The organism is Sphingobacterium sp. HSC-15S19, assembly GCF_050433745.1.
GTDB lineage: Bacteria > Bacteroidota > Bacteroidia > Sphingobacteriales > Sphingobacteriaceae > Sphingobacterium > Sphingobacterium siyangense.
In genome coordinates this window covers 1-115,343 of the sequence record NZ_JBNPWQ010000011.1, presented here as the reverse complement: position 1 = coordinate 115,343, position 115,343 = coordinate 1, and the positions used below count along the sequence as shown (strand labels likewise).

At 41.1% G+C, this 115,343-nt stretch carries 81 protein-coding genes (1 of these 81 running past the window's edge); 49 read left to right on the top strand and 32 right to left on the bottom strand.

Going from position 1 to position 115,343, the window contains the following annotated elements; all coding sequences use genetic code 11:
• From bglX to L1283_RS11080, 5 genes are all read right to left on the bottom strand, one after another.
• Nucleotides 1-582: the start of a beta-glucosidase BglX gene (gene bglX, locus L1283_RS11100; protein WP_312352241.1), read on the bottom strand. It extends 1,695 nt beyond the left edge of the window; only the first 582 of its 2,277 coding nucleotides appear in the window; it begins with the start codon at nucleotides 580-582; its stop codon lies off the left edge, out of view.
• Nucleotides 583-746: 164 nt separating this feature from the next.
• On the bottom strand, nucleotides 747-2,132 hold the full coding sequence (locus tag L1283_RS11095) for a glucoamylase family protein (RefSeq protein WP_248933371.1): 1,386 nt from the start codon (nucleotides 2,130-2,132) through the stop codon (nucleotides 747-749).
• A 76-nt stretch (nucleotides 2,133-2,208) separates the two neighbouring features.
• Entirely contained in the window at nucleotides 2,209-3,639 is a 1,431-nt protein-coding gene (locus L1283_RS11090) for a RagB/SusD family nutrient uptake outer membrane protein (protein ID WP_286851922.1), read from the bottom strand.
• Between the two features lie 20 nt (nucleotides 3,640-3,659).
• Nucleotides 3,660-6,761: a SusC/RagA family TonB-linked outer membrane protein gene (locus L1283_RS11085; protein ID WP_286851920.1), complete on the bottom strand. Its 3,102-nt coding sequence runs from the start codon at nucleotides 6,759-6,761 to the stop codon at nucleotides 3,660-3,662.
• A 265-nt stretch (nucleotides 6,762-7,026) separates the two neighbouring features.
• The gene (locus tag L1283_RS11080; protein ID WP_313262637.1) at nucleotides 7,027-9,912 is read right to left on the bottom strand and encodes a helix-turn-helix and ligand-binding sensor domain-containing protein; all 2,886 of its coding nucleotides are present in this window, start codon (nucleotides 9,910-9,912) and stop codon (nucleotides 7,027-7,029) included.
• Between the two features lie 271 nt (nucleotides 9,913-10,183).
• Between L1283_RS11080 and L1283_RS11075 the strand changes: the two genes are divergently transcribed.
• From L1283_RS11075 to L1283_RS11040, 8 genes are all read left to right on the top strand, one after another.
• Nucleotides 10,184-13,273: a SusC/RagA family TonB-linked outer membrane protein gene (locus tag L1283_RS11075; RefSeq protein WP_286851917.1), complete on the top strand. Its 3,090-nt coding sequence runs from the start codon at nucleotides 10,184-10,186 to the stop codon at nucleotides 13,271-13,273.
• Nucleotides 13,274-13,300: 27 nt separating this feature from the next.
• Nucleotides 13,301-14,869, top strand: coding sequence for a RagB/SusD family nutrient uptake outer membrane protein (locus L1283_RS11070; protein ID WP_088160962.1), 1,569 nt, complete (start codon nucleotides 13,301-13,303; stop codon nucleotides 14,867-14,869).
• Nucleotides 14,870-14,893: 24 nt separating this feature from the next.
• A complete protein-coding gene (locus L1283_RS11065) occupies nucleotides 14,894-16,339 on the top strand; it encodes an alpha-L-fucosidase (protein WP_286851915.1) in 1,446 nt (481 codons plus the stop codon).
• Between the two features lie 37 nt (nucleotides 16,340-16,376).
• On the top strand, nucleotides 16,377-18,848 hold the full coding sequence (locus L1283_RS11060) for a glycoside hydrolase family 2 TIM barrel-domain containing protein (protein ID WP_286851913.1): 2,472 nt from the start codon (nucleotides 16,377-16,379) through the stop codon (nucleotides 18,846-18,848).
• A 6-nt stretch (nucleotides 18,849-18,854) separates the two neighbouring features.
• Nucleotides 18,855-21,425, top strand: coding sequence for a glycoside hydrolase family 95 protein (locus tag L1283_RS11055; RefSeq protein ID WP_286851912.1), 2,571 nt, complete (start codon nucleotides 18,855-18,857; stop codon nucleotides 21,423-21,425).
• Nucleotides 21,426-21,442: 17 nt separating this feature from the next.
• On the top strand, nucleotides 21,443-22,630 hold the full coding sequence (locus L1283_RS11050) for an alginate lyase family protein (protein WP_286851911.1): 1,188 nt from the start codon (nucleotides 21,443-21,445) through the stop codon (nucleotides 22,628-22,630).
• A 131-nt stretch (nucleotides 22,631-22,761) separates the two neighbouring features.
• Nucleotides 22,762-25,389, top strand: a complete 2,628-nt coding sequence (locus tag L1283_RS11045; protein WP_312352242.1) for a glycoside hydrolase family 88 protein — start codon at nucleotides 22,762-22,764, stop codon at nucleotides 25,387-25,389.
• Nucleotides 25,390-25,451: 62 nt separating this feature from the next.
• The gene (locus tag L1283_RS11040) at nucleotides 25,452-29,627 is read left to right on the top strand and encodes a two-component regulator propeller domain-containing protein (protein WP_429626104.1); all 4,176 of its coding nucleotides are present in this window, start codon (nucleotides 25,452-25,454) and stop codon (nucleotides 29,625-29,627) included.
• 262 nt (nucleotides 29,628-29,889) lie between these two features.
• Here the strand turns inward: L1283_RS11040 and L1283_RS11035 are convergent, their stop codons facing one another.
• From L1283_RS11035 to L1283_RS11010, 6 genes are all read right to left on the bottom strand, one after another.
• Entirely contained in the window at nucleotides 29,890-31,083 is a 1,194-nt protein-coding gene (locus L1283_RS11035) for an MFS transporter (protein WP_075991888.1), read from the bottom strand.
• 145 nt (nucleotides 31,084-31,228) lie between these two features.
• Nucleotides 31,229-32,137 (bottom strand): helix-turn-helix domain-containing protein, encoded by a 909-nt coding sequence (locus L1283_RS11030; RefSeq protein WP_088160968.1) that lies wholly within the window; start codon nucleotides 32,135-32,137, stop codon nucleotides 31,229-31,231.
• Between the two features lie 158 nt (nucleotides 32,138-32,295).
• Nucleotides 32,296-33,357, bottom strand: a complete 1,062-nt coding sequence (locus L1283_RS11025) for a dihydrodipicolinate synthase family protein (RefSeq protein ID WP_145328616.1) — start codon at nucleotides 33,355-33,357, stop codon at nucleotides 32,296-32,298.
• The gene (locus L1283_RS11020) at nucleotides 33,357-34,379 is read right to left on the bottom strand and encodes an NAD-dependent epimerase/dehydratase family protein (protein WP_286849455.1); all 1,023 of its coding nucleotides are present in this window, start codon (nucleotides 34,377-34,379) and stop codon (nucleotides 33,357-33,359) included. Before L1283_RS11020 ends, L1283_RS11025 begins: the two co-directional genes overlap by 1 nt.
• Nucleotides 34,380-34,386: 7 nt before the next feature.
• Nucleotides 34,387-35,619, bottom strand: coding sequence for an Nramp family divalent metal transporter (locus tag L1283_RS11015; RefSeq protein WP_088160971.1), 1,233 nt, complete (start codon nucleotides 35,617-35,619; stop codon nucleotides 34,387-34,389).
• Nucleotides 35,620-35,624: 5 nt separating this feature from the next.
• The gene (locus tag L1283_RS11010; protein WP_286849458.1) at nucleotides 35,625-37,145 is read right to left on the bottom strand and encodes a PQQ-dependent sugar dehydrogenase; all 1,521 of its coding nucleotides are present in this window, start codon (nucleotides 37,143-37,145) and stop codon (nucleotides 35,625-35,627) included.
• A gap of 376 nt (nucleotides 37,146-37,521) precedes the next feature.
• Here L1283_RS11010 and L1283_RS11005 point away from each other — a divergent pair, with 376 nt between their 5' ends.
• From L1283_RS11005 to L1283_RS10980, 6 genes are all read left to right on the top strand, one after another.
• Entirely contained in the window at nucleotides 37,522-40,707 is a 3,186-nt protein-coding gene (locus L1283_RS11005) for a SusC/RagA family TonB-linked outer membrane protein (RefSeq protein ID WP_145328612.1), read from the top strand.
• A gap of 11 nt (nucleotides 40,708-40,718) precedes the next feature.
• Complete coding sequence (locus tag L1283_RS11000) at nucleotides 40,719-42,551, top strand: RagB/SusD family nutrient uptake outer membrane protein (protein WP_075991895.1); 1,833 nt, start codon at nucleotides 40,719-40,721, stop codon at nucleotides 42,549-42,551.
• A 25-nt stretch (nucleotides 42,552-42,576) separates the two neighbouring features.
• Nucleotides 42,577-42,972 carry a hypothetical protein gene (locus L1283_RS10995; RefSeq protein WP_046676362.1) on the top strand — a complete coding sequence of 132 codons (396 nt, stop codon included), beginning with the start codon at nucleotides 42,577-42,579 and terminating at the stop codon, nucleotides 42,970-42,972.
• Between the two features lie 8 nt (nucleotides 42,973-42,980).
• Nucleotides 42,981-43,973, top strand: coding sequence for a DUF4466 family protein (locus tag L1283_RS10990; protein WP_286849461.1), 993 nt, complete (start codon nucleotides 42,981-42,983; stop codon nucleotides 43,971-43,973).
• A gap of 4 nt (nucleotides 43,974-43,977) precedes the next feature.
• Nucleotides 43,978-46,626 carry a hypothetical protein gene (locus L1283_RS10985; protein WP_286849463.1) on the top strand — a complete coding sequence of 883 codons (2,649 nt, stop codon included), beginning with the start codon at nucleotides 43,978-43,980 and terminating at the stop codon, nucleotides 46,624-46,626.
• Nucleotides 46,627-46,692: 66 nt separating this feature from the next.
• A complete protein-coding gene (locus L1283_RS10980; RefSeq protein WP_075991898.1) occupies nucleotides 46,693-47,331 on the top strand; it encodes a GntR family transcriptional regulator in 639 nt (212 codons plus the stop codon).
• A 32-nt stretch (nucleotides 47,332-47,363) separates the two neighbouring features.
• Here the strand turns inward: L1283_RS10980 and L1283_RS10975 are convergent, their stop codons facing one another.
• Nucleotides 47,364-48,161 carry an SMP-30/gluconolactonase/LRE family protein gene (locus L1283_RS10975; RefSeq protein ID WP_286849464.1) on the bottom strand — a complete coding sequence of 266 codons (798 nt, stop codon included), beginning with the start codon at nucleotides 48,159-48,161 and terminating at the stop codon, nucleotides 47,364-47,366.
• 160 nt (nucleotides 48,162-48,321) lie between these two features.
• Here L1283_RS10975 and L1283_RS10970 point away from each other — a divergent pair, with 160 nt between their 5' ends.
• The 7 genes from L1283_RS10970 to L1283_RS10940 are packed head-to-tail and all read left to right on the top strand — an operon-like array spanning nucleotide 48,322 to nucleotide 56,773.
• On the top strand, nucleotides 48,322-49,644 hold the full coding sequence (locus tag L1283_RS10970) for an aspartate aminotransferase family protein (RefSeq protein WP_075991900.1): 1,323 nt from the start codon (nucleotides 48,322-48,324) through the stop codon (nucleotides 49,642-49,644).
• A gap of 9 nt (nucleotides 49,645-49,653) precedes the next feature.
• Entirely contained in the window at nucleotides 49,654-50,832 is a 1,179-nt protein-coding gene (gene dgoD, locus L1283_RS10965) for a galactonate dehydratase (protein WP_075991901.1), read from the top strand.
• A 16-nt stretch (nucleotides 50,833-50,848) separates the two neighbouring features.
• Nucleotides 50,849-51,616 carry an SDR family NAD(P)-dependent oxidoreductase gene (locus L1283_RS10960; RefSeq protein ID WP_286849465.1) on the top strand — a complete coding sequence of 256 codons (768 nt, stop codon included), beginning with the start codon at nucleotides 50,849-50,851 and terminating at the stop codon, nucleotides 51,614-51,616.
• Nucleotides 51,617-51,619: 3 nt separating this feature from the next.
• Complete coding sequence (locus L1283_RS10955; RefSeq protein ID WP_312352550.1) at nucleotides 51,620-53,011, top strand: hypothetical protein; 1,392 nt, start codon at nucleotides 51,620-51,622, stop codon at nucleotides 53,009-53,011.
• Nucleotides 52,992-54,557, top strand: coding sequence for an SLC5 family protein (locus L1283_RS10950; protein ID WP_286849466.1), 1,566 nt, complete (start codon nucleotides 52,992-52,994; stop codon nucleotides 54,555-54,557). The genes L1283_RS10955 and L1283_RS10950 overlap by 20 nt, the downstream gene beginning before the upstream one ends.
• 40 nt (nucleotides 54,558-54,597) lie before the next feature.
• A complete protein-coding gene (locus tag L1283_RS10945) occupies nucleotides 54,598-55,809 on the top strand; it encodes a M20 metallopeptidase family protein (RefSeq protein WP_145328602.1) in 1,212 nt (403 codons plus the stop codon).
• Complete coding sequence (locus L1283_RS10940) at nucleotides 55,802-56,773, top strand: Gfo/Idh/MocA family oxidoreductase (RefSeq protein WP_286849467.1); 972 nt, start codon at nucleotides 55,802-55,804, stop codon at nucleotides 56,771-56,773. The genes L1283_RS10945 and L1283_RS10940 overlap by 8 nt, the downstream gene beginning before the upstream one ends.
• Nucleotides 56,774-56,786: 13 nt before the next feature.
• Here the strand turns inward: L1283_RS10940 and L1283_RS10935 are convergent, their stop codons facing one another.
• The 3 genes from L1283_RS10935 to L1283_RS10925 are packed head-to-tail and all read right to left on the bottom strand — an operon-like array spanning nucleotide 56,787 to nucleotide 58,930.
• Nucleotides 56,787-57,464 carry a YiiX family permuted papain-like enzyme gene (locus L1283_RS10935; RefSeq protein WP_145328598.1) on the bottom strand — a complete coding sequence of 226 codons (678 nt, stop codon included), beginning with the start codon at nucleotides 57,462-57,464 and terminating at the stop codon, nucleotides 56,787-56,789.
• A gap of 15 nt (nucleotides 57,465-57,479) precedes the next feature.
• A complete protein-coding gene (locus L1283_RS10930) occupies nucleotides 57,480-58,436 on the bottom strand; it encodes a hypothetical protein (protein WP_286849468.1) in 957 nt (318 codons plus the stop codon).
• Between the two features lie 2 nt (nucleotides 58,437-58,438).
• Nucleotides 58,439-58,930 carry a hypothetical protein gene (locus L1283_RS10925; protein WP_145328594.1) on the bottom strand — a complete coding sequence of 164 codons (492 nt, stop codon included), beginning with the start codon at nucleotides 58,928-58,930 and terminating at the stop codon, nucleotides 58,439-58,441.
• Nucleotides 58,931-59,634: 704 nt separating this feature from the next.
• On the opposite strand from L1283_RS10925, the gene L1283_RS10920 reads away from it, so the two are divergent.
• From L1283_RS10920 to L1283_RS10900, 5 genes are all read left to right on the top strand, one after another.
• Nucleotides 59,635-60,447, top strand: coding sequence for a hypothetical protein (locus tag L1283_RS10920; protein ID WP_312352549.1), 813 nt, complete (start codon nucleotides 59,635-59,637; stop codon nucleotides 60,445-60,447).
• Between the two features lie 10 nt (nucleotides 60,448-60,457).
• Entirely contained in the window at nucleotides 60,458-61,948 is a 1,491-nt protein-coding gene (locus L1283_RS10915; RefSeq protein ID WP_198386073.1) for a nicotinate phosphoribosyltransferase, read from the top strand.
• Nucleotides 61,938-62,720, top strand: a complete 783-nt coding sequence (gene nadE / locus L1283_RS10910; protein ID WP_075991911.1) for an NAD(+) synthase — start codon at nucleotides 61,938-61,940, stop codon at nucleotides 62,718-62,720. The genes L1283_RS10915 and nadE overlap by 11 nt, the downstream gene beginning before the upstream one ends.
• A gap of 186 nt (nucleotides 62,721-62,906) precedes the next feature.
• Nucleotides 62,907-63,818, top strand: a complete 912-nt coding sequence (locus L1283_RS10905) for a hypothetical protein (protein WP_286849471.1) — start codon at nucleotides 62,907-62,909, stop codon at nucleotides 63,816-63,818.
• 3 nt (nucleotides 63,819-63,821) lie between these two features.
• Entirely contained in the window at nucleotides 63,822-64,526 is a 705-nt protein-coding gene (locus L1283_RS10900; RefSeq protein ID WP_075991913.1) for an NUDIX hydrolase, read from the top strand.
• 121 nt (nucleotides 64,527-64,647) lie between these two features.
• On the opposite strand, the gene L1283_RS10895 is transcribed toward L1283_RS10900, so the two are convergent.
• Together L1283_RS10895 and L1283_RS10890 are read right to left on the bottom strand one after the other, a co-directional pair.
• Complete coding sequence (locus tag L1283_RS10895; protein ID WP_286849472.1) at nucleotides 64,648-65,208, bottom strand: hypothetical protein; 561 nt, start codon at nucleotides 65,206-65,208, stop codon at nucleotides 64,648-64,650.
• Nucleotides 65,209-65,268: 60 nt separating this feature from the next.
• Nucleotides 65,269-65,826, bottom strand: a complete 558-nt coding sequence (locus L1283_RS10890) for a hypothetical protein (protein WP_286849473.1) — start codon at nucleotides 65,824-65,826, stop codon at nucleotides 65,269-65,271.
• Between the two features lie 174 nt (nucleotides 65,827-66,000).
• Here L1283_RS10890 and L1283_RS10885 point away from each other — a divergent pair, with 174 nt between their 5' ends.
• The 3 genes from L1283_RS10885 to L1283_RS10875 are packed head-to-tail and all read left to right on the top strand — an operon-like array spanning nucleotide 66,001 to nucleotide 71,284.
• Complete coding sequence (locus L1283_RS10885; RefSeq protein ID WP_286849474.1) at nucleotides 66,001-68,478, top strand: SEL1-like repeat protein; 2,478 nt, start codon at nucleotides 66,001-66,003, stop codon at nucleotides 68,476-68,478.
• A gap of 25 nt (nucleotides 68,479-68,503) precedes the next feature.
• On the top strand, nucleotides 68,504-71,053 hold the full coding sequence (locus tag L1283_RS10880) for an SEL1-like repeat protein (protein ID WP_286849476.1): 2,550 nt from the start codon (nucleotides 68,504-68,506) through the stop codon (nucleotides 71,051-71,053).
• Nucleotides 71,054-71,056: 3 nt separating this feature from the next.
• A complete protein-coding gene (locus L1283_RS10875) occupies nucleotides 71,057-71,284 on the top strand; it encodes a hypothetical protein (protein ID WP_286849477.1) in 228 nt (75 codons plus the stop codon).
• A gap of 77 nt (nucleotides 71,285-71,361) precedes the next feature.
• Here the strand turns inward: L1283_RS10875 and L1283_RS10870 are convergent, their stop codons facing one another.
• Nucleotides 71,362-71,892 (bottom strand): YfiT family bacillithiol transferase, encoded by a 531-nt coding sequence (locus L1283_RS10870; protein WP_313262575.1) that lies wholly within the window; start codon nucleotides 71,890-71,892, stop codon nucleotides 71,362-71,364.
• Nucleotides 71,893-72,095: 203 nt separating this feature from the next.
• Between L1283_RS10870 and L1283_RS10865 the strand changes: the two genes are divergently transcribed.
• The gene (locus L1283_RS10865; RefSeq protein ID WP_313262574.1) at nucleotides 72,096-72,761 is read left to right on the top strand and encodes a DUF2625 domain-containing protein; all 666 of its coding nucleotides are present in this window, start codon (nucleotides 72,096-72,098) and stop codon (nucleotides 72,759-72,761) included.
• A gap of 112 nt (nucleotides 72,762-72,873) precedes the next feature.
• Here L1283_RS10865 and L1283_RS10860 read toward each other — a convergent pair whose 3' ends face one another.
• Complete coding sequence (locus tag L1283_RS10860) at nucleotides 72,874-74,196, bottom strand: NYN domain-containing protein (RefSeq protein ID WP_286850294.1); 1,323 nt, start codon at nucleotides 74,194-74,196, stop codon at nucleotides 72,874-72,876.
• Between the two features lie 412 nt (nucleotides 74,197-74,608).
• A complete protein-coding gene (locus L1283_RS10855; protein WP_286733744.1) occupies nucleotides 74,609-75,403 on the bottom strand; it encodes a helix-turn-helix domain-containing protein in 795 nt (264 codons plus the stop codon).
• Between the two features lie 89 nt (nucleotides 75,404-75,492).
• Between L1283_RS10855 and L1283_RS10850 the strand changes: the two genes are divergently transcribed.
• Nucleotides 75,493-76,701 (top strand): CynX/NimT family MFS transporter, encoded by a 1,209-nt coding sequence (locus tag L1283_RS10850; protein ID WP_286850292.1) that lies wholly within the window; start codon nucleotides 75,493-75,495, stop codon nucleotides 76,699-76,701.
• A gap of 84 nt (nucleotides 76,702-76,785) precedes the next feature.
• On the opposite strand, the gene L1283_RS10845 is transcribed toward L1283_RS10850, so the two are convergent.
• On the bottom strand, nucleotides 76,786-78,645 hold the full coding sequence (locus L1283_RS10845; protein WP_286850290.1) for a CocE/NonD family hydrolase: 1,860 nt from the start codon (nucleotides 78,643-78,645) through the stop codon (nucleotides 76,786-76,788).
• 637 nt (nucleotides 78,646-79,282) lie between these two features.
• On the opposite strand from L1283_RS10845, the gene L1283_RS10840 reads away from it, so the two are divergent.
• From L1283_RS10840 to L1283_RS10815, 6 genes are all read left to right on the top strand, one after another.
• Nucleotides 79,283-80,611: an inositol-3-phosphate synthase gene (locus L1283_RS10840; RefSeq protein ID WP_075991923.1), complete on the top strand. Its 1,329-nt coding sequence runs from the start codon at nucleotides 79,283-79,285 to the stop codon at nucleotides 80,609-80,611.
• 182 nt (nucleotides 80,612-80,793) lie between these two features.
• Nucleotides 80,794-81,504: a nucleotidyltransferase family protein gene (locus tag L1283_RS10835; protein ID WP_088160995.1), complete on the top strand. Its 711-nt coding sequence runs from the start codon at nucleotides 80,794-80,796 to the stop codon at nucleotides 81,502-81,504.
• A gap of 13 nt (nucleotides 81,505-81,517) precedes the next feature.
• A complete protein-coding gene (locus L1283_RS10830; protein WP_232475744.1) occupies nucleotides 81,518-82,402 on the top strand; it encodes a hypothetical protein in 885 nt (294 codons plus the stop codon).
• Nucleotides 82,383-83,336: a CDP-alcohol phosphatidyltransferase family protein gene (locus L1283_RS10825; protein ID WP_088160997.1), complete on the top strand. Its 954-nt coding sequence runs from the start codon at nucleotides 82,383-82,385 to the stop codon at nucleotides 83,334-83,336. Before L1283_RS10830 ends, L1283_RS10825 begins: the two co-directional genes overlap by 20 nt.
• Nucleotides 83,326-84,315, top strand: a complete 990-nt coding sequence (locus L1283_RS10820) for a lysylphosphatidylglycerol synthase transmembrane domain-containing protein (RefSeq protein ID WP_088160998.1) — start codon at nucleotides 83,326-83,328, stop codon at nucleotides 84,313-84,315. The genes L1283_RS10825 and L1283_RS10820 overlap by 11 nt, the downstream gene beginning before the upstream one ends.
• A gap of 1 nt (nucleotide 84,316) precedes the next feature.
• Nucleotides 84,317-85,024: an HAD family hydrolase gene (locus tag L1283_RS10815; RefSeq protein WP_286850285.1), complete on the top strand. Its 708-nt coding sequence runs from the start codon at nucleotides 84,317-84,319 to the stop codon at nucleotides 85,022-85,024.
• On the opposite strand, the gene L1283_RS10810 is transcribed toward L1283_RS10815, so the two are convergent.
• The 7 genes from L1283_RS10810 to L1283_RS10780 form a co-directional block, all read right to left on the bottom strand.
• The gene (locus tag L1283_RS10810) at nucleotides 85,007-85,897 is read right to left on the bottom strand and encodes a helix-turn-helix domain-containing protein (RefSeq protein WP_286850283.1); all 891 of its coding nucleotides are present in this window, start codon (nucleotides 85,895-85,897) and stop codon (nucleotides 85,007-85,009) included. The genes L1283_RS10815 and L1283_RS10810 overlap by 18 nt on opposite strands.
• Nucleotides 85,898-85,899: 2 nt before the next feature.
• Entirely contained in the window at nucleotides 85,900-86,580 is a 681-nt protein-coding gene (locus L1283_RS10805) for a M15 family metallopeptidase (protein ID WP_286850281.1), read from the bottom strand.
• Between the two features lie 124 nt (nucleotides 86,581-86,704).
• Nucleotides 86,705-88,774 carry a polyphosphate kinase 1 gene (gene ppk1 / locus L1283_RS10800; protein ID WP_145328577.1) on the bottom strand — a complete coding sequence of 690 codons (2,070 nt, stop codon included), beginning with the start codon at nucleotides 88,772-88,774 and terminating at the stop codon, nucleotides 86,705-86,707.
• Between the two features lie 247 nt (nucleotides 88,775-89,021).
• Nucleotides 89,022-89,399 (bottom strand): hypothetical protein, encoded by a 378-nt coding sequence (locus tag L1283_RS10795; RefSeq protein ID WP_145328575.1) that lies wholly within the window; start codon nucleotides 89,397-89,399, stop codon nucleotides 89,022-89,024.
• Between the two features lie 9 nt (nucleotides 89,400-89,408).
• Nucleotides 89,409-89,987 carry a DJ-1/PfpI family protein gene (locus L1283_RS10790; protein ID WP_075991932.1) on the bottom strand — a complete coding sequence of 193 codons (579 nt, stop codon included), beginning with the start codon at nucleotides 89,985-89,987 and terminating at the stop codon, nucleotides 89,409-89,411.
• Between the two features lie 78 nt (nucleotides 89,988-90,065).
• Nucleotides 90,066-90,629, bottom strand: coding sequence for an NADPH-dependent FMN reductase (locus tag L1283_RS10785; protein ID WP_286850277.1), 564 nt, complete (start codon nucleotides 90,627-90,629; stop codon nucleotides 90,066-90,068).
• Nucleotides 90,630-90,816: 187 nt separating this feature from the next.
• On the bottom strand, nucleotides 90,817-91,764 hold the full coding sequence (locus L1283_RS10780) for a 1-aminocyclopropane-1-carboxylate deaminase/D-cysteine desulfhydrase (protein ID WP_286850274.1): 948 nt from the start codon (nucleotides 91,762-91,764) through the stop codon (nucleotides 90,817-90,819).
• 18 nt (nucleotides 91,765-91,782) lie between these two features.
• Between L1283_RS10780 and L1283_RS10775 the strand changes: the two genes are divergently transcribed.
• Entirely contained in the window at nucleotides 91,783-92,829 is a 1,047-nt protein-coding gene (locus L1283_RS10775; RefSeq protein ID WP_088161005.1) for an RluA family pseudouridine synthase, read from the top strand.
• A 19-nt stretch (nucleotides 92,830-92,848) separates the two neighbouring features.
• A complete protein-coding gene (locus tag L1283_RS10770) occupies nucleotides 92,849-93,715 on the top strand; it encodes an aminotransferase class IV (RefSeq protein ID WP_088161006.1) in 867 nt (288 codons plus the stop codon).
• A gap of 33 nt (nucleotides 93,716-93,748) precedes the next feature.
• Here L1283_RS10770 and L1283_RS10765 read toward each other — a convergent pair whose 3' ends face one another.
• Nucleotides 93,749-94,324 carry an NADPH-dependent FMN reductase gene (locus L1283_RS10765; protein ID WP_286850271.1) on the bottom strand — a complete coding sequence of 192 codons (576 nt, stop codon included), beginning with the start codon at nucleotides 94,322-94,324 and terminating at the stop codon, nucleotides 93,749-93,751.
• 213 nt (nucleotides 94,325-94,537) lie between these two features.
• Between L1283_RS10765 and L1283_RS10760 the strand changes: the two genes are divergently transcribed.
• Nucleotides 94,538-95,080, top strand: a complete 543-nt coding sequence (locus tag L1283_RS10760) for a hypothetical protein (RefSeq protein WP_088161008.1) — start codon at nucleotides 94,538-94,540, stop codon at nucleotides 95,078-95,080.
• 269 nt (nucleotides 95,081-95,349) lie between these two features.
• Nucleotides 95,350-96,276: a polysaccharide deacetylase family protein gene (locus L1283_RS10755; protein WP_088161009.1), complete on the top strand. Its 927-nt coding sequence runs from the start codon at nucleotides 95,350-95,352 to the stop codon at nucleotides 96,274-96,276.
• 84 nt (nucleotides 96,277-96,360) lie between these two features.
• Here the strand turns inward: L1283_RS10755 and L1283_RS10750 are convergent, their stop codons facing one another.
• Nucleotides 96,361-96,942 (bottom strand): PhnA domain-containing protein, encoded by a 582-nt coding sequence (locus L1283_RS10750; protein ID WP_088161010.1) that lies wholly within the window; start codon nucleotides 96,940-96,942, stop codon nucleotides 96,361-96,363.
• Nucleotides 96,943-97,222: 280 nt separating this feature from the next.
• Between L1283_RS10750 and ypfJ the strand changes: the two genes are divergently transcribed.
• Entirely contained in the window at nucleotides 97,223-98,092 is an 870-nt protein-coding gene (gene ypfJ / locus L1283_RS10745) for a KPN_02809 family neutral zinc metallopeptidase (RefSeq protein WP_088161011.1), read from the top strand.
• Nucleotides 98,093-98,221: 129 nt separating this feature from the next.
• On the opposite strand, the gene L1283_RS10740 is transcribed toward ypfJ, so the two are convergent.
• Together L1283_RS10740 and fabG are read right to left on the bottom strand one after the other, a co-directional pair.
• Nucleotides 98,222-99,202 carry an acyl transferase gene (locus tag L1283_RS10740; RefSeq protein WP_429626103.1) on the bottom strand — a complete coding sequence of 327 codons (981 nt, stop codon included), beginning with the start codon at nucleotides 99,200-99,202 and terminating at the stop codon, nucleotides 98,222-98,224.
• Nucleotides 99,203-99,368: 166 nt separating this feature from the next.
• Complete coding sequence (gene fabG / locus L1283_RS10735) at nucleotides 99,369-100,112, bottom strand: 3-oxoacyl-[acyl-carrier-protein] reductase (protein WP_075991942.1); 744 nt, start codon at nucleotides 100,110-100,112, stop codon at nucleotides 99,369-99,371.
• A gap of 512 nt (nucleotides 100,113-100,624) precedes the next feature.
• Here fabG and L1283_RS10730 point away from each other — a divergent pair.
• From L1283_RS10730 to L1283_RS10700, 7 genes are all read left to right on the top strand, one after another.
• Nucleotides 100,625-102,124: a malate:quinone oxidoreductase gene (locus tag L1283_RS10730; RefSeq protein WP_075991943.1), complete on the top strand. Its 1,500-nt coding sequence runs from the start codon at nucleotides 100,625-100,627 to the stop codon at nucleotides 102,122-102,124.
• A 214-nt stretch (nucleotides 102,125-102,338) separates the two neighbouring features.
• Nucleotides 102,339-102,956 (top strand): nicotinamide riboside transporter PnuC, encoded by a 618-nt coding sequence (gene pnuC / locus L1283_RS10725; protein ID WP_286850267.1) that lies wholly within the window; start codon nucleotides 102,339-102,341, stop codon nucleotides 102,954-102,956.
• Entirely contained in the window at nucleotides 102,943-104,022 is a 1,080-nt protein-coding gene (locus L1283_RS10720; RefSeq protein ID WP_286850265.1) for an acyl-CoA dehydrogenase, read from the top strand. The genes pnuC and L1283_RS10720 overlap by 14 nt, the downstream gene beginning before the upstream one ends.
• A gap of 456 nt (nucleotides 104,023-104,478) precedes the next feature.
• Complete coding sequence (locus L1283_RS10715) at nucleotides 104,479-108,819, top strand: hybrid sensor histidine kinase/response regulator transcription factor (RefSeq protein WP_286850262.1); 4,341 nt, start codon at nucleotides 104,479-104,481, stop codon at nucleotides 108,817-108,819.
• Between the two features lie 156 nt (nucleotides 108,820-108,975).
• Nucleotides 108,976-110,121, top strand: a complete 1,146-nt coding sequence (locus L1283_RS10710; RefSeq protein ID WP_286733713.1) for a pectinesterase family protein — start codon at nucleotides 108,976-108,978, stop codon at nucleotides 110,119-110,121.
• A 48-nt stretch (nucleotides 110,122-110,169) separates the two neighbouring features.
• On the top strand, nucleotides 110,170-113,583 hold the full coding sequence (locus L1283_RS10705) for a SusC/RagA family TonB-linked outer membrane protein (RefSeq protein ID WP_312352546.1): 3,414 nt from the start codon (nucleotides 110,170-110,172) through the stop codon (nucleotides 113,581-113,583).
• A gap of 10 nt (nucleotides 113,584-113,593) precedes the next feature.
• Nucleotides 113,594-115,343 (top strand): RagB/SusD family nutrient uptake outer membrane protein (locus tag L1283_RS10700; RefSeq protein WP_429626102.1); only part of this gene is annotated, 1,750 nt, incomplete at its 3' end.

Genomic DNA, 115,343 nt, shown 5'->3' with positions numbered 1-115,343 from the left:
TGCCAGGTTATCCCCCTGGAAGCCATGGACGATGGCTTCGGCTACCCGAGAGCTTAGATAGGTATCTTCACCTGCACCTTCGGAAATACGACCCCAGCGTGGATCGCGCGAGATATCTACCATGGGCGAAAATGCCCAATTAATTCCATCGGCGGTCGCTTCTTCGGCTGCTATACGTGCAGATTGTTGAATCAAGTTCATGTCCCAGGTAGCGGCAAGACCTAAAGGAATTGGGAACACCGTACGATACCCGTGAATAACATCCATCCCAAAAATGATGGGTATTTTTAACCGGGATTGCTTGATCGCTATTTCCTGTGTTTTGCGGATTTTCGCTGGTGTACTCATGCTGAAAATACCGCCGATTTGACCATTTTTAATTTTCGCTTCTACTCCCGTGGATACTGTGGTTCCGGTCGTCGCTTCACCACCGGTGACCAAGTTAAGTTGTCCAATCTTTTCCTCGACAGTCATCTTAGCCATAAGCTGATTAATGAACGTGTCCATTTTCTGATTGGATTGCGCTGGACTTGTATGCCAGGCGATCAATGCAAGAAGGAAAGTACCTACTACTTTTTTCATCGTATTATTTTTTTGTGCGCATGGATTTTGCTTTCCTCGCTACATGGTAAGTTTATGTAAAGCGCTCAAGATGACTCTTGACGCTCTTTTATGGGATATCCTGTTGTTTTCGTGGAAGGAACCATTCTCAACGTGTGACGGATTGAAAATGATTCCACAGACCACTATTTTAAATAAGGACTTGTAAAACCGAGTTTCTTTAGTCCTTGTTGAATTTCTGGGGCCTGCATAAATAGCTCCCAGATTTTACCTGTTCTATAGTTTTCGATCATGACAATAATAGGCCCCTGATCGATGGCTAGATAACGTTGTGGATACCAATTTGCCGTTTCACTGTAGGCATCATAGTAACCATATTTACCCCAGACTTTATTGCCGAGTTGTTTATCTAGGTATTGCGCAAACTGGATGCTTTCATGTGGGGTGTAGGGCATGGAAGACAAAGCTGCTGTAGGCGAGATCACGCCAGGGTCGTTGTCTGGGTGATGTGCATCGTAGCCGTTAATGGAATAGCTGGCTGTCCAGCCCCAGCCTTTATCTGAACCATAACCTTTATAACCTTTTGGGTTTAGATCTGCATAGGCCAAATTTATCTTGGCATGGTTGCTTGTCGCTTCCCAATAATCTGCATATTGGTCTTTTAATCCTTTGGGACTCAATCCTAAATAGGAGTAATGTTCCCAGAATAACGGCCCCACTTCACCTTCTTTGGCATTGTGCTTGAGTACGAGTGGAATATCGTATTTTTTAGCGGAGCTTTTAATGGCCCCAGATCTTGCCCAGCCCTCATGATACACTTGGGGTGCAATAGGGTATGTAGGTGAGGAGGCTGCTAAAATATAGGTAATCAGACATTCGTCGTATCCTCTGACCGGATGATTTTGCTGGAAGTTAAATTTAGGACTCCAATGCCAATAAATAACATTTTGTCCATTTGTGTAATGATTCCAATTGATTTCTTTCCATAGTTTATCTGCTTTTTGGGCAACGAGTTGGGCAGAATCACCTTTGTCTTTTAGATATTCCCGAATGGCGATTAGGCCTTGGGCTAAGAATGCAGTTTCAACGATGTCACCGCCATTATCTTTTTCACTAAAGGGTTTCGCTGTACCCAGTTCTCCATCGTACCAATGTGCCCAGGCTCCTTTAAACCGTTCGATTTTGCCTAGATAATCCATGATGTGATCCAGCTTTTGAACACCTTGTTCCTGACTGATAAACCCACGTTCCATGGCGACAATCATACCCATGAGCCCGAAGCCACTACCACCTATGGTCACGACATTACGGTCATTTTGAGGGTAAACACCATCCATATGGATACGTTCCCTGGCGAGACCGGAAGTAGGTTCGGCACCTTCCCAAAAATATTGAAATGTATGTTGCTGAATAGTTGTTAATAGCGAATCTTCATTGATTTTGCTTCCATCGGTTGAATCAATCTTTGAGGGACTGTCTGGACTGCTATTAGTAGCGTTTTGGCACGAACTGCTGAGAATAAGCGCCAAAGCGATACCGCTAAGTGCTGGATATGCTATTCGTTTTCTCATGGATATGTTGTTTAATTCTTGAAAAAATGTTCAAACGACCATAGGTCGTTTGAACGGAGTTATTTTGTATAAATGATTACCAACCGGTATTTTGCGGCATTTCTGGCGTTTGGATCCGTTGATTCTCCGGAATTGGAAAAAGCATCATTTTATCCTGGAACGTTTTTCCATTGGCTGCCATGGCAGTTTTTCCCTGTTTTGTACGAATTAAATCAAACCAGCGGTCATGCTCAAAAGCTAATTCAAGGCGTCTTTCTTTCCAGATCAACTGGCGGAGCTGCGCTTGGTCGGTTGTCGTTACATTGGCTAATTTTACACGTGTCCGTACCATATTCAATGCGTTCAGCGCTTCGCTGCTATTGCCAACCTCATTAGCTGCTTCGGCCAGGATAAGATAAATTTCACCTAGACGGAGGTAACGTACGTTTTTATCGCCATCAGCGGCACCTCCATTTGCAGAGGAATACGCTTTTTCATTGTACATTGGATTTTCTACACCATTGTCAATAAGACGGCCATCATACAGGGGTTCGCCTCTGAAAATAATCGTGGCATCGCGACGGATATTGTCTTTTTCGGCATTGAAGGCATCCAATAAGTTTTGGCTTGGGATATTAAAACCCCAGCCTAAGTTTACCGCTCCTCCACGAGGTGCCTGTACTTGACTATATTGTTGGATACCATGTGCGATAGAGGTACCCCTTGCTTGAAATTCAAATAATGATTCAGGGCCATTTTCCCCCGCTAAACGCCAAATTGTTGCGTAATCTGGTTCGAGACTGTATCCTCCAGATGTGATGACAGTTTTCGCCATATCAGCAGCTTGTTGCCATTTGCTTTGATACAAATAGACTTTTGACATTAATCCTTGTGCAGCACCTTTGGTTGCTCTACCTAAGTCTTTTGCAGCATAAGCAGATTTGACTGGAAGATTGTCGATAGCAAATTGTAAATCAGCTTCAATATAAGCGTAAACCTCAGCTGCGGGTTCTCTTTTTATTAAATCACGTTCTTGAATAGGAACATCGCCCCATCCACGCACAAGATAGAAGTAGTTCAATGCACGTAGAAAACGGGCTTCGGCAATCAATCTGTTTTTATAAGCTTCGTCTGTCAATCCAAATTTTTCCGTGTATGCAATAGCTTGCGTAGCCCGCCCAATGGATTTATACCAACGTGTCCACATGGAAAGAAAGGAACCTGTTGTTGAAGTGTACGTCAACTCGTCTAAACTTAGTTTATCACCACCGGCATCTGTCGCTGAACTACCTTTATCCGCATTATCGGAAAGCATGTCCGTGATACCAATGTAAGAGAAAGAATAATCCCAGTCCGTAAACATTCCATATACACCATTGACAAATTGCTCGGGTGTGTAGATTTCTTCACTGTCTTCGGCTTCAACATATTCTTTAGAAGGTACATCTAAGAAGTTGTTGTCTTTGCAGCCTTGCAATGCAATGCCCCCACTAAGAAGAATTGCTATATAAAGTTTGTTAATTTTCATTGTCTTCAAAACTAAGGTGATTAAAATTGCATGTTAAGTCCAAATAAGAAATTACGTGTCGTTGGATAAGCCGAAAGCTCAATACCAGAAGTTAAATTTGGACTACCGTCGCCTGCAAGTTCAGGTGAGAAACCACTATAATTCGTAAATATAAATGGATTCTGTGCAGTAACATATAATCTTAGTTTAGATCTCGAGCTATATAAGTTGTTGAAAGTGTATCCTACGGTGATATTATTGATACGGAAATAAGCACCCGATTCAAGGAAATAACTCGAAGCCCAATATGCTCTTTCTGCACCAGGATGCTCATTGGTTGAACCTGCGCCAGTCCAGCGATTTTCAAAAGTTGACAACGCGATATTCTCACCCGCATTGGAACGAACACTATTTAAACCATTGTAAACCTTATTGCCTGCAACACCATATCCGGAGACATTAAAATCAATAGCTTTGTAATTAACACCAACATTGATACCATATGTTGAAGTCGGTAAAAATGATCCAAAGAAAACCTTGTCGCGGGAATCGATGACACCATCTTCATTTTGATCCTTGTACTTCAGGTAGCCAGGTTTTGCAGCGCCAAACGATGGGTAATTTTTTACATCTTCAGCGTCTTGAAAGACACCATTTGCTTCAAACATCCACCAGCCATAGATCGGTTGTCCGACACGGAGTTGTTTGGTAATCTCCCCATTATTTAAACTACCTCCAGTAGCACGGTCATAGGCAGGAACCACTTCTGTTACTTTGTTTTTGTTGTAGGCATAATTGACGCCGACGGTATAACTGAATTCAGGATTAATGCTTTTGTTCCAATTTAAAGCTACTTCAACTCCTTGATTCAGTACTTTGGCACCATGCGCATAGAAATTTTTCTCTGAAGGAGAAGTGTAAGTTGGCGTTACATCAAGAATAGTATTGGTATTCAGCTTATGATAGTAGTCAATGGATCCTGAAAGCTGATTGTTTAGAAACGCAAAGTCTACGCCAGCGCCTGTTTCTCTGGTTACTTCCCAGGTTAGATTTACGGCAGGAGTACCATAAGCACTACCATACACCATATTCTGTTCAGGACCGAAAACGTAGTTATAATTTGAACTTTCTGGACTTGTTAAAATTGTGGATACATTTAACGGGATATCTTGGTTACCTAATTTACCCCAGTTTCCGCGCACTTTCAATAAATTAATCCAGCTGGCATCTTTCATAAAGCTTTCATTGGTTACCGTCCAGCCTAATCCCACCGATGGGAATGTACCCCAGTATTTTCCTGTATTACGGAAAACACTTGATCCATCTCTACGCAATGTTGCCGTTAAATAATATTTGCTATCGTAATTGTACTGTAATCGTCCGAAATAAGAAGCTAAGGCCCTTGGAGTATAAGACGTTTGCAGCGCAACAATACCATAATTGGTTGTTCCTTTTGCAAGATTAATATTCCAGTATTGCTCTTGTTCAGGCACATTATAACCCGTTTGGCTGCTCATGCTGTTAATGTCGTATTTCTCACGTGACATCCCCACAACCGCCTCAATATGATGCTTGTCAAAATTCTTGTTGAAGGTCAAGAAATTCTCGATAGACCAGCGGAATTGTTCCAGATTTTCATATTTCAGACTATTGTCTACATAGTCAAGGGCTTTTGGATTATTTTCCTTTAATTTGATGAAATCAGATTCATTCAATAACGTATTTGCATTTAACCATTGATCTTTTACATTATTAAAAATCCGTTGTTTCGAATAAAATTTATTCCCGCCAATACGCGAATTGATTTTCAGATAATCGGTTATTTTGAATTCTCCTTCAAAACTTCCCTGTAGGCGGAGCGTATTTGTTCTTTCATTTTGACGTAAAACCTCATACACTGGATTTCCAATGGAATTTAAGTTTCCGATAGCTTGCCCAGGAGCTGCCTCAATACCGGCAACACCAGTTGTTGTATTTACACGACCTAAACCGTAACGGCCATTATCAAACATCAGGGGAGCCAGCGGTGACTGACGATAAGCCGTGGTGAAAGCACTATAGGGCTTGGGCGTTGCGTTTGTTAATGTAAGATTTAAATTTTGACTGAACTTTAGGCGATTGTTTAAAAATTTATATACGTTGTTATTGCGTATGGTATTTCTTACAAATTTGGAGCCATCAAGAATACCATTTTCGGTATAATTGTTTGCGGATACGAAGTAATCAACTTTCTCAGTTCCGCCAGAAATATTAACGGAATTATTAAATACAGAACCTGTACGTAATAATTCGTCATACCAATCTGTATTATATTTTTGATTCTCTGCTAAACGGTACGATCCATTGGTCGAGGTTAGGTATTCATTGGCAAATGTTCTAAACTGATCAGCGTTTGCCATTTTCACACGATTGAGGACATTTTTTATGCCTGCAAAGCTTTCATAATTGATGTTTGTCGTCCCTGTTTTACCTTTCTTCGTGGTCACGATAATAACACCATTTGCAGCCCGAAGACCGTAAATAGATGCAGAGGATGCATCCTTCAAAACATCCATAGATTCAATATCTGATGGGTTGATATTATTAATATCTGTTTGTGCAATTCCGTCGACAATATAGAGTGGATTCCGTCCTGATAATGCCGTTCCTAAGCCCCGGATAATTACATTAGGTGAGGAACCGGGTGCTTCATTTGCAATAATATTGATACCAGCAGCTTTACCTTGGATGGATTGCATCGCCGACATGGCAGGTTGCTTCGTGATATCGGATGATTTCAAGGAGCTGATCGATCCTGTCAGATCCGCTTTCTTTTGCGTACCGTAACCGATAACCACAACCTCTTCCAGTGCTTGGTTTTGATTTTCTAAGAATACATTGAGTTGCGTTTGATTGCCAATGTAGACGGTTTGTGTGCGATAACCCAGAAAGTTAAAGACCAATGAGTCGGTAGGAGAGGCGTTGATTTGAAATTTCCCCGTTGCGTCGGTTTTTGTAGCTACTGCTTTCCCTTTGATACTGATGGTGACGCCTGGCATGGAGATCATGCTTGAGCCATCTTTGACCACTCCTTGTATGGAAGTTTGTCCATAGGCAACAGATACGACCATGGATGTCAAAAATAATGCGGATAGATTCCTCATATCGTTAATTTTTGGTGTTTGTTTAAAATACGTTGGTTATTTCCCTGAAGCAAAGATGTTGATGTAGTACAACTTTGCCAAAATTTAACATTTTCACATCACTACTACATGAAATTTCAACTTGCTCAGCTTACCTTTTTTTGTATTTTATGTTTTTGATAGTCAGCTTTTTAGATAGTATTTTTAAACGAAATAACACGAGCTTTAGTGTGTTTTATACACTAAAGCTCGTGTGTGGTAATGATGTAGTGTTTGTGATGGGAATTTAACGTTCCATCAGGAATTCAGAGAGGTTTTTGTCTGTGGGAATGCCTAACTTTTTACGTAATCGATAGCGTCTAATCTCGACACCGCGTGTACTAATGTTAAGCAATGAGGCAATTTCCTTACTCGACATATTGAGCCTTAAGTAGGCGCATAGTTTAAGGTCATTGGGGACAAGATCAGGAAACTCTTGTTTCAATTTCTTGAAAAAATTCTCATGTGATTCGTTAAAGCTTCTTTCAAAAATATGCCAGTCACGATCGTCATTATGGGCATCATCAATGAGCTTGTTTATTTTTTTCAATTCATCCGAACTCAGTTTGTTGCCATCAGCATCTTTAAGCTGTTTAAGCTCGTCGTGTAAATTGTTCAACATTTCATTTTTGTAAACGATATTGAGTGCTGCATTGGCCAGTTCTTTATTTTTTAATTGAAGCTGATCTTCTAATTGCTGGTTTTTAAGTTTGATCCAGTCCTTTTCTTTTTGCTCGGTTTCGCGTTCCAAAGCAATCTTTTTCTCTTCCAACCATTTTCGCCGAATTTGAAACTGACGCTTGCGCTCCTGCTGAAGACTAAATATATAAGCTAAATAGATGAGCGTTATCAGCACCAGTGTATAAAATACCTTTGCCCACCAAGAAAGGTACCATGGATACCGAATAGTAAAGGAAAACGTTTGAATTTCCGAAACCAAGCCCATATTGTCCTTCGCCCTTATTTTAATTTGAAATTTTCCATAAGGTAGATTAGTGAAATCTTGATAGGCAGTTTCACTCCATTCGGACCAATTGTCCGAGTAACCTTCGAGATAATATTGGTATTGAATCGGTGATGACGAATAATATGGACTTGAAAAGCTAATTCTAAGATTATTGTCCGATGATGATAGTTTGAACGCTGAATCTGGAATAATAACCTGTCCTGTTGTCAAGTTGATGAGTTGTGCTATTTGTGGAAGTGGCAACCTATATTTTTGTGATTTATCGGAATGACGATAGATTGCAAATCCATCATCTAAGCCGATGAGATAGTATTGGTTTTCAATAGGGAGAATGTTTTCATAGTTATTCATCATTCGATCCTGTAAGGGACTGAGCAGATTGGAGTCAATATGAAGTTTGCCCTTACTGTCAAAATCTACTTTAGCAATTTTTGTCTTCTGAATAAACCAGTAGCTGTTTGTATTGATCGGTATGACCTTATTTGAATTTTTATAGGTGCCTAATGCTGTGTTTAATTCATCGGCATAGCTGAATCTTTTTACAATATTGTCGAATTGGAGAAATCCGCTGTCCGTCGCAAATACAAGATTATTTTCTAATGTATAAATCCCTGTAAATTGCCTCTTTGAAGCGATACTGTCCTGTTTGGAGGAAAATAAAATATTTGCCTGTTGGAAATTCGCATCAAATCCGAGTAGTTGTATCTGTCCCCAATCGCCAATCCAAAAGGTATGGTTATCTTTTTGCGCCAAAAATCGAACGGGTTCTTTAACGCCCGCGAATTGCTGGACGAACTGAAGATGTATACCATCGAAGCTAAATTTCGATAGGCCCGTATAGTTTCCTTGAAGAATATTTTTTGTTCCAAAAATAGGCTTGAATATCCAGCCGCCAGTGATCTGTGAAATCTTCTCGAGCCGCCCATTAACCAATTTGAAGGTTCCATCATTATGTCCACAGATAAGTTCATCGCCAAATATGGCTAAGGTCCATACCTGACCGTTTGAATTGGGAATCTGAGAAAAATTTAACGAATTATAATTGTTTAATCCCTTCCATTCGCTTGAGAATAATCCCTTATTGGTTCCAAGATAGATTTTCCCCTGATAGATAATTGATGTATAAACCGTACCAATTTTTCCAACAAAATCAGTATAAAATGATAACGGGGAGTTGATTTCAATGCGGTCTATACCATTATCAAGTCCCACCCAGATATTCTTCTGATTGTCCTTCACAATACTGAGAACGGTATTGTTTTGGAGACCATTGTTTTTATTGATATGCTGAATGACCTGACCATTTTTATTGATGACAATAACACCGTTTTGGATGGTGCCAAAAGCGTATTGTCCGTCATAGAGGTATAAGCCATTGTTGATTTGTGATTGGCTCAAGAGCTGGTTTGCCGGAACAGGCCAGGGTAGGATGGAACCATCGGCTTTCATCAGGTAAAGGCCGTTTCGCGAAGTGGCAATAAGCGAGGTCGTTGCGTCGAAAGGTAAGATGGCAAGTACATTTTTATCTTTCAAGACCTCTTTTCCTTTTACAGGGATAAGTTTATCCTGTTTAAATTCATGCAGACCACTTGGCAGCTGTTCGAAAAATAACTTGTTATCGAGCTGATGCGGAAATAAAAAGGGTTCACCTTTGGCGGTTAGCTGCCGTATACGATTGTTTTCCCAAATATAAGATTTGGAAAATGTATGAAAAAATACCCGTTGGTCCTCAACAATGATTTTCCAGATTTCTTCGTTTGGAAAATAGGTCTTGTCCTGCACAAGTTTAGAGAGACTATGATAGGTCAAGTTTCCGAAAGGTTTGGAAGTCCAATAGCCAAATTCACCTCTTCCGCCTGTATAAATTTTTCCGTCTTTACCAATCGCAACACTTCGGACTGTTGAATGATTTGGCAGTGGAAAGATACGCCAGTATTGTCCGTCAAATTGTAACAGTCCCTCGGTATTTGCACTATAAATGCGACCATCTTTATCGACTGCCAAAGACCAGTTCTGATTTCCAGCCTTGTATTGGTCTTTTTTGTATTGTTTTACAAAAGGTGTTCCTGTAGGTATGATTGTCTGGCAATAGCCAGGGTGCATTAAAAAAAATAAAATGCTGCAAAACCAAAAGATATAGATGTTACTATATTTTTTTGTTGTCATCGACTCCCTCACTTTAAACTGATTTTGGGGACAATATATCGATTTTATCGCAGAATTGATAATCTCCCTCGGCGTACGGAGTTCTGGGAGCTCCGACAGATCTCCTTCTTATTTTGGAGCTGAACCGATGGAACCATTTAATCGTGTTGAAAATCAGGAATGAAGCTATTTATTCCACCTATTTGAACAAAAAATACTCCTTTTGCTGTGAACGATTTTTGATATTTGAGTTCATTTACTTCGTTAAATAACCAAATAAACCAAAACAACTATGATAACACCGATAACCAAAACGGTAGGGAAGGGGTTACTTTTATTTTCGTTGATGAGCATGTCTGCACCAGTGGTGCTTGCCCAATCGCAAATAAAGATCTCCGGAAAAGTAAGCTCCTCAACAGGCGAGCCTCTTGCGGGGGTTACAGTACAGATAAAGGGGGTGAAAAACGGCACTGTAACCGATGGGGCCGGCAATTATCAAATTCTTGCGCGAGATATTGATGTCCTGATATTTTCGCTGGTAGGCAAAGAGAAGGCTGAAGTCCAGGTCAATAAGAAAGATCACATTAATCTCGTTCTCCAGGAGTCCAGTAGCCTGATTGATGAAGTGGTTGTCGTAGGCTATGGTACCCAGAAAAAAAGCAATTTAACCGGTGCTGTTGCTGCTGTCGATGGAAAGGTGCTTAACAAACGTATCGCTACAAATCCAACGCAATTACTTCAAGGTCGCATGCCCGGCCTTCGTGTTACGCAAGGATCAGGAGAAGCGGGGAATGAGAATGTGAATCTCCAGGTACGTGGATTGGGTTCCTATGGTGCCTCTTCCGCTCCACTGGTTATCGTAGATGGTATCCCCGGGAGTTTGGAAAATTTAAATCCTCAAGCAATCGAGAATATCACTGTATTAAAAGATGCTGCATCGGCTGCTATCTATGGGGCAAGAGCAGCAAATGGAGTTATTCTCGTAACGACAAAACAGGGTAAAGCTGGAAAAACACAACTGAGCTACGATTATAATGTTGGAATTACCAAAGCCTCAGCTCTTCCAGACCTCGTGTATAATTCCGTTGATTATATGAACCTGTATAATCAGGCAAATAAAAACTCTGGTGTCACAAATCCAAATGCTTCTTTTAGCCAGGAGATGATTGATGCCTACAAAAATGCAACAGATAAAAAATTATATCCCGATTTTAACTGGTTGGATGCTGTCTTTAGAACAGTCCCGGTACAGACGCACAATTTAAGCTTAAGCGGTGGTGCCGGAGGAACAAATTACAACGTTATTTTGGGCTACGTCAATCAGCCTGATATTATGATCGGGACTTCTTTTAAAAAGTATAATCTACAGCTTAACCTAGGCTCTAAAATCAATGAACGGATAAGTTTTGGTTCAAGCATTACCTTGAATTATGGCGATCGGAAATACCCTAGAAATGGTAGTGAAGATCAGTTTTTGTCTACCATTAGTCAATCACCACTTTATGGACCTGTATTACCAGATGGTAGTGGTCGTTATACGTCCAGGGCATATCCTTTTCAGTCTCCAAATAAAAACCCTGTTGCAGTTGCTGAAAATGCATTTACAAGACTGAACAATTATTTTATGCAAGGCAATATTTTTTTAAATGTGAAAATATTGGATGGGCTGGATTGGAAGACTAGCGGCGGATTGACGTATGGCTTTACAAAAAACTATACAAACAAACCTGTGATTAATCAATACATGTGGTTCGCCAAACCCGATGATCTACCCGCCAGACAACTTGATGTGGGTGGTCAAGGGCTAGAAGTAACGGACGACAACAATGTGTACCCGGTGGGTTATACACAATTGACTTACGATAAGTCTTTTGGAAATCATAACATGAAAGTACTGGCAGGAACCCAGGCAGAATATAATAAAACACAAAAATTGTTCGGAAGTAGGTTGCAATTTCCCAACAATGATTTGCTTGAGCTTGATGGTGGCGGAGCTGGCCAACAGTCTAATAGCGGTGTAACCAATGAGTGGTCATTGAGGTCTTACTATGGTCGATTAAACTACGACTACAAAGGCAAGTATCTACTTGAAGGTAATGCGCGTTACGACGCCTCTTCACGTTTTCCTGAAAATAGAAAATGGGCATTTTTCCCTTCATTATCCGGAGGCTGGAAAGTTTCGGACGAGACGTTTTATGGGCCTAAATTGAAAGAAGTTGTTAATGAACTAAAATTAAGAGCCTCTATTGGAACACTGGGTAATCAGAATATTGGTAACTATCCTTATCAGATTGTTTACAATTCTTCTTTTGCTTATCCTTTTGATGAAACACTCCAACAGGGGGCTCGTCAGGTAGCTATGGCTAATGGCAGGATCAAATGGGAGAGTACCAAAGTCCTGGATTTCGGTGTGGACTTCGGGCTATGGAACAACAAATTGACCGCTTCTTTCGATTGGTATAACAAAGTAACATCAGATATTTTATCCGCATCTACGGCTTTCCCTTCTTATATTGGGCTGACTGCACCGACCGTCAATTATGGTGAATTGCGTAACAGAGGTATAGAACTCGGTCTTCAGTACCGTGATAAAATTGGAGAGGTATCGCTGACCCTCAATGGAAATATTCAGGCCAATCGCAATAAGGTGATGAAATATGGAGCCGAACGTATCTCGGGCAATACCATTATCCGAGAAGGTTTACCTTATGGTAGTTTTTATCTTTTGGAGAACACGGGTATATTCCGTTCGAAGGAAGAGGTGGCAGCCTCTCCGGTGCAACAGATTCCGGCGCAACCGGGTTATCTGAAATTTGCCGATGTAAATGGCGATAAAGTTGTGGACAATAATGATCGTATTGTCGTGCCGGGCGCTTATCCAGATTTCGATTATTCCTTTAACGCGACGGCTGTTTGGAAGAATTTTGATTTTACAGCCTTTTTCTTCGGTTCTCAGGGACAAAAAATATTTGTAAGTGAGTGGGGAATAGTTCCTTTCAGGCAAGGTGGTACATTCACCCGCGACTGGATGGATGCTTGGACTCCAGAAAACCCCAATGCATCGCTTCCAATAGTCGGTGCTGAAAATACCCCTGCCGCAAATAACGTACGGACTGCGTCGACTTTCTTTTTAAAAGATGGATCGTTCCTGCGTCTTAAAAATATTCAGGTAGGCTATTCTATTCCACAGAGCACCTTGTCCAAAGCTGGTATTTCTGGCCTTCGCATCTATTTTGCGGCGGATAACCTGGTCACATTCTCCAAGTTCCCCGGTTTAGATCCCGAACGTGGCGTTTCATCAAGTGGTGGTGCAACATCAGGACGTTATGTGACTCATCCTCAGAATAAAGTATTCGCATTTGGAGCGAGCATCACATTCTAATCTAGTGGTAACTAAAAAAAAATAAAGATGAAAAATAGCGTAAAAAAAACATATCTATACCTAAGCTTAGCTACCCTAGCTTCACTAGGTAGTTGTACAAAAGATTTTTTAAATAAAAACCCAACGGATAAAATTTCGGAATCAACCTTTTGGAAAACGCAGACTGATGCTGATTTGGCACTATCGGGCTGTTATGAATTTCTTTGCCGGGGATACAATTCGACGTCTTCATCCAATGCACGCGGTGGTTGGGGGGGAGCAAGTATGTTTTGGGATGGGCTTTCAGACGATGCCTTTGTGTCCAGTACCTCCAATAACTTCAATATTATTTCGCGATCCGGAATCTCCTCAACAACCGGCGGAATGCAATCTGAGGGGTATGAGATTTCGTATCAGGCCATTGCTGCATGTAATAAATTGATTGCCAATATTGACCGCATTACAAGCATGAGCCAGCAGGACCGTGACCGATATAAAGCAGAGGCTCGTTTTATCCGGGCCCATTACTACTTTTTGTTGACCAATCTGTACGGTGATGTGCCATTGACTTTAGAACCCCTAGGTATGGACGATGCGAGTATTCGGTTGGGTAGAACACCTAAAACCAACGTTATCGAAGCGATTTTAGCAGATTTAGATTATGCGAGTGAAAAACTGCCAAATACAGGATATAAGGGGCATGCTGTGAGGGGAGCTGCATTAGGCTACAAAACAAAGGTGTTGTTGACTGCAAAAAAATGGGCCGAGGCAGCGGCAACAGCGAAGATTGTTATGGATGAAAACAAGTTTTCGATCTATCAGGGTGGTTACCGTGATCTGTTCCGAAAACCTGGACAAAATAACAATCCCGAAATCATGTTCTCCGCTCGATTTTTACCGCCCAATATGTATAGCCCAGCAGATATGATGTATTCTTATCTGAAGACAATACAACCGTTGGGGTATCTGGTGGATTCTTATTATGCCATCGATGGAAAAGATATTAAGGAATCGACGGTTTACGATGCTAAAAATCCTTACGAAAATAGAGATCCACGGTTGAAGTCGACAATCATGTACCGCGGTGTATGGAGAGGTACCACTGCATCTTCAGCTTTTGATCCGGTTGCCGAAGGGGTTTTGGGTGGTTTTTTACCGAGAAAATATATCAACGAATCGAAATGGCCAACCAGTTACGCGACACAAAGTGATCAGGATTGGGTATTCTTACGTTATGCAGATATTTTATTGATGTACGCAGAAGCGAAAAATGAAAGTGCCGGGCCTGATCAGACAGCTGTAGACGCGTTGAATAAGGTAAGATCCAGGGCTGATGTGAAAATGCCGCTCTTAGAGTTTAGCGGTTCCTTGACAAAAAATGAATTCCGCGATATTATCCGTCATGAACGGAGGATTGAATTGGCTTTGGAAGGGCAACGTTATTTTGACCTGAAACGCTGGGGGATGATCAAAGAGGTGATGGATAAAACCAAGGATCCCGATGGAGCTTCACGGTTATTCATGGCAAGAGATACCTTATGGCCAGTACCTCAATCTGAGGTAGATATGGCCAAAAGTTTAGGCAATGACAATTTTAAGCAAACACCAGGTTTCTAAATTAAGAAAAAGAAAAATTCAGGTATGAAAGCTATATATAATATGTTCTTGTCAATTGTCCTCATCATGGTGATAGGTAGGGGATCATTGACTGGGCAAGTGAACCGCTTGCCCGATAGTGTACGCATGAAATGGTGGGAGGAAGCCCGGTTTGGCATGTTTATCCATTGGGGAGTATATGCGCAGTTTGGCGGTGTTTATAAGGGGCACGAACAGGCACGTGGTGGAGCAGAATGGATTATGAACCGCTCTAAAATTCCGGTTGATGAATATCAGGCGATGGCAAAACAATTTAATCCCACACAGTATAATGCAGACGAATGGGTACGCATGGCGAAAGATGCCGGGATGAAATATTTGATTATCACGGCCAAACACCACGATGGTTTTGCGCTCTTTGAAACAACAGCGAGTAAGTGGAATATGGTGGATGCGACGCCCTACGGTAAAGATGTTTTGAAACCTTTGGCCGAAGCCTGCCGAAAATATGGCCTGAAACTTGGCTTTTATTACTCACAGGCACAGGATTGGAATAACCCTGGTGGATCGGCTGCTCGTAAATTAATGCGAGAAGGCTGGCCTAATCCAGATTCAACCCGCATAGATGATTACACACTAGCACATCATGGCCATTGGGATCCCAAACAAGAAACAGCGAGTTTTAGTGACTATATCAAAAACGTATCTGTGCCTCAGGTCAAAGAATTGTTGAGTAACTATGGGGATATTGCTGTGCTATGGTGGGATACACCAACCAATATGACCGACGAAGCCGCAAATATGCTTCAGGACCAATTGGCATTACAACCCAATATTATCACAAATGATCGATTGAAACGGCCTAATTTCCCTGGCGATACCAAAACGCCGGAGCAAAAAATTCCAGATTGGAGTGAACTTGAAGGCAAGCATTGGGAAACTTGTATGACCATGAATGGCACTTGGGGCTACCGCACATCGGATCATAAATGGAAGTCTGCCGAAACCTTGATCCGCAATCTCGTTGATATTGCTTCCAAAGGTGGAAATTACTTGTTGAACGTTGGTCCAAAACCCGATGGATCCTTTCCACAGGAGAGTATAGAACGTTTGGCTGTAATTGGCAAATGGATGAAAGCCAATAGTGAAGCAGTCTACGCGACCAAGAGTAGTCCTTTACAGCCATTTGAATGGGGGAGATGTACCATGAAGGAAGATGGAAAGCGGACTTATTTGTATGTCTCCGTATTTGACTGGCCAAAAAATGGCATAGTTGAACTTCCGATTGAAAATAAAGTTTTAAAAGCTAGTCTTTTAGCCAATAATCAAGTGTTAAATGTAAAATCGAATGCCAATGGTATTCAGATTGCCGTGCCTGAGCAGACCATTGATGCTGTTGCTACAGTGATTAAGATTGAAGTGGCTGGCAAATTTAAGCGCGAAAAAGGGGCCGGAGCAAAAAACATGAAAACTGGGGCTTTGGACGAGTAAGGCCGATAAGATGAAAAGCAGATACTAAAATAGCATAATGAAGAAAAGTAGATTGAATAAAATAATTGCGTTGTTGTTGACTTTTGGAGTTGCTCAGCTCCACGCTCAGGAAGTTAAGCGGATTGATCAAGGCTGGGATTTCTTAAAGAGCGATCTGGGGGGAATCTGGGAAGCTGTAAGACCGGTGGGAGCCGGTAATCCCGAGTCTGTTCCACTTTGGGAGCAGATAAATCTGCCGCACTGTTATAATGCGCTGGACGCTGTTGATCCAGCTATAAATTATTATCAGGGGCCAAGCTGGTACAGAAAATCGCTGGAGATCGATAACCCCTATTTAAATGGTCACACCCTTCTTCATTTTGAAGGAGCCGGACAAAAGACAGCTGTTTATATCCATACAAATAAAGTTGGGGAGCACGTTGGCGGATACGACGAATGGACTGTGGACATTACAGATGCCGTTGAAAAGTTAAAAAAAACAGCCGCTTTTAAAAAACAGTTTAAGGGCAAAATACCGCTTTCAATTCGTGTGGATAATTCACGTGATCTCGAAATGATCCCTTCTGATCTGTCTGATTTTAACGTCTATGGAGGTATTTACAGACATCTAAACCTGAAATATGTTCCGCAGACAGCTTTGGAGCGTGTGTTTGTTGAGGCGTCAGTAGGGGCCGATGGTAAGCAGGGAGTGGTCAACGTCCGCGGACGGTTGATGCCATTTTCGGCTCAGACAAATTTTGAAGTCGAAACGCAGCTCTATGACCCTGCTGGAAAAATCGTGCAAACCCAGCAACCACAGGTAAATAGGGGGACGTTGAATCTTGAATTTGGACAATTCCTGGTCAAGAAGCCACAGCTTTGGAGTCCTGATCAACCGGCTTTATACCGTTTAGTTACGACAATCAAAAGCAATGGACAAGTATTTAAAGAAGAGAGTGTCTTTGGCTTTAGACATGTAGCGTTTAAAGAAAAAGGTCCTTTTCTGCTGAACGGGAAAAGGCTTTTGCTTCGTGGTACCCATCGTCATGAAGACCATGCCGGCGTTGCTGCAGCAATGACTGACGATCAGATTCTACAAGAGATGACCCTGATGAAAGAGATGGGCGTAAACTTTATACGCTTGGGACATTATCAGCAGAGTCGTAAAGTGCTTGAGGCCTGTGATAGTCTGGGCATTTTGGTTTGGGAAGAGATTCCATGGTGCAGAGGTGGATTAGGTGGTGAGGTCTATCAACTTCAGGGAAAACGGATGTTAACCCATATGATTGAACAGCATTATAATCATCCATCGGTCATTATCTGGGGGCTTGGTAATGAAAATGATTGGCCTGGTGATTTTACGGAGTTTGATCAGGCAAAGATAAGGGCTTATATGAGTGAACTCAATGATTTAGCTCATCAATTGGACCCGAGTCGGAAAACAGCAATACGACGTTGTGATTTCTGTAAAGATATTGTTGATGTTTATTCGCCCTCCATTTGGGCGGGTTGGTATAGAGGTGTTTATACCGACTATAAAACAGCGTCCGAAGAAGAAATGAAAAAGGTAAAACATTTCCTTCATGTGGAGTGGGGCGGGGATAGTCATGCAAGACGACATGCAGAAGACCCTGATCGCGCTTTAGCTAAAATCAAAGGTGATGGCACAACAGATGAACGGGCAGGCGATGCGTCGCTCATTGGTGGTGCAGCACGGGTTTCTAAAGATGGCGATTGGAGTGAAAGCTACATCTGTAATCTCATCGATTGGCACTTAAAGGAACAAGAAACAATGCCTTGGCTCACGGGAACAGCCTATTGGCCATTTAAAGATTTTTCAACTCCGGTCCGACCAGACAATCCTGTGCCTTATGTCAATCAGAAGGGTGTTGTTGAACGGGATTTTACCAAAAAAGAATCGTACTACGTATTCCAGTCGTATTGGACAGCGAAACCAATGCTGCATATTTATGGCCATACTTGGCCGATCCGTTGGGGTGAAAAAGAGGAGTCGAAAATGATAAAGGTATATTCCAATGCCAGTGAGGTTGAGCTTTTTGTCAATGGAGAAAGTCAAGGATTAAAGAAAAGGAATAGCCAAGATTTTCCAGCGGCAGGTTTGCGCTGGATGGTGAAACTGAACGAAGGAAACAATCAGATTAAAGCTGTCGCGAAAAACGGACGGGAAATTCTAGTGGATGAAATTGAACAGCAGTATCAGACAAAAAAATGGGGTAAACCTGCCAAATTACTTGTCGAACAGATTGCTGCGGAAGGCGAAGTAATCACTGTGCAAGCCCAAATTGTGGACGATACCAATACCCCCTGTCTCGATGCAAAGGACTGGATCTATTTTGGTTCAACCGGCGATGGTCAGTTGATCGTCGATCAAGGCACTTCTACGGGGTCGAAAAAAGTACAGGCCTACAATGGTCGTGCATTGATTAAACTTCGACTGCCTTCGGGAAGAGCCGTGGTATCAGGCCGGATGGAAGGATCAAAGAGTACCTTGTTAACAATAGAAAAATAGTACAAGATGTTAAAAGCAACGAATCATTTGAACTTCTTTTTACTGCTCGGCCTCCTGGGGACGATTGCTCCATGCCGTGCACAAAGCAATTCGCCGCAGCTGAAGCTTTGGTATAATCAGCCGGCCTCACTGTGGGAAGAAGCACTGCCACTTGGAAATGGCACAACAGGAGCGATGGTCTTTGGAGGGCTAAATAAAGATAGGTTTCAAATTAACGATAATACGCTGTGGTCGGGTGAACCCGATGCGGGCAATATTCCAAACGGCCCGCAGGTTTTACCCCAGGTGCGCCAAGCCATCTTTGCTGGAAAATATGAAGAGGCAGCAGTTCTTTGGAAGAAAATGCAAGGACCTTATTCTGCTCGGTATCTACCCATGGGCGATTTATGGTTGGACTTTCATCAGGACGAAAAAAAGGTCAAAGATTATAAACGGGAGCTGGATCTTGAACGAGCGATCAATCAGGTGAGTTATTCGTATCAAGGTGTTCGATACCAAAGGGAAAGTTTTGTCAGCTTTCCGGATAAAGCATTGGTGGTTCGATTGAAAGCGGACAAGAAAAAATCAATTACCTTGGATCTTTCCTTGACCAGTAAGCTCCGATATAGCGTTTCGATCCAAGGGGATAATCAACTGACCCTTCAGGGTAAGGCGCCGAGTTTTGTCGCCAATAGGGATTATGAACCTCAACAGGTGCTGTACGATAGTGTTGGCGGAAAAGGGATGACCTTTGCGATGCAGGTCAGTGTAAAAACTACCGGTGGTGTGGTGAAAAAAGAGCAGGATAAGCTTAAAATTATAGGCGCAGATGAGGTGATTTTATTTTTGACAGAAGCGACAAGCTTTAACGGTTTTGATAAGTCTCCGAGTCAGGAAGGTAAAGATGCCACGCTGCTCGCAAAAAAACGCATGAATACGGTCTCCAAAAAGAATTTTCATACCTTACTTGCAAACCATCAAAGGGATTATCAAACGCTATTCAATCGTGTAGCCTTTGCGCTGACCGGTACTTCTGCACATGATAAATTACCTACAGACCAGCGTGTCATGCAGTTTTCCAAAGGACCGGCCGATTTGGGACTTCTGACGCTGTATTATCATTTTGGACGCTACTTATTGATTGCCAGTTCCAGACAAGGAGGAAGGCCTGCAAATTTACAGGGGATCTGGAATGATCATGTGCAGCCACCGTGGGGAAGTAATTATACGACCAATATCAATACAGAAATGAATTATTGGCTTGCGGAAAATACCAATCTTGCAGAATGTCATCAGCCTTTGTTTGATTTTATGGATGAGCTGGCGATCAACGGGGCTAAAACAGCATCGGTAAATTATCATATCGATAAGGGCTGGGTTGTGCATCATAATTCCGATCTATGGGCCAAAACTTCCCCTCCGGGCGGATATGATTGGGACCCCAAAGGAATGCCACGCTGGTCGGCATGGCCTATGGCAGGTGCCTGGTTGAGCACACATCTATGGGAACACTATCGTTTTACGGGTGACAAAACTTTCTTGAAGGAGAAGGCCTACCCATTGATGAAAGGGGCGGCCCAATTTATGCTGCAATGGCTGATTGCTGATCCTGGAAGTAAATATCTCGTGACCAATCCTTCCACTTCACCTGAAAATACAATTAAAATAGCAGGTAAAGAATATCAATTGACTATGGCCTCTACCATGGATATGGCGATCATTCGTGAGCTTTTTACAGCTGTTATTCGTTCATGTACGATATTGGGTATTGATCCTGAATTTAAATCGGCTCTAGAAGAAGCGAAGGAAAAGCTTTATCCCTATCAGGTGGGCCAATATGGACAATTACAAGAGTGGTTTAAAGATTGGGATGATCCAAAAGATCAGCATCGGCATATTTCCCACTTATTTGGTTTATACCCGGGCAATCAGATCAGCCTTGCGGAAAACAAGGCTTTGGCTGCGGCCGCCAAGCGTTCATTGCTTTTAAGGGGCGATGTCAGTACCGGCTGGTCGATGGCCTGGAAGACAAATTGGTGGGCGAGGCTTCAGGATGGAAATCATGCCTATAAAATCCTCAAGGATGCCTTAAATTTTATCGATCCTAAATTGGATCGTGCTCAGATGAGCGGTGGTGGAGCTTATCCGAATTTATTTGATGCACACCCACCTTTTCAAATTGACGGTAATTTTGGTGCTACGGCCGGAATGACTGAAATGTTGCTGCAAAGTCACGATGGTGCTGTTCATTTATTGCCGGCTCTACCTGATGAATGGTCTGCTGGGACGATTAAAGGAATTAAGGCCAGGGGAAACTTTACCGTAGACATTGCCTGGAAAAATAACGTATTGACCGAAGCAATGATCGTATCCAATATTGGAGGTGTTTGTCGTTTGCGTACACCTTTACCTGTTAAAGTTGTCGGCATCGAATCAAATCAGGCCGCCGTCACAGACAACACGCTATTATATAAACCGGAACAACTACCGTATACGATCGCTGATCCGTCCAAATTGCCGTCGTTAGCAGCTACGAAAACGTTCGAAGTTCAATTTGAGACGATAAAAGGTAAACGGTATCGTATTGTTCCGCTATAAATCAAAATCCAGGAAAAATGAAATCTAAATCAATTGTTCGCATTATGGGCTGTCTTCTTGGGGTCGCAATTTCCCCCTTATTTTTGAAGGCAGAAATTAAGAAAGGTGTTTTTGAGCAGGAGATCATCCAGACGCTGCGTCCTGTTATCCTAAAGCAGTCCAAATGGGCGATGAAGCAGAAGCCATTGACTGTGACAGCATATAGCGCGGTCCGGAGTGCCGGGGGTATTCATGATTTTTATTCTGAAGGCGATTATTGGTGGCCCGATCCCAAAGATCCAGCTGCGCCCTATATCCAACGGGATGGGATGACTAATCCGGCCAATTTCGTTGAACATCGTAAAGCAATGATCCGCTTCAGCCGAATCGTGGGTGCACTGGCCTCAGCCTATCGTTTGAATCCGGATAAAAAATATGTACAGCAGGCACTTCGTCATTTAAAGGCTTGGTTCGTTGATGCAGAAACGATGATGAATCCGAATCTTCTTTATGCACAGGCTATACAAGGGCGTTTTACAGGGCGCGGAATAGGTATTATTGATACCATTCATCTGATGGAAGTTGCACAGGGCGTAAAGATATTTGAAAATGACCCCAATTTTCCACAGGCAGCCAAGGATGCCATACATCGTTGGTTTGCGGCTTATTTACGCTGGCTTACAACGCATCAATATGGAATCGATGAAATGAATGCCGCCAACAACCATGGTACATGTTGGGTGATGCAGGTAGCCGCATTTTCGAGTTTAGTGCAAGATACTGTATTACTCAATACATGTGCAGATCGTTATGCGCATGTGCTGCTGCCGAATCAAATGGAAGCTAATGGAAGCTTCCCGAGAGAATTGCAGCGGACAAAACCTTATGGATACGCGTTGTTTAATCTGGATGCGATGACCATGATCTGCCAGATTTTGTCCAAGACCAATACCTCCCTTTGGCAGTATTCATTGTCTGATGGGCGGACCATAAAAACGGGGATTGATTTTATGGCCCCCTATATCGCAGCTAAAGAAAAATGGCCTTATCAGAAAGATGTCATGTATTGGGATCAATGGCCAATTGCACATCCGGCACTTGTCTTTTCGGCAGTGGCTTTCCAGAATAAAGACTATCTGCAGCTTTGGGAAAAGCTTGATCATGCACCCGAACAAGAAGAGGTTATTCGAAATTTACCCATTCGCAACCCAATTATATGGCTTTGATTTTCCTAGCCCCCTTATAAAATAACTTAACCATTTCACCTTAAAAACCTACAGATAACATGAATGTTAATGCTACGTCTTTGCGAAGATATGCCCTCTTTTTGTGCTTTCGAAATTTAAAAAGGCCATCCGTGGCCAAAGCACTATTTTTGACCGGAATTTTATGCGCTTTTCAACATGTTGAGGCACAGAGCACAAAGCAGCTGCAAAAAGCTTGGGGGCTTGCAGATCAACAAGCTCAGCTACTTTATAAAGAATTGCAGCTCTTGAAAAAAAGTGATTCATCCTTGGTATCGCCACGTACGCTTTCCTCAGATAACGAACTGGTTGCCGTGAAAAGGGGGGACTGGACCAGTGGTTTTTTTCCTGGCGTCCTGTGGTATCTCTACGAAAAATCGGGAAAACAAAAATGGAGGGATCTTGCTTCAGAAACGACAAGGTCGATCGAAGCGGAGCAATTTAATGGAAAGACCCATGACATGGGCTTTAAGGTCTACTGTAGTGTAGGAAACGGTTATCGGTTAACCGCAAATCCACAGTACCGGGAGGTGCTTGTTCAGGCAGCCAAAACGCTGGCAACCCGCTTCAATCCGACAGTCGGCTGTATACGTTCGTGGGATCACAATAGTCATCGCTGGGATTTTCCGGTCATCATCGATAATATGCTCAATCTAGAATTGCTGTTTGAAGCAACCAAACTCACTGGAGATTCTACTTATTATCATATTGCGGTGAGCCACGCCAATACAACGCTAAAAAATCATTTTAGGCCAGATTATAGCACCTATCATGTAATAGACTACAATCCGAAAACAGGAGCTGTACAGCATAAAAACACCCATCAGGGCTTAAGTGATGAATCGACATGGTCGCGGGGAGAGGCCTGGGCACTGTATGGCTATACGATGTGTTACAGAGAAACAGGAGATCCGAAATATCTGCAGCAAGCCGAAAAAGTTGCGCAGTGGCTGTTTGCACATCCCAATATGCCGAAAGATTTGATCCCTTACTGGGATTTCGATGCGCCTAATATTCCAAATGAACCACGGGATGTGTCGGCAGCGACAGTCATAGCGTCGGGGCTGTTGGAATTAAGCATGTATAGCAACCAAGGGAAAGATTATCGTGCAAAAGCACAGACCATATTGGCGAACCTGATAGACAATTACATGTCGCCACCAAATAAAAGTAGAGGTTTTATATTATTACACAGTACAGGATCGAAACCTTCCAATACTGAAGTGGATAAACCCTTGAGTTATGCAGATTATTACTTTTTGGAAGCACTGCATCGGCAAGAAGATCTACTTTCAGGAAAAGTTCAATCGGATCTGGTCCGGAAAAATCCAGCGGGACAATTGATCTATTTTCCAGATGCACAGGGAAATGTAATCCCCGACTTTAGCCATGTGGGCTATCATCAAGGTGATCAAAAGCTGCCCAATGTTCCTGTTGTGATTACTGTAAAACCCAGCGTAAATGGCGATGATCAAGAAATTATACAGCAGGCTATCGATGCTGTATCTGCAAAACCACTTGATAAAAACGGTTATAGAGGTGCTATTTTGCTGAAAAAAGGCCAGTACAATATACCTGGAAGCCTGGAAATTCATGCCAGCGGTGTCGTGTTGAGAGGGGAGGGCGATGCTATAGGGCAAACCCTGCTTAAAGCCACAGGTCCGCACCAACGGAGCTTATTGAAGATTTCGGGTACAGGTAGTTATTCAGTAGACCAGGCTAGAAAACAGTTTGTTAAGAATAGATATGGACCTGTAGGGGCTAAATATGTCCTAATCGATCATGCGAAGGAAAGGAAAGTGGGCGAGCAGGTACTGCTCTCATATGAGATGAACGACGCCTGGATCGAAGCGCTTCGAATGAACCAAATTGAAAAGAGAGAAGGGACGAAACAGTGGACCGCGCGGGAATATAAGCTAAATTTTGAACGTACTATTTTGGCCATTAAAGGTGACTCTGTATTTTTTGATAATCCCTTGGTGATGGCGATTGATCCGAGGTATGGAAAAGTGGCTGTCATTCCTTACACCTTTGACGGACGTATAAGTGAAGTTGGAATCGAAAATATACGTTTCGAATCCGATTTTGTAAGTGATGGAGACGAAAACCACGGCTGGATCGCAATTGATATGGATAAAATAGCGAATGGTTGGGTGCGCAATATCACCGCGCGTTATTTTGGTTATGCAGCGGTGAGCCTTGGCGCTTTTGCCAAACAGATTACAGTAATGAAGTCGCGGTGTCTGGATGGAAAATCTCAAATTACAGGTGGCCGAAGGTATTCATTCAATAATGACGGTCAGCTTAATTTATTTAAAGAACTTTATACCACGGAAGGACGCCATGATTACGTAACAGGGGCTAGGACCCTCGGTCCAAACGTTTTTAGCCTTTCTAGCGCGGAGCGAACACATGCGGATATCGGTCCGCATCATCGATGGGCTGTTGGAACCTTATACGATCAAATCGTAACGGATGGTGAAATTAATGTTCAAGACCGGGGTAACTGGGGAAGTGGACATGGCTGGGCTGGGGTGACACAAGTCTTATGGAATTGTACGGTCAAAAGTGCTGCAGTACAACAGCCCTGGGCTTCCGGACAAAATTTTGCCATAGGAGTAAAGGGAGAAAAGGTAGCTGGAAGATTGAAAAATAGAAATGCTGGTTACTGGGAAAATCAAAACAGCATAATGTCGATCGGCTCACTTTATGAGCAACAATTAAAAGATCGATTAAAGTGATTCTTGTTCGTATTTATTCAATGGAATGATTATTTTTATCATCCATTTCAATTATATACCTTATGATGCCATTACGTGTTTTTATGCGCTGTTTTTGCTGTGTGTTAGCTTTAATTTCTGTTTTGCATGCGCAGGAAAAAAACTATCGTTTTTTACACTTGGATGTCAACGAAGGTTTGTCTCAAGGCAGTGTTTTCGCTATAGCCCAAGATCACTTGGGTTTTATGTGGATCGGCACCCGTGATGGCTTAAATAAATACGACGCCCGAAAGTTTACGATTTATCGCAGTAATCCGCAAGATAGCCTTTCCTTAGAGCACAACTTTATTCAAGCGATTACGGAAGATAACAAAAGGCGGCTTTGGATAGGGACAATGACAGGTCTGAACTTATACAATCGAGAATCAGACAATTTTATCCGTATACCATTACCTACGGTAGAGAGCAGCAGTGGGAAAATGGATGTCAACGTTCACCAGATTTTTCAGGATTCCAACGGTAAGATTTGGATTGCGACAAATATAGGCTTGTACAAGATTAAAGAGGGCCGGCATCCTGAAGCGGAATTGGTCTTCAATGAGATTACCGTTGAAAGAAGCCAGGGAAAAGAATACTATCGTAATTTTCGAACCATGTATGAGGATCGCCGCAAGCGATTATGGTTTTGTACCGATGATGCCATTGTACTCATGCAAGCCGCATCGAAAGATGGAAATAGCTTAAAGGTGCTAAGGACTTACTTCAAAGAGAAATCGGTAAATAATAAGATTAATCAACGGTTTCAGGCGGTTTTGGAGGTTAGTCCAGGTATATTTTGGGTAGGTACAAAATATAATGGTATTCGGATTATCAATGAGAATACAGACGAAATATCCTCGTTAACCGAAGAGGGCAATCATACAGGTTTGGCCAATCAAGATGTGCGGTCCTTAAAAAAAACAGATGATGGAAAGATTTGGATTGGAACATTCAATGGCCTATATGTTTATCAAAACGGAAAATTACTTTTTATCCAGGCAGACGACGGAAATCCCAATAGCTTAAGCAATAATTCCATTCGCCCTATATTTCAAGATAAGCGGGGATCTATTTGGATTGGAACCTACTTTGGAGGGATTAATATTTATGACAAGGATATTCCTAATTTTCAGAATTTCACCCATCAATCTAAACGCAATAGCCTAAGTTACAATGTGGTGAGTGCATTTGTTGAAAATGCTATGGGAGAACTGGTGATTGGAACTGAGGGGGGCGGACTGAATTATTTTAATCGGCGTACGAATTCTTTTTTTAGTGAACGTCACGATAAAAATAACCTGAATGGCCTAAGTCATAATAATGTGAAGTCTATCTGTTTGGATAAGGAAGGGAATTTATGGGTGGGTACTTATGATGGTGGGTTGAATTTAAGACGAAAGGGGCAGCAAGGCTATGAACATTTTCGTTTCGATCCCAATGTAAGTAATGGCCTGGCAAATAATAATGTGTATGCGATCTTAGAGGATCGTAATGGCGATATTTGGATTGGTACTTTCGGCGGAGGACTACAGGTACTTCGTAAAAACCAGAAAGCAGGAACTTTCCAGACATTTGATGTTGCCAGAAAGCAGTTGAGTTCCAATATGGTGCGCACTTTACTAGAGGATTCAAAAGGTAATCTTTGGATTGGTACTTCAAATGGTTTAAATCTAAAATTAGCGGGGACCAATAAATTTGTTTCCTTTCTAAATGACAAGAAAGATTCCCTTTCAATTAGCGGAAATGATATTGTGAGTATCCATGAAGATCGGAAAGGACATATTTGGATCGGTACGTATATGGGCGGGCTGAATCTTTATCTTCCAGAGAAGAAAGCGTTCAAAAGGTTTAATGAGCGAAACGGATTACCGATCAACAATGTTTTTGCTATTCTAAGTGATCTGAAAAACAAATTGTGGTTGAGCACAAATACGGGGATTTCTTGTTTCGATCCCCTATCTGGTCATGTGCGAACCTATACGAAGATCGATGGTCTCCCTGGTAACGAATATATTCAAAATGCAGCAGCAATGTTGCGGGATGGAAAACTTGCCTTTGGAAGCTTCTCGGGCTTCACCCTATTTAATCCGGATAGTTTAAGTGTCAATAATTACATTCCCCCCATTCAGTTTACGGAGTTGAAATTATTCAATAAAACAGTTCTTCCGGGCCTCGATGGTGTTATCCCTAAAGATATATCCATGATGGATGAATTAATTCTTGATCACAATCAAAATGTTTTTAGTTTGGAATTCAGTGTATTGAATTATGTTCATCCGGAGAAAAATCAATATGCTTATTATCTAAAAGGCTTTGACCAAGACTGGAATTATGTGAGCAATCCCGTGGCTACTTATACCAATTTAGACCCCGGTACTTACGAGCTTTGGGTAAAAGGGGCCAACAACGACGGGGTATGGAACGAAAAAGCAACGGTCTTGAAGATTAAAGTGCTGCCAGCGCCATGGAGGACATGGTGGGCTTATAGCGGCTATTTTCTTCTTTTTGCTGCGGCCAGTTTTTTGGTTATCCGATTTTTCCACGGTAGAAACAAATTGAAACAAGACCTTTTGATTCGGAAAATAGATTCGGAAAAACAGGAGGAGCTTCATGAAGCAAAACTGAATTTCTTTACCAATATCTCCCATGAATTCCGTACGCCATTGTCATTAATTATTGGACCGTTAAATCAATTAAAAGACGATCGCTCGCTTTCAGCATATGCCCAGGAACACCTTGGTTATGCAACAAGAAATGCGGATCGCTTGATGAATCTGGTTAATCAGCTGCTTGATTTCAGAAAACATGAAGGCGGAAAGATGAAATTGTTTTGCCAAAAGGTTCATGTTGCTACGTATTTGGAAAACATTCGCCAGAATTTTTACTTTATTGCCGAGAAAAATAATATTCAGTTTTTCCTGGATAATAAGGTAAGCCCTGATTATGTTGGAGGTTTTGATCCGGAGCAATTTGAAAAAGTCCTTGTCAATTTGATTTATAATGCGTTTAAATTTACGGACAAGGGGGGTAAAATAAAGATACAGGTTGAGTTAGAAGGGGAAGGCGAGTTGGAGAAATTGCTTGTTTCCGTTTGGGATTCTGGGCGTGGAATCCCAGCCAAAGATATACCTTTTGTATTTGAACAATTTTATCAGGCCAATGCAAAAGGCCTGTCGGCTACCAATGGCGGAATAGGTTTGGCACTTTGTCGTTCGATCATACATCTGCACGGCGGAAAGCTCACTGTTGAAAGTAATATGGCACAGGAGCCGGCAGACTTCAATACGGTATTTCGGATCAGCCTGCCACAGGGGAATGTCCGCATCGAAGAGCTCATGGCTTTGGACGGTACTGTAGCCACAGTATGCTCAGACCCTACAGATGCCGATATGCCACATGTGGATGCTATAAAAACAGAAATAGAGCCTTCTGTATCGGATGAAGATAAGCCAATCATACTTGTTGCCGAGGACAATGTGGAGCTTCGTTGTTTTCTATGTGAAAACTTACGAAAAAAATATATTGTTTTAGAAGCTAATGATGGTATTGAGGCGCTGGAATTGGTGCAAGCAAGACAGCCCGATATTATCATTTCAGATGTAACGATGCCCAACTGTGATGGAATCACACTTTTGCAGCAGATTAAAAACGATAGTAGTTCAAATCATATTCCTGTGATTCTTTTGACAGCCCGTACAGCTGATCCTTATATCACAGAGGCGTTTGAAATCGGTACAGATGATTACATTACCAAGCCCTTCAGCATGCCGCATCTCATTCAGAAAATTTCAAACATCATACAGACGCGGAAACGATTGGAGGAAAAATTTGTGCAGAATTATCTTCTTGGAGCACAGGGAACAGATCTGCCTGAAAGAACTCGTTTCTTGGATCAGGTATTGAAGGTTGTCGAAGAAAATCTGGGCTGTGAAGATTTTGGAGTGCAGGATCTTACAAAAGCCATCGGCGTGAGCCGCTCTGTTTTGTACCGCAAGATTAAGCAGCAAACAGGACTGAATTTGGTTGAATTTATTAATATGGTACGTCTTAAGAAAGCAGCCTATATTTTAGTGAACGATACTGGTTTGAGTATCAGTGAAGTGGCTTATCAGGTCGGGTTCAATGATCCAAAGTATTTTAGCAAAACATTTAAGAAATTCTATAAGGAGAGTCCACGTACCTATGTTGAAAAATTCGGTATCAAGGAAAGCAGCAATTAAAAAATAAGCAAAGGTCTTCCTAATTTGGTAAGCATAAGCAGCCCTAAAAGCAGACCGAAGTTTTTTTTGCAGGCAAAAAAAAAAGGTTTTCAAACGGGGAGAATGAAAACCTTCAATAACCAATTATAAACCTAAATTATGATGCTACAAATATAGTTGTTTTTAATACTATTTTAAAAATAATTCACCTTTTAAAAACTGTTTTGTGGCTGGTCAGCTACAGGATGTTGTTGCGCTGTCGCTGGAAGAACCAGCGCATAGCTTATACGCTTTTGACCAGCTTATGAATAACGTATAAAATGGTCAATCCCAACAGCGCAAATATGCCATAACCTAATCCAATTTGAAACTGCGAAGAAGGGTTTACCAAGCTTACGGTGATGTAACTGAGTGAAGAAGTAAGGAGGTAGGTAATTCCGCCAACCAATCCACCGGCAATACCTGCCGACAATGGAAACCTACCTAAACAGTAGCTGAAATAATTGTTAAAGATAAATCCTGCAGTGCAATGTACAGCAAATGCGAAAAATGTTAATGTATATAGGTTTGACAGGTAAGGTGAAACGATCAGCATACAGACAATCAGACTGATCTGAATAAAATTGGCGATTCTCAACTTTGGAACCAAGGCTCTTTTAATAAGGGCTTTACCAATAAAACCACCACACATCCAAGCTAAGCCCATAATAAGTGAGGTATAGCCGGTTGTAATCGCACTATATCCCAGTTGATGTTCAATAAAAAAAGGACCACTGAGATTGTAGAACATGACGAGACCGTAGGATATGCCGCACATGAGTATACCGAACGTAAAATCGTTGCTTTTAAGCATCATTTTAAATTCGCCGATCAGGTAGTTGATATGGAGTGGTTTTTTCTGTTTGATTGTTTCGCCGGAAAAGATCAGTTCAAGGATGAAAAGTACGGCACTGTAAACGGCCAGAACCATAAAGTTAGAACGCCAACCAAATTGTGTTTGGAGGTAGCCGCCAATAAAAGGAGCGACAATCGGCCCGATCGACCAGACGATGGTCATAATGCTGAGGTAGTGTTTGCGCTGCTCGCCTTCATAGACATCCACAAAATAGGCTCGTTTTGATATGACCACAAATGCCGATAAGATTCCCTGAAGGATGCGCATCAGGTAAATAACCCAAATATCTTGCGTGCTTGCTGTGATCCAGAAACTGACAATGAAAAGGAAAAGAGATATCAGGTTGATGCGATATCTTCCCCAAGCGTCAACTAATGCTCCTGTAAAGAATTGAGCAACACCATAGCTGATTAGAAAAAGCGAAAGTGTTAACTGGATTTTGCTTTCGTTCAAGCCAAGCTCCTGTGCCATTTGTGGCATTGACGGAAGATAAATGTCGGTGGCAAGTCCCGTAATCGGAACAAGTGCAAATGCTAGTATCGTCGGGATAAAAGATTGCTGTGGTTTAGTGTTTTTTTCCATCCTTTAATTTTTTAAATTACCCGTCTCTATGGACGTTTACGTTGCCAGCCACTTTTTCTCTTTGGCCCTGTAAATATGATGTCGACAAAAGTAGCTTCATTGCCTGTTTCGAAAGATATAGAATTCAAACAAATTATTGTGAAAATCAAACAGACTTATTGCGGAAGGCTAAAGGTGGTACACCAGCATGTTTTTTGAAATAATTACTGAAGTTCGCCGGTTCTTCAAAACCTAAGGCATAAGCGATTTCATTGATGTTCCAGCTGCTATGTTGAAGCAGTGCTTTTGCTTCCTGTGTGATGCGCAGTGCGATGAGTTCTTGCGTAGTTTTTCCTGTATTTTGTTTCAAAGCCCTGTTTAGCGAATTGACATGGATGTTGAGCTGTTGCGCGTAATCCGTTGCATTTTTAAAACGAAGTAAATTTTCTGTGTCAATCGGAAATTGACGTTCCAATAGTTCTAGGAAAAGATGGGAAATACGCTGATTTGCGTTTTGGTAAGGTGATATACCCTCATTTGGCGCTAGTTTTAACGTTTCTAAAACGAGTAATTGTAACTGATTTCGGATAATTTCATATTTGAACGGAAAATCAGATCGTAGTTCCGTATTCATACGCTGAAAAATGTGATCGAAAAGATCGACCTGCTCGTTCGTTAAGAAATAGACCGGGCTACCACTTGGGTTGAAAAAATGACTTTCGAGAATGTTATGGTTATAATGTTTGTCTTCCTGAATGAATTTTTGTGTAAAAAGACAGAACCATCCCTTTTGATCCGGATTGTCTGTTTCCCAAGAGTAGGGAACGAGCGGACTTGAAAATACAAGTGCGGGACGGTCAATAGGGATCCATTGATCGCCATAGTGCAATTGACCCTGGCCGATCATGAGGGATATTTTGAAGTAATCTTTTCTGTTGTAAGGTGATTTTAAAGGACAATGCTCACGTGAAAATACGTTAAAATGAGAAATTTGTTCGGACGAGGAGCCAATTGGGTAATTGGATTCTCGAAATACCCGTTGATAGAAATCAATAATATTTTCGGAAGTTGTCATGATGCAAAGTTATAAAAATCAAACATTTCATGTTGGATACTATTTCTCTTAGTCGGTCATTGATTCGTAAAATATGAATTGGAACAAAAAGAAAGGTCCCATCACCTCGTCAGCCATGACTAGCCCGAGTGATGAGACCTTATAAAAGGAAGCGATTATTAGGATCTCGATTTTAAAAATTCCTTGACAAATTCATCGTCGTTTAAGCCTGGGTAGTCTTTATATACACGATCAATTTCTTCTCGCTGTCCGATGGATAGATTTTCGTCGGGGTTTAGACACCAGATACCCTTCATCAGACCTTGTCTGCGGAGCACCTCATGTAAGCCTGGTATACAGCCATGGAATGCATTTGCTGGGTCAAAAAAAGCTGCATTACTGTCTGTTACAGCAATCGCTTTGCTTAGGAGATGACTCGCATGGAGGTTATTGGGGTTCTGTTTGTATGTTTTTATTTCCTGAAGGAGTTCAACAGCTTTTGCCGTCCAAACAGCCCAGTGGCCTAATAGTCCACCTTTAAATTCTATGGCGACGTTTTCTCCCGCTACAGGGAAATTATACACGCTCATCAGATCGTTGACAATATTGTCATCATTGCCCGTGTACATGGCAATTTGATTTCGCCGGCTGGAGTTGGCTATAGCACGCATAACGTCTAATGTCTGGTAGCGGTTGAACGACGCACATTTGATAGCGACGACGTTGTCGATTTCGGCAAACTGCTGCCAAAAGGAATAGGAGAAAATACGGCCACCAACGGCGGGTTGAAGATAGAATCCAAAGACAGGAATAATGGCTGCTATTGCTCTGACTCGATCTAATATGGCATTTTCCGTCCAGCTCTGCAGGCCGCCCATACTCAAAAGCCCGATATCATAACCGTATTTAAGTGCAGTCGTTGCCTCCTGTTCAGCTTGATCTGTGGCACCGCAGATGCCTGCAATTTTGATAAATGGTCGTTGGAGTTCCGCTTTCTCGACTTCTTCGCTAGCCCATCTCAATACAGTTTCAAAAAGGTTGATCTCGGGGTCACGGATTTCGAATTGGGTTGAATGTACAGCTACGGCGATTCCACCGGCTCCACTGGCTATGTAATATTGAGTCAGGAGCCGTTGATGTGCCTCGTCAATGCTGCGGTCCTCATTTAAGGCAAGGGGGTGTGCCGGAATTACCGTCCCTTCCCAAAGCAACTGTTGTAATTTGTTGTCTAAAGTGTTCATTAGAATTTTCCTTTTCGTTCTTGAAAATGCGTGTCCTTATTCCATAGTTCGCCGCCTTGGGTCAACCATTTGGCTGTAATGTCTATCGCTTCGCGTATGGTTGTTTTCGGATAGCCAAACAAACGATGGCATTCGGAGGCATTGTTTAGTAAAGCGGTTCCGGCGGGTTCATTTACAAATATCGGCCTGGTGTTGAAATGCTCGGCAAACCGCTCTGCGATCCATCGTGTAGAAAGGATTTCAGGTCCCGTGACATTCAGTATTTTGGCTGGAGACTGACAGTGCAGTAATGATCTTAAGGCAATTTCGTTGGCATCTCCCTGCCAGATGACGTTGACGTTTTCGGTTGTCAAATCTATCGGGAGCTGCCCTTTGACCGATTTGGCAATTTCTACGAGCACACCGTAGCGAAAATCCACCGCATAATTCAATCGGTAGATCAGGATAGGTGTACCGTTTTTCTTCGAAAAATACTCGAATATACGCTCTCTCCCCAAACAGGATTGCGCGTATTCGCCGACAGGCTCCGGAGTTCTTTCCTCAGAAACGCCGGCATTGCTTATTGGTACAAATGGAAGTACGTTACCCGAAGAAAAAGCAACAATGTTGGAATCTTGAAAATGAGAAGCCACCATTCCGGGAAGATAGGTATTCATCGCCCAGGTAAAATCTTCATTTCCCGTGGTGCCGAATTTATGTCCTGCGAGGTAAATGACATTCGGGACCTGCGGGATCTTTTTGAGTTCTTCCTCATTCAGTAGGTCGCAGGCGATTGTCTTTATGCCTAGATCCTCCAGTTCCTGCTGAAGTTCTTTGGTTGAAAAACGCGAAACACCAATGACCTTTTTGTCTATTCCTGCAGCTTGAATGGCCCGCATGGCTAGCTTTGCCATGCTTGGCCCCATTTTTCCGCCAATACCTAGGAAAAGGATATCACCTTGTATCTTTTTTATATCTTCAATTAGATCTAATGATGGTGCAAGCAGCTGCTGTTCCAATTCCGCTAAATTGTTATGGTCCATGTCTGAATTATTTGATTAAATTATAGAGATTACTAAATGCAAGAAAAACGAGTAATATAAGTCCGAGTATAGCCCATAACCGCGTTAAGGGGCTGTTTCTGAGCGCGCCCATAATTTCTTTGTCGTTTGCGATCAGAAAGAGGATAATACCGATAAAGGGGACTAAAAAAATGGTGATGCTTTGCGCAAAAACAATAAGCTCCAAGGGAAGATTTCCGAAGATAAGCGCGATGGCAGATCCAAAAATCATGACCAAAGAAATAAAGAGTTTCACTTTAGGGTGATTGAGATCGTTGCCGAAGCCAAAGGTGTCGCCCAGTAAGGATCCGCCTAATACGGCATTGCCGATCAAGGAGGAAAAGGAGGCACCGAAGAGACCGATAAAAAAGAGGTGTGAAGCATAGGTTCCCAAAAGCGGTTCCAGTGCACGGCCCATCTCAGCGGCAGAATTTAACTTGATCCCTTGGGGATGAAGCGTATTTGCCGCACAGACCATGACGGCTGCACTCATGATGCCAAGAATAATAATACCTATTCGGCTACCGATTATCTGTCGTTCAGTACGCTGTTTGTTGGTCGATAATTTTCTTCTTGATTGAACAAGATAACTTTGATAAAATGCACCCACAATCGAAAAGCAAGAAGCCGTAAAAGCAATTATTAAGCCTACTGATGAAGGAGGGATGCTGGGAATAAAACCTGAGAAAAAGTCCTGTGCGGGTGTCTTTATCATAATCGCGGTGGAAAGAAAGGCAAATAACATCAGGATGATAAGTCCAAGCATAAGCTTTTCCAATAGCGCGTAGAAAGACTTGAAGAACAACAGTAGGATACCGATTACATTAAAAACGATGATCCATATTTTGGGGTTTGTCCCCGTGGCTTCCGAAACGGAAATAGAGACACCTGTCGCATTCCCCGATTGAAAACAGGTTGCAACGAGGAAGATTCCGAGGCCAATGATGATGGACGTTGTTTTACCAAATTTCTGGCGAATTAAAACAAGTAAAGATTCGTCTCTCGCGATACCGATACGTGCCGCCATATTGGTGAAAACCATCATAAAAAAGATGGCGACGACGACAACCCATAATAGAGAGAAGCCATAGTCTGCACCCATTTTTGATGTGATGGTCATTTTGCTGGGCCCGAAAACCAGGGCGGCGGTAATGATGCCGGGACCCAAGATGGATAGCCAACTTTTCAATAAAGAGGGTTTTGGCTCGAGGTTATTTTCCATGAGATTTATCGTAATGAGGTTAAATGCTGTTGATTGATTTTAGGGGCAGAATTTCCAAAGTGTGTGCGAATATAATTGGTGATTTCAATGACCTCTTCATTTTTCAAGAATGAAAAAGATGGCATTGCACTTTCGTATTTGACGTTGTTTATTGTTTTGTCTTTCAGTCCATGGAGGATAACCTGCAATAGCGGTGCTGGGTCGCCTTTGACAAGAGATGAATTGGCTAATGGAGGAAAGGTATTTGTAAGTCCTTTTCCATCTGCTTTATGGCAGGATGCGCAATAGGCTTCGTATAATGCCTGACCACTTTTGGCAGGGGAGTTGGCCGTGTTGGCTGCAAGGGGTTTAATCATTGGTGCAGAGGCTTTATCGGTAATACGGAGGCGGTAGATCACATCGTCATCGGGTTTTGGAAACCCCTTTTGCGGATTCCAGTCACGGTTGCTTGAACAGAAATAAATGTCTCCATTGGGTAAGGCCAATACGGACCTTAGCCGGCCAAGTTGATCTTTGAATAGGATTTTCTCATCGACGATCTGTTGACCATCGGCGGATAATTTTAGGATACGTAAAGACTGATTTTTTAAAGTCGAAAGCAATAGACTATGTTGCCATTCAGGGATAACATTAGAACCGTAATACGCCATTCCGGATGGTGCAACGACTGGGGTCCACGATTTAATGGGCTCCTGTCTTGGGCAGTTTTTGGCAATAGCTTTTTCCTTTTCCGTGTCAATCATTCCTTCAATCTGCGGCCAGCCATAATTTTTTAGAGGTTGGATCAGGTTGATTTCGTCCTCGATGGCATCGCCATGTTCGGAGGTGTAAATTAAGCCTTTTGGATCATGGGTAAGTCCCTGCATGTTCCGAAATCCCCATGCATAGACATAGCTATTTGCAATTGGATTGTCTTTTGGGATGCTCCCGTCGAGATTGAGGCGTAAGATTTTGCCATTTAATGAGGTGCTGTCTTGTGCAAAGGTATCACTTGCGGCATCTCCTGTAGCCCAATACACTTTTTTGTCTGTCGAAACAATAACCCTGGAACCGTTGTGTCCCGTGTTTCCAGGAATCTGTAAAAGCAATTTTGGGTTTGACAACGTGCCTGTCGTATTATAATCGTAACGATATAAATTAGAGAAAATGAGACTGTCCTTTTTGCTGGTGTAAGAAAGGTAAAGATAGGCCTGTTGCTGTTCGGGTTGATACAGCGCCATTCCCAATAGTCCCAACGTGCGCTGGTGGTAAACGTCGGTGAGGCTGTCCACCAAAGTAACAGCTTTTGTTTTTGTATCCAGTCTTCGTATACTTCCTCCGATTTCAGAAAACAGAATGGCATCGTTGATCCGGTCATATTGTAAATCCCATGGCACATGGAGTTTTGTAGCTTCTTTTGATAGCGATAGTATGCTGTGCTCCAGTTGGATGTTATTTATTGGCTTACTTTCTCTTTCCGTCTCGGAAGAACAGGAGGATAGTAGCGGGACCAGCGATACAAGCCAAATATAGGTTTGTTTTTTCATATAGGATCTACGGTTATTCCTTTGATTTATTTGGTTAGTCAAATGTAGTTGAATAAAAATAAATATACAAAAAATAAGTAAAATTGTATACAAAAATATTTTATCAGCCTAAAGTAAATACGATTTAGTTTATAATTACACAGCTAAAAGAGCGGTGTTTTGGAATTGTCACGAATGTGTTAGCCACCCTATTTTTGTAAAAAAGTAAAAAAAATATTGAATTGTATACAAAAAATATATATTATTGTATTCACTATGATAATTAAGGAAATGCAATTTAGACCATATTAGGGTCGAGTATTATGTTTCCTGAAAAAATACCAATAAACTAAAGAGCTTATAAATCATTTATTTAACCACTTTAACCTGAGTATTCATGATACTAAAGCAGATTAAAATCCGGGATGTAATAAACAGGAGTTGCCTTTTGGTGGGGCTACCTTTTATTTCGATGGCTGCATTGGCAAATGTACCTTCTTCCCTTAACAATGGAAAGATTCCGATCTCGGATGTTTTAAACCCTTCGTCGGGTTTAGCTAAATTTCAGCAGCAGCTTGTCGGGCAGGTGCTGGACGCCAAAGGGCAGCCACTGTCCGGTGTAGAAGTGCGTAACCTTAAAAATGCAACTGTTACCGTTACGGATCAAGAAGGTCGTTTTAAATTAACGGGGTCCGTTTCAGATCAGATTCAATTTCGGTTAATCGGTTTTAATACAAAAGTGGTGTCGGGGAAAGATGTGCAGGCTTTGGTGCTTGATGCGAGCGAAAATGCACTGGATGAGGTTGTTGTGGTGGGGTATGGTAAGCAGAAAAAAGGCAACTTGACCGGTGCTGTGGCCAGTGTTAATTTTGATCAATCGACCTCGAGTCGGGGTCTTTCCAATGCCTCGCAGGCATTGCAAGGTGTTATTCCTGGTTTGGCCGTAAGTCAAAACTCCGGAATGGCCGGAAATAATGCAGCGGATCTTTTGATCCGGGGATTGGGGACGGTCAACAGTGCTGGACCGCTGATCGTGGTCGATGGAATGCCCGATGTCAATATGAACCGTGTAAATGTGAATGATATTGAAAGTGTGACCGTACTAAAAGATGCTTCTTCCGCTGCAGTATACGGTTCCAGAGCGGCCAATGGGGTTGTATTGATCACGACAAAGTCTGGTAAAAGAAACAGTAGGACGGCTATTTCCTTTAGTGCCAACAAATCGCTGGTGAAACCTACCCGCTCTTTTGATTTTGTCAATAATTATGCGAAAGCAATGACGGCTACTCAAAGGGCACAAGCCTATAATACGGCCGCATCTGCATTCAATTTTAAGAATGGAACCATCGACGAATGGTTGGCTTTAAGTATGATCGACCCAAGATTATATCCAAGTACCGATTGGTGGGATGTTATTCTCCGCAATGGTCAAAGTGGGAATTATAATGTTTCCATTAATGGAGGAACTGAAAATAATAATTACTATTTGTCTGTCGGTATGCTGGATGAGAAGGGGATACAGATCAATAATGATTTTAAACGTTATAACGCTGCATTTAACTTCGAAACAAAAGTAACCAATACCATCGGTGCTGGGGTGCGGTTCTCCGGAAACTGGTCCGATTACCGTTATAACTACGAAGACGGTATGACTGCCAACTCGACAAGTGGGATGGATCTGTTTACCTCACCAGCAGGTATATTGCCTTATGATCCTATTACCGGTTTTTATGGCGGTGCAATGTCTTACAATGAAAGTCCGCAGGCCAATAATATTTATGCAGATTACATGACGCGCAACCAAAACCACATGAATCAAAAGCAGGCTTTGGTGAATGGTTATTTAAACTGGAAGCCATTTAAAGGATTTGAGGCTAAAGTGGATTATGCCCTAAATTATGATACGCGTTTTCAATGGAAGGCAGATATGCCGACAAAATTATATAACATCCGGACGGGATTGTCTATCCGGGATCTTGTACCGACAAATGATGGGATATATAATACAGACCGGAACAATTACAAAACCCAGCTGAATTTTAAATTGAGTTACGATCATAAGTTTGGCGCTAACCATGATTTCTCTGCTTTGGCCGTGTATTCAGAAGAATATTGGAATAATCGTGTTTTAGCAGGTAGTCGCTTAGATCGTTTGCACCCTAGTCTACATGAAATTGATGGCGCTTCTGAAGACGTGCAAAATGTGTCGGGATCATCATCGGCAGAAGGTTTGCGTTCTTATATTGGACGATTAAATTATACGGCCTTCGGAAAGTATATGTTTGAAGGGAACTTCCGGGTAGATGGTTCTTCACGTTTCTTGCCGGGTGATCAATATGGTTTTTTTCCGTCTGCGGCAGTGGGCTGGCGGATCTCAGACGAGGTATTTATGTCGGCATTTAAGGAAAAGATCAGGATGAGTTCGGCCAAATTTAGAGCTTCTTATGGTTCTTTGGGAAATAATAGTGGTGTCGGATTGTATGAGCAGAAGCAATCTTTGGTCTCTAGTCCTTATTATTTGATTGACAATAGTACAGGAACAGGGTCTGTTGTCAAAGGGTTGATCAATAAGAAACTGATCAACTATGACCTTACTTGGGAAAAGACACGCGTGTTTAATTTGGGTTTGGATCTTGGATTCTTTAAAAATAAACTGACTGCGGAGCTGGATTATTACGAAAGAAAGACGATCGGTATGAACAGGCCTTCGGATGTATCTATGCATCTGACGGGTTTATTCACTGCCCCCCGACGTAATATTGGTGATATGATGAATAAAGGGCTGGAAGCAAATGTTACCTGGAATGACCGAAAGGGAGATGTGGGTTACATGTTGAACTTTAATGTTGGGTATAACAAGAACAAGCTGCTGTCTTGGAATGAGCAGTTGCAAAGAGGTTCGGTATTTATTGATATGCCTTATAATTTTATCTATGCTTTCGAATCGTTGGGCATTGCTCAGTCTTGGGAGGATGTCTATAATGCTGTTCCTCAGGGCGCTTCTCCAGGAGATATTTTGTTGAAAGATGTCAATGGTGATGGCAAATTGGATGCGAATGACCGTGTGGCATATCCAGCTTATCAACTGGGTAGGCCAAAGGTGAATTACGGATTTAGAGGTTCGGTAGACTACAAAGGTTTTGATTTTTCTTTCCTGTTGCAGGCTGCCACAGGAAGAAAGGAATTTTGGATGAACAAAGCGAATTCGAACTTTTTAGGAACGGCAAATCAGGCTATTACTGAGGACCAGTGGAATAATATGTGGAGCCTGGACAATCGCGATGCTGATTATCCTAAGCTGCTTCCAAGTACATTAGGATCAACGAGTCCAAATGCGTATTTGAGCACATTTTGGCTGCAAAACATGTCTTATTTAAGGGTGAAAAATCTGCAGCTTGGCTATACTTTTAAGAAAGAATTACTGATGAAGCTGGGTATTCAGAAGTTGCGTGTATTTGGTTCGGTAGATAATTTAGCGGTATTGACGAGCTTTAAAGGCTTAGATCCGGAGAAAAGTACCTATACCAATGATGCTTATCCGATGACGAAGAGTTTTGTGGTTGGACTGAATGTAGACTTATAATATTTGAACTTATGAAATCGATATATAACATATTGTTTATTTCTTCTTTGCTGCTTCTTGGTTTGTCCGCGTGCCGCAAAGATTTGTTGAATCAGAATCCAACAACAACGCCAAGCTCCGAAACGTTCTGGGTGGACGAAAATGACGCACTTGCTGCGTTAATGGCGAACTATTCCATATTTAGGCCTTGTTTTGATCGCGACTATCATTTTGATGGGCATGGAGATTTCCTTAAAATGTACAATACTGGAGCGGCGCCTATTTCATTAACGGTCAATAGTCCGATGAATTATGGCTCCGGTGCATCGGCAATGTATAGAGCATTGTATGGATCTATATTCAGTTCTAACTTTGTGATCGAAAATACCAATGCGCGTTTGTTGCCCGTAGCAAAAACTGATGCTGTAAAACAAACCCTGGAAACTATCGTGGCGGAGGCAAAGTTGTTGCGCGCCATTGCATACTTTAGATTGATTTCCCTATGGGGTGATGTGCCTTATTTTTATAAATCGGCGCCAGCTCCCATAGAGGCTGATACGGTGCGGAGAATGCCTATTGCACAGCTGAAGGATTCTATTATGGCTGATTTGAACTATGCGGTGGACAAATTGCCCAACAAGGGGTCTGCAATTGGCCGTGCCGGTAAGCCTGCTGCATTGGCGTTTCGTGGTAAGTTTCAATTGTATTGGGGTTCGTGGAAGAAAAATGGATGGCCTGAATTGGATGGATTTGTACAATCTGCTGCAGAGGCTAAAACGGCATATACTGCGGCCGCTGCGGATTTTAAACGTGTGATCAATGATTTTGGAATCAAAATGTTTAGAAATGGTGATCCAGGTCAATGGGGTGAATTGGGGAAGGCTGATGTGCTCCCAAATTATTACTATATGTTTATACCTTCTACGGGCAACTTGAGCCAAGATGAGGAAATGGTCATGGTACTGACGCATGGTGGTGTGGGAACAAAACAAAGTGAGGAATACCAGCGGGTATGGACGGGGCCATTGGTGTCTTTAGGGCAGAATCAAGCGATTCCGCGCTATGAATTGGCTGACCGTTATCAATCTACCATTACGGGAGATTTCTTGCCAAAGATGGTTCAGCTAGATCCAGTGAAAAATCCTGCAGCACGTACTACGGCAAATTCAGCGGTGAACCCTGAATCGTACCGAAATCGCGATTATCGCATGAAAGCGACTTTGTTGTGGGATTACGAATTGATTATGAGTATGAGCCCTACGGAGACCACAGGTTATATTCCCTTTGTCTACAAAACTTGGGGAGCTGCGGTGACAGTTAACGGTGTCTCCTACAAAACTTCCTTTACCGATAATACCACAAATCTCTCGGGATTACAATCGCGTAAATTTGTGCGCAATTATGGTGGTGTGGCGCGTAGTGATGGAAATTACAATTGGCCTTTGATGCGCATTGCTGACGTATACCTGATGTATGCTGAAGCAACCAATGAGATTGGTGGTCCACAGGCGGATGCAATTGATTTGGTTAATAAGGTCAGGCGTCGTGGTAACCTACCTGCGCTTGCTGGAGCTAAAACCTCGTCTCGTGATGCATTTTTTGATGCCATAGAGCAGGAAAGAATTGTTGAGTTGTTTGGCGAAGGACAGCGTGCGTTTGACTTGAGGAGATGGCGTAAACTGGAAACGGTGTTTGGCAAACCTTATGGTGATGGAAAATGGTTCCAGGATAGTTTTGGAAATAATTGGGAACGCTTTTTCTTCAATGAGTCTGAATTGACTTATCAAAAGTGTTATATCTATCAAATTCCGGAAACAGAACGTTCGCGGAATCCGAATTTAACACAAAATATACCTTGGAAATAATATGGTAACACTTGACTGTAATAAAATGAAATATACATTATTTTTAATCGGTATGCTGTTCGTTAGCTTGTCCGGTTGTAAGGATGATTATCCAATGGATGAGGATGGTTTGTTGATCACGACCAGGTCGGAATGTTATGTCAGTAGTTTTGAACTGTTGGGCGCCGATTTTCAGACGGTACGTACAAAAGCTGCGTTGGTGGATACCGTTGAGCAAACCATAAAAGTGGAGGTGCTCTTTGGTACGGATTTGAAAAATCTATACCCACAGTTTTCATTGGTCACCGATGCGGTGTTAGATCCTAAGATTTTAGGAAAACAAGATTTTTCCAATTTGGATACGCCACGTGAATGGACTGTCGTGTCTGGAAATAGAAAGGTTCGTAAGACGTATAAAGTTTATTTGACAGTACAAAAATAAGTAAGCTGATGAAAACAAATTATTTAAAAATAGGGCTGTTGTCCATCGGATTTGGGCTCTTGTTGTTCGGTTCTTGTAAAGAAGAAGCTTATGAAATTCCAACAGCAAAAGATGGTTTGCAAAACGATATTATTAAGCGCTCTTTAGGGCCAAATGTGGTTGGGGCTACCATAGATTTTGCTTATGCTGCGGCGATTTTGCCAGATCAGGGGAAACTTACATCAATTTCTGTAGAAGCCAGTATTGCGGGTGATGAGGGTACTGTACTTGAAAACAAATCGTACTACACCAGTAGTACGGGGGCAGATATAGGTGTTGTTGTTGGCGACCCTGCTACAGTAAATGGGAATAACATGGAGGTGAAATTTACAAAAGATACCTCCGCTTCAACGCTGCGTTATAGCTACAAAATACCGGCAGCAGCAAAACGTAAATCGGTCACTTTTACGTTTAGGGCGAGGTCCAGTAATGGGCAGGAAATTGCCTTGAAGACCGAAGCTTATGCGATTCGTAATATGGATATGGCCTTGGACCTGATCGGGAAAGACGGCGCGGCCTGCTTTTTTTCTGTGGCTGACTTAAAATGGTATACTGCTACCGAAGCGGCAGCAAACCCGGATAAGATCGATTTGATCTATTTGTATCGGGCGTTGCCAACGGTGACTTACGCACATTCTTTGGTTGCTCCCACGACGGATGCCAGTTATTTGCCGAGCTTCACCTTACCTGTGGGTCTGACAAATAAAACGAAGATCGTGAAGGCTTGGACGGTGCGCGATCAACAATTGGCGCGATTGCAATACAGTGTATTTGTGGACGATGTGGATTTGAAAGATAAATCGTTCGTAGATGCGCCAGATTTTGCGATTAATTTAAAAGCTGAATCGGGAATATGGCTGCAAACGGCTGATGGTAAATACAATGCTTATGTATTTGTCAATAGCGTCAATAATACCACGAAAGAAATGAAGATCAGTGTAAAAAGGTTGCAAGTAAAATAAAGATATGGGTGCAAGGATATGGCTAAAAGTTAAAGGTACTTTTTTGGGGATCGCTTTTATGGCGATCCTTGGAACGTCCTATGGGCAGCAGGCAAAGGTTACTTCGATAAAAGGAAATGGACAGCGCCTGCAGGTGCAGGTGGATGTTCCGACGGCTGGTGTCTATACCTTGGTTTCTGAAGGTGAGGTTACCGATTTGGATAAAATTAAGGCGGCAGATAAAACAGGTATGATGACGCTGTATGCGATGATTGATGTTCGTGCTGCACGATCGACCAAACGGATCGTATTTGACAGCTTTAAAGGTGCGAAGCAAGATCTTGGTAAATTTTATTTTGAGAAAGGGAAGCAGACGGTCGGTATGCAATTGCCAGCTTATTTTAAGATTAAAGCTGTTTCAATCAATGTATTTGTACCTCCGGTTGCGCCAGCTGCAGCAGAAAATTATAAACCAAAGATTGTTCCTCCTGCAGGTCACCCGAGGCTATGGGTTAACAAAGAATCATTGCCGGTCGTTAAGGGGCGGTTGGAAGAAGCGGAGCATCTCGAAGCTTGGGGGAAAGTGAAAACACTTGCGCAACAACCTGTTCAATTTATTTTTGATCCGAATAAGGAAATGTTTTACGATGAAAAGCTCGAGCGTGCTATTGAATCAAAAGCGTTTTATTACCTCATGTCCGGTGACGAAAAAATAGGCAGGGAAGCGGTCAGGCTGGCCGATCAATACTTGACAATGTTGGAGTTCGGGAATGTTTCCTATGGTGATATTACACGCGAGTTGGGACGTGCAATTTATACGGGTGCACTGGTGTATGACTGGTGCTACGCATTATTGGATGTGCACGTTAAGACCAGTTTACATAAAAATATGATGCGTCTGGCGCAAGATATGGAAATTGGCTGGCCTCCCTTTTTTGGTATCGAAAGTATTATCAATGGGCATGGCAATGAGGCGCAGGTGTCGCGCGATCTGCTGGCAATGAGTATTGCTTTATATGACGAGGATCCGGTACCTTACAAGTATACTTCGTATTCTATTTTGGAAGAGTTGGTGCCCATGCGCAAGTTTGAGTATCAGTCTCCGCGCCATAATCAAGGTGTTGATTACGGTGGCTATCGCTTTGGATGGGAAATGCATGGAGCCTGGTTGTATTATCGCATGCTCGGTTATCCGGTTTTTGACGATAATATCAAGAATATGCCCTATTATTGGCTGTATATGCGCACGCCTGACGGAAAAATGTTACGCGACGGCGATATGTTCAATGTAAAGTACAACAGCAGTGCTGATTTTTATTGGAAAAATCCACAGACCATGCTGCTTTGTTATGCCTATTCAGGCAATCCGGTAATTAAGGCTGAGTTTGTCAAGCAGGGCGGTTTGCCCGACAATCCAATCTTGTTTCTCCTCTTGGATGATCCAAAATTGAAGCCTGATTTTGATCGCGAGAAAATGCCGTTGACGAAAGATTTTGGACCTATTTTAGGGTCTATGGTTGCCCGGACAGGCTGGAGCGAAGAGAACGGAAGTTCCGACGTAGTTGCAGAAATTAAGGGGGGCGGTTATCATTTCGGCAATCATCAGCATGCCGATGCAGGTGCACTGCAGATTTATTATCATGGTATTCAGGTTGGTGATCTTGGGCTGTATCTTTCGTATGGTTCCCCTTATGATTTTAACTTTAATAAGCGGTCGGTTGCACACAGTATGCTGTTGGTGCGTGATCCTGCGGAACCGCTTTTATTCAGGACCAAAACAAACGATGGTGGGACTCGGTTTAGCCAGCGTTTTCCGCGCACGGTTGACGAGGTGTTAAATGATTCCTGGTATCATACCGGAGAGATCAGGGCTTCCGCATTTGGTAACGATCCCATTGAGCCGAGCTATAGCTATTTCAATATGGATCTAACAGCGGCATATACTGCTAAAGTAAAATCCTATGCGAAAAGTTTTCTGTTTTTGAATTTGAAAAGAAAGGATGTGCCTGCTGTCATTGTCTTATTGGATGAGCTTAAGACCAATGATAAGAAATTCGAACCCTATTGGCAGATCAATACGCTTGAAAAGCCTGTACGAAGTGAAACAGGTTTTGTGTTGACCAGTAAATTTAAAAACGCAGCCGGTTCTACTTATGTTGATTTGCTGAAGCCTCGGTTAAAAGAGTGTGCGGTGAAACTGTATTCGGGTGATTCGACTGCTTTTGTTTTTGGTGATCTTTATCAGGTTAACTCTCCATGGCCAGAGGCTAGGGGAACACGGATTATGGTTTCACCCAAGCAGGAAAGTGATCAGGCCAGTTACGCTTCGGTTTTTCAGATGACGGAGAGTGGTTCTTCAAAATTACCGGTGTATTCGGAGGAAAAGGCGAATTATTACCTCATAAGAGTGGCTGATCGTTTACTGGTGGTGGCCAAACCAAATCAATATCTTGATGAGTCCATTGAATTTGTGGTACCGGGAGATCAACAGTATGAAGTTGTTGTGGTCGGTTTGAAAGATGGTTTCTGGAATATGAAAAGTTCATTAAAAAATAGTAGCTTTAATATAAATGTCCTGAAAGGGAATCATACAACCAGTTGGAAATCTAAAGCCGAAACTATTTATTTGTCGCCGGGAAGACAGTATGGAGCCCAAGAGGGAAAGATTAATTAAAGAATACATTGTTTAAATTTTTTTAATGATTTTGTATTCTTATTTTTGCATAAAATTGTATACAATATGAAAGAGGATTCGCTTGCCTATAAAGTTTATTTAGAAGTACGTAAGAAAATTTTGTCTAGTCAGCTGGCTGGCGGGGCAAGATTGGTGGAGAGTGCTTGGGCGGATAAGATGGCGGTGAGTAGAGTGGCTGTTCGTGAGGCTTTTATGCGTTTAGCAGGGGAGAGTCTGGTTGAGTTTGGTGAAAAAGGTGGCTGCTTTGTGAAGAAAATGACGGTCGAAGATGTGAAGGATATTCGTGAGCTGCGTGAGCTGTTGGAGATAGGTGCATTAAAGATTCTGTTTTCAAAGAAAAGTAAAGAGCTTATCGAAGATTTGGAACTGATCTGCAACGATTTTTCCGACATGGTCAGTAAAGGCTATTATGGTGGTGCTTGCGAGGCGGATGTTCGTTTTCATGAGCGGATTATTGAGGGAACTTGCAATTCAAGGTTGATTTCTATTTACAAGAATAGTAACATCCCCTTATTCCATATGAAGCTTGGGGCTATTATGGGGCAGATGGAAGATTACCTGGATACGGAGAAGGAGCATCGCGCTATTGTTGATGCGCTGAAAGCGGATGACTGGAATAAAGCTTATACCACCTTGGTTCATCATTTGGATCGGGGCGAGCAAGAAGCCTTGGAACTGGTTTAATGTTTTTTTGATTTTTATAAAGGGTCTATTGTTTACAATAGACCCTTTTTTGTGCTGTCCCACTGCAACAATTGCCCTTTTTCAGCTTCTGTAATCATAAGTCCCTGAATGCCTTTTGGGTCTAAAGCACAATTTGTTGGATTCTTCCCCGGCGTAGGTATTTTCTCGATCGTCTTGTTTTTGGTGTCAATGGATAGGATATGTTGCGATCCATAAATCGCTGCAAAAAGATAATTGTCGTTCGTGAGAGCTATGCCGTCCGGGCCGATACTACCGCCTGTTTCTATGAATTTTTCGATGTTTTCTACCTGTTGTGTCAAGCTGTTCCAGTGCATTTTCCAGATCCATTTTGTGCCTGTTTCAGCGACAAAAAGTGTGCAGTTGTCTGCTGCAAAGGCCAATCCGTTTGGGTAAAAAAGGCCTGTGTGGATCTTCGTAAGCGCACCATGTTTATGTAGACAGCAGATGTAGCCTGTGCCATCTTCCAGGTCACTTCCCGGGCAGGAGAATAGTAGGTTCCATTCAGTATCAAAACATAAGTCGTTGGGCATTTTTAATGGCTTCCCTGCGATTTCCGTGACTATTGTCGTCGTGGTTTTGTCGAAGGGATCATAGCAACGGATGCTGTTTTGTTGTGAGTCGCAAAACCATATTATGCCGTTTTTGTCGATTGCAATTCCGTTGGGATGTCCATTCACAGCTATTCTGCTATACTGATTGTCTTTGTAATAGACCAAGTTTCCTGCTTCTTTCTCCACAAGCCATATTCCACTCTCCCGGTCGAAAGCGGGGCCTTCTGGAAAAAGAAGTCCTTCAATGAGAATGTTCATTTTTAAAAATTTTAAAATTTATTTTAAATGTATACAAAAATATTGTAATTTGGTATACATAAAATAAGGTGTATTTAAATACAAATTATTGATGACTGCAACATGTGTGGCGGTGATCGTCCAATTATAACAATAACAAATAGCAAAACTTTTAATAGGCATGCAAGAAAATGAAAAATCAGCCGCGATACTGCGGGAGAATGCAAGATGGATACCCGGTGGAGTGGTATCGTTAAATCGGAAGTCAGATCCGAATATCTGCTTCGTCAAAGGGAATGGTAGTTTGGTCGAAGATATTGACGGGAACAGCTACATAGATTATCAGGCTGGATTTGCAGCATCCTTTCTGGGGCATAATGATCCTGATGTGAACGCCGCAGTGTTACAGACATTGCAGGAGCAGCAGGTATTGATGGGGGCTGGGCCAACGTTACTGGAAGGTGAGTTTGCGGAGCTTTTTTGTCAGTCTGTTCCTTCGGTGGAGAGCGTTCAGATTACAACGACAGGGTCGGAAGCGACTTACCATGCGATCCGTATTGCCCGTGCGGTAACAGGGCGTGATCATGTGATTGTTATGCAGGGGGGCTACAATGGCTGGCATAACGATGTGGCCTGCAATGTGATCAGTCAGCGTGCAGATGTTGGCTCATATCAAAGCCCGGGGGAATATCCATTCGATTCATTAAGTGCTGGTGTTCCCAAAAATCACAGCGATTTAGTACACATTGTCAACTACAACGATTTGGAAAGTGTGCTGTATGTGGTTCAAAAATACGATGTTGCCTGTATTTTGTTGGAGCCTATTCTTCAGAATATCGGTATTGTAAAGCCAAAGGAAGGTTACCTGGAAGGCTTACGCAAGATGGCTGACGAGCATGGATTTCTGTTGATCTTTGATGAAGTGAAAACTGGATTTAGACATGCGCTGGGGGGCTATCAGTCGATCTGTGGTATTCAGCCGGATCTTTCAACTTTCGGAAAGGCGGTTGCAAACGGCTACCCATTGGGTGTTATTGCAGGCAAGAAAAAATATATGGATTACTTTGTGGATCCTGATAAGTCGAAGCGGGTGATGATTGCCGGTACTTTTAATGCCTTTCCATTAACGACTGCGGCGGCGATAGCAACATTGAAAAAATTAGGCAGCTCTGAGCATCGAGTTTATGAGCACGTAGAAGCACTTGGTGCGCGTTTGGAGCAGGGATATAACGAAATATTTCCTAAATTAGGCGTACCATTTTATGTCGCACGTCAAGGATCTGCCTTCTGTACATATTTTATGGACCATGCGCCAGTCAATTTTCATGATATTTTGGATAACCACAACTTTGAACTGGATACCCAATATCGTAAAAAGCTTATTAAAGAAGGGATTTTCAATTTCCCGGCACCAATTAAACAAGGAAGTATCTCCTTTGCGCATACGGAGGATGATATAGACAGAACGTTGGAGGCAACTGAACGCGTAATAAAAAGTTTGTAAACCCTAACTATGAAAATAACCGCTATTGAAACCTTTGTGTGCCATGCGCGCATGCGAAATTGGATTTTTGTCAAAATTATTACCGATCAGCCCGGACTTTGGGGCTGGGGCGAAGCCACCTTGGAATGGCATACGCAAAGTGTGGTCGGAGCAATCAAAGATATTTCTCAATTGTTGATCGGTGAAGATCCGCGTCGTATTGAATACCTGTGGCAGATGATGTATAGACAACACTTCTGGCATGGAAACGGGATCGTTCGTGGCACGGCCATCAGTGGTATCGACATCGCCTTATGGGATATTCTAGGTAAAATTCACAATGTCCCTTGTCACGAGTTGTGGGGAGGCCGTGTGCGTGATTATATCCGTTTGTATTGTCATTTAGGTGGAGGTCGCATGGAGGATTTTTATGAGACTGCTCCGGATGATGCCAAACGATTTGGTGATCTTGCGCTGAAAGCTGTTGATGAGGGTTTTACCGCTTTTAAATCGATGGCTGTCCCAGAGACAATGTCGTTGGAAGGTCTTCGTCCAATTAAATATGCTGAAGCTTGCGTGAAGGCCATGCGTGACGCTGTCGGCGACGATATTGATATTATGGTGGATTGCCATGCACGGCCAAGCCCACGGATGGGGATGCAATTTGCGAAAGCATTGGAGCCTTATGGCCTGTATTTCTTTGAAGAGCCATGCTGGCCAGAGACCATGGAAGATATTGCCTTGATTCAACGGGCGGTGACGACACCTATAGCTTCAGGCGAACGTTTGATCGGAGTGCATGCATTTCGGGATATGCTCGAGAAGCGGGCAGTGAGTGTGATTCAACCTGATATTACCCATTGTGGCGGTCTCTCTGAAGCGCGTAAGATCGCAGCTTTGGCTGATGCTTACCGTGTATCTATGGCGCCACATAACCCTCAGGGACCTGTGAGTACGGCCGCCTCCATTGAGCTGGGATTTGCAACACCATCTTATATTATTTGCGAAAGTGTGCATAAGGACGTTGAATGGCGCCAGGACGTGGTTACCGAAGGGTTTACAGTTCAAGAGAAAGGGCGGATTGTTCTGCCAAATAAGCGCGCCGGTTTGGGTATTGAAATCAATGAAGAAGAGGTAAAGAAGCATCCTTTTCAACAGGAAATATTGCAGCGAACCTTCTATAAAGACGGTAGTGTAGGGGATTGGTAGTCTAAAAAGAGCGATAATGGAGGAATATAAGAATAAAGTCGTATTGATCAGTGGGGGACTTGGTGATATCGGAAGGGCTATGGCCGAAGCATTTTTGACCCAGCAGGCAATTGTATGCATCTCGGATCGGTTTGAGCCGCAGGTGGCGAGAGCGCGGTGGCCCTTGTTGGATGGTGCTGGAGCACGTTTGTTTTATGATCAGGTCGATGTTGCAGACGCCAGGCAGGTTGACGCCTGGGTACAACGCATAAGGCAGGAGTTGGGCGCAATATCCATCTGTATCGCAAATGCCGCATGTGTCACTATTAAAGACTTCAGCACGTTAAGCAACGAAGAATGGAAGAATGAAATGGCCGTTAATCTCGACGGTTCATTCTTCCTGGCGAATGCCTGTGCGAAGTCATTTGTGGAGACTGAGCTTGCGGGCTCGATCATTTTTATGGGTAGCTGGGCTGCACATGCCGTACATCAAAATTTACCGGCCTATAGTGTCTCTAAGGCTGGGCTACGTATGCTTTGCCAGGCCATGGCTCTTGAATACGCAACATATGGAATTCGTGTCAACGAAATTGCACCAGGCTATGTCAATGCCGGGTTGAGCAAAGTGGTCTGGTCATCAAACGCCGAACTTCAAATGAAAGCAAAGGCTGTGGTGCCACTTGGCCAGATTATAGAAGCCGAAGAGGTTGCTAAACAGGTGCTATGGATCTGTTCGGACAATTGTAAACATATGACTGGTACCGCAATTGTGATGGATGGTGGACTGTCTTTGATTAGACCTTAACGTATGAAACAGAAAGACCTCTTGAAAGAAACGACGGGTAGTTTGTACGGACGATTTGGACTTAGCCAATGTGATATTACTCCACCGATCGGCATCTATTCCCGTAATTGGGGGGCGGCTGCATTTGACCAGGCAACGGCTGTTCATCAACCTTTGATGATGCATTGTCTATATATGCAATCCTGCGATGGCTTGCCAGCAATCCTGCTAACCGCTGATTTAGGCTGGTGGAAAAATGCAGCTGATGAACAAAATTTACGATTAGCATTGCTCAGTCATTTTAATCTGGCTGAATCGCAGCTGATTTTTGCGCTATCGCATACCCATGCGGGGCCTAGCATCTGTTCGACAGATGCAGCGCAACCTGGAGGTGAACTGATTTTGCCGTACCTTGAATTCCTCAAACAACAGGCGATATCTTGTGTTGAAATGGCACAAAGTGGTTTATTTAAGGGGAGTCTAACCTGGAACTATGGTGTATGTGATTTGGCCAGCAACCGCGATCTGGAAGTGGATTCTCATTATCTGATTGGTTACAATCCATTGAAAGAAGCAGATACAACCTTGTTGGTCGGACGGCTGTATGATGAAACTGAAAGCTTAAAAGCGGTTATTTGTAATTATGCCTGCCACCCAACCAGCTTTGCTCACGAGAATGATCTGCTCTCGCCCGATTTTGTGGGCGAAATGCGAAATACAATAGAACGCTCCTTATCCGTGCCTTGTCTTTTTTTACAGGGCGCGTCAGGCGATTTAGCTCCACGGAGACAGTATGTAAAGGATCCAGCACTGGTCGAAGCCAACGGAAAGCAGTTGGGTTATGCTGTTCTCGCGACGCTGGCCCAGGAACAGCATAGTCATAAAAACTGGGTTTTTAAGGAATCCTTGATTTCGGGGGCTCCACTGGCCTGTTGGGGATTTCGGGAACAGACCGCTTCAATCGATTTTAAGCAAAGGGTATTATCCGTCAAAGTGCCTTACAAAAAGCTGCCTAGTCCCGAAGCAATTTTGAGTGAATACGAACGCTGTGCGGATCGTGTTATGAAAGATCGCCTTTGGCGGAAATATAATACCCGTAAATCCATTGGAGATCAACAAGAAGCTATTATTCCGGTGTGGATCTGGAAAATGGGAGATGCCGTGTTGGTGGCGCAGGCCAACGAAGCCTATTCCTGTTATCAAATTGAAGTGAGAGCCCAATTTCCAGATCATGCGATCGTTTTTATCAATATCGCGAATGGCTATGTGGGGTATCTCGCACCGAAGGAGCTTTATGATAAGGATATTTATGCCGTGTGGCAGAGCCCCTATGCCAGCGGCGGTCTTGAAATACTTATTGAACAAACTAAATTAGGAATTCAAACATTATTGACCGATGAAACTCGATTGGATTGATGTCGTTATTTTTGCCGTATATATTATTGGTATAGTGGTATTGGGCTTATACGCTTCGAAAAAAAACTCCGCCTCTAAGCGGGATTATTTTCTTGCGGGTGATAAGCTGCCCTGGTGGATGATTGGCGGAAGTATCATCGCCGCAAATATCAGTAGCCATCATCTCGTTGGCGCTATGGGGGCTGCTTATAGTCGCGGTTTTGTCGCGATTACCCTGGAATGGGGAGCGATTCTAATCGGTTTTAATGCATTATTATGGATATTTCTCCCTTTTTATATCCGCAATGGTTTCTATACGATTCCTGAATACCTCGAAAAAAGATATGGCAACGCTACCCGCGTGTTGTACGCTATTTTGATCCTGTTTACCTATGTTTTTGTGGAGATTGGGGCCGTTCTTTATTTGGGCGGTCTGTCGTTGCACGCTTTATTCGGCATTCCTATTTTATACAGTATTTTTGGAATGGCAATTTTGACCGGTTTATATACCGTTTTAGGCGGTCTAAAAGCGGTGATATGGACGGAGATGGTACAGCTTGTCATTTTGGTGCTGGGCGGAATAGTATTAACTTTTGCCACCATTGATGCGGCAGGAGGTTTTCAGTCTGTGGTAGAATCCTCCAAGGATTGGAAAATGTTTTATCCCGCATCTGATCCTGACTTTCCCTGGACCATGTATTTAGGCGGACTGTTGTGTATCAGCGTGTTTTATTGTGCTACGAACCAATTTATTGTGCAGCGCGTATTGGCGGCAAAAAATGAATGGCATGGGCGCATGGGTGTCATCTTTGGTGACTATCTTAAATTTTTGGTTCCCTTGATTATTACTATTCCGGCGTTGGTGGCTCCAAAATTCCTGCCGCATCTCGATCAGCCTGATTTGCTGTTTGCGACACTCGTGGAAACCTTATTGCCCAAAGGTCTGGTTGGTTTGGTGATGGCAGGGTTAATTTCGGCTATCATGTCCCATATTTCAGGAGCGATCAATTCCTGTACAACGATTCTGACCGTCGATATCTATAGCCTGTATATTAATAAAAATGCAAGTGACTACGAAGCAGTCCGTTTTGGTAAGCGCGCCGGAGTCGCTATTATCGTGCTCGGAATCATGAGTGCGGTTGTACTGATCAGTTATTCGGATAAACCAGTTTTCCTTTATTTGATGAATCTATACGGTCTTTTTACACCAGGCATTGCAACGATGTTTTTAATGGGGGTTTTTTGGAAAAGAACCACATCGCAGGGTGCTTTGACAGCAGGTTTACTGACAATTCCCCTTTCTTTACTTTTGGAATATGCCTTACCTGAAATGCCATTTTTTAATAGAACAGGTATTGTATTCTGGACTTGTATGATTGCTTGCGCCGTGGTCAGTTTGTTGACACCTGCGGTCTCAGAAGCAAGGTTAAAAAATCTTGTGTTGACGGGCGATTCTTTTCAGGTGCCGGATCAAGATAAAGCCGCTTACCGTGGATTTCGAAATCCGACCTTATGGTGGATAATTATAACGGTGTTGGTGCTCTATTTTTATGTACGTTATTTTTAGCTTAACTTGTTGAAGTGTTAAACTTTTAAAACTTATCCAGATGATCGAGCCAATACTGAAAGAATTAAATACCAAGATAGAGAACATTTTTCCGAAAATCGTTGCAATACGTCGACATATTCATCAGCATCCTGAATTGTCTTTCCAAGAATACGAGACAAGTGCCTATATTCAGCAACAACTCGGGGATTTGGGGATACCATTTGAGATTGTCGCTCAAACAGGTGTTGTGGCTGTGCTGACCGGTCAAAAATCGGCAAGTGATGATATTGTGGTATTACGGGCAGATATTGATGCTTTACCGATAGACGAGCAAAATGATGTGGGATATAAATCGAAGAATAGTGGTGTCATGCATGCTTGTGGTCATGATTTTCATACGGCTAATCTATTGGGGGCCGCATCTATATTAAATGATTATAAAACGGAGTTTTCCGGTAAAATTGTTTTGCTATTTCAGCCTGCTGAGGAAAAGATTCCTGGCGGAGCGATTCAGGTTTTGGAATCCGGGATTCTGGAATCTTTCGGTGGAACGATTAAAGCTGTGCTGGGTTTACATGTAAGTCCCCGTGTTTCTGTAGGAAAAGTCGGTTTACGTTCCGGGCGATTTATGGCCTCGAGCGACGAGTTCTATTTTACCATTAAGGGACGCGGTGGCCATGCTGCGGAGCCACATCGGGCTGTTGATCCCATTATGATCGGCGCGCAGTTACTCACCACCTTACAGCAAGTTGTCAGTCGGAAAGCCAACCCTGATGTACCATCTGTATTGACCTTTGGTCGTTTTATTGGAGATGGCGCTGCCAATGTTATTCCCGAGGAAGTCAAATTAGCCGGAACATTTCGTACAATGGATGAGGTATGGCGCAAGGAGGCGCTGGAAATGGTTGCTGAAATAGCGGCGACGCTTCCCGTATCGCTTGGTGCAAAGGTAGAAGTTGAAGTCCGGCATGGTTATCCCGCGCTTTATAATGATCCCGCGTTAACGCAAAAAGTCAAAACTATTATCGCGGAGACGATGGGGAATAGTGTGCCACAAGATCTCGAAATCTGGATGGCGGCCGAGGATTTTGCTTATTATTCTTATCGTTATCCCGCCTTGTTTATGTTGATAGGCACAAATAATGACGATTCTGCCACACAATATGGTCTTCATAATCCACAGTTCAATCTGGATGAAAAGGCTTTCGAAACATCAATCGCTGTTTTAGTCAATGCAGCTATTTCCCTTTTGAATGAATCAAATGAATAGAAAAAAATTCTTGATGGCCTCCTTTGCATTTGGATTATCCTATGCCGTTAATGCGAATAATAAGGTGTTCTCAGAGCATGATAACGTAAAAAAGATAGGGATCATTGGGCTAGACATTACACACGCTGTTGCTTTTACAAGAGCGATTAATACGGCTGCTAGCAATCATCCCTACGGAAAATACAGGGTTGTTGCCGCTTATCCCTACGGAAGCAAAACAATTCCCTTAAGTATTGAGCGTATTCCGAAAATTACAGCGGAAGTGCAACAGCTCGGTGTTTCGATTGTATCAAGTATTGCCGAGCTATTGAAAAAAGTGGACTATGTGTTTTTGGAGACTAATGATGGAAATCTTCATCTGGAGCAGGCACTTCAAGTAATCAAAGCTAAAAAACCTTTATTTATTGATAAACCAATAGCGAATTCCTATAAAGACGCTTTCCAAATTTTTCAATCAGCAAAAAACTACGATTGCCCTGTTTTTTCATCAAGCTCCTTGCGTTTTATTACCGGACTTCAGGAGTTGGATAGGACTAAGGTAATAGGCGCAGATGTCTATTGTCCGGCAGTAACGGAACCTTCGCATAAGGATCTGTATTGGTATGGCATCCATGGGGTCGAAATGTTATTTGCATTGATGGGACCGGGATGCCGCTCGGTAAAGACTATTCAGGAACAAGGTACCTCGTTTTATGTTGGGGAGTGGGCGGATGGAAGAGTTGCCTCACTTCGGGGTATTCGCGAGGGAAAGGATGATTTTGGTGGAACGGTTTTTTTGAAAGATCAGATTGTCCATTTGGGACAATTTATGGGATACGGCCCATTGTTGGATAAGATCCTTCCGTTTTTCGAAACGGGTGTAAGTCCGGTTGACGAAAAGGAAACTCTGGCAATATGCGCATTTATAGATGCAGCCGAAGAAAGTAAATTAAATGGCGGAAATATTGTTCAGCTTCAAAAATAGGGGGCAAGCCTGCTTAATAATTACTCGTCACCGTAATCAACAATGGACTATTAAAAATTGAGGCGGGTGATATGACCGTTTCATTCAGCGGAACATTGTTACCATAACGTTCTTTCAGCTTAGTTTTCACTTCGGGGCTGCTTAAATCAAAATCTTTTAGTTTCTCAAGCTTCCCAACTTCGATGTTCGCTCCACGCTGGTATATTTTCCAGATCAATTCCGAGCAATAGATCTTATCGTCTGACCATTCGAATGTCGCGTCGTAATTTTTGCTGATAAAATCTTTGCCGATTGCTTTCATTTTGGCCAGTGTCGAATTGGTCAGTACCTGGTCTGCATTTTTGAGGCGTTTAACCGCGTAATGCTGCTTTTCGCCACGCGCAATCCAGTGTTCTAACTTAGTTACAGTTACGGGCTGTACGGCTTCCAGTACATAAGGTTTACCGTTCTCATAAAAAATAATTCCACAATGGGAATACGGAGAACGCGTTGCTAATTGGATCGCCTTGCATTGCGGTGAAATAGAAGACTGAAAGATCATATCGCCATCGTTGAACTGGGGTAGTTTTGAATTAGCCTTCGATTGCTTGGGAACCATTGGCTTTTTTTGCGCATGAACTGGTAATGTCAGCACTGCGATGATCAGAAGATAACTAACAAGAGATATGAGGTAAATAAGTGTCTTTTTCATTGTTTTATGTATGATTTACTGAAATAGTTTAATGATTTTCTTTGACTTGGTCTTTTCGGCGAGTTGAAAAGCAGATAATACGTCGGATTCATATTGATATACTTTCTCCGTGGTGGCACCTTTCTGCAAAAGATAATCTATGGCAATGTTGTTTTTCATTAAGATCGCTTTTCCAAGTAATGTACATTGTGTGAAGCTATAATCCGCTTTAACTTCATCTATACCCAGACGGTTTAGACTATTTAAAGAGGTTTTACGGATAAAATCCATATCGTTTTTTTCTATTGCCGCCTTCAGTACTTCGAAATCATCGACTTGTCTGTTTCTCGTCAGAAATAAGTGATGAAATTGTTTGGCAATAGCATACTGATCCTTTTCTAAAATCCGATGAATGGCATTGCTGCTAAATTCCTCTACTGTGGAAAATCCATGCAGCTGACTAAAAAATAAAAGTATATTTTCAAAAGGGAGCTTGGTTGCCTCCAACTGCATTAGGCCGCCCAAATCGTTCGTGTCGAATAAGTTCTCCATGTGTTTGAGGCTGTCCAAAGCGATGAATTGAAATTCAGGTTGGTAGTCCGCGAGCCAATTGGAGGATTTGGATATGACAAAGTTGTTATCAGTAACCCTATAGTTGATGGCGGTAGCCGGTTCGGCATAGTTGATTATTGTTATTGTGCTGTCTGATAGTTCATAATATTTTGAACGAAGATGCTCTGCCGTTGCGGTCGGGAGAAGCCTGTTGAGATCGATCTGTATGGCATATACGCCCATGGTGTCCACCGGCAAATTATAACAAAGCGTCCCTTGGTCCGTAATGTAAAAGGGTAATCTGTTTCCTGGCTGCTGCTGTGACTGAAAAACGATCTTGTTTTGATCTGCAAACAACGATGTTGCGAGACCGGTCAGTAAGCAAAGCATGCAAAGACCTGTTTTTAACCACAGGCGATTCGTCGGATAAAATGATTGCATAACTAATCGTGGTATTGTTCTAAAAACAGATTGATCTGATTGGTTAATCCAAACGATTCGGTTTCCAATAAATTGATCTCAGCTTGTATCTCAAGTGTAGTCGGCGATAAAGTTTGTTTTTGGTAGACCTGAATGTCCAGTTCCAAAACCGCTAATTGTAATGCTAGAAGCTGTTTACCTTCTGTTGTATTGAGTTGTAGTTCATTAAAAGCATGTTTTAATCGTTCTAATTCAGCGATTGATTTTTGGATGTCATTTTCATCGGCCTTGCCGAAGTTTGGATAGGCTTCTCCCAGCGTACGAAAAGCATCGAGGTATTCTTCCTCGGACATTTCATAAATATTCGAATAGAGCATATTGTACGCATCAATGGCGTCATAGGTATCCGCATCCATTAAGTCTTCGCGATAGTCCTCGACCAATTGTTTGATGTCTTGAGATTCAATCTGTAAAATTGACTCAATATCCTGTTTGATAAGATTGGCTAATTCCATGCTTTATGCTTAAGTAATTCAAATTCTTTGCTAGCACATTTGTGGGCTGACAAAGAATTTTGTGACTTTGGTATAGACAAAGATCATGTTTTATCGCAAAATTTCAATCCCTATAATCAGCTAATTTTTATTGGAACTGTCTCTCAGTGGTTTTTTATCACCTGAACAGCTCCTATAGGCTTGTGCAGTCAATATTTCCATCACATTTTTTTGTCTTGTAGGACGTGTTTTCTTTCTACCCGTTAATCGAACGAAGAGCGGGAAACCGTAGTAGCAAACAGGGATCAGAGCGATATCAAATTCGACCTTTTAACATTGTTTGTTCAGTGCTTGTTCAGTGATCGTTCAGTGCTTGTTCAGTGATGACTCAGTGTAGACTGTATAATCAGTGACTAATGACTGTCTAAATACTGATTAAAAATTGTTGTTAGATATGACTTGATATCCATATGTTTCGATTTAATACTTATCTTGATCAGCTATACGCTAATCAGGAAATCAGTTTCATGTTTACTATTTAGAAATGGGGGATGAATTTTTCGCTACGCTGTTTTATTTAAATTATTTTACTGATATACAGTGTTATATGTATTGTTGTTTGATTTTATGAGTAAAAAGTACTCAATATATTTTGCAAGCTTAAATTTAATCTTCATATTTGTTGAGTAAAAAGTACTCAATAGTAGAAAGCAAAATTAAAAGCTATGATTGTATTAAATAAGCATCAGATAGTCACAGAGCAATTTCCAAATGGGGAGACAAAAGTGAAAGATTTTGATCAGTTGATCTTAAAGAACAATCTCATTGAATTTACTTATCAGGAGGATGGAGATTTAATCCGCTTGCTTTTTGTCAAAAAGCGATTGGATGAAAGACCTACCGAATCTTGCGGATTACTGATCCGTTATATGCCCTATAGCCGTATGGATCGCAAAATTGAAGGTGATTTGTTTACATTGAAATATGTGTCGGAGTTTATCAATAGTTTGCAATTTGATGCGGTATCTGTTGCCGAACCGCATTCCAATGTGACATTGGAGCTACTGGCGAACAGTGTAGGGATTTATCCGGCATTGGACTGGTTGCCACAATTAATGGAAAAACTTGAGTTTTCGGAATCAGATCGGATTGTTTTTCCGGATAAAGGAGCTGCCGCACGTTACATCAACAGCGGCTATGAAAATAGCTGTATTTTTGAGAAAAAGCGGAATCCACAAACAGGCAGGATCGAAGGGATGGAACTTAAGGCCGGAGATATTCCGCTCGGCGCAAAATGTATTATTGTCGATGACGTGTGTTCGGCAGAGGGAACATTTCTTTGGGCAGGGAAAATATTGAAAGAAATGGGAGCCAGTGCAGTCTATCTTTTGGTCACGCATTGCGAACCCCGAATTTTTAAAGGGAACCTGCTGGATGATGATTCACCGATAACCAATGTCTTTACCACCAATTCTATGATGGATACCAAGCACCCCAAAATAAATTATATCAACTTAACGACTGAAAGCTATGTTTAAATCAATGAGCATGAATCCAATACTTTGGACAGATGGTTATAAATTGTGCCATAAGGATCAATACCCTGCACATACGCAATGGGTTTATGAGACTTGGACGCCGCGCATGTCCCGCATAGAAGGCATTAGTCATGTTGTATTTTTTGGATTGCAGGGGGCCTTGGCCGAAATCACGAATTCATTTGATGCAAACTTTTTTGCTCAACCGGAAGAGGAGGTCGTGGCGGCTTACGAAGAGGCAATAGCAGCTGTTTTTGAAAATACAAACACGAAGTTCGCATCGATGCATGAATCGAAACATATTCGCGATCTACATCGACTGGGGTACCTTCCAATCAAAGTAAATGCTTTGCCTGAAGGCAGCCTGGTGCCTATTGGCGTGCCAATGTTTACCATTGAAAATACACATCCCAATTTTTTCTGGCTTCCGGGTTATCTGGAAACACAATTATCGGCCTATATCTGGTCACCGATGACAGCAGCGACAATTGCAGATCGCTATAAAAGATTATTGACGGGTTTTGCCGAGAAAACGGGCGACGTCAATAAAGTCTTTACCCAAGCCGGTGATTTTTCCATGCGTGGTATGGGCTCTCCTGAAACGGCTTATCGTACAGCTGGGGGGCATCTGTTGAGCTTCGGTGTCTCAGCTACGCTTTCCGTTAGGGAGTATCTGAAATCCTACTATCATGCAAAAAGTGATGTGATGATGTATACCCCGTCTACGGAGCACAGTGTGATGTGTTCCTACGGTGAGGATGAAGTCGAGGCATTTCGGCATCTGATCACCAAGGTATACCCAAGTGGAAATATTTCCATTGTATCGGATACATATGACCTCTGGAATGTAGTTGACAACGTATTGCCGAAACTGAAAGATCTTATTATGGCTAGGGAAGGAAAAGTTGTTATTCGCCCCGATAGTGGCGATCCTGTAAAAATTATCTGTGGTGATGTGGCATCTGATCGCAGTACCGTTCGGAAAGGTATCGTCGAACGTTTATTTGAACTTTTTGGCGGTACGACCAACAGCAAGGGATTTAAGGAGCTGGATCCACATATCGGAGTGGTTTATGGTGATTCCATTACAGTGGATAGAGCCGATAAAATATGTCAAGGTTTGCTCGATAAGGGCTTTGCTTCCACCAATACCATATTGGGAATAGGCTCTTATACCTATCAATATGTTACACGCGATACTTTTGGTTTTGCGTTAAAAGGAACTGCCGAAATTGTCAATGGAGAATTTAAAGCAATTCAGAAACGTCCGGCTACAGATACCGGAAACTTTAAGAAGTCACAAAAGGGTATGGTGGCTGTGGTATTCGAAAATGATGAATTTCGTTTAATAGATAACCTGAATCCAAAAACTATAGCTGAACTGGAAAGTAGAAACCTACTCCAAACCTGTTATTTGGATGGTGAATTTACGCACACAACGCGTTTTGAAGAAATAAGGAATAGATTGAAAACTGAAACAATTCGAGTATATGGAAAATAGCGTAAACAAACCGTTTTTCATCCAGGATGAAAACGTTGCACAGTATGCACAATTGATGGCATCCTGGATTGCTCAGCAAGTGAAATCTGCAGGCCGTCAGGGACTTGTATTAGGAATGAGCGGTGGTATCGACTGCAGTGTTGTGGCCTGCTTATGCCGTCTGGCACAAGTAGATGTTCACTTGGTCATGATGCCCTACGGCAGCGATATGAATAATAGTAAAAGCCATCAGCATGCGATGGAGCTTATTCAGAAGTTTGATTTTCCGTTTCATGTGTTTGACATTCAGTCTGCTGTGGATGCGTTGGCAATTCATCAAGAACAATTTGTCGCGGAAGCCACAGCCGCTAACCGCGCCTTGAGCCTTGCAAATATTCGCCCACGTGTTCGCATGACATATTTGTATCAGTTTGCGCAACTGGGCAGCAGATTTGTTATTGGTACGGGGAATATGGCCGAAGCTACGGTAGGTTATTTTACGAAATGGGGCGACGGCGCCTACGATCTGAATCCGTTGGCAATGGTTACCAAACAGGAAGTATATACCTTGGCAAAATACCTGGGCGTACCCGAATCTATTCAGTATAAAAGTCCGTCTGCCGGCCTTTGGGAAGGACAGACAGATGAAGATGAATTGGGAATGACTTATGCGCAAATCGATGGGTTTATTTTGAAAGGTACATCGGGCAACCCGGTTATAGATGAACTTATTCGTAAACGTATACAACAATCTGCGCACAAGTTTGCAGCAGTGCCTACGTTCAAGGGTTAATTTTAACTAGTTAAGGCAATCGGCTAGTTATGGCAATCGACGCAAGCACTTCATAGCAGCTAACAAGAGACAAAAACTATGCTTTAATGAAGATGATTTTTAATTGGAGGAAAAGTTTAATGGCCTCATCGTTTTGCGTAATAAATGCGGCGTTGAAATAAATATTGATGAAAGAAAATGAATAGCATGATAACACCATTTGATCAGATTGTCGATGTGCAGCATATTGCCAGCGGCAAAAGGGATAATATACCGGCAATGCTGGCATTGGCAGAAAAGGAGCAGGTCAGGCCTGCAGCTTCGGACGTGAAACGGACGCTGCTTTTGGCAATAGATGTTCAGAACGATTTTATGGAATCTATTGGGAGTCTTGCGGTCAATGGTTCCAAAGCAGATGTTCAGCGTCTAACACAATGGATGTACCGTAATTTGGGCTCGCTGACACAAGTGATGTGCAGTCTTGATTGTCATTCGATGATGCAGATTTTCCATGCCGATTGGTGGCTGGATACGGAAGGAAATCATCCGGAGCCATTTACCATCATTCGCTATGCTGATGTCCGCGATGGTATCTGGCGTGCTGTGAATGGCCATACAGCCTTAGCGCTGGATTATCTTCAGCATTTGGAAGCTGAGGGAAAAAAACAATTGTGTATCTGGCCATATCACTGTTTGGAGGGGACCTCTGGCGCACAGCTTGAGAGTCAATTTACGAATATGCTCTATTTTCATAGTGCTGTGCGTCAGGTAAAACCAGTCTTGGTTTACAAAGGACAGGATCCGAATACGGAAATGTATGGTATTATTAAAGCCGAATATGATGGTCATAAATTCGTAAACCATGCTGTACTTGAAGCAATACGGGCACACGATGCCATTTATATCGCGGGAGAGGCATCAAGCCATTGCGTATTGGCTTCGGCGGTGCAGATTTTGGAGTATTTTGAACATGATCGGTCCATCACCTCCCGTATTACCTTATTGATAGACTGCATGTCGCCGATTGCCGGATTTGAAGAGCAAACCTTCCTGCAGTTTGATGCTTTAAAAGAAAAATATGGGATACAGATCAAATTGTCAACCGAAGTAAATTTGTAGTACATGGCAAGCTCAGCAAAAAAATATGTATATGAATATCCGAGGCCTGCAGTAACGGTTGACTGTGTGATCTTCGGCTTTGATAAAAACCAGCTTAAGGTATTATTGACCAAACGTGCAATAGAACCTTTCTTGGGAAAATGGGCTTTTCCAGGTGGTTTTATTCAGGAAGAAGAAACCGCCGACGACTGTGCGCTTCGTAAACTGCAGGAGGAGGCCGGTCTCAAGGATATTTTCCTTGAACAGCTTTATACATTTTCAGACTTAGCGCGTGATCCGCGCGGAAGAGTGATCAGCATTGCTTATTATGCGCTTGTCAAGCCTGAAACGTATATTTTGGAAGCGGGTGCGGATATTGAAGCTGTAAAATGGTTTGGCATTGCTGAAAATAAAGACCTCGCTTTTGACCATAAACAGATCCTGAATACCGCCATCGAAAGGCTCAAAGGGAAAATACGTTATCAGCCGATCGGTTTTGAGCTGCTGCCCGAACAGTTTACCTTGCCCGATTTGCACAATTTGTATGAAACTGTTTTGCAACGGTCAATTGACCGTGGGAATTTTCGAAAAAAAATCCTCAGCATGGGTTTATTGATCGACCACAGCGATAAGCAGAAAGATCGGCGTGCCAGGGCTGCGAAGATTTATAGTTTTGATAGGGTAAAATATAAAGAACTTACTGAATCGGGGTTTTATTTTGAAGTATAAGTAGAACAGGGGGAGCAGGCAGAAATGAAATAATTCGTATAAGGTCATTTATTAATAATCGGGATTGTTTTATTCTCCTGATCTGTTGCTATTCGTGAATACCAACGAAATCAAGCCGGTGCTAACCCTGAAAATCACCACAATCATGTACTTCAAATTGATCGATCAAAGATTTCTGGGTGTAGTATTTTGCGATACGTTTATTCTTTAGCAACAGCGAATCCCCCTTGATTTGTAATTCGAAAATAGGCTCTTTCTCTATTTTCTTGAAGGAAAACTCATGATTTTTGGTCTTAATCGTGAGACTGCTATCACTAGCATTATAAGTAAATTCTTTAATCTGATAGATTTCATTGGAATCACAGACATTGACCAAAAGCAGCTGTTTTTTATTTATTTTGATTTCTGCAAGATCACAGGCATAACATATTCCTGAAAATTCGATACCATATTTCTTGAAACTATTTTTGCTCTCCGGCTGAAGAATATCAATCGGATAGAGCTGATTAAAAAAAGCCAGGTCATCATTGGATGTGGATTTCATCGCCTCCTTTTTCTGTAAAGTGTCTATACTGGCAGGGGTACTAACTGCAATAGTTGTTTTTTTAGCTTCATTCTTTTGCTGGCAGCTGAAAAACAATGCTATACAGGGTAGAAAAATAGTTTTTATAGTGAACTTCATGGTTGTTTTTAGTAATTATTGTTGTTGCCCATAAACATATAAATTGAGAAACGGTTTTTATTATTCGATCTCGACCCATTTCTTTTCAAAATAGATCGTGCACACCGGTATATCGGTTGAATCGATGAATTTAGCTTGCACAAAATCACCCTTTGTGTCCACATATTTTAGTTTCGAGCCTTTACTGTCTAAGCCAGCGGTATCGTAATATGCACCCAGTCTGAGTTGAAATGGATTGTGTTCCACATCGTTGGTAAAGATGGAAAATAAAAGTAGTTTTTTTGAGCCTATATCTGCCTGCTCATAGCCAAAGAAGCGATGGTCTAAACGTATATTGGAATGTAGGCGTATGATGCTGTCTTGAGAAGTTAGGTTTACATAAGCTGTGGTGACTTCATCAGATTCCAGTACACTTTGCGAATTGGCATGGTCAATGCTATCCAGTTTGGCGTGTTTTGGCAATGCGGTGTCTTTTAAGACAGTATCTTTGACTGGCCTTTCGGTCGTTTTTGCGGGTGCTAGGTGTGCTTCCTGTGGCTTTGATTTTTCCTGACAGGCAATTTGCAATGAAAGAAGTATCAATGCGCCGATATAATAACTGTATTTGAAATGATTCATTGTTCTTTCTGTTACAAAATCCAAACCAAAGTTGCCTAAAATAGACTGAGAAAAAAATCCCTGTTTTCCGCTAAATAAAAAAAATGATAAATACGGTATTTTTACAGCATTCGCATGATTCTTGTCGTATGGAATGGATTACTGCGATACAACGACAAACAGAAAAATTAGCGCATGGCACATCGTATTTATATCTATAATGTAAATCTCAATACCAAAGAAACATATCCTTCTTATCTGGCCGAATGGAATTATGAAATTCCTATCCTGATGCTACCTTTATTTTCCGCCAATATCCGGTCCAAAGGCAGCCAGCTTTATGCAAACAAGGAAGATGGGATCGCAAGGCTTCGCTATTTTTATGCGTTGTTGGCTGATAGGTATCAATTGCATTATAAAAAAATATATTTTGAGCCTGTCAATAGGATGTTTGAATTTTTGGAGGCTTTGCCTTTCGATACTTTTCAGATCGATGGACGGGATGTTTTTACCATGAATGAAGAAAATGACGCGGAGCAGGCCAAAGATTGGGTGGCGGAAATAAGAATGAAGGCCGCTTTGTATGAACAAGCGGTCGAAGAACAGTCCTTAGATCCGCTGGACCCTCTTGTGAAAGAGTCTGGTTATACTTCATTTTTAGATGCTCTTCAAACCGATTGGATTGATTATGGCTTGGGCTTATGGGCAGAAGAGCTTGTGCAGGAGAAAGGAGCAGAGGTTTTCGAAGCGGAAGGAAAACAAGGATTAAAAAATGCTAAAGGTGATATTTTGCTTGACGCGATTTATGATGAGATATTTGAATTCAACGATCAGGGGATTGCGGTAGTTCAATCAAATGGACAATATGGTTATATCAATGCTAGCGGCGCTGAGCTGCTGTCCTGTCAGTATAGCGACGCTTTCGATGCCCGGCATATCAATGGGAACAATTACGCTGAAGTGGAAGTGGCAGGAAAACGTGGGGTACTGCATATGGATGCCAAACAGCTGAGCATACCTGCAATCTATGATGAACTCGACTGGATCGCCTATGGATTTATAAACGCAAGACAAGGGGATAGCCACATTCTCCTTTCGGCTGAAGGACGATTGATTATTTCAGATCCTGCACCCGAGCCGTTTATGTATGACTATAACAAGCTGTTCTATAACCGGCAAAAAGGAACGATAAAAAGGAAATATTACCGAATGGACGGTCAGTATTTAGGGACTTTTCTGGAAGGTAGTCTGGAGCCGCTAGCCAATCGATATTTTTGGATTAAACCCAATAAGCTACAGCCAAAAATTGCCGTCATTCAATCCGATGGTAATATCTTGGATGAAGGAATTGATCGGATTATCGTGTTGGATGACTATCAAAGTATTGCCTATCTCAAAAATAAAAGATGGCAGATTTACTCGCTTGAACATGGGGTATTTCGACTGATGGACAGCCTGATAGATAAAGTAGCTGTAGATAGCATACAGCAATACCGTAAAGATATTTTTGTCGTAGGCTGTGCTCAAGGACAGGGGATTTATGATGCTCTTCGAGGAGAATGGTTACTTGAACCTGTTATTGCCCATCAGAAAATCGAACATTGCTTTTTGGATTTTATGCGCATACACTGTGCTGCGGGAATGCGCTATTTCGATACGAAGCTTAACTTTTGCAGTGAGCATTACGATTATATTTGTTCGCCTTTTCATTATCCAGCACCTGAGGCAATCTCAGGCGAACTCCTGTTGCTTTTTAAGGGAGAGAAGATCTTTCATCTCGACCTAAACCGGAATGTGATAGAGATACCCGAAACAGCATTCGGGCATTTATATACAGAACGTTATCAGCTACAGGGGCGTGATCAAAGCTATTTTGTGCAGTTTTATCAAGCCTGGACGAAACGCAAGGGTGATGGATATGAACAGTATTTCGATAATGACACACTGCTTGAAAGGGGGAAGAAGCTCGATGCTGAAGGGAAGGTCTCCGAAGCCATTCGGCTGCTCAAAATCGCGGCCGATCGGGGCAGTGCAGACTGCCAATATTTCCTTGGAAATATATATACAGATGCAGGCTACGATGGAATGGATATCGCAAAGGGAAAGTTCTTCTATGAACAGGCAATGGCGCAGAACCATGCTCAGGCATGGAATAACTGGGCCTTTCTATATGCGACAGCGCATGGTGTTGAATTGGATATTTCGAAGGCCTTAAAAGGGTATCAGCAAGCTGTTGCGCTTGGAGAGGCGCAAGCCATGAGCAACTTAGGGAATTGGTATTACGAAGGAGCCTATGTGGAACAGGACTATGCCTTAGCCTTAGATTACTTTAAACAAGCTGAAAAAGCGGGTATCCCCAACGATGCGCAAATGGCAGAAATCTATTATCAAAAACAAGATTACGCGAACTTATTACGTTATTTAAAAAGGGATACCACAAATCAATTTGCTGCTATTTATTATGGGATTTTGTATGAGGAAGGACTGGGTGTTAAACAAAGTTTGCCAAAAGCCATCCGTTACTATGAACAAGCCAATGAAGAAAACGTGTACGCCTATGCTGTCAATCGTTTGCTGCAGCTGTATGCTGCGCATGGAGCTGCAGCAAACGCGGATAAATACGAGTTTTGGTTAAATTTTGCTAAAGAAAATACTGTTGAAATTGATCAATAGTAAGAGAATTATTATCGCATAGAAAATGGCTCATCGCATATATATTTACAATACAGATAAGAAGGATCAAGATTACTTTCCGCATTATTTAGGGGAATGGAACTATGTGATTCCGCCGCTTTTTTTACCCTTATTTGCTGCTAATCCGAAGGCAAAAGGTACCTTAGTTTATTCCGAAAAGGAGCCAGGAATCCGTAAGCTTCGCGCTTTTTATGATTTGCTCATTCGTGAATATAGGTTAAATTCAGATGCGTTGGCCATGGCAGCTATCGGGAAACTGTTCGATTTTTTGGACGGTTTGCCCTTTGATTACTTCCAGCTGAACGCGAGTGATGTATTTAACATGAGCGATGTTAAACATAGTCAACAGGCAAAAGATTTTGCATTTGAAGTCTATGAGAAGAATTTGCCCTATGAAAAAGCAATCGAAAAACAGTCCATAGCTGAGCTCGAATCTATTTTGCTTCCCGCTGGTTATACTTCTTTTTTAGCGATGCTCGAGCTGGAATGGGGCAAGTATGGCTTGGGCTGGTGGAATAGCGAAGCGATTGATAGTCTGGATAATCAATTTTTTGAAGACCAGGAGCTTTGGGGGATACGCAATGCAAAAGGGGAGGTGAAGGTCGAAGCAAGCTATCAGGAAATTGGTGATTTTGACTATGAAGGGATCGCTGTCATAAAGAAAAATGACCTGTTCGGTTATTTGAATAGGGGCGGCGAAGAAACTATTCCCTGTATTTATTCATCGGCAGCGCCAGCCCAATATGGAGTTGGATCAACCGTTGGTAAGGTGAGCTTAGCTAAAAAATACGGATTGATCAACGTCGGGAACGGAGAAATAATCATACCACTTGAATATGATGAACTCGAAGATTTTGCTTACGGTTATTACCAGGGAAAGAAAGATCAGCAATACTACATTATCGACGCCCAAGGTCAGTTCTTTAATGTTGTTGGTACAGACAGACCGTTTTACATAGATTATGATGGATTTATCTATCAGGATATTCCCGAAAATAAACTGCGTCATTATTATTCCAACAGAGGTATTTTACTTGGTGCTTTTGCCAATGGTGCCCTGAGCGAACTGCTGTTTGATTTTTATGCGGTCAATTTGAATAACAAAAAGAAAAAATCTGTTTTGTCTCCCGATGGAACTATCTTGGTCAAAGATGTTGATATACTCAATGCTGGAAACGGTCGAGGTGCATTATTCTTTGCCGATTCCGGTAGCATTCGTTTGTTTGATCTGGAAGCCCGGGCCTATGTACTGCAAGACTTGGTAATGCAATCCGTTCAAGGGGGGACTGATTTCGGTAATGGTGCCTGGGATTGCTATATCATCGAAACTGCTGCCGGTAGTGGGATCTATCAGGCTGCTGAAAAGGCCTGGCTGATCCCGCTCTCAACCCACTATGTGAAAATTGTATATGCTGCTGTGATGGATTATTTTATTCTGAAAGACCATGCGGGAAGATATTACTATTTTGACGCAGTGCAAAGGGCGCTCAGCTCCGCCTATGATTATGTCTGTGCAAGCGTTGATCACTATCAGGATCTGATGTTATTGCAAGGTGACCGCTTGTATAAGAAAGGCTCCGATGGTGTGGAAGTAATTCAGGAAGAACGATATGGTCAATTTCTGAAGAAGCTGGATCAATTGTCAGGAGAAGATTTTGATGTATGTAGCCGTTTTTTTGATCGATGGAAGACTGCAAAGGGCGATAATTTTGAATCCAGCTATGATAGTTATACCTTGTATCATATGGCCTTAGACTGCTACCGGCAGGGCGATGTTGAAAAGGCGATGCGCTATTTTACCTTTTCTGCCGACCAGAGAAATGAAAGCAGCATGCATGAACTTGGGAATATCTTTACGGATACCGATAGCGAAGACAATCGTTTTTTAGATTTGGACAGGGGAATTCAATATTATGAACAGGCCGCCCAAAAAGAATATGCCCCTGCCTGGAATGCAATTGGCTACCTCTTTCAGTATGGAATCGGCTATAACAAAGACTTGAAAAAGTCATTTGATGCTTACATGAAAGGAGCCGAATTGGGGAATGGCTATGCTTTGTCCAATTTAGGTTACTTTTATTCAAGTGGGACCTATGTTGAAGAAGATCTGGAAAAAGCCCTCACTTATTATCGGAAAGCGGAATTAAAATTAGTTGAAAACAACAGCAATATAGCCTCTATCTATTACAGTTTGGAAGATTACGATCGTCTATTGGTTTACTTGAAAAGAGATAAGGAAAATAGTTATTCCAATATTTATTATGGATTGCTCTATGATCAGGGACTGAAATTTAAAAAGGACAGTAAAAAAGCGATCCACTATTTTGAGCGTGCCAATGACTATGGCGTTTACGAAAGTGCCACAGCGCGCTTATTGGATTATTACAAGAATGATCCTACATTTAGAAATCAGGAAAAATTTGGCCATTGGTTAGGTTTTGCAAAAACCAATGAACTGGATATCGAACAGGATTTATTGCAATGGGATAATCAGTCCGATGATTCAAATGCAAGTTCTTCCTTTTTTAGTAAACTATTTAAAAAGAAAAAGTAAATCATGTTATCATCAGCAAATATAGATTTTAGTGGCATTCTGATCGACTTGATCATGATTGTTTTTTTTGGATTTGGAACGATTTATACGTTAACGGTAGGTATTGTTCATATTGTAAAGAAAAAAATACGAACCGCGGGGTATTATTTTCTGTCGTTTTTTCTGTCGGGTCTTATTGGACTTCTGATTGCAGGATTGCTGGCTTTTTTGTGGGCGATGTCATTGTCGTAAAGTGAAAACAATAAAGTGAATTTAGCACAATGATCTTTTGACTGCCGGTCAAAAGATCATTATGCTATGTAATTCCATCAATGGTTTTTGGCGTTGACAATATGCATGAGGTGGTGGTTACAATGCCATGCATACAGGCCTATATTGACCTTTAAAGAAATTAGTCTTTTGGTAACGGGGTGAATAAAACCCCTTTCAAGTTGTTCGGCTGAAAGGCTTCTCAGCAGTATGACCCAACGTTCATGTAGACCTTCTAGCAATTTTACCGAACTTTCTATGGGAATTATTTTGGCGTCGGGAAGTTCGGCCCACAATTTTTCTTCATATAATTTGATGGTTGGATCTTCTTCGGTTAGGGCCAATTTGAACCGGACAAAGCTATTCATATGGCTGTCGGCACAATGGTGAACGACCTGACGTATCGTCCAGCCGTCAGGACGGTAGCGCTTCTCTAGCGCACTGTCCGTAAGGTCGCCGACTTCGGATTTTAACCGAGCCGGAAAATCTGCAATTGTCTTGATCCAGTCATTCAACAGGGAGCTGTCAATTACATCGGGTATCGCGAAACGACCTATGGGGTATCTGAGTTTTTCTAATTCATGTTGCATAACCTAAAATTACTTAAAATAGATGCAAGGTTCCTAATCTTTATGTTCATGTTTTCGATGAATATTTTTTTTCGATACGTTCTTGTGCAAGCTGTAATTTGGATGCGATAAAGAATTGTGTTAATTTCGGCAAAAATGCTAATATCAATGATCCTCCCGTTTGTGTGGAGGATCATTGATATTAGCATATAAAAGCACAAGAAATGAAAAGTCTAAAAGAACTGATTGATACAGGTAATTCGGGATGGAAGCTGGTTGAGGGCTGGTTGAAGGAAGCGACAAATTCATATGAAGTGCTTCCTCAAAACCCTAAGCGGGCTGATGAGGAACTTTTAAGGGCACAAATTACGACGAAATCTCCGATGGGGGCCATTATTCATCAAAGCGGTGGTATACTGATCGATGGTGGCTGGTTGCGAATTTTAGGCTCCGGTTCGCCAAAGCTGAACCGCGGAATTATGGAGTGGAATAAGGGCAAAAGTTTTGACAAGGAAGGCGAAAAAGGAGGATTTCTTCTTATAGCTGACGATGTTTTGGGTGGTTATTTTGCCATCAATGCCGGCGCTCTGGGAGATGCTATTGGACAGGTCTATTATTTTGCTCAAGATACCTTGCAATGGGAAAGTTTGGAATGTGGCTATTCGGACTTTGTTTTTTGGGCTTTGAAAGGGGATATCAGACAGTTTTATGAAACATTTAAATGGAAAGACTGGAGTGAAGACGTCAAATCGTTGAATGGTAATCAAGTTTTTTCGTTTTATCCTTTTCTATGGACTGAAGAAGCACGGGATTTTCGTAAAGTAGATCGCAAGCCAATGGCAATCGATGAGAACTACCACTTTACGATGGAATTTGCCGGCAGACGCTAATCGTTATTTTAATACGACAAACCTTCAGCTTAATACTTTAATAGGGTGATAGGACAATATGTATATTGTCCTATCACCCTATTAAAGCGAGAAAAATAACCCTGAATAAGATTTAAACGGATTTATTTTGAAGGCTAAAGCTAACTTCATTCAGTTTGATCAGTTGTATTTGTATTCCTTCTGCAAGACCAAGCTGCGTAGCGGCTTCTTTTCCCAGTTTAAGTACATGAAATCCTCTGCCTCGGTAGGTAAAATTGCATTCATATTCTCCGGCATTGATCATAATCCTTAATTTTTGGGATTTAGTGGGAAATAAAGGTTTGAATTCTTTTGCAATTCTTATTTGCGATTTCTTAACATCATCTGCAGTAATCTTGTTGCCCTCTGAAGGAAAAAGCATGTTTGTCGGTGGTGTCTGTACTGTGGAGGCTTGGGACTCGGCTTTTTGCTCCTGAATTTCCTGAACTTTTGGAGCCTCATTTTGTATCGGTTCAGAACTTGTTTTATCCTGACGTTTCTTCTCTTGGCGCCCTTTCTTTCTATTGTTTTGATTGGCAGTTTTTCCCGCAGTTTCTGTAGGCGGTACGGAAGGAATAGGAGTAGAAGGAGTTTTGTGCTCAGTTTCCACTGCTGTAGCGGGGCTGGCCATTGCTAAAGGCCGTTTAATGATATTACGGATGTAGTAGTGTTTTATGCGCGATTTGTCGGTGTTTCGCTCTTCAATTTCAAAATCTTCCTTGTAGGCTTTAAAAAGGTGGGACATCTTGTCGTATCCGTAATTTCGCGCATCAAAATCAGGTTTCCTTTTATTGAAAAGACTTCCGATTTCCCCTAGGAAAGCCCAGCCATTTTCATCAGCTGTATCATCGACAGTGTCTTTTAAAAGTTCCAGGGTTTCTTCATCCAGTACCGCTATACTTGCCGGGTTGTCAACCGGGGCGGGTTTGGGTTGATTTTGCTGTTTTTTCTTTGTGACTGTTTCTTTCTTTTGATTTTTCTCGAAAATTTCCACATAGATAAACTTGTCACAGGAGGCGATAAAAGGCTTAGGTGTCTTTTTCTCACCTATACCGATTACGAGCTTGCCTGATTCCCGGAGGCGGGTGGCCAAGCGGGTGAAGTCGCTGTCGCTCGATACAATACAAAATCCGTCCACTCTGTCCGAATGCAGAATATCCATGGCGTCAATAATTAATGCGGAATCAGTAGAATTTTTGCCTTGGGTATAACTGTATTGTTGTATGGGGGTAATCGCGTGAGTAAGAAGTTTGTCCTTCCATTTTTCAACATAAGGGTTGGTCCAGTCTCCGTAGATGCGTTTGATGGTTGGAATCCCGTATCTTTTGACTTCATTCAAAATCTCTTCGATCTTTCGATAAGATACATTATCCGCATCGATTAGTATTGCGATTTGCAAATCCCCATGTTCTGCCATATATGTTTAGATTATTTTTTCAATATTTGAACTCTTTTCTATTCGCCTGACCTTTCTCATCCGAATATATTCGTTAAAAATACAGTATTGTTAAAGAATTTCTTGAATTTTTTAAGAATTAATTTGAACGCTATTTTTTGGGAACATGCGATTAGTTGCTTTTGTTTGGGCCTAAGGGGGAAATTATTGTGTTTGCGGAGCAGTGAAATGATTTGAGGGACGGTGAAAATAAATAAAAAAAGGTTTTCAAACGGGGAGAATGAAAACCTTAAATAACCAATTATAAACCTAAATTATGATGATACAAAGATAGTGTAAATATTACACCTGTGCAACTATTCGTTACTATTTTTTTAAAATGTCTTATATTTTGTAGCTGCACAGCTACAAACGGCCTGTAGCTGTGCGAAAACTAGTCCATCATGAAACTCGAAGGTCTATATTTCATCACAGCATAAAAGCTATTGGTAAACGCTTGTACGCTTTTATAACCGACTTTATACGCGATTTGGGAGATGGTGAATTGTTTTGTGCTAAGAAGTTCCAAACTCTTGATAATGCGGAGTAACTGCTGATATTTTGCAAGTGTCATTCCGGTTTCCTTTTTAAAAAGGCGCTCAATAGTTCGGAGCGAAAGATTGGACAATAGGGCAATCTCGTCTAATGTGAAGGCTTCTGTGTAATGGTCATGTAGGTGATTTAAGACGGCTTGAAGTCTATTCTCCTGAGGAAGGGTGATCCCAAGTTGGAGCAATTGTGCCGCAAAATAGGGGAGTTCATGGAGTAAAGCACCCAAGAAAACTTTTTCATGTTTATCTTCTTCAATCAATTTCGACCATTTTTCACAATACAAAATCATTTCCCGTAATACTTTAGGCGCAGAAAATAGCTGTACCTGACTGAAAAACAACTGGTCTTGTGCGCCGTCAAATTGTGGAGTATCAAAAAAAAGTACCATAAGCTTGATGCGTTCAGAGTGGGAGTTGGTCTTATGTACTGCACCGGAGGGAATCCAGGCAACGTGATTTTGGGGGAGTAAATACATTTTTCCTGCGACGGTAAGGTATTGGAAACCCTGTTCGACATAAATCAACTGGCCTTTGCGATGACTGTGCAACTCGTTGTCGTGTATCCAGTTTTCTTCAAACCAGACAAAGGTTGATTTCTGGATGCGTTCAATTGTCAATGTATGATTTGTTTGATCCATGTCGTTTTAAATTAAATTAATGGCAAATTTAATTAAAATTTCAGGTATATCTTTGCAGGCGATCATTACATGTATAGCGCGATTTTATTATGAAAGAAAATATAAAAGTATCCACAGCTGTTTCTTGGACCTGGTTATCCGTATTGGTTGTTGTTATGGTCTCAACCAATCTGCGGTCGCCAATTACAGCCGTTGGCCCGGTACTGGGGCAAATCAGTGAAGATTTACAATTAAATAGTTTTCAAAGCAGCCTATTGACGGCAATTCCCCTTTTTATGTTTGCGAGCTGTTCTGTCGCAGTAAGTCGATATTCGCATAAACTGGGCATGCATCGTTTTTTATTGTTTGGTTTAATGCTGTTGAGTGTAGGGATTGTGCTTCGGGTCTGGGGCAATATGTCAACGCTGTTTGTGGGATCTTTTTTAATTGGACTTGGGATCTGTGTGGGCAATGTCGTTACACCTGGCTATATAAAAACCAGTTTTCCAAAGCAGATTGGGCTGATGACAGGGATTTTTGCGGTAGCAATGAACCTGACTGCGGCTTTTGCTTCGGGTTTTAGTTTACGATTGGGTGAATGGACCGGTCTTGGGTGGCAAGGCTCACTGGGTGTTTGGGTGATTTTAGCCTTGTTATCACTTATAGTTGTTTTTTTTGATGGTTTAGGCCGTAAGAAAGCTCAAGGTATTACTGAAAATAGACAAGCGACAAGTGGAATCGGGCATATCTTTAGGTCAAGATTGGCCTGGTATATCAGCCTATTTATGGGTATTCAGTCCCTGATTTACTACAGCTTGATTTCTTGGTTGCCCAACGTATTGGTCGATTATGGGATGCCAAAGGAGGATACGGGCTGGTTGCTGTTTTTGATCCAAATTGCCATGATTCCCATTATGTTCATTGGACCTATTTTGGCTCATCGGATGAAGGATCAACGTTTAATGGCAACTGCTGTTGCGATAGGCATGCTTGGAAGTATCTTTATATTTTGGCATTACAAGCTTCAGGGAATTTATGTTGCCGCCGTATTGTTGGGACTTTCCAATGGACTGTCTTTCAGTTTGTCTATTCTCTTCTTTACCCTGCGGGCTAGATCAACGGCAAATGCAATCAAAATATCGGGCATGGCGCAGTCTGTTGGCTATTTTATTGCGGCTTTTGGTCCGCCGGTCTTTGGTAGGCTGCACGAAATAGATGCTACCTGGAATTACTCGTTCTACTTTTTGGCGGGGAGTATCGTACTTTTATTATTTGCGGGATGGAAGGCCGGAGAAGATACGTATGTAGCGGAAGATTAAAGATAAGGCTACATCAGGCATAGGTGTTTAGCTGATGTAGCCTTATTCAATTAGCTTTTAAGCGCTGGCTTTCGAATTGACCTGTTAATCTTTGAGGACAGAAAATTCGATGTATGTGGCATTGTTCACATCGTGAAAAATACGTTGGGTAGCTTTACGGAAGTCAGCTTTGGTGGCTGTATAAGACGGTAAAAATACCTGTGGATTTCGTTCTGCTAACGGAAACCATGAGTTTTGTACCTGAACCATAATGCGATGTCCTTTTTTGAAGGTATGCGCAACGTCTGGCATTTCAAAATTAACCTTTTCGACCATACCTGGAGTCAAGGCCTGTGCTTTATCAAAACCATTTCGGTATTTCCCCGCCATGATCTCACCACGTACCATCATTTGATATCCAGCCATTGTTTTTCCTTGATAACTTGCAGCATCGTTCGGGTATACATCAATCAGTTTGACAACATAGTCCGCGTCGGTTCCTGTTGAGGAGACTTTGAGGAAGTTTTTGATTGGGCCTACTATCGTCAGATCCTCCGTCAACGGTTCCGTTTGATAAACCATGACATCAGGGCGACTAGCTGCGAAACGTTGATCATCTACCATATACTCCCGTGTTCGGTTTTGAATTAGCCCACCTTGATGCGGAACAGGTTTATTAGGGTCTGTTACATATTCATCCCAGGAATCTGTACGTTGAACTTTGTCAAATCCAAGTTTCCCCTGAGGTTGGAAGTATAGTTTTTTTGTCTCTACATTTTTTGGCGGCCATTGTTCGAAATGTTTCCATTCGTTGCTGCCTGAGACAAAAATGTTAGCTTCGAAAGGGGCGAAGTTTCCTTCATCTTTTAGGTAATATTTGAAAAACGGTTGTTCAAATTGCTCCTGATAAGTAATACTGGTTTTTTTCTCAAATTGAATATCACCTAAATAGTTTCCTTCTGCACGAACCCAGCCGCCATGATACCAAGGTCCCGCGACTAAAATCGAGTTGTTTTTTTTGCTTTTATCCTCAATCGATTGGTAAGTCTTAAATGTTCCATAAGCATCTTCCGCGTCAAAGAAACCACCAACCACCATCACAGCTGGTTTTACCTCCTGTAAAGAATTGGTGATCACACGCGATTTCCAAAAATCATCATAGTCGGGATGTTTAAACAGGTCATTCCAAAATTGTACGGAGTCACCAAAATACTTTTCTTTGAGTTCCCGCGCTGTTCCTGCTTCTGCAAAAAAGTTATATTTATCGGCTTCTTTGATTTGAATTTTGCCCTTAAATTGATCTGGTGTGATGGGTTTTGGACGTGGGACACCAAAGGTTGACATGAATGTAAATGCATCCTGAAGAAACAATACGCCATTATGGTGGAAGTCGTCGCCGATAAACCAGTCTGTTACGGGAGCCTGTGGGGAGACTGCCTTCAAGCTCGGGTGTGTTTTGACCAATCCGACGGTAGAATAGAAGCCTGGATAGGAAATCCCATAGAGCCCGGCTTTGCCATTATAGTTTTTGAGATTTTTCTGTAACCATTCAAGCGCATCATAGGTATCCGTACTTTCATCGATTGCTTTTTTATCTTTGCTGTAGGTGGTCGGACGAATATCTTCAAAATCACCTTCGCTCATCCACTTGCCACGGACATCCTGATAAACGAAAATATAACCTTCACGCATCATTTGGGGAAAGTTTCCCAAGCTTTTTTTGTATTCGTTCTGCCCATAAGGAGAAACCGTGTAGGGTGTTCTATTGAGTAAAACTGGATATTTCTTGGATTTGTCTTTTGGACTGTAGATCGCAGTAAATAATTTCTTCCCATCTCGCATGGGGATTGCTACTTCGGTCTTTTCATAATGATCTCTAACATAAGCCGAGTCGGCAGCTGTTTGAGCATGTAACTGGCTTGCGCTTAAAAGCGCTAAAGTTAGGCACGAAATTGTATTTTTCATTCAGATAATTATTTGTTCAGTACATTCTTTGGTGTAAATTATAATTTTACACTTGGGTTCATTTTTTGCAATGCTATGGATACTCTTATGCACCTTGGGCGCTATGCGATACAGTTAAATTTGTCATCGCGTTATCGTTTGGCAGACCATTTCTCCAGCTACAATGAGCGGATCAACAGCTGATGGTTTATAAATTGAACGATAGATTCATTGCGTGTATTTAGATTTTAGGCTAAAGTTAGTGCTACTAAAACCATTTTCCAATTTTATTGTCATATTTATAGCGAATAGAAAAAGAAAAATTGACCAATTTTTGAGAAAGAAAAACTTTTTTTGGATTGAATTTGGATTAGTTTTCGAATCTTAATATATTGAGTAAAATTAAGGAGAATTATTTTTTGGGTTAACAGCTTTAGCTAAAAACGTTAAATTTCAATCAGATGGATGAGTAGAACACTAAATAATAATTCATTTTCAGATTATTTTTTTAGGTTTCGAATGGGGTTTGTATTGGTATTTGTCACGATTTTATAAATTAAGTGGGCAGTGGTATGAAATATGTTTTTTTAAGCTAATTTTAAGAATTATTTTATCATAATACATCAATTAAATAACAATTTAAGTATATAGAATTAATATGGGACAACAAGTGAAAGATGCCAATGGAAAATTGGGTATTCTTATTCCGGGATTAGGTGCTGTGGCTACAACATTAATCGCTGGTGTGGCATCTATAAACAAAGGTTTTTCAAAACCAATCGGATCTGTTTCTCAATTGAGCAGAATCCGTCTGGGTAAACGCACTGAGAACAGAAATCCATTAATTAAAGATTTTGTCCCTTTAGCAAAATTGGAAGATGTTGTTTTTGGTGGATGGGACGTATATGAGGATAACGTATACGAGGCTGCATCAAATGCACAGGTATTGGAGCAAGGCCAATTGGATGCTGTTAAGGCTGAATTGGAGGCAATCCAACCGATGAAGGCTGTGTTTGACCGTAATTTTGTGAAAAATTTGGACGGAACGCACATCAAATCTGAAAAAACTCGCCGTGAATTGGCAGATGCCGTACAACGTGATATTCGTGAATTTAAAGAGAAAAACGGATTAGACCGTGTTGTATTGGTATGGTGTGGATCTACTGAGCGTTATATTGAAACAAACGAAGCTTTTTCAACTTTAGCTAAATTAGAGGAAGCATTAGACAATGATGATCAACGTATTCCACCAAGTATGATCTATTGTTATGCGGCATTGAAAGAGGGAGCTCCTTATGTAAATGGTGCACCAAATTTAACATGTGACGTTCCTGCTATTGTTGAGTTGGCGCATGAAAACGGTGTGGCAATTGCAGGTAAAGATTTTAAAACAGGCCAAACATTGATGAAAACAATTGTGGCACCTGGTCTTCAAGCGAGAGCTTTGGGTGTTGAAGGTTGGTTTTCGACGAATATCTTAGGTAACCGGGATGGATTAGTATTAGATGATCCTGAAAATTTCAAAACAAAAGAGGTCTCTAAATTATCGGTATTGGAAGAAATTCTGGATGCGAAAAAGAACCCTGAGTTATACGGTGATCTTTATCATAAAGTACGTATCAACTATTATCCTCCACACGGCGATAATAAAGAATCTTGGGATAACATCGATATCTTCGGTTGGTTGGGTTACAAAATGCAGATTAAGATCAATTTCTTGTGTCGCGATTCAATTTTAGCTGCTCCGGTTGCGTTGGATTTGGCTTTGTTTATTGATTTGGCTCAACGTGCGGGTATGTCTGGTATTCAAGAGTGGTTATCATTTTACTTGAAATCTCCTCAAACCGCTCCGGGATTACCTCCTGAACACGATATCTTCAAACAATTGATGAAATTGCAAAATACATTGCGCCACATTATGGGTGAAGATTTAATCACACATTTGGGATTGGATTATTACCAGGAGCTAGTAGATAGTATTCAATAAATTACCTTAATAAGAGAGGGGAAACAATTGTTTAAAAACAATTTTTCCCCTTTTTCTTCAAAATCCTTACGATATTGAAGATTTGTGATATAACCCTCTGTAGACTTTTGCGCTTACGAACGCTGAGATAGTGACGGGGGTTTTGCTTTTTTATAAATGATTTTATTTTGCAATTAAAAGAAATGGAATTTGCAATTATAGCGGCGGGAGAAGGTTCTCGATTGCGAAAAGAGGGATTTAATTTACCGAAACCCTTGCTACCATTACATGGAGTTCCATTAATTGAGCGATTGATTCGCGTGTTTGTTAAAGAAGGGGCGCAAAGAGTTCATGTTATCATCAATAAACAATCTCCGGAACTGAAATTGTTTTTGGAAAAAACAACGTTTGAATTACCTATTGTACTTATAGAGGAAGATACTGCAAGTTCATTGCATAGTTTTGCCTTGCTTGTCAAAAATAACCCCGATTGGTCGTCCTGTTGTCTGACAACAACAGATACGGTTTTTAGACCACATGAATTTCATGCCTATTTGGAGGCATTCCAGCAACATCAACATGCCGATGCTTTTATGGCAGTCACTCCTTTTGTCGACGATGAGAGTCCGCTCTATGTGAACACAAATTCACAGCTTCGGGTGGAAGCTTTTCTGGATACAGCGACCGCAGAAACGAAGTATGTTTCTGGCGGAATTTATTGCTTCCGAAAAGCAGCTATGGATTGTGCATTAAGCTCCGTTGAAGCCGGTAATTCCAGAATGCGTAATTTTCAGCGTGCTTTATTGAAAAACGATTTACAAGTAGAAGCATTTGTATTTGACAAGGTGGTCGATATTGATCATTTAAAAGATCGTGTCGTCGCGGAACAATTTTTGAGTGAGGAGGTTAGTTAGTAAAATGAGCGATATGATTTCTATTTTAGGCGTAACTCGAAAAAATCGCTTTTCACCCAACCATGTGGGGAATGATGCCGCTATATTTAATGAAGTAGTTTTAAAACTGACTGAAAAAGGTGCTTCGGTGGAGGTGTGTAATGAAGATGAATTTTTGTCTTCATCATCCCTGAAGCAGGATAATATTCTGACTATGGGGAGAACAAAGACTTTAGTGAAAAAGTTGCAATCTCTTCAAAATAATGGGATCAATGTCTTGAATTCAGGATTTGGAATTGAAAATTGCTTTCGGAAAAACATGACCCTTAAGCTTTTAGAAGGTGGAGTTCCTTATCCGAAGAGTATCGTGATCTCTACCGTTGCAGATATCCAATCTATTTTTGAAAAACTGAAAGGAAAGGGTGTATGGATCAAACGTGGCGATTTTCATGCGATTCATAAGGAAGATGTTACCTTTGCTGCAAGTCTGAAAGAAGCGCAACATATCTTGAATGAATATGCACTTCGTGGGATTAAAGAGGCTGTGATTTCTGAACATCTTGCCGGAGACTTACTCAAGTTTTATGCAGTGCGGGGAACGGATTTTTTCTTTTATTTCTACCCATATGAACACAATCATCACAAATATGATTTGTATGAACAAATTAATGACGAGGTAGTGCATTTTCCTTTTGATCTCGACAATCTAAAAGAAGTTGCCAATCGTGCTGCGGAAGTCCTGGATGTACATATCTATGGCGGCGATGTGATTATTGATGCAAATGGAGACTTCCATATTATTGACTTAAACGACTGGCCAAGTTTTGCGCCATGTCGGGCAGAGGCCGCTGAGGCCATTGCTCAAATGGTTTACCATAAATTTACTGAAAAGAACCACAATGCAGAAAGAACAAGTTAATGTAATCGAAGAAGATAATTTGAGTGCATTCGAACAATCTTTAAAATCTAATGATACAGAAGAGCGAATTGATATTTGGTTTTATCGACCTATAGGTTATCGTATCGCGCAAGTCTGTGCCAAAATTGGTATTACACCCAACGCTGTGACAATTATTAGTATTTTCTTTGGCGTTGCGGCGGGTATTTTATTCTATTACCCTGCATTATGGATTAATGTGATTGGCATGCTTTTATTGGTTTTTGCCAATTCTTTAGATAGTGCCGATGGACAGCTGGCAAGAATGACAGACAATAAAAGTCGCTTTGGTCGTATCTTGGATGGTTTTGCCGGAGATTTTTGGTTTGCTTCTATTCATATTGCGATCTGTTTACGCAGTATTAATGAAGGATGGCCACAATGGCTATGGGTATTCTGTGTACTTGCAGGTGTATCGCATATGCTTCAGTCGGCAATGGCTGACTATTATCGTAATGTACATTTGTATTTTATAAAAGGTAAAGCTGGAAGTGAGCTGGACAATACACGTGATTTGAAAGTTGACTATGATGCCTTGTCTTGGCGCAAGAATTTTTTCAGCAAATTTGTGCTGAATGGCTACATGGGCTATACACGTAACCAGGAAAAGCTTTCTCCAAAACTGCAAAAGCTGCTGCATATTGTGAAGAGTCGTTATAAAGATGAATTGCCAAAACAATTGATGGTCGACTTTAGAACTCAAAATAAACCATTGATGAAGTATACAAATATTGTACAGTTCAATACAAGGGTGATTTTCCTATTTGTTTGGTTGTTTATCGGTCAGCCTTGGATTTACTTTTTCTTTGACATGTTTGTCCTTAATCCGATATTGATATACATGTGTAACCGACAAGAAAAAGTAAGCGGTTATTTTGTTGATAAATTAACAAATGATCCAACTTATGGGGAGTAAGATCTATAAAGTACTCTTTATGCTCATCGGTATAGGTACACTGGCCTATATGATTCAAGCAATGGGAATTGATGAGATTTGGAACAACCTCGAAAAAATTGGCTGGTGGTTTTTGCCCGTCCTCGGTAGCTGGGCAGTACTCTACTGGATGAACGCAATGGCATTTAAGGCAATTATTCAGGAACCCGAATTGCCGCAGACAGATGTACCCTTTTGGAAGGTCTTACAATTGACAATATCGGGGTACGCCATTAATTATATAACGCCATTTGTTGCATTAGGTGGTGAGCCTTATCGTATTATGGAGCTTAAAAACTATGTCGGTGGTTCGAAGGCAGGTTCTTCCGTGCTGTTATACGGTGTCATGCACATTTTGTCGCATATTTTATTTTGGGTCGCTTCTGTTTTTCTAATTCTCTGGTTCGTACCGGCAAGTACAATGGTTGATGTGGCCTGTGCTGTGATTTTTGTGATGGCTATCATTTGTACTTGGCTATTTACGAAATTTTATAAGAAGGGAATTACAGTTTCACTATTGAAGGCTTTGTCTAAACTACCTTTGGTAGGCAAAAAAGTTGGTCATTTACTGGAGACGAAGTATGAAACGTTGAATGACGTCGATCAGCAGGTGAAAAACCTCTTTCAAAATCGTCGCGATCGCTTCTATACGGCCCTTTTTTGGGAATTTGTCGCACGTGTTGTGGGCTGTTTTGAGATTTATTTTATTGGTTTAGCCTTAGATATCAATATTGATTTTATTGATGCCATGATCATTAGCTCGGGATCTTCTTTATTTGCCAATCTTGTTTTTTTCTTTCCAATGCAATTGGGAACGCGGGAAGGTGGATTAGCAATGGCTGTGATGAGTATAGGATTGCCTGCGAAAGTCGGTATTTTTATGGGTGTTGTGACACGAATTAGGGAAATTGTCTGGATTATGATCGGTTTGGGGTGGATGAGTTTAGTAAAAAAGAAATAACATGAATAAGTTTAATATTAAAGGGATTATTTTTGATTATGGCGGAACCTTGGATACGAATGGTGGCCACTGGGGAGCTGTTATTTGGTCGGGTTATGAAAAATATCAGGTTCCTGTAAATTTGAACGCTTTTCAGGAGGCCTATACCTACGCGGAACGTCAGATGGCTTTACAGCCTATCATTAAACCCGAGTTTAATTTTTTGGAAGTACTTGAAGCAAAGTTAAATGTACAATTTGACTATCTTATTGCTGCTGGCTATGAGTTAGATCGGTCATTGGCGCATAAAATAGCTTTTGACGGCTATTCATTGGCAAAGAATACAGTTGAACAGGTAAAACCATTGCTAAATTCACTACATGCCAAATATCCAATTGTCATGGTGTCAAATTTCTATGGAAATTTAAAATCAGTGCTCGCTGATTTTGGAATTCTTTCTTATTTTCAGTCTGTTGTGGAGTCGGCCGTAGTCGGTGTACGAAAACCTGACTCTGCAATTTATGCTTTAGGTGTGACTAAAATAGGTCTTCCTGCGCAAGAGGTATTGGTTGTGGGTGATTCCTATAGTAAAGATATGGTACCTGCCAAAGCCGTTGGCTGCCAAACCTTATGGTTGAAAGGGCAGACTTGGGGCGAGGATAAATTGCAAGATACTTCAGCTGCAGACCAACAATTTACAAGTATCTTTGATTTAATCGACTTTGTTTAAATAAAGATTCTGACGAAATTCTTTAGGCGAGATTCCAACATTTCGCTTAAAGAATTTACCAAAAAAGGATTGATCCGAGAAATGCAATTTCACCGCAATTTCTCCGATGGAAAGCCCCTGGCAAAGTAACGATTTTGCTTCCTCCACTAAGACGTTCTGAATAAGTTCTATTGCTGATTTTCCGGTTAGTTCTTTCGTAATTACGGATAGGTGTTTTGCTGTGATACCAAGTTCCATCGCATAAAATTGCACCATGTGTTCTTTATGAAACGACTTCTTTAGGAGCAAATGGAAATTGGCAAGTATCTCTCTTTTTCGAGCGGGAATAGCTGGCGTATTTCGCATATTTTGGCTTCCTAGACGGGCTATTTCGCAAAATAATATTTCCGTTAATGATTTTATGATCTGATTTTTGAAAAGATAGCTAGCCCCTTGTCGATCGTAATGAATAAACTGTTTAAATAAGTTGGATAAGTTCGTTGAATCTTGGTTTGATAGCGACCAGATGTAGCTGTCATTTAAGGCAAGAGATTTCTTGGTGACCTCGAAGAAATCCTCCTGAAAATCCAGTTTGAAGCTAAAATCCAGCGTAAAGAAAATCAAATAAACCTCACAATCCCAAGATTTGACGACCGAAGAGCCATTAACTCGCGAAGAAGGATTGGTCAACAATAGGTGATTTTGAGCAACTTGTACCCGTTCATTATTAATGATGAAGGAAGTTTCACCTTTTTTTATTAAACAGAGCGAATAGAGCTCACCTTTTGATAAAATGTGCTGCTGCTCGGAACTAAAGACGGGTTTTGATTTGTTGCCTTTAAAATGAAAAACATAAAAGCCCTTGTGTTCGATGGGAGTTTCCTTTACAGACATGTTTATTTTACGATAAAATCAAAATAGGTTTTACGATAGGGTTCGTCTTGCAAGGTGTAATGCCACCATTCCTTATCATAAGCTTTAAAGCCAAATTTAGCCATTGCTTCTTTTAAGATCTTTCGGTTCTCTTTCTGTTGGGCTGTCAGATTCGCGTATTGATGATGTGAGACTGCGCCGAAAAAATCAAAAGGTCCACCCATGTCAATCTCTTTTTGATCTTTTAAGCTAATGAGCGTGAGATCTACTGTACTGCCCCGGCTGTGGCCCGATTTGGAGGCAATAAAGCCTAGATTAAACAAATTCTTCTTATTGATAAGCGGGTAGAACTCCTTTTTTGCGATGGTATCATTGGTGTTTAAGGACCATGTTTTAAAGTTGTCAACAGCACGTTGCGGGCGGTAGGCGTCGAATATTTTCAAGCCAAGACCTTTTTTATTTAAATGGTTCTCGACTTGCTGTAGTGCTAGCGCTACGCGTTTAGTTAAAATAGCGACTGGTTTTTCATAACCTTTAATCGGCCTTCCGGTGAAGTTGTGACTGCCAAAATAACGCATTTCTAAGCTTATTGTAGGGATAATGTCCTTGACGTATACAAAATCTGAAGGCATGATCTTTTCCTGCCCACGGAGGCAAAGTGTGAAAAGGCTTAAGCCAAATGTAAGACACAAGTTGAATTTCATGGAATGAAGATACAACTTGTGTCTTAATTAATATAATAAAAACGGAGATTCTCGTCTGTATCAATAGGTATAAAACCCAGTTGGGTTTATGGATCAATTTGGGCGCCTATTGATAAACAGGCCGCTAATGATCAGCTAATTTTTTTTTCAGGTAATTGTATATTTCTATCTGTGAACGACATGGTGCCTCTTTATTCTCGACGTAATGATTGCTCAGGGAATTATTGAGTATCCGCGCTTTGACATTATCTTTGAGCTGGATTTGAAGCATTTCTTTTAAATCCTCCTTGATTTTTTTGCTTGTTATTTTTACTGCGGCTTCAATACGATGATCCAAGTTTCTTGTCATCCAGTCCGCTGAGGAAATAAATAGCTGCTCTCGACCAGCATTATAAAAATACATCACACGTGCATGCTCCAAATATTCATCTACGATTGAAATGGCGTTCATTTGCAATTTAAACGTTTTTTGATTTGTTGCGCAGTAGATTCCCCGGATAATAAGATCTATTTTGACACCAGCTGTTGCTGCGTCATAGAGCTTTTTAATCATCTCTTTATCGCTGAGCGAATTTACCTTGACAATGATGTATGCTTTTCGGCCAGCCTTTGCTTCGGTAATTTCCTGGTCGATGTAGTGTAGAAGTTCTCTACGCATATCCGTTGGGCATATCAAAAGGCTTTTGCAATTTTTGATAATGTCAGCCGGATTTGATTTGGGTCGTCTCAGGTAATTGAAAACCTTATTTATATCGGCAATAACGTCCCTATTACTCGTTAAGAGGCAATAGTCTCCGTATAATTTCGCCGTTTTCTCGTTGATATTTCCTGTGCTGACAAAACCATATTGGATCGTTTTCATCCCAATACGTTTTTTTATCACACATAGTTTTGCATGGACCTTTTTATTTGGGATACCGGTAAGTACTTTAATGCCTTCGAGTTCAAGTTTCTCTTTCCAGTCCAAATTGTTTTCTTCATCAAATCTTGCACGAAGTTCAAGCATCACGGTGACTTCCTTTCCATTGCGGGCTGCATTAATCAAGGCATTTGCAATTTTGGAATTGGAAGCTAAGCGATATGCTGTAATCTGGATCGTTTTTACATCGGGATCCATTGCTGCTTCCCGAAGTAAATCGATGATCGGTCTAAACTCATGATATGGAAAGGAGAGCAGCACATCTTTTTTTAATATAGTATCCGTTACACGTTCGTAGTTTTTGAAATAAGGATGTGGAAAGGACGTTCGTTCCAAGGGCTGATTGTAGGATTTAAACACATTGGGAAAATCCATGAAGTGTTTGAAGTTGTGTATTTTTTGTCCTGGAATGATGCTGTCTTTTTTTGAAAGGTTAAGTTTCTTGATCAGGAATTCGACCAATTTATGGTCCATCTCTTGATCAAAAATAAACCGGGTCGGTTTACCTTTTCTTCTGTTTTTTACCCCTTTGCTTATCTTCTCAACCAGCGTCGTGTTGATATCATTGTCAATGTCAAATTCGGCATCTTTTGTTACTTTAAAGACATGTGCATTGAATACATCAAAACCGAAATAGGAAAATATTAATGGAAGATTAAACTTGATAACATCCTCCAAAAGTATAATATGCTTTTCATCTTTTGGCGAAGGTAATTGTACGAAGCGTCCATTTTGACTGGTCGGGATTTCGATGAGTGCAAATTTGGTTTCATACTGCCATTCCTGTTTTCCCATCGCAATACCCAAGTAAAGGCTCTTATCCCGAATATAGGGCATAGGTCGTATATCGTCCAATATCAAAGGAATGACGTTCGATTCCACCTCATCCTGATAATAGTCGCTCACAAACTTTTGTTGTTCGGGATTCAGTTCCTCACTGGTCTTAATATAGACATTCTGTTTGGCCATATCTTTTTGGATACGATTCCACGTACTGTCAAATTTCTTTTGCTGCTTGATTACCCGGATATTGAGCTCTTCCAATATGAGCTGTGGGTCTTCGTAGAAGGATTGGTTGGCACTTTTGTCTTTCAGGTCTATAGCCCGTTTTAGACCTGCAACACGTACACGGAAAAATTCATCGAGGTTATTGGAAAATATACCTAAAAATTTGATTCTTAGGGGTAAAGGGACCGTCTCGTCCGCAGCTTCCTGTAATACTCTGCCATTAAAGCTCAACCAACTAACGTCTCTAGGAATAAATTTTTTCGACATAACTAAATATACGTAAATTTAAAAAGCAAAACTATAGCTCTACAGGGGATAATCGAACTTTTTTGTGTTAAAGAATTATTAAGTTATTTTTAGTTCATGTGTGTGGACCGTAGTTTTAAAGGTACATTTTTGACACTGCTCTTCTTTCCTGGCAATAACCGCTATAAGGTGCTGCACTGCATGGTAAAAAAAATCCCCCAAAGGTCTATTCGGACTTTGGGGGATATGTCATTATGTTTGGTTTCGTCTATTGCTTCTTTCCGTACTTTTTGGAAATTTGAATAGCTTTGTATTTCGTTGTGTCAAAATGTGGCGTGTCAATTGACAAGCTTGTCGGATAAGGAGCACTTCGGTCGAAGAAATACACGGTTGTTGTACTTCCGTAATCATTAACAGGCATTAAATCAAGACAGGCAGAATAATCCGCATTCAACAGGTCGCCTACAGTAACGGCATAAATGCGTATGATGCCACCTTTATTTTGTTCATTTCTGACGAAAGCGACTTCCTTAAAACCTCCCGGTAGATCTTCAATACTTTTCTGATTGAAACTATCTTTTAAAATAAAACCCAACAGCACTAAAATCGGTATGACCAAAAGCCATAGCCTTTTATTCTTCTTCATTAAAAATACTTAAATTGTAATTGTTATACCTAATAATTTGTAAAACTCTTTTAAAATTGCCTGGTGTCCTGGCCAAGCAGGAGAGGTGACCAAATTGCCGTCTACCACCGCTTGATCCGCAGGGATATTTTTCCATGTGCCACCCGCTAGTTCAATGTCGGGACCCACAGCCACATAAGCTGTCAAAGTGCGACCTGCGAGTACTTTTGCGGCTGTCAACACTTGGATGCCATGACATATTGCTGCCACAGGTTTATTGTGCTCAAAGAAGTGTCTTGTAATCTCCAAAACACGTTTGTTGAGTCGAATATATTCTGCCGATCGTCCTCCCGCAATATATAAACCGTCATAATCTTCGACATTGACCTGGTCGAAATCTTTATTGATTGCGAAATTGTGCCCGCGCAGTTCTTTATAAGTCTGGTCACCAGTGAAATCATGCACTGCTGTGGGGACTACATCTCCGCTTTTGCGGTCCGGAGCAATTGCATCTACCGTTAATCCTATTGAACCCATTGCTTGAAATGGAACCATTGCTTCGTAATCTTCTACAAAGTCTCCTACAAGTAGTAATATTTTTTTTGCCATATCAAAAAACCTCTTTTAATAGGTTTTCAATTTACATATTAAAAGAGGTATTCACAACGATTATTTGTTAATCTTTTGTTAACCTTGTACGGCTAATTTTTCGGCAAGTGCACGTTTTGTTTTACGTACTTTAGCTTCTAATTGACTTCTTAAAGTGGGATCGATAATACCTTTACCTTCTTCAAAGTTTTTGTGGAATTCAGGAAGAGAGAAGGAGTCTAATATATCGGCGCCATCCCAAGTGATTCGGTTTACTGCGGTGTTCAATACCGTGGCTCCTCCCATTGGACCAGGGGCAGTAGCCAATAAGAAAACAGGCTTGCCATTGAATAATTTGCGGTTAGGAATACGCGAAACCCAGTCAACAATATTTTTGTAAGCTGTAGTATATGACCCATTGTGTTCGGCCAAGGAAATCAAAAGGAAATCTGCTGCATCCATTTTAGCCGCAAAGTCATGTGCCAACTGTGGAATGCCCAACTCGACTTCTTTGTCGTAAGAATAGATCGGCATTTCAAAATGGTTTAAGTCTAGCAATTCGATGCTATCGTCTGCTTCTTTGTAGTATTTGGAAGTACTTGTGACGAATGTTTTGTTGATTGAGTTTCTGTTGCTTGTTCCTGCAAATGCTAATATTTTCATCTTTATATCATTAATTTATGAGGTGTTAAATAGGGCAAAACTACCCCATACTGACCTCGTTGTTACCTTTAGAAAATCATGATTTTCGCATGTTTTCGCTATGTTTTATTTTAAAATCTGTTCAAACTTACGATATAATTGCTGAATAAATGTCAATCAAATGTCTCTGTACGGCGTTCTAGCATATTTATTGATGTAGATCAATAAAATTGAAACGTTCGTACATACCAAGCAGGCCTGTAAGTCCGCCAGTATGAATAATGAGTACCTGATCTGCGGGGGTAAAGTAGTCCTTTTTGATCAGATCATCTACGGCATAAAGTAATTTGCCGGTATAGGTGGGCTCGATCATGATTCCTGTAGCAGCTATAAAATGCTGAACAAAGGCGAGCAAGTCGGTATTGGATTTTGCATAACCACCAAAATGATAATCAAGATGTAAAATAGGAGGGGTGATGTTGGGGTAAAGTTGATCGACTTCCTCCTGAATAAAACCTCCATTTTTTAAAACAGGTATGCCGTGTACGCGGGTAAATAGATCTCGTTTTTCTATCGCATTGGCTATTCCAGCTAATGTTGTTCCTGTGCCGCAGGCGGTAAAAATATGCTGGTATTCATGTTGGAGTTCATCAACGAGTTCGGAGCAACCTTTTGCTCCTAGCATGCCGTAACCACCCTCGTGTATATAGAACGTCGTTGGATCCTGACCAAAATAGGTGTTGTATAAATTTTCTTTATCTCGGTAAGATTCGCGGTCGACGTAAATGAGCTGCATCCCAAAAAGGCGGCACATTGCTAAAACAGGGTTGTTAACCCCTTCTTCACCTCGAACAAAAGCGGTTGTTTTAAACTTAAAGGTAGCTCCGGCGCAAGCGGTAGCTAAAAGATGGTTGCTCCATGCTCCTCCAAATGTAACAAGATGATTTTTCTGAAGCTGCAGGGCTTCTTCCAGATTATATTTTAACTTTCGCCATTTATTGCCTGAAATAAACGGATGTATGAGGTCATCGCGCTTAAGTGTTACTTTGATATGCTTCTTTTCCCAGGCTGGGAGGCACAATTCAGTTTCGGGGCTATGGATTTTGAAGGGCAACATAACATTAAATGAAAACAAATTTAACGAAAATTGTTTCATTTGGTTTATTTTTGTAGCATGACAGAACAAATTGGATCGCAAGATCAGGAAGAACAAGAATTATTTGAGCATCTACGTATTGAGGTGGATAAGGGACAAGCATTACTCCGCATTGACAAATACCTGATGAACAGGGTTGAAAATGCGACGCGGAGCAAAATTCAGCATGCTATTGAAGCAGGTTCTGTCATGGTTAACGGTAAGGAGATCAAGGCGAGCTATAAGGTTAGACCTGATGATGTGATTACATTGGTGCTACCTGATCCACCTCGGGATAATGAAGTTTATCCAGAAAACATTCCATTGGATATCAAATACGAGGATGACGACGTGCTGATTGTGAATAAAGAGGCGGGCATGGTTGTGCATCCAGGATATAATAATTATACGGGAACCTTGGTAAATGCATTAACGTATCATATACAGCAACTGCCACAGCTTCCAGGAAACTCCGATCGCCCGGGTTTAGTCCATCGAATCGATAAAGACACTTCCGGACTATTGGTTATTGCTAAAAATGAAAAATCAATGGCCTTTTTGGCAAAACAGTTTTTCGATCACAGCATTACCCGTAAATATATTGCATTAGTTTGGGGTGATTTAAAAGAGGACGGAACAATTACAGGTTATATTGGACGTCATCTAAAAGACAGACGCATCATGGCCATGTATGATAGCGAAGATAAAGGGCGTTGGTCAGTGACACATTACAGCGTTTTGGAGCGACTGGGCTATGTTACTTTAATTGAATGTCAGTTAGAAACAGGGCGTACACACCAAATTCGTACGCATATGCAATCTATTGGTCATCCGTTATTTAATGATGCAATGTATGGTGGAGATAAGATTTTAAAAGGTACCGTATTTTCAAAGTACAAGCAATTTGTGGATAATTGTTTTTCATTACTGCCACGACAAGCCCTTCATGCGCAAGTATTGGGATTTATCCATCCTTCTACAAAAGAAAATATGTATTTTGAGGTACCATTTCCAGAAGATTTTCGTTTAGCTTTAGAAAAGTGGCGCGGATATGCGGCAAATTCAATGGCTATAGAAAATGATTAAAATTTAGAACAAAATTAAGATGCCAACAAACTATATCAATTTCAATGGCAGTGTAGTGCCGGAAGATCAGGAAATATTTAGCATTGAGAATAGAGGTTTCCGTTATGGGGATGGATTATTCGAAACGATGCTGTATAAGGATGGTGATATCCGCTTTCTAAATTTTCATGTAGAGCGTTTACAGAAAGGAATGGAGTTGATTCATTTGGATGATGCGAATCTATTCGATGAATTTTTTATTCGTTCGAGATCCGAAGAATTAATCCGTAAAAACAATATGTTGGGGCAGCAGGTTCGTATCCGATTGATCGTGTTTAGATCTGGAGGCGGATTGTATAGTCCAACGAGTAATAAACCTGGTTTTGTTTTGCAGGTGCAGCGCATAGAACCTAATCTTCGCGATAAGAAGGTTGGTTTGATTGTAGGACTTTACAATGAATTCAAAAAACCGTATAGCGACCTTTCAAAGATTAAATCTTTAAATGCGCAGATTTACGTGTTGGCTGGCATCTATAAAAAGAAAATGGCTTTTGATGATGTATTGATTCTAAATCAGGAAGGTTATCTATGTGAATCCCTGATTTCAAATATCTTTGTCTATTATGAAAAGGTACTTTATACACCAGCGTTATCCGAAGGATGTATTGAAGGAGTAATGCGCCGGGTAGTCATGGACATGGCACAGGATGAAGGTATAGAGGTGGTTGAGGCACAGATAAGCCCCGAAATCATGAAACGGGCGGATGAGATTTTCTGTACCAATGCTGTACAGGGCGTACAATGGGTAATGGGCTATAAGCAAAAGCGCTATTTCAATAAGATATCGCGGATCTTGCAGGAAAAATTACAACATTGGAACTATGACGTCAGTGATGAACAGGACTAGAATAATTTGATTATACATACAAAAGGGCGGGATTTAATCCTGCCCTTTTGTATGTATAATTCGCTCAGCCCATTGCTCAAAGGCATTTTTAAAGCTACGTAGAAAATCTTTGGTTTTTTGTGATTCAATAGTCCCACTGGGACCAATACATGTTGTTATATTGCCCAGATAAGCTTCGGGTTGCTGCATCGTTAAGATATTGATGAAGACCAGTGATTGACGTAAATGGTGGTTGGCGCCAAAGCCACCGTAAACTCCCGTTGATGAAGAAATTATGGCGCCAGGTTTACCATCCCATTTATTTTTTCCATAAGGTCTTGAACCCACGTCAATCGCATTTTTTAAAACTGCAGGAATAGAACGATTATACTCTGCAGTAATAAAAAGTACAGCATCCAGGGACTCGACCTCTTTCCGAAATCGCACATAGCTCGGAGGAGGATTTCCTACGTCGTCAAAATCCTGATTATATAGGGGAAGCTCGCTGATATCGATTATGCGATAGCCAAATTTAGATTCCTCTTGCTCAAGAATAAACTGCGCAATTTTTTTGTTGTAAGATTCCTTTCGTAAGCTACCAACCAATATTCCTACATTATATATACTCATTGTGATTAGTTCATTAAAGTCTGTATGATCTGAACAACTGATCCTACTAAAAAGTTTGCGGTTTTATTGCTAACTACAGTCATATTTAACCTGTTTAAAATGAGATTCTTATTGCTTCGTTAACAAAAATTAACATTTGAACATTAATCTTTTGCACACTGTTTGTTGTCGTATTGTAAAGAAGAAATTACAAACTAGAGGGAGGAGCTACTTATGAAAAAATTGTTTTACGCGGCGGCGATTATTGCAGGCCTTTTTACAGCGGGAGCTGCACAAGCGCAAGTCAGTATCAGTGTCAATATTGGGAGTCAGCCAAGCTGGGGGCCAGCAGGTTATGATTATGCCCGCTATTATTATATTCCAGAATACAATATGTATTACGATGTACCCGCGAGATGTTACGTTTATTATGATAATGGCGGCTGGATAAGAAGAGCAAGTTTACCGAGGAGATACAGACATTACGATTTTTATCGGGCTCATAAAGTCGTTATTAACGATCGCACACCATGGCATCACCACGATCGGTATAGAAGCCGTTATGGCGGTTACCGTGGAAGACAAGTATCTATCCGTGACAACCACCACGGTGGTAGTGGGTATTCATTTGCCAGCGAACGTAGTGTAAGGCGCGAACATTCATGGGGAGAAAGCCGTCGATACGATAGCCGAAATGGGCATGGACGAGGCAATAGCCATGGGCATGGAAACGGACATGGGCGTGGTAACGGTCACGGAGGAAGACATAGAGATTAATCGAGTAATTGAATAACATGATAAAAAAGGAATCTATATACATATAGGTTCCTTTTTTTTGGCCAGAAATAACAGGCTGTTTGCATTCGTAGCTCCGGGTTTTTCGGAATCATGAAGCTTTTAGTGTACATGCACAATAAATTAAATAACATAACAGCTTGATTAATGAAAAATATATTAATTTTGCGCTACACGGGACTGAGATCCGCTTATTTTAGGTGATTTTGAGTTTATGGGAAATAATTGTAATGTGTAAGTTAATTTTTGTAATGAGAAAACTGGTTAATTCGGGTGTTGTATGGGTAGGGTTAAGTATATCTATTTTTGGATTTTACTCCTGCAATCAAAGTGGGACAAATAAGGTGCAAAATGTGGGAGCTGTTGACTCTATGCCGCCAAAAAAGGATAGTTTGCTTGCTGTGCAAGATTCGATAAGTAAAGTGGATTCGCTGCGCAAAGACACCATTACAAAAATGGAAGAAAATGTGGACTACAAAGGGACTAAAGATACGACCGTATTGTTGACTGATACTGTTTCTCCACGTTATATTTATCTCACTTTTGACGATGGTCCACTGAATGGAAGCCAGCACCTTGATTCCATTGCGACAGCGAAAGGCATCAAAATTAATGCTTTTCTGATTGGCAATCATGATAAAATGAGTAAAAAATTACACAGTTTTACAGAACGTTACAAGAATAATCCTTTAGTGGATTGTTACAACCACAGTTACTGGCATGCGCACAATAAATACAGTACTTTCTATTCGAATCCGCAGACGGCTTTTGAAGATTTTGAACTTGCTGAGCAATCGCTGGGATTAACACATAAAATAGTTCGGTTGCCGGGACGAAATATCTGGTATATCGGAGACCGTAAAAAGGTTGATTTGAAAAGTGGGGCTTCGACTGCCGAGTTACTACACCAGAATGGTTACAAAGTAATTGGTTGGGACTGTGAGTGGAAGATAAATGGTGTTACAGGGAAACCGGACCTATCGGTGAATCAGTTGTATACCCAAATGAAGAATTTACTCCGTAAAGGTACCTCTTATACGAAAAACAATGTTGTGCTATTGACACATGACAATATGTATCAAACGAAAAAAGGACAGCGGTTGTTATCGGATTTGATCGATAGTCTCAAACAACATTCAAACTATCGTTTTGAATTTGTGCGGAATTATCCGCAATAGTGACTGCTATCTCTCTAAATAATTAAGGCTTAAACAGGAATGAACCCCAGTTTAAGCCTTAATTATTTAGTCGAAAAGTCTATTTTAATTTTGTTTACGGAGATATTTGGTCAATATAACGATTGTTTGACCTTCAATCTTTCCTTCAATTTGTTCGATATTGTCTGCTACTAGTCGAATATTCTTAACCACGGTGCCTAAAGTCGCTTTTAAGGAGGAACCTTTCACGTCAAGCGTTTTTGTCAGCACAACAGTATCGCCCTCCAACAGTCGTTGCCCGATGCTATCTTCATGAAAAGAAACATAGCCATCATTTTCATGATCTCCAGTTTTCTTAGCTTCCAATAGTGTTTCATCGTCGAGATAGAGGATATCCAGTGCTTCCGACGCCCAGCCTTCATTTTTTAATCGGTTTAACATACGCCAGCATACAATTTGCACCGATGGGTTTTCGGCCCACATTGCATTTGGAAGGAATTTCCAGTCGTCTGGATTTAATTGTTCTGTTTTGTTGAGCTGATTGACCAATGTTTCTGAAATCAGTAAAGTATTGTCCAAATTTGATGTTATTTCCGGAGGTAATGTGTAGGCAATTAAAGTGGCATCTTCGCCTGTCAGCTCACATTTTCCGCCAGCTCTCGCTTGTAATTGTTCTTCTAATTTCATGTCAGTTTTTTTGAAAGCCCAAACTTAGCCAAATTTGCTTTGATGTGCAATGACGAATATCACGGCTTGGGGAAATAATTCCTGTTTTTACTCTTATAAAGCATTGTTTTTGCTTATGACTATCATTTGTTTGCTGGTAAATTTATTTATATGATGCGGACTACGAGGTAAAGTGAAGTAAATTTTTTCTTCAAATAAATTTACTTCATGTAGAACATTGGTACCGAATTTGTGTTTAACCAACATTAGAAAAGATTATTAACTGTAATATAGGAATACTATGAAATGGCAAGGAGGCAAGCAAAGTGGTAATTTTGAGGACCGTCGTGGAATGTCGGGGGGAGGAAAAATTGCTTTAGGAGGAATTGGTGGAATTATTGTTTTGGTCATTGGATTTTTGATGGGTGGAGATCCGATGCAACTCTTACAGCAAGCCCAAAATATGGGGGCACAAACTGAACAGTCAGGACAGCCGCGTGAGTTAAATCCGGAGGAAAAAAGACTAACTGAATTTTCATTAACTGTACTTCAGAGTACCGAGGATGTTTGGGCAAAGCTGTTTAAAGAGCAGATGCAGAAAAATTATACCCCTACAACACTCGTATTTTACGATGGGGGAACACAAACGGATGGTTGTGGTATGGGGCAGGCTTCTTACGGACCTTTTTATTGTCCGGGTGATCAAAAGATTTACCTGGATCTGAGCTTTAGTAGAGAACTTTCGGATAAATTCGGTGCAAAGGGAGAGTTCGCCATGGCGTATGTAATTGCGCATGAAGTCGGACATCATATCCAACAATTGGTGGGATTATTGCCGAAGACCAATCAAGCCCGTGGGAAACTGAGCGAGCGTGAAAATAACAGGATCTCCGTTATGACCGAGCTGCAAGCGGATTTTTATGCAGGTGTTTGGGCGCATTACATCAATGATTTAACCGATATAAAAATTGATTATAATGATATAATGGACGGGATGAAAGCGGCAGCTGCTGTTGGTGACGATAAATTACAGACTGAAGCACAGGGCTATGCTGTTCCTGAATCATTTACGCATGGTACATCTGCGCAACGTATGGAATGGTTTAAAAAAGGATATGATTCGGGGGATATGCGATCGGGCAATACCTTTGAAGATCCGAGTCTGAAATAGGAATCGTATTTCGAATAAAAAAACACCTGGCCGTGCATCATGACCAGGTGTTTTTTTATTATGGTATAGGCAATTTGCTTTGAGGGAACCAAACCGTTTGGCAAATGCCGCGCTGGTCATATCAGATCATTACTGAACCAACAGATTACAACCACGAATATCACTTTGGTCAAAACGTCCCAATATTTCAAAAGAGCCATCCTGATATACTTTACCTAAATCTTGTGTGGCTATAAATGAACAGGAGTAGCGATTGGCGAGGTCGATTACATTGATGCCGCCAGTTTTATTCAACGGAATCAGGCTTAAAGGATCATTGGTATCTCGGATCAAGATTTTCATCCATTTGGGAAGATAGAATATTCCCTGACCTGAAGAGTAGCCTTGTGAGAGTAATTCTGTCATGCCATATTCAGAATGGATACCATGCACAGAAAAGGCTTCTTCCAGGAGTTTATGGATTTCCTGTTTCACCATTTCCTTACGCTTACCTTTCATTCCGCCGGTTTCCATAATGATCAGTTCAGGAAATTCAAAGGCATATTGTTCAATGAAGTCGAGTAGGGCATACGTTACGCCAAAGAGGATGGTCTTTGTGCCTTTATTTTTGAGCTTAATAAGTGTATCGAAAAGCTCTTGGTGGTTATAGAGAAAATAATTGCTTTCCGGTTGCTCACTTTGCTTCATGAGATCATCAATCATATAGATCAGCGACGAACCACTTCGCTCTAGGTAGGATGGGAGCAATGCAAGGACGGCGATGTTGCCGAGCGGACCATAAAAACTTTCGAAAATCTTCCGAAAAGTTCGCTCATATATGCTCCGGTCAGCGACCAGATGTTTTGAGGTGACCATACCTGTTGTACCCGAACTCGCGAATACGATTTCAGCCTCCATCCCTTCAGCAATAACCTGTTGGGTCTTAAAAAATTCGATGGGCATGAAAGGAATATCGGTATAGTGCTGAATCAGGTCTTTTTCTCGCCCAAGGAGCCTGATATAGTCACGATAAATTTTGCAATGCTGGCTTTGGAATTGGTAGGTATCTAAACAATGCTGATTAAAATCATCCTCGGTTTTAATGTCAAAAAAATCCTTCCAGTTCGTCATAGCATTTAAAAATTTGATGGACAAAATTAACTAAAATTTGGAAAAGAAAACCGTTAATTGTGGCGTGCATAGGTGTTTCGTAGAAATAGATCAGGATAGGCCGTGAAATATAACTAGAGAACAGGCTTAGGTCAAGTTTTCTTAACTCAACCTAAGCCTGTTTATTTTATAACATACCACCATCAACAGGAAGAACCTGTCCGGTTACGTATGCTGATAAATCAGATGCTAAATAAAGACATGCATTGGCAACGTCTTCTGGTTCGCCAGCACGTTTCAATGGAATCCCGGCTTCCCATCCAGCCACAACTTTAGGATCCAGTACATCAGTCATTTCGGTACGTATAAAACCTGGAGCAACTACGTTTGCACGGATATTACGAGAGCCTAATTCTTTAGCGATAGATTTTGTGAACCCGATAATACCAGCTTTTGATGCGGCATAATTTGCCTGACCGGCATTTCCTTGAACTCCAACAACTGAAGACATATTGATAAATGAACCTTTACGGTTTTTCATCATAATTTTCGAAGCAGCTTTTGTAACGTTAAAGACAGATTTTAAGTTGACATTTAATACATCATCCCAATTCTCTTCGGTCATACGCATTAACAAGCCGTCTTTTGTGATACCGGCATTATTTACAACGATATCTAATCCCCCAAAATCGGCAACGATCGCGTTGATTAATTGTTCTGCTTCTTCGAATTTTGAAGCATCAGAGCGATAACCAATCACTTTGGTGCCGAAAGCCTGAAGCTCCTGTTCTAGCGCCTGTCCTTTTTCGACAGAAGAAAGATATGTAAAAGCGACGTTAGCACCATGTTGTGCAAACACTTCTGCAATTTTTCTTCCGATTCCTTTTGATGCTCCTGTTACTAAAGCAATTTTTCCTTCGAGTATTTTCATCTGTATAAGTTATTTGTTCTTCAATTATTCACACTTAGGCATTTATGTCCATTTTCCACGCGCTGTCTTTCTCTCACAGCCCGTCTGTTACTGGAATTCAATACGAAACATGAACTCGTTTCCATTTGGTTTATCTTGGTTATGCCCCAGTGCTTGTGTTTTTTCGATGCCGTCGTATTAGCGAATAAATGATCTTGTTTTTTAGCTATTGTGTACACTATTGCCTTTCGATGTTCTGCAAAAATGTTAAAACTATATTATAACACAAAATCTTTCGATAAATAACGGTTTAAAATAGAAAAACATTGTGTGTTGACCTTGTGTTTACGTTGGAGTGGAAGCGTGTTTTCAGGAAACAATTTTAGAATTTTACGGTAAGCGATCGCTCACTTAGGATTATTTTAATAAATCAATGGTATTTTTGAATAAGTGGTTCTAAAAAGTACAGTTTTTTGACAAAAGACTTGGACGTTTACCAAAAACTATATTAAATTTGCATCAATCACAAAAACATGAGCAAAAAATCAAATAAAGAAGTTGACGTTGTTCTGATCGGCGCCGGTATTATGAGTGCTACTTTGGGTACTCTAATCAATGAATTAAGCCCAGACGTTAATATTGAAATTCTTGAGCGTTTGGATGTTGTGGCTGCTGAAAGTTCTGACGCTTGGAATAATGCTGGCACGGGTCACTCTGCCTTATGCGAGTTAAATTATACCCCCGAACAGAAAGATGGTTCTGTAAAGATTGATAAAGCAGTTAAAATTGCAGAGCAATTTGAAGTGTCTAAGCAATTTTGGTCCTACCTCGTTGATAAAGGCATTATTGCCCAACCTGAAAATTTTATCCGTAGTATTCCACACATGAGTGCGGTTTTTGGTGAAAAAGATGCTAAATTCCTAAAGACAAGATGGGAAACATTGACGACCCAAAACTTGTTCAAAGGGATGGAGTATACCGAAGATACGGCATTGTTGAAATCGTGGATTCCATTGATGATGGAAGGACGCGAGGCCGATGAAAAAATCGCTGCGACAAAAATGGATCTGGGCACTGATGTTAATTTTGGGTCGTTGACACGTGATTTGATCGCTAATCTTGAAAATAAAGAAAATATTTCGATCTCCTTAAACCATGAAGTAATCGACATCGAACGTGAAGACGATGGCCGTTGGGAAGTGGAGGTCAAAGATTTAAAGACAGGAACAAAGAGAGAAATAAAAGCAAAGTTTGTATTTATTGGGGCCGGTGGCCACTCGTTGTTGTTGTTGGAAAAATCTGGAATACCCGAAGCAAAAGGCTATGGCGGATTTCCTGTAGGGGGCCAATGGCTACGTTGTGTAAATGAAGAGATCATTAATACACATCATGCGAAAGTGTATGGAAAAGCTTCTGTTGGAGCTCCTCCAATGTCTGTACCGCACTTAGATACACGTTATATTGATGGCAAACAAGCGTTATTGTTTGGACCATATGCAGGTTTCTCAACTAAATTCTTAAAACAAGGGTCTTACTTCGATTTACCTGCTTCTATCAAATTGTCCAATATCCGCCCGATGTTATCAGCCGGACTTGACAACTTACCTTTGACGAAGTATCTTATTACTGAAGTCATGAAGTCACCAAAAGATAAACTAGAGTCTTTAAAACAATTTATGCCTACAGCTAAATTGGAGGATTGGGTTATCGAGAAAGCAGGACAACGTGTTCAGGTCATCAAGAAAGATGAGAAGAAAGGTGGAATTTTAGAATTTGGTACAGAGGTCGTTTCTAGTGCAGATGGTTCTATTGCTGCGCTATTAGGAGCTTCTCCTGGAGCTTCGACGTCAGTTGCTATCATGATCAGCCTGTTGAAGAGATGTTTCCCTGAACGTGCGAAATCAGATGAATACCGTAAAAAACTACGTGAAATGATTCCTTCACACGGGAAATCATTGAACGATGATGCGCAACTATGTAAAGAAACGCGTACGCGTACGCACAAAGCGTTGAAATTGATTGATATAGAATAATCAATTCGACAGAAAATATACTTATGGGGTGCTTGGAATGACCATGGTCATTCTCGGCTGAGATTATACCCAATAAAAGCGATTGTACCTCCTTGTACAATCGCTTTTATATACCTGATCCAGGTAATGCTGGCGTAGGGATTTAATTTCAATAAAAACGTCCGTTTTTCTCCCATAGGTTTATTATGAATTACACGAAATAATAAACAAGGCGATGACTTCTGAAACAATTTTCGAAGCTTTTATAAAACAGATTCAACAGGCCACCATCGCGGAATGGCTAGGGGTATCCTTTGGTATTTTACAGGTTTGGTTTTCCCGGCAAAATAAATCGATCAATTACATTTTTGGGATTATTGGTATCTTAATTTCTGTTTACGTATTATTCCATGCGAAACTATATGCAGAAATATTACTACATCTCTATTATTTGATCATGAGCATCTATGGCTGGATCTATTGGAAATATAGTAGCGATGTTGCTGCTCCCATAACGCATTGTGAGCCGAAAGAATGGTGGATAGTAGGGGGAATCTGCGCTCTCGGTTTTCTGTTGTTTTATTTCGGATTGGTCCATTTAACGGATTCTGATGTACCGCTTTGGGACTCTGCAGTTTCCTGCACAGCTTGGGCAGGGATGTGGTTATTGGCAAAACGGAAGATAGAAAATTGGATATTGTTGAATATCAGTAATCTGATGGCAATTCCTTTACTGATCCATAAAGGGTTATTTCTTTATTCGGGCTTGACCTTGTTTTTATTTGTTATGGCATTTAGTGGATATTTTAATTGGAGGAGAATAATAAGTGAAGAAAGATATGCAACTCAATAGCGAAGATATTGCTATTCTGAAAGATAATCAGGCTAAGGGAATCCATCAGAAAACATTGTCGGATGGACAGCTCGAACTGATTTTTCGTCGGAAATGGTTTAAGATTTGGGTTCCACCTGCATTGGGTGGATTGGGGTTAAGTCTACCTGAAGGGCTCAATTTATTGGCTGACCTGGCTTATTGGGATGGGGGATTAGCTTGGACAGTAACGTTATGCTCAGGAGCAAATCTCTTTGTCGGTTTTATTGATCCGGTTTTAGGAGATCAGATTTTCAAAACGGATCGGGTTTGTTTTGGCGGCAGTGGGCAGGTATCAGGTACAGCTACACGTGAAGGTGAACATTATCGGCTCCGCGGTTTTTGGAGATATGCAACCGGAGCTCCTCATTTAACCCATTTTACCTTAAATGCTGCAATTCAGGAGGCAGGAAAACCCGTGTTGGACGAAAAAGGTGAACCACTGATAAAATCATTTTTTGTGGATCGTGACCATGTACTGGTGCATTACGACTGGGATACATTTGGATTGGAGGCTACGGCTTCGCATTCCTTTTCGCTGGAAGACATACTCGTTGATGGTAGGCAGTCTTTTGATATTGATGCGGCAAAAAGTACACGTAGCGAGCTGTTGTATCAATATCCCTTTATGCCTTTTGCGGAATTGACTTTACTGGCCAACTTTACGGGAATGTATAAGCGCTTTTTGGATTTAATAGAAAAACTATTTGTGTTAAAAAGCAATCAATCCAAATGGGAGAAGACTGAAAGTAAAGAAGCGTTTAGGGTACTCGATGACTTTCAGCAAGATTATGTTAATCGGAGGGAAGCAATAATGAATTTGGCCGTTCTTTCTTGGGTAAATCTTCATGATGGCAATGATAATGCAGCAATTTATGAACAGATAGGGATACAAAGTCGAGATTTTGTGGAATGTATCTTTACAAATACAATAAGACTCTATCCGCATACCGGAATCTCGGGGGCCGCCATTGATCATGAAATCAATATAATCTTCCGGAATATTTTTACGGCTTCGCAGCATAAGTTACTACAGAAGAGTTTATAACAAAAAAGACTATCCTAGGATAGTCTTTTTTGTTATAAAAGAACGTGTAGATCGCCAGACTTGGTTAGAAGTTTTGCTACCGTAAATAATTTCTTATCTTGTTGCTTGAAATAACCAATTGTAAGCATAAGAGAAGTTTGTGTTTGATTAAAAGTTTATTTGTAATATTATTGTTTAATTTTTTTTGTCAGGTGCTAATGGCACAGCAACGGCATACACTTTTAAAATCAATTTTTCAGGAGCTTAAAAATAATTCAATCCATAAGAATAAGATAAATCGGTCCAATATGGATCTTATTACTATTAGGTTGCCATATATACTTAGATTGGGCAATATCTGCATATCATATTTTTGAGATCGTTTGCGTAGAAAATATAAAGTAATACGTGAATAAAAAGCTACTTTTAGGTAGTAACCAAATTTTCAAAAAGAGAGGGATAAATCTAATCTTCATTATGATAAAATTTAGTAGTTCGTGGATATTTTTATTAGCGGTAGTATTCGCTTATATACCCACCGTTCTAGGTCAGGAAAGTTTTAGATTGGATCATTTTGGCGGAGATAAAGGTCTTTCTCATGGTAATCTGACAGGACTATTGAAGGATAAGGATGGTTTTATCTGGATTAGCACATGGAACGGAATTAACCGGTACGATGGTCAGCATTTCAAAACCTATAATTCTACAGAATCCAAGAAGTATGATGTCGCAAGTCGTCGAGTTATTCAGATGATCGATGGTAATAAAAACGACATCTGGTTTCTTACTTATGATATGAAACTTTATCGTTTTGACAAGGCTACCGAAGAGTTTTGCTCGATATCGGAAAAGGTGGAAGCTACACAAAAAAAATCAGTACAGTTTAACAAAATTTTAGCAATTGATGCACAATCTATATGGGTAGGCAGCACAGACGATGGTTTATTTTGTATAGATACGAAAAGTGGAAATTCTGACTATTCAATCTTTAGCTCAGACAATAAAGCTGTAGATAATCATCTATCGTCAAATCAATTGACTTTCTTCCATAGGAATGTCGAAGGACAGGTATGGATTGGGACAAAAGATGGTCTTCATTTGCTTCAATTATCTTCAAAAAAAGGGAATAAGCCACATGTTATTCAATCTTTTGAATTGGCTTCAAATGGTATCTTTAAGATTGCTGAATCTTCTGATTTCATGTTTTTTTCTACCGAAAAAAACAACCTTTTGGTGTATAATAAACAAGGACAAAAATTGCAGAAGTTATCGGTAACAAAAGGACGAATCAATGAAATGCGTATGTCACGCGATCAAAAGCAGCTTTTCCTGTCGACCTCCTTGGGTGAACTTATTGCATTTGATGTCGTAAGGCATACAATACAGAAACTATATCAATTTCGAACTAGCCTTACTGGAATTTATGAAGATAGTAAGCGACGATTGTGGCTTGAACCAGAAGGAAATGGCGTGGTCCTGCTGAATTTGAACGATCTTAAAAGCAACTATTTTAGTTCTCCTTTCTTTAAAAAGAGTTCAACCGTGAGTTTTAAATGTTTTGAGGATGCATCGCAAAGAGTCTGGATCAGTATGCGAGGGGGCGGATTCGGTTTTTTTGATGAACAGAATGCCCAGCTCAGCTTTTCTTTCAAATCAATCAATGGTCAACAGATAGACTTTCCACGCTTTGTCCATGATATTCTATATGACCCTGCTGGTGTAATTTGGTTTGCCGTAGAGGGGGAGGGAATGGCACGGATAGTCTTTTACAATAAAGGGGTGTCATTCCAACCTTTTGGTAACGAAGAGGTGAAAGCAACGGACCCTGAAGTTCGTAGCCTTCTATTTGATCAGTTGGGAAGGTTTTGGGTTGGCAAAAAATTGGGACGCATATCAGTTTTTGATCAGGGGAAAATTTTGCCAATTTCTTTCAGTGGCGTGGATTCAGAAGCACTTTCGTCCGTCTATAGTCTATTGGAGGATCGTAAAGGAACAATGTGGATGGGTACTAAGAAGCATGGGCTGTTAAAGGCTGTACCACAAAATAAGGAGCGAACTTCATATAGACTTGAACAATTTAATACGATAAACAAAAAATTAATTAGCAACCAAGTTTATTCGTTATTGCAGGATAAACAGGGGGCTATTTGGATAGGAACTTATGGAGCGGGTTTACTTCGAGCTACTGAAATTAATGGAGTAACGAAATTTGAACAAATAGCATTGCATAAATCTGGTTTGCGGAAAGATGTATTTAACAGAGTTCGGCAATTAACTCTCGATGATAAGGGAATGGTTTGGGTAGCGACAACCCATGGTGTTCTAGTTGTTAATCCAATCAATAAAAAGGATAATTTTTATTTTGTGTATTATGATGGAGATCATATTGGCGATAATGATGTGCAATATCTGTACAAAGATCATTATGGAACCATGTGGATATGTACGTCAGGGGGGGGATTGACAAAATGCAGTGGCGATCCTTTTAATGCTCTTCGATTTGAACATTATACCGCCAACGAAGGACTTTTTAATGATTATGTTTTAAGTTGTATCTCAGATGAAGAACATAACCTTTGGTTAGCAACAGAAGGTGGATTGTCGAAGTTTGATCGTCAAAAAAAGAGGTTCGTAAATTTTAATGCAAGTGACGGTTTTGGTAATATGCGATTTTCAGAAAAGACGGTAGTACAGAGGAAGCAAGGAGTGATTTTTTTTGGTACAACAAAAGGAGTACTTTGTCTCGACACCAAAGCCTTTCAACAGAAATATAGCAAACCGAAGCTTCTATTGACTGGACTCTTGATTAATAATAAGGAATTTGTAATTAATACCCAAAAAAAAGGACAACAAGTCGGAGTACAATATACTGATCGGCTTATATTAAACCATAATCAAAATAACCTATCTTTTGATGTAACAGTTTCGGATCCGCGTTATATGCACCCTAATTTTCAATATCGTATAAGACAGATTGATACTAGCTGGCATCTTAATAACCAGATTACACGCATTACCTACACCAATTTAAATCCCGGCGATTACACCCTTGAGATAAGGGGGGAAGATGATCTTTATGAAGGAATCCCTTATAGAAAGGTTGAATTTATGATTAATCCACCATGGTGGAAGACACATATGGCATATATAGTCTACGGTTTTTTGATTCTCGGGATTTCCTATGCAGTTTTTAAAATATGTCTGCAAATGATACATTTAAAACAGAAAGTACTTCTCGAACAGCATCTTGGTGCACTTAAAATGGAGTTTTTGACTAATATTTCGCATGAATTGCGGACACCATTGACACTTATTATAAGCCCGGTCAAGAAATTGATACGTGAAGAGACCGATTCAAAAAAACAGGTATATATGGATATTATTCATCGGAATGCTGCGCGAATGGAGCTTTTTGTCAATCAATTGTTAGACTTGCGAAAGGTACAGGAAAGTAAGCATCAATTGCATCTTACGCAATTCGACATCGTGGTATTGATCTCTGACGTATTGTTCGCGTTTATTGCATCTGCCGAAGCAAAACAGGTGAATCTTAAATTTGTTACAGCTTTTAAAGAACTGATTGTTCAACTAGATCAGACGAAAATTGAGATAATCCTTTTCAACTTGTTGTCAAATGCACTCAATTATGCACCCGAAGGAAGTAGCGTGGAAATCCAGTTAAACCTAGAGCAAGAGAAAATGTATATCCATATCATTGATGAGGGACCTGGAGTTCCAAGTGCAACAATGCCTTATATTTTTGAATTATTTTACACAGAAAATAACCCTAAAGTGCATAAAAGAAAAGGTACGGGAGTAGGTTTAGCGCTTTCAAAAGAATTTACATTATTACACGACGGAAACATTTATGCAAAAAACAGGGAAACCCAAGGACTCCATGTTAGCGTTGAAATTCCAATTCACAATAATGCAAATGTACCGCAAAATGTTCAAGAATTCCGTAATTTTAATTCTTTTGACCTTCCTCCGTATTCCGATCCCAATAAGCATAGCATGGTATCTTTCGATACAGACAAAAATGAAACTTTATTGTTAGTTGAAGACAATGCGGATTTACGAATATTTTTAAAGGGGCAATTAGACGCTCATTATCACGTTGAAATAGCTACAAACGGTAAAGAAGGGTTGGAAAAGATTCACTCCATGATGCCTGATTTTATATTAAGCGATCTGATGATGCCAGTAATGGATGGTATTGAAATGTTGAAAGAAGTTCGGCGGGATGCGCGGGTTTGCCATATTCCTTTTGTGTTGTTGAGTGCTAAACACGCTGTTGAAACGCAAATTGAAGGATTGCATTATGGCGCTGATTATTATATCACAAAGCCATTCGAACCTGCTTTTCTATTAACAGCTATTCATAATTTACTTCAAAAAAGAAGATCCTATTTTAAACAGGTTACTGAGCGGAATGCTCCTGTAATTCAGGTATCAGAAGTTCAAATTGACGACAAGGATAAGAAATTCTTGGATACGGTAGTTGAGGTGGTGGAACAGCATATGAACCAATCTGACTTTAATATTGATTTGATTGCCGAACAGCTGAATTTGGCCCGCAATACCTTTTACAAAAAATTTAAGAGCCTGACAAATATAGCTCCAGTTGAATTCGTTCGGGAGTTGCGCCTGAAAAAGGCTAAATTATATTTTGATGCGGGGCTGGAAAACGTATCCGATGTAGCTTATCGCGTAGGATTTAATAATCCCAAATATTTCAGTACTAGTTTCAAGGAAATGTTCGGGATCTCTCCAAAAGAATATACTATGCGAAATAAAAATAAATCATTTTTATCATAATTTTTAAATATAAATCACTTATAATTAGTTTTTTATAAAAATTAAACCTTTTTTGTCAATTATTGAACCTTTAATTTGTTGTGCTCCATTAGCTTTGATTATTGCTGACGACAGTCTTGCAAACTTAATGTTAAACGAACCAATTATAGACTTCTAATGATTAGACAAATTCTTGTATCTATTCTATTGACCTATGTTCAATTTTGTAGTCCCTTTTTTTGCTGTGCCAGCATAATTAAAACGATAGCACTAGATGGAGGTCACAATGTGGTCGTGTCAGCCGATGGTACCGGTGATTATAAAACTATACAAAAGGCAATTGATAGTGCGCCAAAACATTGCGGTGAACCTTACCGTATTTATGTGAAAAATGGAGACTATAATGAAGTAATCACGGTACCCATAGAAAAAAGATTCATCCATTTAATTGGTCAAGATAAGCAGCAAACACGTGTTCATTTTAAGTTAAACGTACAGTCTTTACCTAAGCCGGATTCTAAATGGTATCAAACAGACACTGCAGCTTGGGAATTTTCCGTTCACAATCCCAAAGCAGCGGTTTATCGCTATCCCGGGGCAGTGGTGTCAATCTATGGGGATGATTTTTATGCCGAAAATATCAGTTTTATAAATGATTGGGGACTTGAACGGCAAAGCGGCCCACAGGCTTTGGCAATACGTATCCAAGCGGATAGGGTAGCATTTAGTGGTTGCATATTCCGATCTTTTCAAGATACCTGGATGACTAGTACACGCAAGCCCAATGATCGGCTATATGTATACAATTGCTGGATAGAAGGGGCTGTAGATTATTTTTATGGGGGCGGTAATGCATATGTTGAGCATTGCACCTTGTATAATGTTCGCAGCGGATCGGTGATTGTGGCTCCGAGCCATAAGGAGGAAACTAAATGGGGTTACGTGTTTAAATATTGTACAATCGATGGAAATACCGCTGCCGCAGATGGAAAAGTAAAATTAGGACGTCCATGGCACGATCAGCCTAAAGCTGTTTTTCTTTACACACGAATGAATATCCCGGTGGCCAAAGAAGGATGGACAGATATGGGGGGGATTCCCAAAATATTTGCCGATTACAAAAGTATAGATGTGTCAGGAAATGCGATAGGCACCGACAATCGTAAGACACGATTTAAAAACAGCAATAATGAGATGGGTGTGTCAAAAGCAATACTAACTGATGCGGAAGCTGCTAGTTATACTTATGATACGGTTATTGTGGGGAATGATCAATGGAATCCTCGCAAATTTATCTGCACTAAACCCCAAGTATGGAAGTGATTTCGCATAAATCGAGCGATATAGCCAAGCAATTATAAATCAAATCTTATGAGAAATAACAAATTGAAACCATTTGACGGAATAAAGTTTTCTTTGTTTCGTTCTACGCAGCTGCGTAAAAATTTGTTGCATTCAGATGGTGTTAGGGATGTACCTTATTACAATTGGCGGAGCCGGGTGAATATTGGCTTCTTGCTGGTGTTCATTTCAACTACCATTCAGGCAAACGATAGTTATGCGACCATGACAGTGCTTTTGGATAGCCCCCGTAAGCAGGTTCGATGGATATCTCAAAGGTCTATTGCTATCGTAGGCAAGGTGTTGGATGAAAAAGGAGTTCCGATAACAGGGGTAACTGTGCGAATAAAATCAAGCAGTATGGTGACATCAACTGATCAGTCGGGAAGTTATGCATTTAAGGATGTTCCCGAAAATGCTGTTCTTGTATTTGTTTTTGTTGGAAAAAAAAGCCAAGAAGTTCAGGTCAATGGACGTATGAAAATAGATGTTGTTCTTGCAGATAATACGTTAATGATGGATGAAGTTGTAGCCATCGGCTATGGTACTACAAAACGGAAAGATCTGACAGGTTCAGTAGCCTCTATTAACGCCGAACAATTGAAAGATCTACCCACAGTATCTGTCCTTCAAGCCATATCCGGTCGTTTACCGGGGGTCAATGTCACCATAACGGAAGGTTCGCCTGATGCCCAGATAAAAGTCCGTGTCCGTGGTGGAAGTTCCATTACCCAGGACAATTCGCCCTTATATATTGTCGATGGATTTCGTGTAGCCAATATCAACGATATTCCGATGGCAGATATTGAAAATATAGATGTACTGAAAGATGCGGCCTCAACTGCAATATACGGTTCTGAAGGAGCCAATGGGGTTATCTTGATTACGACTAAATCTGGGAAAGGCGGAAATCCAAAAATTACTTTCAACTCCTATCTGGCTGCAAGTAAAGTGTACAACCTTACTGAGGTACTGTCGCCCTATGAGTATGTATACTGGCAGCGTGAGCTCGATCCTTCTATGGCTGCGAATAACAGTTTTAATTCCATGTATGGACTCTGGGAAGATGTGGATATCTATAAGTCCAAAGATGGACTTAATTGGCAGGATAAATTATATGGTAATACGGGGCTGCAGCAAAACTATAGCTTGGGAATGACGGGAGGTGACAAAGATGGAAGTCTGACCTATAACTTAAACTATACACACGACAATGAGGATTATATTATGTTAAACTCGGCTTACCAGCGGGATTATGTGAGCGCAAAGCTCAATAAAAAGATTAGTCCTAAGCTTTCCTTTGAGTTTAACTCGCGGATGTCAAACACAAAAATCACGGGTCCCAGTATCTCTGACGGGCGCAAGTTGCGGGAAGCTGTAAAATATGCGCCCGTTCGCAGTCTTGCATCGCTGACCGAAGGAGCCCTTGGTGGAGCGGAAGATATTACTTCAGCTGAAGCGCTGAGCTCACTCAACGACCCCGTTGTAAATGTTGTGAATGAGTATAAAGATCAAAATCGCTTTAATTTAATTTTTAATGCCGGGCTGAATTGGAAAATCGCCAGAGGATTGAGTTTCAATGCCAAAGGTTCTTATGGTTTCAATAAAAATTTTACGGATAATATCTGGATAAATGGTACGGGGCAGTCCAGCGCTAACGGTGGTCAGCCCGTAGCGCGGCGAGAAGATCAAAAAGGGGCGCTGTGGTCATTCCAAAATGTGCTGACTTACGATTTCAAACTGCAAGAAAATAAACATCGTTTTACAATCGTTGGGGGGCAGGAGATGACAAATAGCGAGCAAAACGATATGCTGTTGGAGTCTAAATTTTATCCCAAAGATTTCTCAACCGACGACGTGTTAGCGATGTGGAATTATGGTATTCCATCGCCTACCTACACCACCATTCGCGAACCATCACGGACGACCTCCTTCTTCTCGAGGGTTAACTATACTTTTAGCGATCGCTATATTCTGACATTGACGGGTAGGGCAGATGGTAAAAATGTATTTGCACCCGGCAATCAATGGGGATTTTTTCCAGGTGCGGCTTTTGCCTGGAGATTTTCGGATGAGTCTTTCATGTCAGGTACCAAAGCTTGGCTTTCTGACGCCAAATTGCGCTTGAGCCACGGCTCTGTCGGTAACGCGCGCGTAGGATCTTATTGGCGGCAGGACTATGATTTTATTAATGCGGCAAATCAATTGTATTATATTGGAGAAACCCCACAGAGTGCGTTACGTACGAAGACCACGCTGAAGAATGAAAATCTAACATGGGAAAGCACAGTGTCCAGTAATATAGGTTTGGATCTTTCCTTGTTTAAAAACCGGTTGAACCTTACTGTTGATGCTTATAATAATATTACAAACGATTTAATCCTTCAGGTACCGTTGCCGTCGAGCTCGGGGTATGCCAACCAGTATCAGAATATAGGTAGTACTTCCAATAGGGGAATTGAGTTTTCGGCATCTGCAGTATTGGTGGAAAAAAAAGATTTTCGTTTATCAGCAGACTTTAACATTGCTTTTAATCGCAATAAGATTCGTAAGCTGATTGATGGTCTGAATGAAATGACAACGCCAGCCTCTCCATGGCTGGATTTTGGACGCGATGATTTTAGGGCCATTGTTGGACAGCCACTGGGATTGATGTATGGTTTTAAACAAGATGGTTTCTATTCTTTTGATGATTTTACTTTTGATGGTACGCAAAATAGATGGCTATTAAATGAAGGAGTGGTGGATGCTTCGAAAGTAATGTCCAGAGGGGGGAATTATTTTGGCCCAGGTCATATTAAACTTGAGAAGTTGGGCGGAGAAGGTCAGGTAATTACATTGGAGGATGACAGAGCGGTGATTGGCCAAGCACAACCAAAACACACAGGTGGTTTGATGTTGAATGTGCAGTACAAAAGCTTTGATCTGGCGGGTATGTTTAACTGGTCTTACGGCAACGACATATATAATGCAGATAAAATAGATTTCATGGCTTATGAAGGTTCTAAACGGTATCAGAATATCAGTAATGATATGAGGCTTTCACAACGTTTTACCACGATAAACCCTGCCACTGGTGCCAATATCATGTTTGGAAATGATGCCAATCCCGAGCTTTTCCGTGCGCTCAATGAAGGAAAGACGATGTGGAATCCTATGGCAGCAAATGGTCGTATTTTAACCGATTGGGCCATCGAAGACGGCTCCTTTCTCAGACTGAGCAATGTGACACTAGGCTACACCTTGCCGACACATATTGCTAAGCGGCTTCTTATGCAGAATTTACGCATTTATGTCGCTGGCTATAACCTGCATGTCTGGACAAAATATAGTGGACAGGATCCAGAGGTTGACACACAACGTAATCCATTGACTCCCGGGGTAGGATACTCTGCCTATCCGAAAGCGAGAAAGGTGTTGTTTGGATTAAATGTTACATTTTAAACACAAGAACATGAAAAATATAATCATCATTGCTGTTGTCATACTGGCCTGTATGAGTTCATGCAAAAAATATCTTGAAACCAGTTCTCCTTCTTCCCTAAGTGGAGAGACTGTATTTAAGACAAGTTCTATGACTAAAGCTGCGGTTATGGGACTGTATGGGAAAATGACCGATACCTATATCTATGGGCAGAAATTATCGGTCAACTGGCAAGGAGTATCGGATACGGAATCCAATGGGTCATTTAGCGAAACCGGATATATCTCTCAGACAGACGATTTTGGCGCCGGAAATTATTTCGGACACGCCAACAATTCTACGACAAGGTGGCAACGTTTGTTCGAGTTTGCAGAAATGGCAACCGCAGTCGTCGATGGTATCCGCAATTCACCGATTCTCGCGAGTGAAGCAAATAGCATGAAACCTCTTCTGGGAGAAGCGCTCACACTTAAATCGCTCGCATTTTTTGAGCTTGCGCGGTATTGGGGTGATATTCCGTATAAAAAAGAAGCTTCCAAGTCCGACCTGTCTAATGTGTACTTGCCAAAATCCGATAAGGATACGGTGTATCATTATTTGGTAAAGGACTTGGAAGAAGCACAGTCCTATCTTCCATACAAAGGCGGAAATAGTGAGTATGGTACAGTAGAACGTGTAACCAAAGGTTTCGCAAAAGGTCTGTTGGCACGTGTCGCATTATTTGCTGGCGGCTGGTCTCTCAGAGACAGTAAAGCATTTCCTAATTCAACTGCTGAGAAGCATCCGACAATACCTTCCAACAATGGCTATTATGTAGGTCGCCCTCAAAACTGGAAAGAATATTACCGTATCGCAGCAGAACAGGCCGCAGAATTGATCGGATCAGCAGATAACCCGCATCGTTTGGATCCAGATTTTGAGAATATATGGTCTTCCGTATGTGGTAATCGTCCAAATGCTTCAAATGAAAATTTGTTTGAAGTAGCATTTGGCATGGGTAACAATGGAGATATTGGCTCCTTGATGGGCTATGCTGTGGATGGAAATTCAAAGTATGGCTCCCGTGGATTCGGTGGTAGTTATGTAACCTCAACCGCATATTATTTTTATTCCTTCGACAGAGAAGATAAAAGGCGTGACGTGACGCTTAGCTGGATTGGCTATGGAGCTGACAATAAAGAGAAGGTGAGTAATAATCCGAATGATGTAAAATTTGGTAAATGGAGGATTTACTGGATGTCTAATTCCTATCTTGCTATGCACAAGACCGCGACAGGGCGTATCGCTACTGGAGTCAATTGGATACTAATGCGATACTCCGATATTTATCTCATGTATGCCGAAGCTCAAAGTCAGATTGAAAATCCTGATGCAGTACATGAAATGGCCAAAATATCACCGAGACAGGCTTTGGAAAAAGTTCGTGAAAGAGCATTTGGCGTCGGGTCTTCCAAAATACAAGCGTATGATGCTAACTTTTTGGATGCAGTAATTAATGAACGTGCTTGGGAGTTTGGCGGTGAGTCTGTCCGTAAACAAGATCTGATTCGTTGGGGATTGCTTTATAAAAAAATTGAGGATATGAAAATGGCGCTATGTATTATGTATGATCATAGCAAACCCGTGAAAATATTTGATAAAACCTATCAGCCAGCACAATTTCCTTCGACAGTTTATTTCCGTTATAAATTTACATTTAATTTTCCGATTACACACAAGCGGATAAAAATTGGCGAGAGCTATCGCAATCAAAGCAAGTCCCGCTGCTTATCTTTATGTT

Excerpts from the sequence above, each read along its gene's own strand:
- L1283_RS11095 (WP_248933371.1), bottom strand. The coding sequence starts at position 2,132 with ATGAGAAAACGAATAGCATATCCAGCACTTAGCGGTATCGCTTTGGCG.
- L1283_RS11090 (WP_286851922.1), bottom strand. The coding sequence starts at position 3,639 with ATGAAAATTAACAAACTTTATATAGCAATTCTTCTTAGTGGGGGCATT.
- L1283_RS11085 (WP_286851920.1), bottom strand. The coding sequence starts at position 6,761 with ATGAGGAATCTATCCGCATTATTTTTGACATCCATGGTCGTATCTGTT.
- L1283_RS11080 (WP_313262637.1), bottom strand. The coding sequence starts at position 9,912 with ATGACAACAAAAAAATATAGTAACATCTATATCTTTTGGTTTTGCAGC.
- L1283_RS11075 (WP_286851917.1), top strand. The coding sequence starts at position 10,184 with ATGATAACACCGATAACCAAAACGGTAGGGAAGGGGTTACTTTTATTT.
- L1283_RS11070 (WP_088160962.1), top strand. The coding sequence starts at position 13,301 with ATGAAAAATAGCGTAAAAAAAACATATCTATACCTAAGCTTAGCTACC.
- L1283_RS11065 (WP_286851915.1), top strand. The coding sequence starts at position 14,894 with ATGAAAGCTATATATAATATGTTCTTGTCAATTGTCCTCATCATGGTG.
- L1283_RS11060 (WP_286851913.1), top strand. The coding sequence starts at position 16,377 with ATGAAGAAAAGTAGATTGAATAAAATAATTGCGTTGTTGTTGACTTTT.
- L1283_RS11055 (WP_286851912.1), top strand. The coding sequence starts at position 18,855 with ATGTTAAAAGCAACGAATCATTTGAACTTCTTTTTACTGCTCGGCCTC.
- L1283_RS11050 (WP_286851911.1), top strand. The coding sequence starts at position 21,443 with ATGAAATCTAAATCAATTGTTCGCATTATGGGCTGTCTTCTTGGGGTC.
- L1283_RS11040 (WP_429626104.1), top strand. The coding sequence starts at position 25,452 with ATGATGCCATTACGTGTTTTTATGCGCTGTTTTTGCTGTGTGTTAGCT.
- L1283_RS11035 (WP_075991888.1), bottom strand. The coding sequence starts at position 31,083 with ATGGAAAAAAACACTAAACCACAGCAATCTTTTATCCCGACGATACTA.
- L1283_RS11030 (WP_088160968.1), bottom strand. The coding sequence starts at position 32,137 with ATGACAACTTCCGAAAATATTATTGATTTCTATCAACGGGTATTTCGA.
- L1283_RS11025 (WP_145328616.1), bottom strand. The coding sequence starts at position 33,357 with ATGAACACTTTAGACAACAAATTACAACAGTTGCTTTGGGAAGGGACG.
- L1283_RS11020 (WP_286849455.1), bottom strand. The coding sequence starts at position 34,379 with ATGGACCATAACAATTTAGCGGAATTGGAACAGCAGCTGCTTGCACCA.
- L1283_RS11015 (WP_088160971.1), bottom strand. The coding sequence starts at position 35,619 with ATGGAAAATAACCTCGAGCCAAAACCCTCTTTATTGAAAAGTTGGCTA.
- L1283_RS11010 (WP_286849458.1), bottom strand. The coding sequence starts at position 37,145 with ATGAAAAAACAAACCTATATTTGGCTTGTATCGCTGGTCCCGCTACTA.
- L1283_RS11005 (WP_145328612.1), top strand. The coding sequence starts at position 37,522 with ATGATACTAAAGCAGATTAAAATCCGGGATGTAATAAACAGGAGTTGC.
- L1283_RS11000 (WP_075991895.1), top strand. The coding sequence starts at position 40,719 with ATGAAATCGATATATAACATATTGTTTATTTCTTCTTTGCTGCTTCTT.
- L1283_RS10995 (WP_046676362.1), top strand. The coding sequence starts at position 42,577 with ATGAAATATACATTATTTTTAATCGGTATGCTGTTCGTTAGCTTGTCC.
- L1283_RS10990 (WP_286849461.1), top strand. The coding sequence starts at position 42,981 with ATGAAAACAAATTATTTAAAAATAGGGCTGTTGTCCATCGGATTTGGG.
- L1283_RS10985 (WP_286849463.1), top strand. The coding sequence starts at position 43,978 with ATGGGTGCAAGGATATGGCTAAAAGTTAAAGGTACTTTTTTGGGGATC.
- L1283_RS10980 (WP_075991898.1), top strand. The coding sequence starts at position 46,693 with ATGAAAGAGGATTCGCTTGCCTATAAAGTTTATTTAGAAGTACGTAAG.
- L1283_RS10975 (WP_286849464.1), bottom strand. The coding sequence starts at position 48,161 with ATGAACATTCTCATTGAAGGACTTCTTTTTCCAGAAGGCCCCGCTTTC.
- L1283_RS10970 (WP_075991900.1), top strand. The coding sequence starts at position 48,322 with ATGCAAGAAAATGAAAAATCAGCCGCGATACTGCGGGAGAATGCAAGA.
- dgoD (WP_075991901.1), top strand. The coding sequence starts at position 49,654 with ATGAAAATAACCGCTATTGAAACCTTTGTGTGCCATGCGCGCATGCGA.
- L1283_RS10960 (WP_286849465.1), top strand. The coding sequence starts at position 50,849 with ATGGAGGAATATAAGAATAAAGTCGTATTGATCAGTGGGGGACTTGGT.
- L1283_RS10955 (WP_312352550.1), top strand. The coding sequence starts at position 51,620 with ATGAAACAGAAAGACCTCTTGAAAGAAACGACGGGTAGTTTGTACGGA.
- L1283_RS10950 (WP_286849466.1), top strand. The coding sequence starts at position 52,992 with ATGAAACTCGATTGGATTGATGTCGTTATTTTTGCCGTATATATTATT.
- L1283_RS10945 (WP_145328602.1), top strand. The coding sequence starts at position 54,598 with ATGATCGAGCCAATACTGAAAGAATTAAATACCAAGATAGAGAACATT.
- L1283_RS10940 (WP_286849467.1), top strand. The coding sequence starts at position 55,802 with ATGAATAGAAAAAAATTCTTGATGGCCTCCTTTGCATTTGGATTATCC.
- L1283_RS10935 (WP_145328598.1), bottom strand. The coding sequence starts at position 57,464 with ATGAAAAAGACACTTATTTACCTCATATCTCTTGTTAGTTATCTTCTG.
- L1283_RS10930 (WP_286849468.1), bottom strand. The coding sequence starts at position 58,436 with ATGCAATCATTTTATCCGACGAATCGCCTGTGGTTAAAAACAGGTCTT.
- L1283_RS10925 (WP_145328594.1), bottom strand. The coding sequence starts at position 58,930 with ATGGAATTAGCCAATCTTATCAAACAGGATATTGAGTCAATTTTACAG.
- L1283_RS10920 (WP_312352549.1), top strand. The coding sequence starts at position 59,635 with ATGATTGTATTAAATAAGCATCAGATAGTCACAGAGCAATTTCCAAAT.
- L1283_RS10915 (WP_198386073.1), top strand. The coding sequence starts at position 60,458 with ATGAATCCAATACTTTGGACAGATGGTTATAAATTGTGCCATAAGGAT.
- nadE (WP_075991911.1), top strand. The coding sequence starts at position 61,938 with ATGGAAAATAGCGTAAACAAACCGTTTTTCATCCAGGATGAAAACGTT.
- L1283_RS10905 (WP_286849471.1), top strand. The coding sequence starts at position 62,907 with ATGATAACACCATTTGATCAGATTGTCGATGTGCAGCATATTGCCAGC.
- L1283_RS10900 (WP_075991913.1), top strand. The coding sequence starts at position 63,822 with ATGGCAAGCTCAGCAAAAAAATATGTATATGAATATCCGAGGCCTGCA.
- L1283_RS10895 (WP_286849472.1), bottom strand. The coding sequence starts at position 65,208 with ATGAAGTTCACTATAAAAACTATTTTTCTACCCTGTATAGCATTGTTT.
- L1283_RS10890 (WP_286849473.1), bottom strand. The coding sequence starts at position 65,826 with ATGAATCATTTCAAATACAGTTATTATATCGGCGCATTGATACTTCTT.
- L1283_RS10885 (WP_286849474.1), top strand. The coding sequence starts at position 66,001 with ATGGCACATCGTATTTATATCTATAATGTAAATCTCAATACCAAAGAA.
- L1283_RS10880 (WP_286849476.1), top strand. The coding sequence starts at position 68,504 with ATGGCTCATCGCATATATATTTACAATACAGATAAGAAGGATCAAGAT.
- L1283_RS10875 (WP_286849477.1), top strand. The coding sequence starts at position 71,057 with ATGTTATCATCAGCAAATATAGATTTTAGTGGCATTCTGATCGACTTG.
- L1283_RS10870 (WP_313262575.1), bottom strand. The coding sequence starts at position 71,892 with ATGCAACATGAATTAGAAAAACTCAGATACCCCATAGGTCGTTTCGCG.
- L1283_RS10865 (WP_313262574.1), top strand. The coding sequence starts at position 72,096 with ATGAAAAGTCTAAAAGAACTGATTGATACAGGTAATTCGGGATGGAAG.
- L1283_RS10860 (WP_286850294.1), bottom strand. The coding sequence starts at position 74,196 with ATGGCAGAACATGGGGATTTGCAAATCGCAATACTAATCGATGCGGAT.
- L1283_RS10855 (WP_286733744.1), bottom strand. The coding sequence starts at position 75,403 with ATGGATCAAACAAATCATACATTGACAATTGAACGCATCCAGAAATCA.
- L1283_RS10850 (WP_286850292.1), top strand. The coding sequence starts at position 75,493 with ATGAAAGAAAATATAAAAGTATCCACAGCTGTTTCTTGGACCTGGTTA.
- L1283_RS10845 (WP_286850290.1), bottom strand. The coding sequence starts at position 78,645 with ATGAAAAATACAATTTCGTGCCTAACTTTAGCGCTTTTAAGCGCAAGC.
- L1283_RS10840 (WP_075991923.1), top strand. The coding sequence starts at position 79,283 with ATGGGACAACAAGTGAAAGATGCCAATGGAAAATTGGGTATTCTTATT.
- L1283_RS10835 (WP_088160995.1), top strand. The coding sequence starts at position 80,794 with ATGGAATTTGCAATTATAGCGGCGGGAGAAGGTTCTCGATTGCGAAAA.
- L1283_RS10830 (WP_232475744.1), top strand. The coding sequence starts at position 81,518 with ATGATTTCTATTTTAGGCGTAACTCGAAAAAATCGCTTTTCACCCAAC.
- L1283_RS10825 (WP_088160997.1), top strand. The coding sequence starts at position 82,383 with ATGCAGAAAGAACAAGTTAATGTAATCGAAGAAGATAATTTGAGTGCA.
- L1283_RS10820 (WP_088160998.1), top strand. The coding sequence starts at position 83,326 with ATGGGGAGTAAGATCTATAAAGTACTCTTTATGCTCATCGGTATAGGT.
- L1283_RS10815 (WP_286850285.1), top strand. The coding sequence starts at position 84,317 with ATGAATAAGTTTAATATTAAAGGGATTATTTTTGATTATGGCGGAACC.
- L1283_RS10810 (WP_286850283.1), bottom strand. The coding sequence starts at position 85,897 with ATGTCTGTAAAGGAAACTCCCATCGAACACAAGGGCTTTTATGTTTTT.
- L1283_RS10805 (WP_286850281.1), bottom strand. The coding sequence starts at position 86,580 with ATGAAATTCAACTTGTGTCTTACATTTGGCTTAAGCCTTTTCACACTT.
- ppk1 (WP_145328577.1), bottom strand. The coding sequence starts at position 88,774 with ATGTCGAAAAAATTTATTCCTAGAGACGTTAGTTGGTTGAGCTTTAAT.
- L1283_RS10795 (WP_145328575.1), bottom strand. The coding sequence starts at position 89,399 with ATGAAGAAGAATAAAAGGCTATGGCTTTTGGTCATACCGATTTTAGTG.
- L1283_RS10790 (WP_075991932.1), bottom strand. The coding sequence starts at position 89,987 with ATGGCAAAAAAAATATTACTACTTGTAGGAGACTTTGTAGAAGATTAC.
- L1283_RS10785 (WP_286850277.1), bottom strand. The coding sequence starts at position 90,629 with ATGAAAATATTAGCATTTGCAGGAACAAGCAACAGAAACTCAATCAAC.
- L1283_RS10780 (WP_286850274.1), bottom strand. The coding sequence starts at position 91,764 with ATGAAACAATTTTCGTTAAATTTGTTTTCATTTAATGTTATGTTGCCC.
- L1283_RS10775 (WP_088161005.1), top strand. The coding sequence starts at position 91,783 with ATGACAGAACAAATTGGATCGCAAGATCAGGAAGAACAAGAATTATTT.
- L1283_RS10770 (WP_088161006.1), top strand. The coding sequence starts at position 92,849 with ATGCCAACAAACTATATCAATTTCAATGGCAGTGTAGTGCCGGAAGAT.
- L1283_RS10765 (WP_286850271.1), bottom strand. The coding sequence starts at position 94,324 with ATGAGTATATATAATGTAGGAATATTGGTTGGTAGCTTACGAAAGGAA.
- L1283_RS10760 (WP_088161008.1), top strand. The coding sequence starts at position 94,538 with ATGAAAAAATTGTTTTACGCGGCGGCGATTATTGCAGGCCTTTTTACA.
- L1283_RS10755 (WP_088161009.1), top strand. The coding sequence starts at position 95,350 with ATGAGAAAACTGGTTAATTCGGGTGTTGTATGGGTAGGGTTAAGTATA.
- L1283_RS10750 (WP_088161010.1), bottom strand. The coding sequence starts at position 96,942 with ATGAAATTAGAAGAACAATTACAAGCGAGAGCTGGCGGAAAATGTGAG.
- ypfJ (WP_088161011.1), top strand. The coding sequence starts at position 97,223 with ATGAAATGGCAAGGAGGCAAGCAAAGTGGTAATTTTGAGGACCGTCGT.
- L1283_RS10740 (WP_429626103.1), bottom strand. The coding sequence starts at position 99,202 with ATGACGAACTGGAAGGATTTTTTTGACATTAAAACCGAGGATGATTTT.
- fabG (WP_075991942.1), bottom strand. The coding sequence starts at position 100,112 with ATGAAAATACTCGAAGGAAAAATTGCTTTAGTAACAGGAGCATCAAAA.
- L1283_RS10730 (WP_075991943.1), top strand. The coding sequence starts at position 100,625 with ATGAGCAAAAAATCAAATAAAGAAGTTGACGTTGTTCTGATCGGCGCC.
- pnuC (WP_286850267.1), top strand. The coding sequence starts at position 102,339 with ATGACTTCTGAAACAATTTTCGAAGCTTTTATAAAACAGATTCAACAG.
- L1283_RS10720 (WP_286850265.1), top strand. The coding sequence starts at position 102,943 with ATGCAACTCAATAGCGAAGATATTGCTATTCTGAAAGATAATCAGGCT.
- L1283_RS10715 (WP_286850262.1), top strand. The coding sequence starts at position 104,479 with ATGATAAAATTTAGTAGTTCGTGGATATTTTTATTAGCGGTAGTATTC.
- L1283_RS10710 (WP_286733713.1), top strand. The coding sequence starts at position 108,976 with ATGATTAGACAAATTCTTGTATCTATTCTATTGACCTATGTTCAATTT.
- L1283_RS10705 (WP_312352546.1), top strand. The coding sequence starts at position 110,170 with ATGAGAAATAACAAATTGAAACCATTTGACGGAATAAAGTTTTCTTTG.